This is a genomic window from Mesorhizobium sp. GW821-FHT07A06 (assembly GCF_059419085.1).
In genome coordinates this window covers 114,953-228,394 of sequence record NZ_JBWKRC010000007.1, presented here as the reverse complement: position 1 = coordinate 228,394, position 113,442 = coordinate 114,953, and the positions used below count along the sequence as shown (strand labels likewise).

109 protein-coding genes, 1 tRNA gene and 1 pseudogene (2 of these 111 only partly in view) are annotated in these 113,442 nt (G+C 62.9%); 79 read left to right on the top strand and 32 right to left on the bottom strand.

The window, feature by feature from the left end:
* From AC07SZ_RS23000 to AC07SZ_RS22990, 3 genes are all read left to right on the top strand, one after another.
* Positions 1–435 carry the 3' end of an ABC transporter substrate-binding protein gene (locus tag AC07SZ_RS23000; protein ID WP_494916005.1) on the top strand. It extends 1,290 nt beyond the left edge of the window, so 435 of the gene's 1,725 nt are visible here — the last part of the coding sequence; its start codon lies beyond the left edge, outside the window; its stop codon occupies positions 433–435.
* 91 nt (positions 436–526) lie between these two features.
* On the top strand, positions 527–2,020 hold the full coding sequence (gene glpK, locus AC07SZ_RS22995; protein WP_494916003.1) for a glycerol kinase GlpK: 1,494 nt from the start codon (positions 527–529) through the stop codon (positions 2,018–2,020).
* Between the two features lie 31 nt (positions 2,021–2,051).
* Positions 2,052–2,528 (top strand): DUF6882 domain-containing protein, encoded by a 477-nt coding sequence (locus tag AC07SZ_RS22990; protein WP_056576888.1) that lies wholly within the window; start codon positions 2,052–2,054, stop codon positions 2,526–2,528.
* 97 nt (positions 2,529–2,625) lie between these two features.
* Here the strand turns inward: AC07SZ_RS22990 and AC07SZ_RS22985 are convergent, their stop codons facing one another.
* The 3 genes from AC07SZ_RS22985 to AC07SZ_RS22975 all read right to left on the bottom strand — a co-directional run bounded on the left by AC07SZ_RS22985 (position 2,626) and on the right by AC07SZ_RS22975 (position 4,059).
* The gene (locus tag AC07SZ_RS22985; protein ID WP_494916001.1) at positions 2,626–3,114 is read right to left on the bottom strand and encodes a BA14K family protein; all 489 of its coding nucleotides are present in this window, start codon (positions 3,112–3,114) and stop codon (positions 2,626–2,628) included.
* A 263-nt stretch (positions 3,115–3,377) separates the two neighbouring features.
* Positions 3,378–3,453, bottom strand: a tRNA-Lys gene (locus AC07SZ_RS22980).
* Positions 3,454–3,600: 147 nt separating this feature from the next.
* Positions 3,601–4,059 (bottom strand): hypothetical protein, encoded by a 459-nt coding sequence (locus AC07SZ_RS22975; RefSeq protein WP_494915999.1) that lies wholly within the window; start codon positions 4,057–4,059, stop codon positions 3,601–3,603.
* A 205-nt stretch (positions 4,060–4,264) separates the two neighbouring features.
* Here AC07SZ_RS22975 and AC07SZ_RS22970 point away from each other — a divergent pair, with 205 nt between their 5' ends.
* The 5 genes from AC07SZ_RS22970 to AC07SZ_RS22950 all read left to right on the top strand — a co-directional run bounded on the left by AC07SZ_RS22970 (position 4,265) and on the right by AC07SZ_RS22950 (position 10,446).
* Positions 4,265–5,326 carry a glycosyltransferase family 4 protein gene (locus AC07SZ_RS22970; RefSeq protein WP_056577422.1) on the top strand — a complete coding sequence of 354 codons (1,062 nt, stop codon included), beginning with the start codon at positions 4,265–4,267 and terminating at the stop codon, positions 5,324–5,326.
* 42 nt (positions 5,327–5,368) lie between these two features.
* Positions 5,369–7,531, top strand: coding sequence for an amylo-alpha-1,6-glucosidase (locus tag AC07SZ_RS22965; RefSeq protein WP_494916092.1), 2,163 nt, complete (start codon positions 5,369–5,371; stop codon positions 7,529–7,531).
* Positions 7,532–7,639: 108 nt separating this feature from the next.
* Positions 7,640–9,406 (top strand): alpha,alpha-trehalose-phosphate synthase (UDP-forming), encoded by a 1,767-nt coding sequence (locus AC07SZ_RS22960; RefSeq protein WP_494915997.1) that lies wholly within the window; start codon positions 7,640–7,642, stop codon positions 9,404–9,406.
* Positions 9,406–10,188: a trehalose-phosphatase gene (gene otsB / locus AC07SZ_RS22955; protein WP_494915995.1), complete on the top strand. Its 783-nt coding sequence runs from the start codon at positions 9,406–9,408 to the stop codon at positions 10,186–10,188. Before AC07SZ_RS22960 ends, otsB begins: the two co-directional genes overlap by 1 nt.
* 45 nt (positions 10,189–10,233) lie before the next feature.
* Complete coding sequence (locus AC07SZ_RS22950) at positions 10,234–10,446, top strand: hypothetical protein (protein ID WP_494915994.1); 213 nt, start codon at positions 10,234–10,236, stop codon at positions 10,444–10,446.
* Positions 10,447–10,455: 9 nt separating this feature from the next.
* Here AC07SZ_RS22950 and dprA read toward each other — a convergent pair whose 3' ends face one another.
* From dprA to AC07SZ_RS22930, 4 genes are read right to left on the bottom strand one after another with little or no spacing between them, the layout of a single operon-like run.
* The gene (dprA, locus tag AC07SZ_RS22945; protein ID WP_494915992.1) at positions 10,456–11,589 is read right to left on the bottom strand and encodes a DNA-processing protein DprA; all 1,134 of its coding nucleotides are present in this window, start codon (positions 11,587–11,589) and stop codon (positions 10,456–10,458) included.
* Entirely contained in the window at positions 11,586–12,173 is a 588-nt protein-coding gene (gene plsY / locus AC07SZ_RS22940) for a glycerol-3-phosphate 1-O-acyltransferase PlsY (protein ID WP_056576910.1), read from the bottom strand. The genes dprA and plsY overlap by 4 nt, the downstream gene beginning before the upstream one ends.
* A 57-nt stretch (positions 12,174–12,230) precedes the next feature.
* Positions 12,231–13,517 (bottom strand): dihydroorotase, encoded by a 1,287-nt coding sequence (locus AC07SZ_RS22935; protein ID WP_494915991.1) that lies wholly within the window; start codon positions 13,515–13,517, stop codon positions 12,231–12,233.
* A complete protein-coding gene (locus tag AC07SZ_RS22930; protein WP_056576916.1) occupies positions 13,514–14,479 on the bottom strand; it encodes an aspartate carbamoyltransferase catalytic subunit in 966 nt (321 codons plus the stop codon). The genes AC07SZ_RS22935 and AC07SZ_RS22930 overlap by 4 nt, the downstream gene beginning before the upstream one ends.
* A 192-nt stretch (positions 14,480–14,671) precedes the next feature.
* Here AC07SZ_RS22930 and AC07SZ_RS22925 point away from each other — a divergent pair, with 192 nt between their 5' ends.
* The 3 genes from AC07SZ_RS22925 to AC07SZ_RS22915 all read left to right on the top strand — a co-directional run bounded on the left by AC07SZ_RS22925 (position 14,672) and on the right by AC07SZ_RS22915 (position 17,308).
* A complete protein-coding gene (locus AC07SZ_RS22925) occupies positions 14,672–16,300 on the top strand; it encodes a DNA alkylation response protein (RefSeq protein ID WP_172350438.1) in 1,629 nt (542 codons plus the stop codon).
* 118 nt (positions 16,301–16,418) lie between these two features.
* Complete coding sequence (locus AC07SZ_RS22920) at positions 16,419–16,967, top strand: hypothetical protein (RefSeq protein ID WP_494915988.1); 549 nt, start codon at positions 16,419–16,421, stop codon at positions 16,965–16,967.
* Entirely contained in the window at positions 16,967–17,308 is a 342-nt protein-coding gene (locus AC07SZ_RS22915) for a DUF6105 family protein (protein ID WP_081294746.1), read from the top strand. Before AC07SZ_RS22920 ends, AC07SZ_RS22915 begins: the two co-directional genes overlap by 1 nt.
* Here AC07SZ_RS22915 and ruvX read toward each other — a convergent pair.
* Positions 17,226–17,732: a Holliday junction resolvase RuvX gene (gene ruvX, locus AC07SZ_RS22910; RefSeq protein WP_056577428.1), complete on the bottom strand. Its 507-nt coding sequence runs from the start codon at positions 17,730–17,732 to the stop codon at positions 17,226–17,228. The genes AC07SZ_RS22915 and ruvX overlap by 83 nt on opposite strands.
* A 124-nt stretch (positions 17,733–17,856) precedes the next feature.
* Here ruvX and AC07SZ_RS22905 point away from each other — a divergent pair, with 124 nt between their 5' ends.
* The 6 genes from AC07SZ_RS22905 to AC07SZ_RS22880 all read left to right on the top strand — a co-directional run bounded on the left by AC07SZ_RS22905 (position 17,857) and on the right by AC07SZ_RS22880 (position 22,490).
* The gene (locus AC07SZ_RS22905; RefSeq protein ID WP_056576925.1) at positions 17,857–18,564 is read left to right on the top strand and encodes a metal-dependent hydrolase; all 708 of its coding nucleotides are present in this window, start codon (positions 17,857–17,859) and stop codon (positions 18,562–18,564) included.
* A 24-nt stretch (positions 18,565–18,588) separates the two neighbouring features.
* A complete protein-coding gene (locus AC07SZ_RS22900; RefSeq protein WP_081294745.1) occupies positions 18,589–19,005 on the top strand; it encodes a hypothetical protein in 417 nt (138 codons plus the stop codon).
* Between the two features lie 316 nt (positions 19,006–19,321).
* Positions 19,322–19,609 carry an Asp-tRNA(Asn)/Glu-tRNA(Gln) amidotransferase subunit GatC gene (gatC, locus tag AC07SZ_RS22895; protein ID WP_027044576.1) on the top strand — a complete coding sequence of 96 codons (288 nt, stop codon included), beginning with the start codon at positions 19,322–19,324 and terminating at the stop codon, positions 19,607–19,609.
* A 7-nt stretch (positions 19,610–19,616) separates the two neighbouring features.
* On the top strand, positions 19,617–20,072 hold the full coding sequence (locus AC07SZ_RS22890) for a GNAT family N-acetyltransferase (RefSeq protein WP_056576931.1): 456 nt from the start codon (positions 19,617–19,619) through the stop codon (positions 20,070–20,072).
* Positions 20,072–21,637, top strand: coding sequence for an amidase (locus tag AC07SZ_RS22885; RefSeq protein ID WP_494915984.1), 1,566 nt, complete (start codon positions 20,072–20,074; stop codon positions 21,635–21,637). The genes AC07SZ_RS22890 and AC07SZ_RS22885 overlap by 1 nt, the downstream gene beginning before the upstream one ends.
* Before the next feature lie 55 nt (positions 21,638–21,692).
* Positions 21,693–22,490 (top strand): YdcF family protein, encoded by a 798-nt coding sequence (locus tag AC07SZ_RS22880; protein WP_056576937.1) that lies wholly within the window; start codon positions 21,693–21,695, stop codon positions 22,488–22,490.
* Here AC07SZ_RS22880 and AC07SZ_RS22875 read toward each other — a convergent pair.
* Positions 22,463–23,182: a DUF599 domain-containing protein gene (locus tag AC07SZ_RS22875; RefSeq protein ID WP_140773509.1), complete on the bottom strand. Its 720-nt coding sequence runs from the start codon at positions 23,180–23,182 to the stop codon at positions 22,463–22,465. The genes AC07SZ_RS22880 and AC07SZ_RS22875 overlap by 28 nt on opposite strands.
* Positions 23,183–23,360: 178 nt before the next feature.
* Here AC07SZ_RS22875 and AC07SZ_RS22870 point away from each other — a divergent pair, with 178 nt between their 5' ends.
* The 3 genes from AC07SZ_RS22870 (at position 23,361) to AC07SZ_RS22860 (ending at position 26,253) form a co-directional block, all read left to right on the top strand.
* Positions 23,361–24,764: an L-serine ammonia-lyase gene (locus AC07SZ_RS22870; RefSeq protein WP_494915981.1), complete on the top strand. Its 1,404-nt coding sequence runs from the start codon at positions 23,361–23,363 to the stop codon at positions 24,762–24,764.
* A gap of 72 nt (positions 24,765–24,836) precedes the next feature.
* Positions 24,837–25,274, top strand: coding sequence for a DUF1489 family protein (locus tag AC07SZ_RS22865; protein WP_056576946.1), 438 nt, complete (start codon positions 24,837–24,839; stop codon positions 25,272–25,274).
* Between the two features lie 277 nt (positions 25,275–25,551).
* A complete protein-coding gene (locus AC07SZ_RS22860) occupies positions 25,552–26,253 on the top strand; it encodes a DnaJ domain-containing protein (RefSeq protein ID WP_056576949.1) in 702 nt (233 codons plus the stop codon).
* A 47-nt stretch (positions 26,254–26,300) separates the two neighbouring features.
* Here the strand turns inward: AC07SZ_RS22860 and AC07SZ_RS22855 are convergent, their stop codons facing one another.
* Positions 26,301–27,725, bottom strand: coding sequence for an SPOR domain-containing protein (locus AC07SZ_RS22855; RefSeq protein WP_494915978.1), 1,425 nt, complete (start codon positions 27,723–27,725; stop codon positions 26,301–26,303).
* Between the two features lie 283 nt (positions 27,726–28,008).
* On the opposite strand from AC07SZ_RS22855, the gene AC07SZ_RS22850 reads away from it, so the two are divergent.
* The 4 genes and pseudogenes from AC07SZ_RS22850 to AC07SZ_RS22835 all read left to right on the top strand — a co-directional run.
* The gene (locus tag AC07SZ_RS22850; RefSeq protein ID WP_056576955.1) at positions 28,009–28,338 is read left to right on the top strand and encodes a phasin family protein; all 330 of its coding nucleotides are present in this window, start codon (positions 28,009–28,011) and stop codon (positions 28,336–28,338) included.
* Positions 28,339–28,613: 275 nt separating this feature from the next.
* A complete protein-coding gene (clpS, locus tag AC07SZ_RS22845) occupies positions 28,614–28,943 on the top strand; it encodes an ATP-dependent Clp protease adapter ClpS (protein ID WP_010909565.1) in 330 nt (109 codons plus the stop codon).
* 6 nt (positions 28,944–28,949) lie between these two features.
* Positions 28,950–31,418, top strand: a complete 2,469-nt coding sequence (gene clpA, locus AC07SZ_RS22840) for an ATP-dependent Clp protease ATP-binding subunit ClpA (protein WP_056576958.1) — start codon at positions 28,950–28,952, stop codon at positions 31,416–31,418.
* Positions 31,419–31,463: 45 nt separating this feature from the next.
* A pseudogene (locus tag AC07SZ_RS22835) lies at positions 31,464–31,949 on the top strand (phosphotransferase-like protein); the annotation flags it as partial.
* Here AC07SZ_RS22835 and AC07SZ_RS22830 read toward each other — a convergent pair.
* The 5 genes from AC07SZ_RS22830 to AC07SZ_RS22810 all read right to left on the bottom strand — a co-directional run bounded on the left by AC07SZ_RS22830 (position 31,950) and on the right by AC07SZ_RS22810 (position 36,214).
* The gene (locus tag AC07SZ_RS22830) at positions 31,950–33,104 is read right to left on the bottom strand and encodes a phosphatase PAP2 family protein (protein WP_494915976.1); all 1,155 of its coding nucleotides are present in this window, start codon (positions 33,102–33,104) and stop codon (positions 31,950–31,952) included.
* A 93-nt stretch (positions 33,105–33,197) separates the two neighbouring features.
* Complete coding sequence (locus AC07SZ_RS22825; protein ID WP_494915975.1) at positions 33,198–33,635, bottom strand: HIT family protein; 438 nt, start codon at positions 33,633–33,635, stop codon at positions 33,198–33,200.
* A 108-nt stretch (positions 33,636–33,743) separates the two neighbouring features.
* On the bottom strand, positions 33,744–34,958 hold the full coding sequence (locus tag AC07SZ_RS22820) for a GNAT family N-acetyltransferase (RefSeq protein ID WP_056576968.1): 1,215 nt from the start codon (positions 34,956–34,958) through the stop codon (positions 33,744–33,746).
* Between the two features lie 55 nt (positions 34,959–35,013).
* Positions 35,014–35,742, bottom strand: a complete 729-nt coding sequence (locus AC07SZ_RS22815) for a glycerophosphodiester phosphodiesterase (protein ID WP_494915974.1) — start codon at positions 35,740–35,742, stop codon at positions 35,014–35,016.
* Positions 35,743–35,749: 7 nt separating this feature from the next.
* Positions 35,750–36,214: a RidA family protein gene (locus AC07SZ_RS22810; RefSeq protein WP_483124755.1), complete on the bottom strand. Its 465-nt coding sequence runs from the start codon at positions 36,212–36,214 to the stop codon at positions 35,750–35,752.
* A 138-nt stretch (positions 36,215–36,352) separates the two neighbouring features.
* Between AC07SZ_RS22810 and AC07SZ_RS22805 the strand changes: the two genes are divergently transcribed.
* The 5 genes from AC07SZ_RS22805 (at position 36,353) to tsf (ending at position 40,096) form a co-directional block, all read left to right on the top strand.
* Entirely contained in the window at positions 36,353–37,183 is an 831-nt protein-coding gene (locus AC07SZ_RS22805; RefSeq protein ID WP_494915972.1) for a cell envelope integrity EipB family protein, read from the top strand.
* Between the two features lie 36 nt (positions 37,184–37,219).
* Positions 37,220–37,498, top strand: coding sequence for a DUF4031 domain-containing protein (locus tag AC07SZ_RS22800; RefSeq protein WP_056576980.1), 279 nt, complete (start codon positions 37,220–37,222; stop codon positions 37,496–37,498).
* Complete coding sequence (locus AC07SZ_RS22795) at positions 37,495–38,106, top strand: LysE family translocator (RefSeq protein ID WP_056576985.1); 612 nt, start codon at positions 37,495–37,497, stop codon at positions 38,104–38,106. Before AC07SZ_RS22800 ends, AC07SZ_RS22795 begins: the two co-directional genes overlap by 4 nt.
* Before the next feature lie 177 nt (positions 38,107–38,283).
* Positions 38,284–39,066, top strand: coding sequence for a 30S ribosomal protein S2 (rpsB, locus tag AC07SZ_RS22790; RefSeq protein WP_023777441.1), 783 nt, complete (start codon positions 38,284–38,286; stop codon positions 39,064–39,066).
* A gap of 109 nt (positions 39,067–39,175) precedes the next feature.
* On the top strand, positions 39,176–40,096 hold the full coding sequence (gene tsf / locus AC07SZ_RS22785; protein WP_056576988.1) for a translation elongation factor Ts: 921 nt from the start codon (positions 39,176–39,178) through the stop codon (positions 40,094–40,096).
* A 13-nt stretch (positions 40,097–40,109) separates the two neighbouring features.
* Here the strand turns inward: tsf and AC07SZ_RS22780 are convergent, their stop codons facing one another.
* The gene (locus AC07SZ_RS22780; protein ID WP_494915971.1) at positions 40,110–41,045 is read right to left on the bottom strand and encodes a LysR family transcriptional regulator; all 936 of its coding nucleotides are present in this window, start codon (positions 41,043–41,045) and stop codon (positions 40,110–40,112) included.
* A 116-nt stretch (positions 41,046–41,161) separates the two neighbouring features.
* Between AC07SZ_RS22780 and AC07SZ_RS22775 the strand changes: the two genes are divergently transcribed.
* From AC07SZ_RS22775 to lpxB, 13 genes are all read left to right on the top strand, one after another.
* Positions 41,162–41,689, top strand: a complete 528-nt coding sequence (locus tag AC07SZ_RS22775) for a nuclear transport factor 2 family protein (RefSeq protein WP_056576994.1) — start codon at positions 41,162–41,164, stop codon at positions 41,687–41,689.
* Between the two features lie 37 nt (positions 41,690–41,726).
* A complete protein-coding gene (locus AC07SZ_RS22770) occupies positions 41,727–42,836 on the top strand; it encodes an aldo/keto reductase (protein WP_494915969.1) in 1,110 nt (369 codons plus the stop codon).
* Positions 42,837–42,997: 161 nt separating this feature from the next.
* Complete coding sequence (gene pyrH / locus AC07SZ_RS22765) at positions 42,998–43,720, top strand: UMP kinase (protein ID WP_081294803.1); 723 nt, start codon at positions 42,998–43,000, stop codon at positions 43,718–43,720.
* Positions 43,721–43,829: 109 nt separating this feature from the next.
* On the top strand, positions 43,830–44,384 hold the full coding sequence (gene frr / locus AC07SZ_RS22760) for a ribosome recycling factor (protein WP_027051885.1): 555 nt from the start codon (positions 43,830–43,832) through the stop codon (positions 44,382–44,384).
* A 2-nt stretch (positions 44,385–44,386) separates the two neighbouring features.
* Positions 44,387–45,151 (top strand): isoprenyl transferase, encoded by a 765-nt coding sequence (locus AC07SZ_RS22755; RefSeq protein WP_494915967.1) that lies wholly within the window; start codon positions 44,387–44,389, stop codon positions 45,149–45,151.
* The gene (locus tag AC07SZ_RS22750) at positions 45,148–45,963 is read left to right on the top strand and encodes a phosphatidate cytidylyltransferase (protein ID WP_056577003.1); all 816 of its coding nucleotides are present in this window, start codon (positions 45,148–45,150) and stop codon (positions 45,961–45,963) included. Before AC07SZ_RS22755 ends, AC07SZ_RS22750 begins: the two co-directional genes overlap by 4 nt.
* A 97-nt stretch (positions 45,964–46,060) precedes the next feature.
* A complete protein-coding gene (gene rseP, locus AC07SZ_RS22745; RefSeq protein WP_494915965.1) occupies positions 46,061–47,203 on the top strand; it encodes an RIP metalloprotease RseP in 1,143 nt (380 codons plus the stop codon).
* 217 nt (positions 47,204–47,420) lie between these two features.
* On the top strand, positions 47,421–49,796 hold the full coding sequence (gene bamA / locus AC07SZ_RS22740) for an outer membrane protein assembly factor BamA (protein WP_494915963.1): 2,376 nt from the start codon (positions 47,421–47,423) through the stop codon (positions 49,794–49,796).
* A 75-nt stretch (positions 49,797–49,871) separates the two neighbouring features.
* A complete protein-coding gene (gene lpxD, locus AC07SZ_RS22735) occupies positions 49,872–50,927 on the top strand; it encodes a UDP-3-O-(3-hydroxymyristoyl)glucosamine N-acyltransferase (RefSeq protein ID WP_056577013.1) in 1,056 nt (351 codons plus the stop codon).
* Positions 50,920–51,387, top strand: coding sequence for a 3-hydroxyacyl-ACP dehydratase FabZ (gene fabZ, locus AC07SZ_RS22730; protein WP_494915961.1), 468 nt, complete (start codon positions 50,920–50,922; stop codon positions 51,385–51,387). Before lpxD ends, fabZ begins: the two co-directional genes overlap by 8 nt.
* 13 nt (positions 51,388–51,400) lie before the next feature.
* Complete coding sequence (gene lpxA, locus AC07SZ_RS22725) at positions 51,401–52,234, top strand: acyl-ACP--UDP-N-acetylglucosamine O-acyltransferase (protein WP_056577019.1); 834 nt, start codon at positions 51,401–51,403, stop codon at positions 52,232–52,234.
* A complete protein-coding gene (locus AC07SZ_RS22720; protein WP_494915958.1) occupies positions 52,221–53,120 on the top strand; it encodes an LpxI family protein in 900 nt (299 codons plus the stop codon). The genes lpxA and AC07SZ_RS22720 overlap by 14 nt, the downstream gene beginning before the upstream one ends.
* Entirely contained in the window at positions 53,113–54,285 is a 1,173-nt protein-coding gene (lpxB, locus tag AC07SZ_RS22715; protein ID WP_056577022.1) for a lipid-A-disaccharide synthase, read from the top strand. The genes AC07SZ_RS22720 and lpxB overlap by 8 nt, the downstream gene beginning before the upstream one ends.
* A 95-nt stretch (positions 54,286–54,380) precedes the next feature.
* Here the strand turns inward: lpxB and gltA are convergent, their stop codons facing one another.
* Both gltA and gltX read right to left on the bottom strand, forming a co-directional pair.
* Positions 54,381–55,709 (bottom strand): citrate synthase, encoded by a 1,329-nt coding sequence (gltA, locus tag AC07SZ_RS22710; protein ID WP_056577025.1) that lies wholly within the window; start codon positions 55,707–55,709, stop codon positions 54,381–54,383.
* Positions 55,710–55,893: 184 nt separating this feature from the next.
* Positions 55,894–57,318 (bottom strand): glutamate--tRNA ligase, encoded by a 1,425-nt coding sequence (gene gltX / locus AC07SZ_RS22705; protein WP_172373740.1) that lies wholly within the window; start codon positions 57,316–57,318, stop codon positions 55,894–55,896.
* 102 nt (positions 57,319–57,420) lie between these two features.
* Here gltX and AC07SZ_RS22700 point away from each other — a divergent pair, with 102 nt between their 5' ends.
* On the top strand, positions 57,421–59,874 hold the full coding sequence (locus AC07SZ_RS22700) for a ComEC/Rec2 family competence protein (protein ID WP_494915955.1): 2,454 nt from the start codon (positions 57,421–57,423) through the stop codon (positions 59,872–59,874).
* On the opposite strand, the gene lexA is transcribed toward AC07SZ_RS22700, so the two are convergent.
* The gene (gene lexA / locus AC07SZ_RS22695; RefSeq protein WP_056577032.1) at positions 59,868–60,605 is read right to left on the bottom strand and encodes a transcriptional repressor LexA; all 738 of its coding nucleotides are present in this window, start codon (positions 60,603–60,605) and stop codon (positions 59,868–59,870) included. The genes AC07SZ_RS22700 and lexA overlap by 7 nt on opposite strands.
* A gap of 352 nt (positions 60,606–60,957) precedes the next feature.
* Positions 60,958–61,731, bottom strand: coding sequence for a GntR family transcriptional regulator (locus tag AC07SZ_RS22690; protein WP_172373744.1), 774 nt, complete (start codon positions 61,729–61,731; stop codon positions 60,958–60,960).
* Between the two features lie 154 nt (positions 61,732–61,885).
* Here AC07SZ_RS22690 and AC07SZ_RS22685 point away from each other — a divergent pair, with 154 nt between their 5' ends.
* Genes AC07SZ_RS22685 through kynU form a run of 4 tightly spaced genes read left to right on the top strand, consistent with a single transcriptional unit; the run spans position 61,886 to position 65,920 of the window.
* Complete coding sequence (locus tag AC07SZ_RS22685) at positions 61,886–62,872, top strand: ABC transporter substrate-binding protein (protein ID WP_172375133.1); 987 nt, start codon at positions 61,886–61,888, stop codon at positions 62,870–62,872.
* A gap of 57 nt (positions 62,873–62,929) precedes the next feature.
* A complete protein-coding gene (locus AC07SZ_RS22680; protein ID WP_494915951.1) occupies positions 62,930–63,709 on the top strand; it encodes an ABC transporter ATP-binding protein in 780 nt (259 codons plus the stop codon).
* Positions 63,710–63,714: 5 nt separating this feature from the next.
* Complete coding sequence (locus AC07SZ_RS22675) at positions 63,715–64,638, top strand: ABC transporter permease (protein ID WP_172373748.1); 924 nt, start codon at positions 63,715–63,717, stop codon at positions 64,636–64,638.
* Between the two features lie 34 nt (positions 64,639–64,672).
* Positions 64,673–65,920, top strand: a complete 1,248-nt coding sequence (kynU, locus tag AC07SZ_RS22670; protein ID WP_494915949.1) for a kynureninase — start codon at positions 64,673–64,675, stop codon at positions 65,918–65,920.
* A gap of 4 nt (positions 65,921–65,924) precedes the next feature.
* On the opposite strand, the gene kynA is transcribed toward kynU, so the two are convergent.
* The 3 genes from kynA to AC07SZ_RS22655 all read right to left on the bottom strand — a co-directional run bounded on the left by kynA (position 65,925) and on the right by AC07SZ_RS22655 (position 68,656).
* The gene (gene kynA, locus AC07SZ_RS22665; protein ID WP_258583683.1) at positions 65,925–66,761 is read right to left on the bottom strand and encodes a tryptophan 2,3-dioxygenase; all 837 of its coding nucleotides are present in this window, start codon (positions 66,759–66,761) and stop codon (positions 65,925–65,927) included.
* The gene (locus tag AC07SZ_RS22660; RefSeq protein WP_494915947.1) at positions 66,758–68,383 is read right to left on the bottom strand and encodes an AMP-binding protein; all 1,626 of its coding nucleotides are present in this window, start codon (positions 68,381–68,383) and stop codon (positions 66,758–66,760) included. Before AC07SZ_RS22660 ends, kynA begins: the two co-directional genes overlap by 4 nt.
* A 102-nt stretch (positions 68,384–68,485) precedes the next feature.
* Complete coding sequence (locus tag AC07SZ_RS22655; protein ID WP_494915945.1) at positions 68,486–68,656, bottom strand: hypothetical protein; 171 nt, start codon at positions 68,654–68,656, stop codon at positions 68,486–68,488.
* A gap of 39 nt (positions 68,657–68,695) precedes the next feature.
* Here AC07SZ_RS22655 and AC07SZ_RS22650 point away from each other — a divergent pair, with 39 nt between their 5' ends.
* On the top strand, positions 68,696–69,526 hold the full coding sequence (locus AC07SZ_RS22650) for a hormone-sensitive lipase (RefSeq protein ID WP_172373754.1): 831 nt from the start codon (positions 68,696–68,698) through the stop codon (positions 69,524–69,526).
* A 45-nt stretch (positions 69,527–69,571) separates the two neighbouring features.
* Here the strand turns inward: AC07SZ_RS22650 and AC07SZ_RS22645 are convergent, their stop codons facing one another.
* The 5 genes from AC07SZ_RS22645 to AC07SZ_RS22625 are packed head-to-tail and all read right to left on the bottom strand — an operon-like array spanning position 69,572 to position 74,977.
* Complete coding sequence (locus tag AC07SZ_RS22645; protein ID WP_172373756.1) at positions 69,572–70,777, bottom strand: molybdopterin molybdotransferase MoeA; 1,206 nt, start codon at positions 70,775–70,777, stop codon at positions 69,572–69,574.
* Complete coding sequence (moaC, locus tag AC07SZ_RS22640) at positions 70,777–71,259, bottom strand: cyclic pyranopterin monophosphate synthase MoaC (RefSeq protein ID WP_172373758.1); 483 nt, start codon at positions 71,257–71,259, stop codon at positions 70,777–70,779. The genes AC07SZ_RS22645 and moaC overlap by 1 nt, the downstream gene beginning before the upstream one ends.
* A 2-nt stretch (positions 71,260–71,261) precedes the next feature.
* Positions 71,262–72,074 carry an indole-3-glycerol phosphate synthase TrpC gene (gene trpC, locus AC07SZ_RS22635; protein ID WP_172373760.1) on the bottom strand — a complete coding sequence of 271 codons (813 nt, stop codon included), beginning with the start codon at positions 72,072–72,074 and terminating at the stop codon, positions 71,262–71,264.
* Between the two features lie 3 nt (positions 72,075–72,077).
* Positions 72,078–73,088, bottom strand: a complete 1,011-nt coding sequence (trpD, locus tag AC07SZ_RS22630; RefSeq protein WP_056577061.1) for an anthranilate phosphoribosyltransferase — start codon at positions 73,086–73,088, stop codon at positions 72,078–72,080.
* Positions 73,085–74,977, bottom strand: a complete 1,893-nt coding sequence (locus AC07SZ_RS22625; RefSeq protein ID WP_056577065.1) for a SurA N-terminal domain-containing protein — start codon at positions 74,975–74,977, stop codon at positions 73,085–73,087. The genes trpD and AC07SZ_RS22625 overlap by 4 nt, the downstream gene beginning before the upstream one ends.
* A 144-nt stretch (positions 74,978–75,121) precedes the next feature.
* Between AC07SZ_RS22625 and tpiA the strand changes: the two genes are divergently transcribed.
* The 5 genes from tpiA (at position 75,122) to AC07SZ_RS22600 (ending at position 80,292) form a co-directional block, all read left to right on the top strand.
* Positions 75,122–75,892 carry a triose-phosphate isomerase gene (gene tpiA, locus AC07SZ_RS22620; protein WP_056577068.1) on the top strand — a complete coding sequence of 257 codons (771 nt, stop codon included), beginning with the start codon at positions 75,122–75,124 and terminating at the stop codon, positions 75,890–75,892.
* A gap of 167 nt (positions 75,893–76,059) precedes the next feature.
* A complete protein-coding gene (secG, locus tag AC07SZ_RS22615) occupies positions 76,060–76,536 on the top strand; it encodes a preprotein translocase subunit SecG (protein WP_056577071.1) in 477 nt (158 codons plus the stop codon).
* 212 nt (positions 76,537–76,748) lie between these two features.
* Positions 76,749–77,873, top strand: coding sequence for a L,D-transpeptidase (locus AC07SZ_RS22610; protein WP_172373765.1), 1,125 nt, complete (start codon positions 76,749–76,751; stop codon positions 77,871–77,873).
* A gap of 217 nt (positions 77,874–78,090) precedes the next feature.
* The gene (gene pyrG, locus AC07SZ_RS22605; protein WP_081294741.1) at positions 78,091–79,728 is read left to right on the top strand and encodes a CTP synthase; all 1,638 of its coding nucleotides are present in this window, start codon (positions 78,091–78,093) and stop codon (positions 79,726–79,728) included.
* Between the two features lie 24 nt (positions 79,729–79,752).
* Positions 79,753–80,292 carry a DUF1697 domain-containing protein gene (locus AC07SZ_RS22600; protein WP_494915940.1) on the top strand — a complete coding sequence of 180 codons (540 nt, stop codon included), beginning with the start codon at positions 79,753–79,755 and terminating at the stop codon, positions 80,290–80,292.
* A 63-nt stretch (positions 80,293–80,355) separates the two neighbouring features.
* On the opposite strand, the gene AC07SZ_RS22595 is transcribed toward AC07SZ_RS22600, so the two are convergent.
* Positions 80,356–81,813 (bottom strand): NCS1 family nucleobase:cation symporter-1, encoded by a 1,458-nt coding sequence (locus AC07SZ_RS22595; protein WP_056577080.1) that lies wholly within the window; start codon positions 81,811–81,813, stop codon positions 80,356–80,358.
* Positions 81,814–82,017: 204 nt separating this feature from the next.
* Entirely contained in the window at positions 82,018–83,043 is a 1,026-nt protein-coding gene (locus AC07SZ_RS22590; RefSeq protein WP_244494141.1) for a LysR substrate-binding domain-containing protein, read from the bottom strand.
* A 109-nt stretch (positions 83,044–83,152) separates the two neighbouring features.
* Between AC07SZ_RS22590 and AC07SZ_RS22585 the strand changes: the two genes are divergently transcribed.
* The 8 genes from AC07SZ_RS22585 (at position 83,153) to AC07SZ_RS22550 (ending at position 91,710) form a co-directional block, all read left to right on the top strand.
* Positions 83,153–84,667 carry a leucyl aminopeptidase gene (locus AC07SZ_RS22585; RefSeq protein ID WP_494915938.1) on the top strand — a complete coding sequence of 505 codons (1,515 nt, stop codon included), beginning with the start codon at positions 83,153–83,155 and terminating at the stop codon, positions 84,665–84,667.
* 54 nt (positions 84,668–84,721) lie between these two features.
* Positions 84,722–85,627 carry a proline iminopeptidase-family hydrolase gene (locus AC07SZ_RS22580; protein ID WP_494915936.1) on the top strand — a complete coding sequence of 302 codons (906 nt, stop codon included), beginning with the start codon at positions 84,722–84,724 and terminating at the stop codon, positions 85,625–85,627.
* An 18-nt stretch (positions 85,628–85,645) separates the two neighbouring features.
* The gene (locus tag AC07SZ_RS22575; protein WP_056577091.1) at positions 85,646–87,307 is read left to right on the top strand and encodes an ABC transporter substrate-binding protein; all 1,662 of its coding nucleotides are present in this window, start codon (positions 85,646–85,648) and stop codon (positions 87,305–87,307) included.
* Positions 87,308–87,329: 22 nt separating this feature from the next.
* Positions 87,330–88,346 carry an ABC transporter permease gene (locus AC07SZ_RS22570; RefSeq protein ID WP_056577094.1) on the top strand — a complete coding sequence of 339 codons (1,017 nt, stop codon included), beginning with the start codon at positions 87,330–87,332 and terminating at the stop codon, positions 88,344–88,346.
* Positions 88,346–89,317, top strand: coding sequence for an ABC transporter permease (locus AC07SZ_RS22565; protein WP_056577097.1), 972 nt, complete (start codon positions 88,346–88,348; stop codon positions 89,315–89,317). Before AC07SZ_RS22570 ends, AC07SZ_RS22565 begins: the two co-directional genes overlap by 1 nt.
* Positions 89,314–90,273, top strand: coding sequence for an ABC transporter ATP-binding protein (locus AC07SZ_RS22560; RefSeq protein WP_494915934.1), 960 nt, complete (start codon positions 89,314–89,316; stop codon positions 90,271–90,273). The genes AC07SZ_RS22565 and AC07SZ_RS22560 overlap by 4 nt, the downstream gene beginning before the upstream one ends.
* An 8-nt stretch (positions 90,274–90,281) precedes the next feature.
* Positions 90,282–91,268, top strand: coding sequence for an ABC transporter ATP-binding protein (locus tag AC07SZ_RS22555; protein ID WP_056577102.1), 987 nt, complete (start codon positions 90,282–90,284; stop codon positions 91,266–91,268).
* A 139-nt stretch (positions 91,269–91,407) separates the two neighbouring features.
* Complete coding sequence (locus AC07SZ_RS22550) at positions 91,408–91,710, top strand: DUF982 domain-containing protein (protein ID WP_056577453.1); 303 nt, start codon at positions 91,408–91,410, stop codon at positions 91,708–91,710.
* Positions 91,711–91,974: 264 nt separating this feature from the next.
* On the opposite strand, the gene AC07SZ_RS22545 is transcribed toward AC07SZ_RS22550, so the two are convergent.
* A complete protein-coding gene (locus AC07SZ_RS22545; RefSeq protein WP_494915932.1) occupies positions 91,975–93,153 on the bottom strand; it encodes an acetyl-CoA C-acetyltransferase in 1,179 nt (392 codons plus the stop codon).
* 134 nt (positions 93,154–93,287) lie between these two features.
* On the opposite strand from AC07SZ_RS22545, the gene AC07SZ_RS22540 reads away from it, so the two are divergent.
* The 15 genes from AC07SZ_RS22540 to AC07SZ_RS22470 all read left to right on the top strand — a co-directional run bounded on the left by AC07SZ_RS22540 (position 93,288) and on the right by AC07SZ_RS22470 (position 109,800).
* Complete coding sequence (locus tag AC07SZ_RS22540; RefSeq protein WP_494915930.1) at positions 93,288–95,234, top strand: acetoacetate--CoA ligase; 1,947 nt, start codon at positions 93,288–93,290, stop codon at positions 95,232–95,234.
* The gene (locus tag AC07SZ_RS22535; RefSeq protein ID WP_056577108.1) at positions 95,231–96,382 is read left to right on the top strand and encodes a thiolase family protein; all 1,152 of its coding nucleotides are present in this window, start codon (positions 95,231–95,233) and stop codon (positions 96,380–96,382) included. The genes AC07SZ_RS22540 and AC07SZ_RS22535 overlap by 4 nt, the downstream gene beginning before the upstream one ends.
* Entirely contained in the window at positions 96,382–96,822 is a 441-nt protein-coding gene (locus AC07SZ_RS22530) for a Zn-ribbon domain-containing OB-fold protein (protein WP_494915928.1), read from the top strand. Before AC07SZ_RS22535 ends, AC07SZ_RS22530 begins: the two co-directional genes overlap by 1 nt.
* A complete protein-coding gene (locus AC07SZ_RS22525) occupies positions 96,819–97,271 on the top strand; it encodes a MaoC family dehydratase (RefSeq protein ID WP_056577114.1) in 453 nt (150 codons plus the stop codon). The genes AC07SZ_RS22530 and AC07SZ_RS22525 overlap by 4 nt, the downstream gene beginning before the upstream one ends.
* Positions 97,268–98,512, top strand: a complete 1,245-nt coding sequence (locus AC07SZ_RS22520; RefSeq protein WP_494915926.1) for an MFS transporter — start codon at positions 97,268–97,270, stop codon at positions 98,510–98,512. Before AC07SZ_RS22525 ends, AC07SZ_RS22520 begins: the two co-directional genes overlap by 4 nt.
* Positions 98,513–98,583: 71 nt before the next feature.
* Positions 98,584–99,420: a GntR family transcriptional regulator gene (locus AC07SZ_RS22515; protein WP_056577120.1), complete on the top strand. Its 837-nt coding sequence runs from the start codon at positions 98,584–98,586 to the stop codon at positions 99,418–99,420.
* Positions 99,421–99,619: 199 nt separating this feature from the next.
* Complete coding sequence (locus AC07SZ_RS22510) at positions 99,620–100,396, top strand: SDR family NAD(P)-dependent oxidoreductase (RefSeq protein WP_056577123.1); 777 nt, start codon at positions 99,620–99,622, stop codon at positions 100,394–100,396.
* Between the two features lie 27 nt (positions 100,397–100,423).
* Complete coding sequence (locus tag AC07SZ_RS22505; protein WP_056577127.1) at positions 100,424–101,083, top strand: L-fuculose-phosphate aldolase; 660 nt, start codon at positions 100,424–100,426, stop codon at positions 101,081–101,083.
* A 63-nt stretch (positions 101,084–101,146) separates the two neighbouring features.
* Positions 101,147–102,148 (top strand): sugar ABC transporter substrate-binding protein, encoded by a 1,002-nt coding sequence (locus AC07SZ_RS22500; protein WP_056577130.1) that lies wholly within the window; start codon positions 101,147–101,149, stop codon positions 102,146–102,148.
* Positions 102,149–102,219: 71 nt separating this feature from the next.
* Complete coding sequence (locus AC07SZ_RS22495) at positions 102,220–103,746, top strand: sugar ABC transporter ATP-binding protein (protein WP_494915923.1); 1,527 nt, start codon at positions 102,220–102,222, stop codon at positions 103,744–103,746.
* Complete coding sequence (locus AC07SZ_RS22490; RefSeq protein ID WP_494915921.1) at positions 103,743–104,774, top strand: ABC transporter permease; 1,032 nt, start codon at positions 103,743–103,745, stop codon at positions 104,772–104,774. The genes AC07SZ_RS22495 and AC07SZ_RS22490 overlap by 4 nt, the downstream gene beginning before the upstream one ends.
* Positions 104,771–105,754, top strand: a complete 984-nt coding sequence (locus tag AC07SZ_RS22485) for an ABC transporter permease (protein ID WP_056577139.1) — start codon at positions 104,771–104,773, stop codon at positions 105,752–105,754. The genes AC07SZ_RS22490 and AC07SZ_RS22485 overlap by 4 nt, the downstream gene beginning before the upstream one ends.
* Before the next feature lie 20 nt (positions 105,755–105,774).
* Positions 105,775–106,740 (top strand): carbohydrate kinase family protein, encoded by a 966-nt coding sequence (locus AC07SZ_RS22480; RefSeq protein ID WP_494915920.1) that lies wholly within the window; start codon positions 105,775–105,777, stop codon positions 106,738–106,740.
* Positions 106,737–107,504: an SDR family NAD(P)-dependent oxidoreductase gene (locus AC07SZ_RS22475; RefSeq protein ID WP_494915918.1), complete on the top strand. Its 768-nt coding sequence runs from the start codon at positions 106,737–106,739 to the stop codon at positions 107,502–107,504. Before AC07SZ_RS22480 ends, AC07SZ_RS22475 begins: the two co-directional genes overlap by 4 nt.
* Positions 107,505–109,113: 1,609 nt before the next feature.
* Entirely contained in the window at positions 109,114–109,800 is a 687-nt protein-coding gene (locus AC07SZ_RS22470; RefSeq protein WP_494916090.1) for a ZIP family metal transporter, read from the top strand.
* A gap of 49 nt (positions 109,801–109,849) precedes the next feature.
* Here AC07SZ_RS22470 and AC07SZ_RS22465 read toward each other — a convergent pair whose 3' ends face one another.
* Entirely contained in the window at positions 109,850–110,275 is a 426-nt protein-coding gene (locus AC07SZ_RS22465; RefSeq protein WP_494915917.1) for a MerR family transcriptional regulator, read from the bottom strand.
* A 71-nt stretch (positions 110,276–110,346) separates the two neighbouring features.
* On the opposite strand from AC07SZ_RS22465, the gene AC07SZ_RS22460 reads away from it, so the two are divergent.
* The 3 genes from AC07SZ_RS22460 to AC07SZ_RS22450 all read left to right on the top strand — a co-directional run.
* Positions 110,347–110,532, top strand: a complete 186-nt coding sequence (locus AC07SZ_RS22460; protein ID WP_494915916.1) for a hypothetical protein — start codon at positions 110,347–110,349, stop codon at positions 110,530–110,532.
* Positions 110,533–110,609: 77 nt separating this feature from the next.
* A complete protein-coding gene (locus tag AC07SZ_RS22455) occupies positions 110,610–111,899 on the top strand; it encodes an NRAMP family divalent metal transporter (RefSeq protein WP_494915914.1) in 1,290 nt (429 codons plus the stop codon).
* Positions 111,900–112,115: 216 nt separating this feature from the next.
* A protein-coding gene (locus AC07SZ_RS22450) for a heavy metal translocating P-type ATPase (protein WP_494915912.1) crosses the window boundary here: on the top strand, positions 112,116–113,442 show its 5' portion. 959 nt of this gene lie beyond the right edge of the window; the window shows 1,327 of its 2,286 coding nt (coding positions 1–1,327); the start codon lies at positions 112,116–112,118; its stop codon lies beyond the right edge, outside the window.

The following is a 113,442-nucleotide window of genomic DNA, read 5'->3' as shown; positions in this document are numbered from 1 at the left end:
CTCACCTTCATCCGCGACTCCACCATTCACGACAAGAGCTTCACCGAACGTGCGCCGAAGCTCGGCGGCCTGATCGAGTTCTATCGCTCGCCGGCCCGCGTGCAGTGGTCGCCGACCGGCACCAATGTGCCGGACTATCCGAAGCTGGCGCAGCTGTGGTGGCAGGCGATCGGTGACGCGTCGTCGGGCGCCAAGTCGGCCCAGGAAGCGATGGACTCGCTCTGTGCCGAGCAGGAAAAGGTCATGGGCCGCATCGAGAAGTCCGGCGTCCAGGGCGACATCGGGCCGAAGCTCGCCGAGGAACACGATCTCGCCTACTGGAACGCTGACGCGGCCAAGGCGGGCAATATCGCTCCTCAGCTCAAGATCGAGACCGAGAAGGAAAAGCCGCAGACCATCAACTACGACGAACTGGTCAAGAGCTGGCAGAAGTAGGACTGTCTATGCGGGCGTTCACGCCCGTGTGAAATTGGGGGAGGCGGCGCGTTGCCGTCTCCCTTCTTTGCGTCAAGGCGGAGGATGTTGAATGAACGGTTTTGTGCTGGCAATCGACCAGGGAACGACGTCGACCCGGGCGATCCTGTTCGATGCCCAGATGAAAGTCGTGGGCAGCGGGCAGGAGGAATTCACCCAGCACTATCCTGCCTCCGGCTGGGTTGAACATGACCCGGAGGAGATCTGGGCAAGTGTCGTGACGACCATGAAGGCCGCGCTGAAGGCCGCTGGCCGTGAGGCATCCGACGTTGCCGCTATCGGTATCACCAACCAGCGTGAGACCGTCGTCATCTGGGACAGGGCGACGGGCAAGCCGATCCACAATGCGATCGTTTGGCAGGATCGCCGCACCGCGCCGCTGTGTCAGAAGCTGAAGAAGCAGGGGCTGGAAAAGAAATTCACGCGCAAGACCGGGCTGCTGCTCGATCCTTATTTTTCCGGCACCAAGATCGCCTGGATGCTCGACAAGGTGAAAGGGGCGAGGAAGCGCGCCGAGAAGGGCGAGTTGCTGGCCGGCACCATCGACAGCTTTCTGATCTGGCGGCTGACCGGTGGCAAGGTCCACGCCACCGATGCCACCAACGCCTCGCGCACGCTGGTCTACAACATCGCGGAAAACGCCTGGGACGACGAATTGCTGGCCATTCTCAACATCCCGGCAAAAATGCTGCCCGAGGTCAAGGATTGCGCCGATGACTATGGAGCGACCGAGAAGAATCTGTTCGGCGCCGAGATAAGAATCCTCGGAGTGGCCGGCGACCAGCATGCCGCGACCATCGGCCAGGCCTGCTTCGAGCCGGGCATGATGAAATCCACCTATGGCACCGGCTGTTTTGCGCTGCTCAACACCGGCAGCGATCTGGTGCGTTCGAGAAACCGGCTTTTGACCACCATTGCCTACCGGCTGAACGGCAAGACCACCTACGCGCTGGAGGGTTCGATCTTCATTGCCGGGGCGGCCGTGCAATGGCTGCGCGACGGCATCAAGGTGATCGGCAAGGCCGAGCATAGCGGGCAATTGGCCGCCGAGGCCGACCCGACGCAGAATGTCTACCTGGTGCCGGCTTTCGTCGGTCTTGGCGCGCCGCATTGGGACGCGGATGCGCGCGGCGCCATTTTCGGGCTGACACGTAATTCCGGCCCGGCGGGATTTGCGCGGGCCGCACTCGAATCCGTCGCCTACCAGACCCGCGACCTGCTCGACGCCATGCGCAAGGACTGGAAGGGGACTTCAGCCAAAACGGTTCTCCGGGTCGACGGCGGCATGGTGGCGTCGGACTGGACGATGCAGCGCCTGGCCGACATACTCGACGCGCCCGTCGACCGCCCGACCATCCTCGAGACGACCGCGCTGGGTGCGGCGTGGCTCGCCGGCTCGAAAGCAGGGGTTTGGCCGAAGGCGAAGGAGTTTGCCAAGGGCTGGGCGCTCGAGCGGCGGTTCAAGCCGGAGATGGACGCTTCGACACGATCCGCGAAGCTGGCGGGCTGGCGCGATGCTGTTCGCCGAACGCTGAGCGTGCCATAACAGCCGCCTCAGAACGGCTTGGGGTGGGGATATGCAGCCAGACTGGTATGATGCTTGGCGCGACGAGGCTTTTAAACAGCTAACCGCCAGGAATGCCATGTTGGCGAAGGAGTTTCGTCTCGGCCACTGGTCACGTTACGACTACGATCTGACGATCGGTAGGCTTTTGTTCTCGCAGGACGGAGCCGTCAAGGTTGTCGCCGAGATTCAGATTGCCGGTACCACGAGTGCCAGGGCAAGTAACTGGCTCTGGGCTTGGGCAAATTCAAACTTGCCCGACCGGCTCCTTAGCGATGCGAAGCAGGTTCGATCCTTCGGAGAGATGAATAGCATTGACGAACTCGCCCAATCCTATGTGACGGATGAGGACGATCAACTGGAAGCGCTTGGTTGGGAACTTAGCGCGGTGATGTCCCGAATCTGCAACGGGTTGGGGATCTATCGATGCCCCGGCAGTGACGGCGGGGGTCTTTATCTGATGCTTAAGACAATCGAGTGGGCAAGGTGATGCGAAAACTGTTCGTCTTGACCAATCGACGAGATGTCCGCGCCGTTGCCGGCGCGGACTTTACTCAGCACTTTTCAGTTACACCAACACGCTTGGATCAATAAGGGGAACGGCATTCCCGCCTCGGGCCGTAATTCGGCTGGAAGGTGTTGTCCGAAGCCCGGTAGCTGCGGTAGTGGTCGTAGCACCACTGCACATGGGAATTGCCCTCGTATACGCGGTGGTTCTCGCTGTTGACGATCGCACCCGTGATCAGCGCGCCGGTCGCGAAGGCTGCCAGCGGGAACCAATAATCGCCGTGGCGGCGATAGCCGCGATGGTATTCGCGATAGCCGCGATGGCCATTCCAATAGCCGCCGCCGTCGTTGTTGCGAGCAAAGTTGCGATTACCGTTGAAATGGCGATTGCCGAAATTGCGGTTGAAGTGACGGTTGTTCATCCACGGCTTGTAATCGACCGTCTGCACATCGCTCGAAGCCGGTGCCGCCTGCGGCACAAACATCTGCGCTGCATTGGCAGGCACAGCAGCCGCGGCAAACGAAGCCGAAAGTGTGGTCGCCAGTATACCCGTTACGATCTTATTCATGGTCTTCTCCTTCGAAAGGGTGATTGACGTCCCTTGTGGCGAGACAACGGGTGATATGGGCGAAGGTTCCTCGCCAAATCCCAAGTTGCTGATTTGTAATGTTTCTCCGGGTTGTACTCGTGTCGGCGGGAGGGCTGCGCCTTTATGTCTGCGGGAGGCTGCTAATGCTGCGGGAAGGCTGTGCCTTTGCTTCGCCAAGAGCTTGCGGCTCGTGACCGAAGTGGGCAGGGAATTATAATGGCAGGGTTTTTTTGTTGAGCGAATGGTGAGCGCGATGGGATTCGAACCCATGACCTACTGATTAAAAGTCAGTTGCTCTACCGGCTGAGCTACGCGCTCCCGCGGGCTAGAAAGGCGGCCCTCGAAATTGCGCGGAACATAGGGAGAGTGCCTCGACCGGTCAACCGGAAAAGAACGTCCGCGAGCCAGACTTTTCAACGACCAGTCAGACCTTTGAGCCGCACCGCAGGAATGCGCAACGACCGCTCAGCCGTTCCGCGACAGATGCACGTCCAGGACGGCGGCCTTCTTGGCGATCAGCCCTTCCAGATCCGCGTCCGATCGGGTGGTGCCGGTCCGCTCGCGCAGCAGTGAGATCACGGTGCTCATCGAAAGTGGGGTGGTTTGGGAAAGCGCAGCGGTCTGAGTGCCCAGAATGGCATCCACCGCGCCGGCAACATCCGGAGTCTCCGTTGGTGCGCGCATGGTCGGTTCCTTTCTGTTCAGGTCCGCCTCGGCGCTATCAGCCGGTCCCCTGGCGCCGCGATCGAAGACCACCGCCAGGCCGTTCTTCACCGCGAGTGCGGCGACCATGTCGTCGAGCTTGCGATCGGACAGGGCTGGGTCAGCTGGTTTCAGCATCCTGCGGATCACCCTGGCAGCCTGATCCGTCGATACGAAGCCATAACGCCGTTTCCTGGCCTCGACATATTGCTCGATGATCATGCTCAGGCGTCGAGCCGCGATATCCCTGGGCTCCTGCACTTAGGCCTCCTTAAGCTAGTGCAACTCGGCAGCCAAAATGAAATAGGGCGGCTCGATCGAACATCAAATGCTCCCGACCATTTGACGCATCTATGAATGAGGCGGAACGATCCCGCGGCTGAGGCATTTCCGCTGCATCACCAGCTCATCGAGGGAAGGCCGGGCCATGAAGATCGCCCACGTCGCGCCACTATACGAATCCGTGCCGCCAAGGCTCTATGGCGGCACCGAGCGCATCATTTCCTACCTGACCGAGGCTCTCGTCGCGCTCGGCCACGATGTCACATTGTTCGCCAGTGGCGACACGAAGACCTCCGCCAGGCTCGTGCCATGTCGCGAGCGGGCGCTTCGCCTTGATCCGCGTCCACTGAAATCCGAGATCGCGGCGCATCTATCGATGCTCGACGAAGTGAGGAAGCGGGCCGACGATTTCGACGTCATCCACTTCCATCTCAGCCATTTCCTGCATTTCCCGTTCTTCCGAGAGATGCCGCAACGTACGGTGACGACGCCGCATGGCAGGTTGGATTACGCCGACCTCGCACAAGCCTACGACCGGTTTCCACGGTTTCCTATGATTTCCATATCCCGCAGCCAGAGGGCGCGGTTCGCGTCCGCGAACTGGCTGGCGACGATTCATCACGGATTGCCCGTCGATCTCTACGCGCCCGATTTCGAGGCAGGTGCGGACGGCGGCTATCTCGCCTTTCTCGGCAGGATGTCGCGCGACAAGCGTCCGGACCGGGCGATAGAGATCGCCCGCCGCACCGGGCTGAAACTCAAGCTTGCGGCCAAGGTCGGCGATGGCGATCGCGCCTATTTCGAGGAAGTCGTCCAGCCGATGATCGATGGCGACAGGGTCGAATATGTCGGCGAGATTGGCGAGGACCAGAAGAGCGCATTTCTTGGCAACGCGGCCGCCCTCTTGTTTCCCATTGATTGGCCCGAACCCTTCGGCCTTGCCGTGATCGAGGCCATGGCGTGCGGAACCCCGGTCATGGCCTGGAGTTGCGGCGCCATGCCCGAGATCATCGACCATGGGGTTACCGGCTTCGTCGTCGAAACAATCGAAGATGCCGTCGCCACGATGCCGGCTCTCCTGCAACTCGACAGGCGGCGCATAAGATCGGTGTTCGAAAGGCGGTTTTCAGCCGACAGGATGGCCAGGGACTATGTCGCGGCCTATTCGCGGCTGAACAACGGCCATGAGCAAAGCAGAGCTTCGTAGGCCTTCACCCGTTCGAAACCAGCACGGGACGATCTTTTGACCATAACCCATCTCGACGAGCGCAAGCTTGATCCTGCCATAGCACTGGCTTCCCTGGACGAAACCGCGCCCAGGGAGCCGCATCGTCTCTTCGCGCTGAAGCATGGTGACTGCTTCGCCGTAGCCGACGCCTATGGCGACATACGCGGTGTCGGCGACGGGTTCTTCCGCGACGACACGCGCGTGCTTTCCGAATTTCGCCTCACCGTTGGCGGGCGGTCGACGTCGTTGCTTGGCGCGTCGCTCAGCCAGGACAATGTGCTGTTCACCGCCAACCTCACCAATCTCCCGATCGAGAGCGCCGCGGGTCGCCAGATACCGCAAGGCGCTATCCATATCGAGCGGGTCCGGTTGCTGTGGGAGGAAAGGCTGTATGAGCGCATAACGCTGTCCAACTACAGCCGGGAGCATTCGACGATCCTGCTGTCGCTGCGTTTTGCGGCCGATTTTCGCGATATGTTCGAAGTTCGTGGCTCGACCCGCTCGAAGCGCGGAACCGCCCACACGGCCGAGATCGCCAGGAGCGCGGTCGTGCTCCGCTACGAAGGCCTGGACAGCGTGGTGCGGACATCGGCGATTTCATTTTCGCAGACGCCCGATCAACTGACGTCGGAGCGGGCGGATTTCGTCATCGCCGTCACCAAGCGCAGCAGCCAGACGCTTTACGTGGAAGTGGGCAACGAGACGGATGCCAGTCCCGAAAGCCAGCGGTTTCGCGCTGCCGCCGCCCGTGCTCGCTTCGGCATGCGTGCCAAACGCCGGCATGGCGTGACGCTGCACAGTTCGGGCCGCGTTTTCAATGACTGGATGGCGCGGGCTCGCGCCGATGTCGCGCTGCTCACCACGGAACTGGCGACCGGGCCTTATCCTTATGCCGGCATTCCCTGGTTCTCCACCGCCTTTGGTCGCGATGGCGTGATCTCAGCCTTGCAGATGCTTTGGCTCAATCCTGGCCTGGCGCGCGGCGTTCTGGCGTTTCTCGCCCAGCACCAGGCGACCGAGACCTCTCCTTTCAGCGATTCCGAACCCGGCAAAATCATGCATGAGACGCGCAAGGGCGAGATGGTGGCGCTCAGCGAACTGCCGTTCGGGCGCTATTATGGCGGCGTCGACACCACGCCGCTCTATATCCATCTTGCCTGCGCCTATGCGGACCGCACGGGAGACACGGCCTTCATCGATGAGCTGTGGCCCTCACTGTGCGCCGCGGCTGAGTGGATCGAGACGGCGAGCCGTTCGACGGGATTCCTCACCTACCAGCGTGCCGCGGAATCCGGCCTTGCCAACCAGGGATGGAAAGACAGTTTCGATTCCGTCTTCCACGCCGACGGCCGCATCCCGAAAGGGCCGATCGCGCTGGTCGAGGTGCAGGGTTATGTCTTTGCGGCATTCCAAGGCCTGGCGAGACTGGCACGGCTGCGTGGCGAAGCGGAACGGGCGGAAGGCTGGGAAATACGCGCCGACGCCATTCGCCAAAAAGTCGAGCGCCATTTCTGGATCGAGGAGCTTGGCTACTATGCACTGGCGCTGGATGGCGACGGCCAACCGTGCAAGGTGCGCACATCCAATGCCGGTCACCTGCTCTATGTCGGCCTTCCCGAACCGGATCGAGCGCGCATGGTCGCCGACCAGTTGCTGTCGGCCTCGTTCCATTCCGGCTGGGGGCTGCGGACGCTGGCGGACGACGCGATCTTCTTCAATCCGATGTCCTATCACAACGGATCCATCTGGCCGCACGACACGGCGATCTGCGCAGCCGGACTTGCGCGATACGGCATTCGCGACAGCGTTGTGCGGCTGATGAGCGGCACCTTCGAATCCGCCGTTCATTTCAACATGCGGCTGCCGGAACTCTTTTGCGGCTTCACGCGCGCGGCCGGCGAAGCGCCGATTGCCTATCCGGTGGCTTGCCTGCCGCAAGCCTGGTCCGCCGGCTCCGCCTTCATGCTCATGCAGTCGTGCCTTGGCCTTCAGATCGATGGCTGGACAGGCGAGATCCATGTGACCCGGCCGCGCCTGCCGATCGGCATCGACAGCCTCGTCATTCGCCATCTTTCGGTGGGGCGAGCGGCGGTGGATCTGACGTTCCAGCGCGTGGGAGATCGCGTCGGTGCCTTCCTTGCGGAGCCGCATGAGGGGCTTGTGCCGCTCGTGGTCAGGAGCTGAAAAATCGGAACCATCATGCGCCATGGACGTTTGACCACCACGCTATGGGCGCCGAAGCTCCATTAGATGCAGTTGTTTCGGCATCCCATTGAAAGGTAATCGATTTCAATGCCCGACAACAGTTCGTACATGGCCGTTCCCGTATTCGCGTTGTGGATCTTCATTCTTGCAGTTGTCGTCGTCCTGGCTGTTGTGCTGGTGACGATGAAAGTGCGGACGCGCAAGGGTGGCAGGATTGCCGCCGCGGTTGAAGCCGCTCGCAGCCCTTTGCCGGAATTCGAGAAAAATGGGCAGTCGGCGGCCGCGGCACTGGTGCAGTGGTCACCCGAAACTCTGCGTCATATCCTGGCAACCGAACTTCCCGATGCCCAGGTGATCGTCGTCTCAAATCGCGAGCCATATATCCACAACCGCGAGGGCGACGACATCCAACTGGTCGTACCCGCCAGTGGCCTGGTCTCCGCCCTGGAACCGATCACGCGCGCCTGTGCGGGCACGTGGATAGCCTATGGCGGCGGTTCGGTCGACGCGCTGGTGGTCGACAAGAACGATCGGATCGAGGTGCCGCCCGACAATCCTTCCTATACGCTGCGCCGCGTCTGGCTGAGCGAGGAAGAACAGCAAGGTTATTACCTCGGCTTTGCCAATGAAGGCCTCTGGCCGCTATGCCATATCGCGTTCACCCGGCCCATATTCCGCGCCTCGGATTGGGAAGCCTATGAGGCGGTCAACCGCAAGTTCGCCGACACCGTCGTGGCGGAAGCCCGCAACGAGCGGCCGATCGTGCTGGTCCAGGACTACCATTTCGCGTTGCTGCCGCGGATGATCCGGGAACGCCTGCCCGAGGCGATCATCATCACCTTCTGGCATATTCCGTGGCCCAATTCGGAGGTGTTCAGCATCTGCCCGTGGCGCGAGAAGATTCTCGAGGGCCTGCTCGGCAGTTCGATCGTTGGCTTTCACACCCAGTTTCATTGCAACAACTTCATCGACAGCGTCGACCGTTTCCTGGAGAGCAGGATCGAGCGCGAGGACTCGGCTATCTCCTATGGCGGCCAGATCAGCCTGGTTCATGCCTATCCGATCTCGATCGAATGGCCGCCGGCGCAACTGGCAAAACTGCCTGATGTGGCGCAATGCCGTAGGCAGGTTCGCGAGAAATTCGGCCTGGCCGAACATGTCAAACTGTGCGTGGGCGTCGAACGTCTCGACTATACAAAGGGTATCCTCGATCGCTTCAATGCACTCGATGAACTGCTGACGCTCCATCCGGAATGGATCGGCAAGGTGGCGTTCCTGCAGATCGCGGCGCCCAGCCGCGGCACTCTTCCAGCCTATCAACAATTGTATGAGGAGTGCCTGCGTCACGCGGATGATATTAACCAGCGCCATGGTCGCGAAGGCTACACACCCGTTCTGATGGTGACGGAACATCACTCGCAAGAACAGGTCTACGAAATCTACCGTGCGGCCGATGTCTGCACGGTGACCAGCCTGCATGACGGCATGAACCTGGTCGCCAAGGAGTTTGTCGCGGCGCGTGAGGATGAACGAGGGGTGCTGCTGCTCAGCATGTTCGCGGGCGCCTCCAAGGAACTGCTGGAGGCGCTGATCGTAAATCCCTATGACGCGGCGATGATGGGCGACGCCTTGCTGCAGGCCCTGACCATGTCCGAGGACGAGCAACTCCAGCGCATGCGGCGTATGCGCGAGATCGTGCGCGACAACAATGTCTATCGGTGGGCGGGCAGCATGCTTCTCGATGCCGCGCGCTTGCGCAAGCGTGATGCGGTCGATCGTGCCGTCGGCATCGCTCCGGCACCCCCTGGCAATGTGATATCGCTGCTTGATCGCAGACGCGTGGCGGCGCTGTGATGTCGATGTCGCCAAACTTGCCAGAACCCGTCGTCCCGAAAGGTCCATGGAGCCTGTTCCTCGATATCGATGGCACGCTTCTCGAACATGCCGCGCATCCTGATGCGGTGGTTGTCAGTGAAGAGTTGCGCATGCTGTTGACACAGCTCGAAGCGCAATTGGACGGAGCATTGGCTTTCATCACGGGACGGTCGATCGCCGCCGTCGACCATCTCTTCCAACCCCTCAGATTGCGCGCCGCCGGGCTTTATGGCCTCGAGCACAGGCTGGCGCGCGATGGTCCGGTCGAAGCGGCCGTCGAACCGGCCGACATTGCAGCGCTTGCCAAAGAAATCGCGACGGAACTGGACAATGCGGACGTCTACATCGAACGCAAGGGTCCGATCCTGGCCATTCATACACGCGCGGCGCCGCATTTGCTGCAGCGCGCGACGCAGTTGGTCGAACAGGCGCTGGACAAGTTGCCTGCGGGATATCGGGTCTTGGCCGGAAATGCCGGTGTGGAACTGATGCCGCTGGAGGCGGCGAAAGGAGCAGCCATCAGACGCTTCATGCAAATTCCGGCTTTCAGGGGGCGCCGACCGGTGTTCCTCGGCGATGATACTTCAGACGAGAACGGGTTCGAGGTTGTCAACGAATTGGACGGCATCTCGGTACGCATAAAGCCCTATGGATCGACAGCGGCACCTTTTGCGCTGGCCGGGGTAGATGCGGCCTTGGCCTGGCTGGACGGGATGAGCAGACGCGAGACCGTGGGCACGCTAGCCGCAATGGCCAAATGAACCGGATTGCACGCAAGCGGTTCCCGCGCATTGAAGGAGTTTGCAATGACCCAACTGACCAGCCTCATCCGGGAAATCATGCCCGCCTGGCTGCGGCGGCGCTCTGAGCCGCAAAGCCGTGACGTCAACACGGCAGCTCAGCCGTTGCGTCCCGAAGATGCCGACGCAGTCTGGCGCAAGGCTGTCGAGAGCGATTTGTTTGGAGCCAACACAACGGATTATGCCGAGACCGTGGAGAAGGGCGGCAAGCACCATTGATCGTTGCGCTCAACCGTTCCCGAAAACCAGCGAAACATTGCCGCCGGCATGGCGTTCGAGCCGACCGGCAAGGTCGAGTTCCAGCAATACCATGAAAACCTGAGCCGGGTGCAGGCCGGTGTGGCGGATGACTTCGTCGACCGACACCGGCGTCGGGCCGAGCGCCTCGGTGACGCGGGCGCGGTCACTTTCCCCGGGCGGCGGGGTGGCCGAAAAGTCGGGCGGGTCCTCAAACGGCGGCACATCAGGCGCCCGCATCCCGGTCAGCGGTGCGATCGCCCTGGAAATATCCGATGCTTCGGTAACCAGCGTGGCGCCGTCCTTGAGCAGGCCGTTGCAGCCTGCGGCGCGCGGATCAAGCGGGGAGCCGGGCACGGCAAAGACCAGCCTGCCCATTTCGCCGGCAAGCCTGGCGCTGATCAGCGAGCCTGAACGCTGCGCCGCCTCGACCACCACCAGCCCAAGGGCAGCCCCCGCGACGAGCCGGTTGCGGCGTGGAAAATCCTGGGCGCGCGGCTGCCAGCCGAATGGCATTTCTGAGATGATGGCGCCACGCGCGGCGATCTCCTCGCAAAGGCCTGCATTTTCAGGCGGGTAGGGCAGGTCGAGGCCCCCGGCGAGCACACCCACCGTGCCGGTCGCCAGACTGCCCTGGTGTGCCGCCGTGTCGATGCCGCGCGCCAGGCCGGAGATGATGCCGTAGCCGTCGCCGCCAAGATCGGTCGCCAACTTGCGCGCCATCTTTATGCCGGCCAGCGATGCGTTACGGGCGCCGACGATGGCAACCCCCGGCAACCGGAACACAGCGGCATTGCCCTTGACCGCCAAAAGCGGGGGAGGATTATCCATAGTTCTCAGCAAGGATGGATAGTCTGGCTCGCCGATGCCGACAAAACGCGCGCCAGCCTTGCGAGCTGCCTCCAGCTCGGCTTCGGCTTCGGCGATCGAGGGAATGCGGGCGATCCGGCTGGCGCCGCCCGAAATCATCAGTTCCGGCAAGATCTCCAGCGCCACTTCGGCGGAACCGAAGCGGTTGATCAGGTCGCGAAAGGACGCGGGGCCGACATTCTGAGTGCGGATCAGCCGCAGCCAGCTCAGCCGCTGCCGGTCGCTGAGGCGCGGCCCGGCGGCCGGCTCGCTCATCCCTTGGCTCCGATCTTGCCCTCGGTGCCGGCAAGCAGCCGCGAAATGTTCGCCCTGTGCTTGATGAAGACGATGATGCTCATCACCACGAACAGGACGGCTGTTTGCGGTGCGCTCATGAAATAGAGAGCAACGGGCACAACGACGGCCGCCGTCAGAGCCGCCAGCGAGGAGAAGCGAAACAGGAAGGCCATCACCAGCCAGACGGCGGCGAAGATCAGCGCCACCTGCCAGGCAAGGCCGATCAGCACACCGAGATAAGTCGCGACGCCCTTGCCGCCCTTGAAGCCCAGCCAGACCGGGAAGAGGTGGCCGAGAAAGGCGCCGAGGCCGGCCCAGACCGCCGTTTCGGGCGCAAAATGGCCTGCAATCAGCACGGCCGCCGTGCCCTTCAGCGCATCAAGCAGCAGGGTCGCGGCGGCCAGGCCCTTGTTGCCGGTGCGCAGCACGTTGGTGGCGCCGATGTTGCCCGAGCCGATCTTGCGCACGTCACCGAGGCCGGCGGCACGGGTCAGCAGCAAGCCGAATGGGATCGAGCCCAGGAGATAGCCGAACACTAATGCCAGGATCAGGCCGTAAGTCATTGTTTCCCCCGCATTTCCCCCGGCAAGCCGGATCAGGTGCGACGCCTGTTACCGGTTCTATACCGAGTATACTGTGCTGCCCGCGACCAGCGTTTGCAAGACCTTGCCTTGCAGGCGCGCGCCTTCGAAACAGGTGTTTTTCGAGCGCGAGCGAATGCCGCTTTCACTGACGATCCAGGGTTCGTCGAGATCGACAAGGGCAAGATCGGCAACAGCGCCAGGCTTCAGCGTGCCGCCGGCCAATCCGAACAGCCTTGCGGGCGCGGTGGACAGGGTTTCGATCAGACGCAGCAGCGGCACATCGCCATTGTGGTAGAGCCGCAAGGCCGCGCCAAGCAACGTCTCCAATCCGATGGCTCCGGCCGCGGCGTCGGCGAAGGGCAGGCGCTTGGTGTCGACATCCTGCGGATCGTGCGAGGACACGATGATGTCGACCGTGCCGTCCCTGACCGCCTCGATCATAGCCAGCCGGTCTTCCTCTGCGCGCAAAGGCGGTGTCAGGCGGAAGAAGGTACGGTATTCACCAACATCGTTTTCGTTGAGCGACAGATTGTGGATCGAGACGCCCGAGGTGACGGCAGCGCCGTCGGTTTTGGCGCGTGTCACGGCGTTCGCCGCCATCGCAGTCGAGATCTTTGCCGCGTGATAGGAACCGCGCGTCAGCCGCGCCAAAGCCAGATCGCGCTCCAGCGGAATGGATTCGGCCTCACGCGGAATGCCGGAGAGGCCGAGCCAGCTGGCGTACAGGCCTTCGTTCATGACGCCGGAGGAACCGAGGTCGGCATCCTGCGTCTCATGCACGATGGTTGCGCCGAAGTCGCGGGCATAAGTCAGCGCCCGGCGCATCACCAGCGCGCTCGCTATGGTGTGGCGGCCATCGGTGAAGGCGACGGCGCCCGCCTCGCGCAACAGGCCGAATTCCGTCATCTCGCGGCCGTAGAGGCCCTTGGTGATTGCCGCCGCCGGAAAGACGTTGACGATCGCCGTGTCCTTGGCGGTGCGCAGCACGAACTCGACCAGCGCGACATTGTCGATCACCGGATCGGTATCGGGCATCATGACGATGGAGGTGACGCCGCCGGCCGCGGCTGCAACGCTGGCCGAAGCGATGGTTTCGCGATGCTCGCCACCAGGCTCGCCGATGAAGACGCGGCCGTCGATCAGGCCGGGGATGATCGCCTTGTTGGCGCAGTCGATGACGGTCGCTCCCCCGGGCACGCCCTGGTTCAACGCCGCCTTGCCGGCGGCAACGATCTTCCTGCCATCGACAATGACGGAGCCGACTTCGTCGATGCCGCGCGAGGGGTCGACGATGCGGGCGCGTTCAAAGACCGTCGTGCTCATGCGCCGCGACCCTCTTGATTACGACGAGGATCAAGCAGCGCTTCCATCACCGCCATGCGAACGGCGACGCCCATCTCCACCTGTTCCTGGATGACGCTTTGCGGGCCATCGGCGATTTCCGAGGCGATCTCGACACCGCGGTTCATCGGGCCGGGATGCATTACCAGTGCGTCGTCCTTGGCCGCCTTCAGCTTTTCGGCGTCGAGGCCGAAATAGCGGAAATATTCGCGCACCGAAGGCACGAAGGCGCCCTCCATCCGCTCGCGCTGCAGGCGCAGCATCATCACCACGTCGGCGTCCTTCAGGCCCTCGGCCATCGAGCGCGTGACGATGACGCCCATCCTGTCAATGCCGGAGGGCAGCAATGTCGAAGGCGCCACCACCCGCACCTGCGCCCCAAGCGCGTTGAGCAGCATGATGTTGGAGCGCGCCACGCGCGAATGCAGGATGTCGCCGCAGATCGCCACGATCAGCTTCGACAGTGGACCCTTGGCACGGCGGATGGTCAGTGCGTCGAGCAGCGCCTGTGTGGGGTGTTCATGCGCCCCGTCGCCGGCATTGACCACCGAGCAGCCGACTTTTTGCGCCAGAAGAGCGGCGGCACCCGCCGACTGGTGGCGGATGATCAGGATGTCGGGCCGCATGGCGTTCAGCGTCATCGCGGTATCGATGAGCGTCTCGCCCTTTTTCACGGAAGAACTCGCCACCGACATGTTCATGACATCGGCGCCGAGCCGCTTTCCGGCCAGCTCGAACGAAGACTGCGTACGGGTCGAGGCCTCGTAGAAGAGATTGATCTGGGTGCGTCCGCGCAGCGTCGAGGTCTTTTTCTCGGACTGCCGCGAGATCGCGACCGCCCTGTCCGCCCTGTCGAGCAAAAGCTCGATATCGGCCGGCGAAAGATCGCTGATGCCAAGAAGATGGCGGTGGGGATAGAGTGGCAGGGACGAAGCGTCGGTCATCTCAAGGGGCTGCTATAGGGTGCGGATTTTGCGCCCGCAAGCACCAGCTTTCGATTGGCGCCGTTCTCCCCGGTATTTTCGTCGCGCGCGCGGCAACGCTTGGCTATATCTAGCCGAGGGCCTCGGATTCGTGGCTTTCGCACGACAAGGACCTTTCTACCGATAAAAGGTCTACCGATAAAAGGATTGGGCGTGACCGACGACGTAACGAACCAGCCGCCGCCGTTGACGGGCGGCAACGCCTGGCGAGGCGATCCGTTGCTGATCCAGCTTGCCGAGCGCTTTTCCGACCCGGTGCGCAAGGACCTGGACGGGCTCGGCCGTTTCGTGCTGACGCAGGAGGCGCAGGAACTGGCCCGTCTCGCCAATGTCGAGACGCCGAAGCTCAGGACCCATGACCGCCAGGGACGACGCATCGACCTGGTCGAATTTCACCCCGCTTATCACGCCTTGATGCGCCGTTCGGTGGCGAACGGCCTGCATTCCTCAGTCTGGGAAAATGGCGATGCCGAGATCGGTCGCCGCCATCAGGTGCGCGCCGCCCGTTTCTATCTGACGGCGGAGCTCGAGACCGGGCATCTCTGCCCGATCACCATGACCAGCGCCTCGCTGGCGGCGCTGATGGCCAGCCCGAAACTGTTCCGCGAATGGGCACCGCGGGTCACGACGCGCAAATACGACCAGAGCCAGAAGCCGCCGGTCGAGAAGACCGGGCTGACGCTCGGCATGGGCATGACGGAGAAACAGGGCGGCACGGATGTGCGCGCCAACACGACAAGGGCGGAACGCGCCGGCAGCGGCTTCTACCGCCTGACCGGCCATAAATGGTTCATGTCGGCGCCGATGTCGGATGCCTTCCTGGTGCTGGCACAGGCGCCGGAAGGACTGTCCTGTTTCCTCGTGCCGCGCGTTCTCGGCGACGGGTCGGGCAATGGCTTCCGCTTCCAGCGGCTGAAGGACAAGCTCGGCAACCGCTCCAACGCGTCTTCCGAGGTCGAGTTCGTCAATGCCATCGGCGAGATGGTCGGCGAACCCGGTGCCGGTGTGAAGACGATCATGGACATGGTCACCCTGACCCGGCTCGACTGTGCCGTGGCGTCCTCGGCGATCATGCGGGCAGGGCTGGCGGAAGCGGTTCATCATGCCCGCCACCGCCAGGTGTTCGGCTCGACCTTGATCGAGCAGCCGCTGATGCAGCGCGTGCTGGCCGACATGGCGCTCGATGTCGCCGCGGCGACCGCGCTGTCGTTCAGGCTGGCGCGCTCCTTCGACGAAGCGGCGAGCGATCGCGGCGAGGCGGCATTTGCCCGCGCCATGACGCCGGTCGTCAAATACTGGGTGTGCAAGATCGCGCCGCCGCTGCTCTACGAGGCGATGGAGTGCCTCGGCGGCAATGGATATGTCGAGGAGGCGCCGCTCGCCCGTTACTATCGCGAGGCCCCGGTCAACGCGATCTGGGAAGGATCGGGCAACGTCATGGCCCTCGACGTGCTGCGTGTGCTCGGCCGCGCGCCAGGCCTGTTCGAAGAGGTGCTGGCAGGCATCGACCGCGACCTCGGCGCCGGCGGGCGCGGCACGATCGGCGTGCTGAAGGCGGCAATGCAGGTTGCTTCAACCGATGAGGGTTCGGCCCGGCTGCTGACCGAACAACTGGCGCTGTCGGCAGCGGCGGCGGAATTGCGCCGGCTGGGGGCAGGGCGGATCGCCGATGCCTTCGTCGAGACGCGCCTGGCCGGCCAGTGGCGCAACACCTATGGCATGCTCGATTCGCGCCACGATGCCCGCATGATCATCGACACGCTCTATCCGCCAGTGAACTGAGCCGAGAACCGCTGGGTTGCCGTGCGTTCCGCGGATCGCCGTTAACCTTAACAAATGGTTTCCATTGCGGCGGCGGGCGGCAAAGCCCACTGTCATTCCTGCCGAAGCAGGAACCACGATGCGACACGTATTGACCTCCTTTCTGTCCGTGCACTGGGCGATTGTTTTCGCCCTGCTGGCACTGATCTGCATCGATGGAAACCGCGGTGTGGCGGCAGCCCTCGGCGTGCTTGGCGTCACCGTCGAGAGCGCCCGGTTCGTCAATCTGGAGAATGTCATCGTCGTCGCGCCGCTAGCGATAGCATTGCTGGTCGTGTCGGTGCTGTTCTTCTGGGCCTTTGTCGATTCTCTGATCAACGATGCGACCAGCCCGGGCGCAGACAGCGTCGTTCGTATGGCCTTCATCTCGGCTTCAGGCGTCCTGTCGATGATCCTGATCGGCGGCGCCGCGCAGGGCATCAATGGGCTTTTCATGGTCGTCGCGGTGCAACTGGCCGCGCTTCTGGCCTCCTATGTCGCGATGCTCGCCGAGCGGCGCTCGGCAGCCGCGTCCGATGACGCGGATTTCCATGCCATGGCGCACAGCATGGCGAAGGCAGCGGCTCATAATTCGCTGCTCTCCCTGATATCGGGCCGAACTGGACCGAACGGGAAGGGAGGTCGCTGATGCGATATATCTTCGGAATGTGGGCGGCCCCGATGGCGATTTTCTGGGGCTGGTTCTATCTGTCGGCCAACGACCTCAATTTCGGCTACGTCATGCTCAGCCGGCGGACGCACGACTTCTTCTTCCAGCTCTACGGTCAGATGCTGGGCATCGACCCGTCGATCATCCCTGGAATGGTGGCGAAGACGTGCATCTTCGATGGATTTCTGCTGCTGGCCCTTTGGGCGTTCCGCCGCCGTCGCGAAATCGCCGGCTGGATCAGTCGGCGTTGGGCGGTCCAGGTTCCGTTCGTTCGGCTGCATAGAGCGACCGAAGCCGGTCCAAAACTCCCTGCAGAATAAAGGCGGCCGCAGCCGAATCGATCTTGCCAGCGCGTTTGGCGCGCGAGAAATCCATTTCGATCAGCGTCCTTTCGGCCGCGACCGTCGACAGCCGTTCATCCCAGAGCACGAAGGGCAGGTCGCTCAACTGCGCCATGTTGCGCACGAAGGCGCGCGATTTCTGCGCGCGCGGACCTTCCGACCCATCCATGTTGATCGGCAGCCCGATCGCCACCGCGCCGACACTCTCCTTCTCCAGCAAGGCCAGAAGCACGGCGGCGTCGAGGGAGAATTTCCTCCGCATGATGACCGGGCGTGGATGGGCGAAGGAGAATCCCCGGTCGGAAACCGCTACGCCGATCGTCTTGTCGCCGAGATCGAGCCCCGCTAGCGTCCTGCCATTGGCGAGCCGCGCTGGCAATTGCTCAATCGTGATGATAGCCAACGGTTTTTCCTTGTCTTTTTCAGCGGCACGCATTCTTCCGGATGGGCGGCGGACACTATACCCTTTGATCTCGGGGCTATCGGCGTTCTATCCTTTGGCCCGGCAAAAATCGAGGAATGCATAAATGAAACTGACCTGGTACGGCCATTCGGCCTTCCGTATCGAAACCGCTGACGCCAAGATCCTCATCGACCCCTATCTGATTGGCAACCCATCATGGACGGGCGGCTGGGAAGGACCGGCGGAAGGGATCACGCATGTCCTGCTGACGCACGGGCATAGCGACCATATCAGCGGCGCGCTGGAAGTGCTCGGCAAGAGCGGTGCCCAGCTGGTCGCCAATTTCGAGATCTGCATGTATCTGGTCGGCAAGGGCGTGGATGGCAACAAGATCAATCCCGGCAACATCGGCGGCACGGTCGATTGCGGCGGCTTCACCACCACTTTCGTCCAGGCGTTGCACTCCTCCTCGTTTGGTGAAGACGGCGGCAAGAACGTCTATCTCGGCAATCCCGGTGGGCTGGTCCTGCATTTCCCGGAAGACCGGACGCTCTACCATATGGGCGACACCGACATTTTTTCCGACATGGCGCTGATCAACGAACTGCATGAGCCGAAGATCGGCATCGTGCCGATCGGCGACCGTTTCACCATGGGCGGCGCGGTGGCGGCACTTGCCTGCCGGCGTTTCTTCAAGTTCGACACGGTCGTGCCTTGTCACTTCGGCACGTTTCCGATGATCGATCCGACGCCCGAGAAATTCGAGGCCGGCCTGGAAGGGTCCGGCGTGAAAGTCGCATTGCCTGGTATCGGCCAGACGATTACGATCTAGAAACGGCCAAAGCGGAACAAATTCATGGCGTTGGGGCGATCTCTTTGCGTGTCGATGTTTGTCGCGGCGTCGCCCGCGCTCGCCGCGGATGACTTCATCGAAGGCGTCTATCTGCAGTCCGAGGAGCTTTGCGCGCAGGCCAGGAAGGACACGCTGCAGACGCTGATCGACGCCGGCAACGTCGTGCTTTCCGTGCATGGCCTGCAAGGCGTCGAATACAATTGCGAGTTCGTGCAGGTCAGCAAGGCGACGCGCTCGCCGAGCTGGGCAGTGACGGCCATCTGCCAGGAACCGGGCTATGTCTTTCCCGATGTCCTGTCGGTAACGCGGATCAGCCCGACGCAGCTCGATCTCGTGTCGGTCCGGCCGATCGACGACGAAAGCGAGGCGAGCGGCAATAGCGGCAGCTACTATCTGTGCGAGGGCGTTGCCCTGCCATGACGATGATGCAGCGCGTCAGGTCGCCGATGCAGAAGGCAAAAATACCGGCTTTCCGGCAACTGGGATCCTTATCTGGCATACGACCGCTTGAGCCAGGTTGCTCCATGGCGGAACTGCGAGCCTTCGCGGCGCTGGAAGACGAGGACGCATGCGGGATGTGTTCGTCCAGGAAGCGATTGTTCGAGTTGCCCAACCCGCTGCGGCGCTCCCGGGCCCGGGTCGGCACCGCCGCCTAGCGCGATGCCAGGCACGATGCATGTTGCGCAGTGCGCGCCGCGCCGCTATAGCCCGGACTGGTTTTCCCCGAGGCAAATATATGTCCGTTGATGTCAAGACAGTGAAGCGCGTGGCGCGTCTCGCCCGCATTGCGGTCAGCGAAGAAGATGCGGAACGCATGACCGGCGAGCTGAACGCCATCCTTGGTTTTGTCGAGCAGCTGAACGAGGTCGATGTGTCCGGCGTCGAGCCGATGACCTCGGTGACGCCGATGGAGATGAAGAAGCGCCAGGACGTCGTCACCGACGGCAACAAGGCGGCCGACATCGTCGCCAATGCGCCGGCGACCGAAGAGAATTTTTTCCTCGTGCCGAAGGTCGTGGAGTAGGGCGCCGATGGCAATCGAGATCGCCATCGAGACGCCGCTGCAGGACGATGTGCGCGGGCTGGTCCAGGAACTCAACGAGACCTTGCTCGAACTGACGCCGCCTGAGCATTGCTACCATCTGACGGTCGAGCAGATGGCGGGCCAGGATACGACCGTTTTCATCGCTCGCGACGACGGCATCGCCATCGGTTGTGGGGCGCTGAAACGCCATGGCGACGCTATCGGCGAGGTCAAGCGCATGTACACGAGGCCTTCGCATCGCGGCCGCAAGATCGGCGCCAGGATCGTCGAACGGGTCGAGGCGCTGGCGAGGCAGGAAGGACTGACGCGGCTGGTGCTGGAGACGGGCGATCGCCATCCCGCGGCCTGGGCCGTCTACGAACGTGCCGGGTTCTCGCGCTGCGGCCCGGTGCTGGATTATCCCGATTCCGAGTGGTCGGTATTTTACGAAAAGAGCCTTTGATGAGCGATCTGACCCGACTGACGATTTCGCAGGCCCGCGCCAAGCTGCGCGGCAAGGAAATCACCGCGACCGAGATCACCGAGGCCTATCTCTCGGCGATCGATCGCGCCAATCCGGCGCTCAATGCCTACGTCGCGGTGACTGGCGACAAGGCACGCGACATGGCCAAGGCGTCCGATGCCAGGCTGGTCAAGGGCGAGGGCGGCGCGCTGGAAGGCATTCCGCTGGGGATCAAGGATCTGTTCGGCACCGAAGGCGTTCATACCCAGGCCTGCAGCCATGTACTCGACGGCTTCAAGCCGCGCTACGAATCAACTGTCACCGCCAATCTGTGGGCCGACGGCGCGGTGATGCTCGGCAAGCTCAACATGGATGAGTTCGCCATGGGTTCGTCCAACGAGACATCCTATTATGGCCCGGTCATAAACCCTTGGCGACGTTCGCGCCTCGACACGGTGGTAATGCCGACGACGCATCAGGGCGATGGCGGCTTCGTATCTGCCGGCGGCACGAAAACCCAGCGCAGCCTGGACAATGCGCAACTGGTGCCGGGCGGCTCTTCCGGTGGTTCGGCGACCGCCGTCTCGGCCTTCCTGTGCGCCGGCGCCACGGCCACGGACACTGGCGGTTCCATCCGTCAGCCGGCCGCGTTCACCGGAACCGTCGGCATCAAGCCGACCTATGGCCGCTGCTCACGCTGGGGCATCGTCGCTTTCGCCTCGTCTCTCGACCAGGCCGGACCGATCGCGCGCGACGTGCGCGACGCCGCGATCCTGCTCAGGTCGATGGCCTCCGTCGATCCGCAGGACACGACCTCGGTCGACCGGCCGGTGCCCGACTATGAGGCGGCGATCGGCAAGCCGATCAAGGGCATGAAGGTCGGCATTCCCAAGGAATACCGCGTCGACGGCATGCCCGAGGAGATCGAGGCGCTGTGGCAGAAGGGCATTGCCTGGCTCAAGGATGCCGGCGCCGAGATCGTCGACATTTCCCTGCCGCACACCAAATACGCGCTGCCGGCCTACTACATCGTGGCGCCCGCGGAAGCTTCATCGAACCTCGCGCGCTATGACGGCGTCCGCTACGGCTTGCGCGTGCCAGGCAAGGACATTGTCGAGATGTATGAGAAGACCCGCGCTGCCGGTTTCGGCCGTGAGGTCAAGCGCCGTATCATGATCGGCACCTATGTGCTGTCGGCCGGCTACTATGACGCTTACTATCTGCAGGCTCAGAAGGTCCGCAACCTGATCAAGCGCGACTTCGAAAACGTCTTCGCCGCCGGCGTGGACGTCATCCTGACCCCGGCGACCCCGTCGGCTGCCTTCGGCATTGCCGACGAGGACATGGCCGCCGACCCGGTCAAGATGTACCTCAACGACATTTTCACGGTCACCGTGAACATGGCCGGTCTGCCGGGCATCGCCGTGCCGGCCGGTCTCGATCCCAAGGGCCTGCCACTTGGCCTGCAGCTCATCGGCAGGCCGTTCGAGGAAGAAACGCTGTTCCAGACCGCCGCCGTCATCGAGCAGGCGGCCGGCACATTCCAGCCGGAAAAGTGGTGGTAAGGGTATCGCTCGTCCAGCGCGTAAAAGGATGCGCCGCGTCGTTATGGGGTGAGCGATGTTCTTCCTTCTTTCCAAGGTCTTCTGGTTCTTCATCCAGCCGCTCAACCTGACGATCTTCCTGCTTCTGGCGGGGTTGATCGCCGCAACGATCGGCCGGCGGCGGCTGGCGGTCACCGGCAGCGTGCTTGGTTTTCTGATCCTTGCGCTCTCGACCTGGACGTCGCTTGGGGCGATGATGCTCAACCCGCTGGAAGAACGCTTTCCGCGCCCGCCATTGCCGCAAAAGGTCGACGGCATCATCGTGCTGGGCGGCGGCTTCGAGGGCGCCATCAACTTGGCGCGTGGCGGCTATGAATTGGGCAGCAGCGGCGACCGCATGGTCGAGACCGCAATCCTCGCCCGACGCTTCCCCGAAGCCAAGGTGGTTGTATCGGGTGGACACGGCTCGTTTTTCATCGACGCCGAGGGAGACGCCGACACCGCGTCCCGCCTGCTCGTCCCGCTGGGTGTATCGGCCGATCGTCTTGTCCTTGAGGACAAGTCCCGCAACACCTACGAAAATGCGGTCTTCAGCCGCAAACTCGTCGAACCGAAGTCGGGCGAGACCTGGCTGCTGGTGACCTCCGCCTTCCACATGCCAAGGGCCAAGGCGCTGTTCGACAAGGCTGGGTTTCCAACCGTTCCATGGCCGGTCGACTATCACACTTCCGGCAAGGAAGGTGTCGGCTTGTTTCGCGACAATCCGATCGATTCCGTGCAGAACACCACCATAGCGCTCCGCGAATGGATCGGGCTTGTCGCCTATTGGCTTTCGGGCCGCATCGATCAGCCGTTTCCGGCGCCGGGCGGCTGACCGATGACGGCGCGCCGCGCCGCCGAGAAGAACTGGCGGCGCACCAGCACGGCCAGCAACAGAAGTGTCGACAGCACGAACACCACCGGGTCGACGAACCAGCCGAGATAGCCGATCGAGAAGAACACGCCACGCAGGCCCGAGTTGAAATGCTTGCCGGCCAGCATGTTCATCTGCGCCGCGCGCCACACCGCCGTTTCGGTGACCGGATTGCGTGAGGCTTCGCCATGCGGGATCGGCACCGCGCCGATCAGGATCGAGCAGTAGTTGAACAGCCGGTAGGCCCAGCCGAATTTGAAGAAGGAAAAGGCGAGGATCAGCACCAGTCCCAGCACCTTGATCTGGAAGGCCGGGCGCGACGGCGCTCCGCCGAGCGGCAGGTTGCTCAGCACCTCAAGCACCCGGTCGGACGCGCCAAGCAAGGCAAAGCAGCCGCCGAGCGCGATCAGGGAACTGGAGGCGAAGAAGGCGGTTCCCTGCTGCAGGCCGCTCATGATGGCGGTGTCGACGATGCGGATTTCGCGTTCGGCCATGGTGCGCATCCAGGCTTCGCGTTGTGCATTCATCGCCGTCGTCAGCGACATTCGGCTGACCAGCTTGCCGTCGGAGGCGAGCGTGTGCAGCAGCCACGCGATCAGGAAGAAGGCCAGCGCCCCGAAATCAGCCATCGAAAGATAGAAGGAATCGCCCATGGGCTGAATTTATCACATCCAGCGCGGTCGCTTCGATGCGGGCTCACGTGATCGACGGCAATGTCGCTGCCGGAGCAAACAAGGTCGGCAGGTGCTGCGCCGCGATTGCCAAAAGAGCGGAAACATCCGGGGAATTCCTATATCTGTATGTAGTCCTCGACGTGCCCCAGGAGACAGCGTGTTCCTTTCGGTTTTCGACCTGTTCAAGATCGGCATCGGCCCCTCCAGCTCTCACACGATGGGGCCGATGACTGCCGCGCGGCGGTTTCTCGACGAAGTCGCGGGGGACGACTGGCCGCGGCCCGCCGGCGCCAAGGTCGCCCGCATCGGGGCCAGCCTGCATGGCTCGCTCGCCTATACCGGAATCGGCCATGGCAGCGACCGCGCCGTTATCCTCGGCCTTGCCGGCCAGACGCCGCAAACGGTCGATCCCGATCAGGCCGACGGCATTGTCGGCCGCATCACCGCCGACAGGGTGATTTCACCGCCCGGTCACCCGTCCTACAATTTCGACCCGGCCACGGATCTGGTGCTCGACCGCAAGACGCCGCTCACGGGGCACGCCAACGGCATGGCGTTCTATGCCTACGATGCCGGCGGCCGTCTGCTTCTCAAGCGCATCTACTATTCGATCGGCGGCGGCTTCGTGGTCTCGGAAGAAGAATTGCAGCGGATGAAGGCCAAGGGGTCGGTGACGACAGAAGGCAAGAAAGTGCCTTATCCCTTCAAGAACGCGGTCGAGATGCTGAAGATGGCGGCCAAGAGCGGCCTTTCCGTCGCCGAGATGAAGCGCGTCAACGAGGAGACGCAGATGTCGCGCGAGGAGCTCGATGCCGGCCTCGACGCGATCTGGAGCGCGATGAAGGGCTGCATCGACCGTGGCCTGTCGCAGGACGGCATCATGCCTGGTGGGCTGAAGGTGCGGCGCCGCGCCCGGCAGCTCCACGACAAGCTGCAGGAACAGTGGCAACAGAACCGGCCAAATCCGCTGCTTGCCAATGACTGGCTGTCGATCTACGCGATGGCGGTCAACGAGGAGAATGCGGCGGGCGGGCGCGTCGTCACCGCGCCGACCAATGGCGCAGCCGGCACGCTGCCGGCGGTGCTTCGCTACTGGCTGCATTTCCATCCCGAGGCCGACCAGCCGAGCATCCGCGACTTCCTGCTGACGGCAGCGGCCGTCGGCGGCATCATCAAGACCAATGCGTCGATCTCGGGCGCCGAGGTCGGATGCCAGGGCGAGGTCGGTTCCGCCTCGGCAATGGCAGCGGCCGGCCTGTGCGCGGTCATGGGCGGTACGCCCATGCAGGTGGAAAATGCGGCCGAAATCGCGCTCGAACATCATCTCGGCATGACCTGCGATCCGGTCGGCGGGCTGGTGCAGGTTCCGTGCATCGAGCGTAATGCTCTCGGCGCGGTCAAGGCGGTGACCGCCGCCTCATTGGCGATCAAGGGCGACGGCATTCACTTCGTGCCGCTCGACTCGGCGATCGAGACCATGCGCCAGACCGGCCTCGACATGAATGAGAAGTACAAGGAAACCAGCCTCGGCGGGCTCGCCGTCAATGTCGTGGAGTGCTGAAGGCGCGCTTGGCACTGTGGAGAAGTTCGTCAGGCCGTTGACGTGTCGGCGCTCCGGACTAACCTTAGCGAAATGGCTCTCAATCTCCTAAAACTGTGCGTCGGCTGCGACAGCGTCGAGGATCTCGAGGAATGGATCGAGTTCCGTCTCGACGAACGGCGCCGGGCCGGTGAACCAGCCGAACACTGGCACACCACGCGCATGGTGCCGACGCGCGGCGCCGAGATCACCGATGGCGGTTCGCTCTACTGGGTGATCAAGGGCAACGTGCAGTGCCGCCAGTTGATCACGGAAATCCGGCCGTTCACCGACGATGAGGGCATCGGCCGCTGCCATTTGATGCTCGATCCGCAAGTCGTGCGCACCGACTGGCAGCCGCGGCGGGCATTCCAGGGCTGGCGCTACCTGAAACCTTCGGACGCGCCACTCGATCTCGGCAAGGGGAAGGCCGGGCTGGTCGAGATGCCGCCGAAACTCAGACGCGAGCTTGCCGACCTCGGCTTGCTGTAGATCTCCGCGCACAAGCGTTGCCTGTCCGGGCGCTGGCCGTTTCTGGCCCTCAATCTTGCCTCGCACTGGACTTGCAAGCGGAGCCACAACGCCACATCTTGAAATTCATGCGCGATCAAAAGCTGTCGAACTCGACGAAAGCCGCGGCGTTCGCCGGGCCGGCCTACATGGCGGCCTCTTCCCGCCCGAGGGAAGGCCATCATTCCGGCGCAGAAAAAGTGGTTGATGACATCACGCGGCTGTCCGGGCGGACAGGTTACTCGCGGGGCGGTAGGAAATGTTAGGCGCAATTATCGTTCTGGTCGTACTGCTGCTGGTGCTCCTGACCGTAGTCTCGGCCTTCCTTCGGGCCGACCCCGCCCGGCTTGCGAGCGGGACGAGAACACTGGCTCCGGTCCTGCTGGCGCTGGCGGGCGGCGCGGTGCTTCTGGTCGGTCGAAGCGGAATCGGCGGCGTCATCCTGTTCGGGGCAATCGGCTGGTATGCCGCCATGCACGCGAACCGACCCAAGGTCAGTTCGGCGTCGGGAAAACGCTCAACGGTGCGGACGGCAGCACTCGAGATGGAGTTGGATCACAATACGGGCGGCCTTGAAGGACTGGTTCTGGCCGGCCGCCACGACGGCAAGATGCTTGGCGCGATGGGCCTTGCGGAGCTGCAGCATCTCTACCGCGAACTCTCCGGCGATGCGGAGAGTCGCCAACTGCTAGAGACGTATCTTGACGGCAGATTTCCCGTCTGGCGCAAAAACACTGAGACGAACGGTGGCGAAGGGCTGGGTGTTGCGCCAGGTCCGGGCTCCATGACTAAGGAGGAGGCCTACAAGGTCCTTGGTCTTGAAGCGGGGGCCGCCGCGGCGGATGTCCGCAAGGCGCACCGCCGCCTGATGCAGCGCCTGCACCCCGATGTCGGCGGCACGTCTTTCCTGGCGGCGCGAATTAACGAAGCCAAGGACGTCTTGCTCTCCAATCACAACTAGTTCTCCTTCGACGCAGGAATTTTCCGGGAGATCGCTTCCACGCCGTCCTATTGCTGGACGGCGTAGCACTCGATTTTCTTCTTCTTCAGAGCAGTGCAGGCCTTCCAGGCGGCGTCCTTCGATCCGAAACCGCCGAAACGGGCGCGGTAATAGGTGACTCCGTCCTTGTCGAAGGCGACGGTGAAGCCGGCGGCATCCGCCAGCACCTTGGGCGCCTGCTTGGTGGTCTTGTCGAGGAATGCCTGGGCTTCCGACTGTTTAGGCGACGATGCGACCTGGATGGCCCAGCCCGACGGTACCGACGCCGTGTTGACCGGGTCGACAGCCGGAGTCGGTTCGGCATAGGCGACCACGACCTGCGCCGTAGCGACCTTGGGGGCAGCGACGATGACGGTCTTTACCTTCTTTGCCGGGGCTACCAGTTTGGGTGCCTCGGCCTGAGCGGTATCCTCGTCCTCGCTGTCGCCCTGGGCAACGGCTGCGTCGTCGGCGACAGAGGTGTCGTCTTCAGCGACGGCTACCGGCTTTTCATCCGGGGTCGGCGCGTCGTGCTTGGGCAGGAGAACCTTGGCAAGTGCCTTGATCGGATTGTTGCTGTCAGCCTTGGCAACCAGATCGCCACCACCGCGGGTCGATGCCCTCGGCAGATAGGTGTTGATCAGGCTTGCCATCTGGTTGTCGCGGCTGCCGCCCGACGTCCCGCCCATGACAACGGCGACGAGCCGGCGGTTGCCGTCGGAGACGGACGAGACGAGATTGAAGCCGGAGGCACGGGTGTAGCCGGTTTTGATGCCGTCGACGCCCTTGATGCGTCCGAGCAGTCGGTTATGGCCGTTGATGCGCTGGCGGCCGTAGAGAAAGGAGCGCTGCGAGAAATAGCCATAGTACTGGGGGAAATGCTCCCGCAGTGCGATGCCCAGCGTGGCCATGTCGCGCGCGGTGGTGAACTGGCCAGGATCAGGCAGGCCGTTGGCGTTGCGGAAGACGGTGCCGTTCATGCCGAGCTGCCGCGCCTTGGCGGTCATCATGCGCGCAAAGGTGGCTTCATCACCGCCAAGCATTTCGCCGAGCGCCGTGGCCGAATCATTCGCCGACTTGGTGACAATCGACAGGATCGCGGTCTCGACCGTGACCGAACCGCCCGGCTTCACGCCGAGTTTCGTCGGCGCCTCGGCGGACGCATGGGCCGAAAACACCACCGGCGAGTTTTTGCTGATCTTGCCCTTCGCCATAGCTTCGAAGGTCAGATAGAGCGTCATCATCTTGGTCAGCGACGCCGGATAGCGCCTGCCGTTGGCATCCGCGGAGTACAGCACCTTGCCCGTCTTGGCGTCCACGACAATGGCCGCCTGGCGCGCGGCCAGCGACGAGGCGACGTCGGCGCAAACGAATGTCATCGCCAAGGCGAGGGCCATGATCGCTTTGAGGGGGGAGGTGGATTTGGAAACGATGCCCAACAACGCCTGACGCACTGATATTTCCCTTGAATTCTTCGTTGCGTTGGAGGCGGCAAAGGGTCCTGCCTCACTTCCAGCCAAGCTAGCGGGGCAGCGTTACCAATCCGTTTATGGTAACCGCCGCGTTCACCATTTTCTTCGGGCTTGAAACTCACTTTATTTGATTTTTAGCCATTGCCTGCGCAGGCAAGCCTCCACGCAGGCCAAATATTGACTTTTGTGCGTCGCACAATATATTGAGTGCATTGCACAAGGGCGCCCCGAAGAAGGACGTCTCAACCGTCAAGGGAATCGTGAAATGACCCAGACCTATGAGGACTTCAGCAAATACGGCAAGGAATTCGCCGATACCGGATTGAAGAGCTTCGCTTCGCTCTCCAAGGGTGCGCAGGCGATCGCGACCGAAGCCGGTGAATATACCAAGAAGAGTTTCGAAGCCGGCAGCGCCGCTGCCGAAAAGCTGTTTTCGGCCAAGTCGCTGGAAAAGGCGATCGAGATCCACACAGACTACGCCAAGCAGTCCTACGAGGCGTTCGTCGCCGAGGCCACCAAGATTGGCGATCTCTATGCCGAACTCGCCAAGGAAGCTTACAAGCCGTTCGAATCGATCGTTGCCAAGGCGAAGTAATTTTCGCCCGACAGTCGCAACTCCGGCCCTTTGGGTCTCGGACAACCCGGTCGCGGAAGCGCGGCCGGGTTTTTTCATGCCAATTTCCGCTCCGGAGCGGCGTAGCGCTTCACGATTGCGAAAATCCGCGAAGTTTGGTCACCTAGCCATATTGTCAGCTAACCAGAAGGGCTTAAAATCGTCCATCGAACACCTACATGTCGAACTCGCATGAGGATTCGAAGAGGCAGGATTACGTGACGATCGGTTTGACTGCCACGAAACAAGTGGCGCGGATGCAAAACGGCGGCGGCGACGGCAATGAGGCCGGCCGCGGGACGGCCGTGATCACGCGCACCAAAACCAAGACCAAGAAGCCCAGCCTTTACCGGGTCCTCATCCTCAACGACGACTACACTCCGATGGAGTTCGTGGTTCACGTTCTGGAGCGTTTTTTCCAGAAGGACCGCGAAGCCGCCACACGCATCATGCTCCATGTTCACAATCATGGAGTGGGCGAGTGCGGGGTCTATACTTTCGAGGTGGCCGAGACCAAAGTGTCTCAGGTCATGGATTTCGCCCGACAGAATCAGCATCCGCTGCAATGCGTGATGGAGAAGAAGTGAGGTAACATGCCGGCTTTCTCCCAAGGCCTGGAAAAGGCGCTTCACCAGGCGCTGACGCTCGCCAATGAGCGGCACCATGAATACGCAACCCTGGAACATCTGCTGCTCGCGCTGATCGACGACACCGAGGCGGCCGCCGTCATGCGCGCCTGCAACGTCGATCTCGACGAGCTGAAGCACACTGTTCTCACCTATATCGACACAGAGCTCGACAACCTCGTCACCGGATACGACGAGGACTCCAAGCCGACCGCTGGGTTCCAGCGCGTGATCCAGCGCGCGGTCATCCATGTGCAGTCGTCGGGCCGCGAGGAAGTGTCGGGCGCCAACGTGCTCGTCGCCATCTTCGCCGAGCGCGAGAGCCACGCCGCCTATTTCCTGCAGGAACAGCAGATGACCCGCTACGACGCGGTCAACTACATCTCGCACGGCATCGCCAAGCGCCCGGGCGCATCGGAGACGCGCTCGCCGCGCGGCGCCGATGACGAGCAGGGCGGACAGAACGGCGCCGAGCCGCAAGAAGAAGGCGGCAAGAAGAAGCAGCAGCAGGACGCGCTGACCGCCTACTGCGTCAACCTCAACAACAAGGCCAAGGCCGGCAAGATCGATCCGTTGATCGGCCGCGAGTCGGAAATCAACCGCACCATCCAGGTGCTGTGCCGCCGGTCCAAGAACAACCCGCTCTACGTCGGCGACCCCGGCGTCGGCAAGACCGCGATCGCCGAGGGCCTGGCCAAGCGCATCGTCGAGGGCGACGTTCCCGAAGTGCTGCACAACGCCACCATCTTCGCGCTCGACATGGGCACGCTGCTGGCCGGCACGCGCTATCGCGGCGATTTCGAGGAGCGGCTGAAGCAAGTCGTCAAGGAGCTCGAGGATTATCCGGGCGCCGTGCTGTTCATCGACGAGATCCATACGGTGATCGGCGCCGGTGCCACGTCGGGCGGCGCAATGGACGCGTCCAACCTGTTGAAGCCGGCTTTGTCGTCGGGTGCGATCCGCTGCATCGGCTCGACCACCTACAAGGAATTCCGCCAGTTCTTCGAGAAGGATCGCGCTCTCGTGCGGCGCTTCCAGAAGATCGACGTCAACGAGCCGACCATCGAGGACGCCATCGAGATCATGAAGGGGCTGAAGCCCTATTTCGAGGAATTCCACAAGGTCCGCTACACGAGCGAAGCCATCAAGGCCTCGGTCGAGCTGTCGGCGCGCTACATCAACGACCGCAAGCTGCCGGACAAGGCGATCGACGTGATCGACGAGACCGGTGCCTCGCAGATGCTGGTGCCGGAAGCCAAGCGCAAGAAGACCATCGGTATCAAGGAGATAGAAGCCACGATCGCCACCATGGCGCGCATCCCGCCGAAGACGGTTTCGGCCGATGACGAGAAAGTGCTGCAAGGCCTCGACATCGAACTGAAGCGTGTCGTGTATGGTCAGGACACCGCCATTACCGCGCTGACCTCGGCGATCAAGCTGGCCCGTGCCGGCCTGCGCGAACCGGAGAAGCCGATCGGCTCCTACCTGTTCTCAGGCCCGACCGGCGTCGGCAAGACCGAAGTCGCCAAGCAACTCGCCGCCTCGCTCGGTGTCGAGCTGATCCGCTTCGACATGTCGGAATACATGGAACGCCATACCGTTTCACGGCTGATCGGCGCGCCTCCCGGCTATGTCGGCTTCGACCAGGGCGGCCTGTTGACCGACGGTGTCGACCAGCATCCGCACTGCGTGCTGTTGCTGGATGAGGTCGAGAAGGCGCATCCGGACCTGTTCAACATCCTGTTGCAGGTGATGGATCACGGCAAGCTGACCGATCACAACGGCAAGCAGATCGACTTCCGCAATGTAATCCTGATCATGACCACCAATGCGGGTGCATCGGATGCACAGCGCGCGGCGATCGGTTTCGGTTCGACCAAGCGCGAAGGCGACGATGTCGAGGCGATCAATCGGCTGTTCACGCCGGAGTTCCGCAACCGTCTCGATGCGATCATCCCGTTCGGCTCGCTGCCGGTGCCGGTGATCCACCAGGTGGTGCAGAAGTTCGTCATGCAGCTGGAGGCCCAGCTCTCCGAGCGCGGCGTCACCTTCGACCTGTCGCCGGACGCGATCGCCTGGCTCGCCGACAAAGGCTATGACGAGCGCATGGGCGCGCGGCCGCTCGGTCGCGTCATCCAGGAGCACATCAAGAAGCCTTTGGCCGACGAGGTGCTGTTCGGCAAGCTGAAGAAGGGCGGCACGGTGCGCGTCACCGTCGAGAAGAAGGAAACCGGCGAGACCGGCCTGAAGCTCGAGTCGCTGGCCGACGAGGCGCCGGTGCAGCCGAAGAAGGAAGAGCCGGAAGACGCGCCCAAGCCAAGGAAGGCGGTGGCCAAGAAGCCTGCCGCGAAGAAGGTCGTGGCGCAGAAGCCGGAGCCCAAGGGCAAGGATGGCGGCAAGCGCAGCCTTGTACCGCAACTGCCAAGAAAGAACTGATCATTTCGCAGTCGAGAAAAGCCCCGGAAACGGGGCTTTTTTCATTTGAACAATGGGGTGCCATGGCCGGATCTCGAGGTCTTCGTGCCTCGCCTCTATGCGGCCCTCTACGAATCGATCGCGGCGCACAGCCGGCTGGGCCTGAACGTCGTGACCGATGTCGGTCATCATGATGCGTATTCGAAGCGCCTCAACTGCCTGATCGATTGTGCGCGCCGGCTCGCCGGCCTGCCGGTGCTGTTTGTCGGCGTTCGCTGTCCAATTGAAATCATTATGGAAAGGCGAGCCGCCAGCGAGGCGGGCAGGGGGTATGTCACCGGCTCGCCGGTCGATCCCGTACCTTCGCCGGTGCGGCTGTGGCAGGATGAGGTACACCGGCCCGGCGTATACGATCTTGAGATCGACACTTCGTTGCTGAGCCCGGTGCAGTGCGCGGATGCGATCCGCGAACGGCTTCTATCGGGAGCGGCGCACCCGACAGCCTTTCAGAGGCTTGTGGATCCGCCACCCCCAACCCACCAGCGTTCCTGACTATACCGACGCGGCTTCCGGCCGGGCCAAAGGAAGATCGCTCGCGAAACGCGAAGCAATCGTCGTCCGGGACAATATCGCGCCGGTGACTTTCCAGATGGCGACCGAGATCAGTATGCCAGCGTAACCGTCCGGGGCGTAGTGCCATCCAAGAACCACGGAGCCGAGCATGATGATCGCCGCGAATATCCACAGTACGACGCCAAGCCGTGGAGACAGCCTCGTTACATACAGCGCAAAAAGCACGGATGAAGCGACGTGAATGGAAGGGAAAGCCGATATGCCCATGGTTCCTGAAGACAGACCCTCATAGCCGTTCCACAACCGCTCCTGCAGGGACAGGGCCCAAACCGGATACTGGCTATTCGCCGACTGAAGTGCGTCCATCAACGGTTGATAGAGATCGCCAAACCCCAACCTTGCAAAGTAGCAGGGGCCGGCGGATGAGAATATCAAGGCAACGAAGAAGCCGCCGATCAGCCAGAGCAGCATGAAGCTGAGCAGGAACTGATGACGCAGAAGAGTATCGCGGGTCGCCACGACACTTGAAAAGACAGTCACGATCAGCACCGCGAACCAAAAATTATAGCAGAAATTGAGAAGACGGATGGCTAGCGGGCTTTCAATAATCCACCAAAGCCATTGGTAAGAAGCGCGCCCGAAATGCAGCTTGGTGCTGAAGTGTGCGATGGCCTGGTCCCAGGAGAAAGGCGCCAGTACGGCGATCGCGCCCTTCAGCACTGAGAAACCCGAAACAAAAATCACGATCGCGGCAAGGCCGTTCACGCCATTGGCAATGCGGTTTCTATCGGCCAGCAATTGCCGGAAGGAAACCAGCAAATGGCTGGCCGGCGATCTTGCGCGATGGACAAACGCCAGTTGAAGCAGCCGGAAGACTGCATATACACATCCAAGAATCCAGAAATAGACCACCAGATAAAAGGCATATTCGTAAAGCAACGCGAAATCCGGCAGATTCCCGACCCGGGCACCAACCGCAAAGCCCAATCCCAGAGTAAACAGCGCAACCGCATGAATAATACGGTGCCGAAGAAACGATTCGACCAAGATTTTTGAAAAAGCGGCCTCACCATTGGCCCCGGATCGCCGGCTCAAATATTCGAAAGTATCTTGCAATGCATGTCCCTCGCGCACGAAAAATGCCTCGCAAGGGCTTGCTGGAATATTAAGAATGCCGCCGCCTGGTGATGTCCCAGCCGCCGCGATGATCGCTCGGTTTACAAAGACTTAAGATTTGGCCGACAGGGCGGCGCGGATCTTTTCGGCGTTCTCAGCCAGCACCTCGGGCTTTTCCATTGCGCCGGTATGTGGCTTCAGGGGGATGCCGTCGAAGCGCGGGATGACATGCACATGAAGGTGGTAGACGGTCTGCCCGGAGGCCGGTTCGTTGAATTGCAGGATGGTGACCCCATCGGCGTCGAGGGCCTTCTTCACGGCCAGCGCCACTTTCTGTACGACCGTGAAAAGCGGGCCGAAGGTCGATTGGGCGGCGTCGAGCAGATTGCGCGACGGCGTCTTTGGCACCACCAGCGTGTGGCCCGGCCCCTGCGGCATCACATCCATGAAGGCCACGACCGCATCGTCTTCGTAAACGCGGTGCGAAGGAATTTCGCCGCGCAGAATCTTGGCGAAGATGTTGTCGGTGTCATAGGCGGTTTGGGCCATGGCGAACGCTCCGGATTTGTACCTCGCCATCCCGTGTAGCGAAGCTGTCCCGTAGCGACAAGACGATGTGGCGGGCGATCAGGCGAGATCGACCATGCCAAGGCCTGCCTATTCCTCCAGATCCTTGCGGAACGGGGTATGCTCTTCCAGATACTCGCCCATCCGCTCGACTTCGCGCCGCTCGCGCCTGAGATAGTCGGCGACCGCGTTGCGCAAGCCAGGATGCGAAATGTAGTGGGCGGAATGCATTGTAACCGGCCTGTAGCCGCGCGCCAGCTTATGCTCTCCCTGCGCGCCAGCCTCGACCACCTTCAGCTTGCGTTCGATGGCGAAATCGATGGCCTGGTGGTAGCAGACCTCGAAATGCAGGAAGGGGTGATCCTCGATGCAACCCCAGTTGCGGCCATAGAGCGCGTCGGAGCCGATGAAGTTGATGGCGCCAGCAATGTAGCGCCCGTTGCGCTTGGCCATCACCAGCAGGATATCGTCCGCCATGCGTTCGCCGATCAGCGAGAAGAACTGGCGGTTCAGATAGGGGCGGCCCCATTTGCGGCTGCCGGTGTCCATGTAGAAAGCGAAGAAGTCGTCCCAGGCTTTCTCGGTCAGGTCCTTGCCGGTCAGCCAGTCGATGGTGATGCCATCGGCAAGCGCTTCGCGCCGTTCCTTCTTCATCGCCTTGCGCTTGCGCGAGGCAAGTGTGGCGAGAAAGTCGTCGTAAGTCGAAAAGCCTTCGTTGAAGAAGTGGAACTGCTGGTCGGTGCGATGCAGGAAGCCCGCGGCCTCAAGCGTCGCGACGTCGCTTTCCTGCGCGAAGGTGACATGGGCCGAGGATACGCCGAGCTTGTCGGTCACCATTTTGAGCCCGGCGGCGAGCCCGGCCTTGACCGCGTCGGGATCCTCGCCTTTGCCGACCAGCAGCCGAGGGCCGGTGACAGGCGTGAACGGCACGGCGCATTGCAGTTTCGGGTAGTAGCGGCCACCGGCGCGCTCGAAGGCATCCGACCAGCCGTGGTCGAATACATATTCGCCCTGGCTGTGCGACTTGAGATAGCAAGGGACCGCACCCAGCAGCCTGCCTTGCGCGGTCTCCAGCCGCAAGTGATGTCCTTGCCAGCCGGTGCGCCGCACGGCGCAGCCGGAATCTTCCAGTGCGCTCAAGAACGCAAATGAAACGAGGGGGTTATAGCCATTCTCCGCATCGCCGCGCGTGGTGCCGGCAAAGCCGTTCCATTCATCGCAGGTGAAAGCGCCGATGCCGGCGGCGATGCGGATCGAATAGTCCGCGCTTGCTGTTTGTCCGTCGCCGTCGTCACCCTGATCCATGAGGCTTATTTAAGCTCCATCGGGGCCGCTACAAGTCACGTTTCAGACACCCCGTTCAGGCGACGTGCACCAAGTCGGGTTCGAACCCTTCGAATGTCATCTGATCGGCATATCTGAAGGTCAAGTCGATCGCGGGCTGGTCATGGACCGTCCAGGTGATGACAGGCATCTTGAGCTTTTCACGCACGAAGCTGACGAACGGGTTCGGCAAGTCGCCGGCGGCGTAGGAAGTGAAGGAAAGCTCGTGCGCCAGCATGGAAAAATGCGCTTCGATCAGCTTGAGGTCCTTGCCATAGGCGGTCAGACCAGCGGGAATGCCGGGCGCATGTTTCGGGAAATCACGGATCAGCCAGTGATCGAACGACATGATCGCCGCCTTGCCCTTGTAACGCTTGAGCATCTTGCCGACACGCGCCACCAGGCCTTCATCGCGGCCGGGAATCCCTTTCAGTTCGACGACCATGGGCACGCGACCGTCGACCAGGTCGAGTGCTTCCTGCAGCGTCGGCAAGTGGTCGGGCGTGCCGCCAACCTTGAGCGCGGTCAGTTCGGAAGCGCTGCGTTGCCAGACGAAACCATCCTGTCCGGTCAGCCTTTTCAGGTCGTCGTCATGGATGATGATGGGAACGCCATCCGACGACAGATGCACGTCGCATTCGATGGCGTAGCCGCGTTCGGCCGCGGCGGAGAAGGCCGACAGCGTGTTTTCCCAGCGCGTCTTGTTCATGTCGTGGAAGCCGCGATGGGCAACCGGCCGGGCAGTCAGCCAGGAGAGGTCGGTCATGTCAGCCTCATTCGACTTCGAAGATCGCTTCGATTTCCACTGCGGCATTAAGCGGCAGGGAGGCGGTGCCGACGGCCGAGCGGGCGTGCTTGCCGCGCTCGCCAAGGGCGGCGACCAGGAAATCAGAGGCGCCGTTGGCGACCAGATGCTGCTCGACAAAGTCAGCCGCGGAGGCGACGAAGACGGTGATCTTCACAAGCTTCCGGATCTTCTCGAGATCGCCGAGCGCGGCTTTGGCCTGTGCCAGAATGTTGATTGCGCAGTATTTTGCCGCGTCCTTGCCGCTTGCCGTGTCGACGTCGCGGCCGAGCAGGCCGCTCGCCTGCAGCTTGCCGTCCTTGAGCGGCAATTGTCCGGCGGTGAACAGCAGATTGCCTGACCTGCAATAGGGCACGTAGTTGGCGGCAGGTGCGGCGGCGACAGGAAGCGCCACGCCGAGATCGCTTAGCCGCTTTTCGATTGTTTCACTCATTGCTTTTCCCTATTGCTGGAAGGCGCCGCGCTGGCCGGGCCGAAATTGCTATTTTTGCCTCGCTTCCGCCACGACTTTTTTTAAGCTGGACCATCTTTCCCTGCGGCCTGCCATCAGCCGCGACGATCGGAGTACCTCATGCGCGCAACGCGCCTTGCATTCCACGCCGCCCTGTTGTCGGCGGTCTTCTCGGTAGGCCCCGCTTTCGCCGTCCCGGCGCTGCAGGCGCACCGCGCCGTGTATGACCTCACTCTCAACAAGGCCTCCGACCGGTCCGGCATAACAGGCATATCAGGGCGCATGGTCTATGAATTCAACGGTTCGGCATGCGAAGGCTATACGGTGAAATTCCGTTTCGTGACCCAGATCGTCACCAACGACAACACGAGACTCACCGACCAGCAGACAACGACTTTCGAGGATGCCGAAGGCAAGACCTTTTCGTTCGTGACCAAATCCTTCGTCGACCAGAACCTCGACAAGGAGGTCAAGGGTATCGCCACGAAAGATGCGAAGGGGCTGAAGGTCGATATCGACAAGCCCGAGAAGAACAGCCTGGAACTCGCCGCCACCCAGTTTCCGACCCAGCATCTGGTCGAACTGATCGGCAAGGCCGAGAAAGGCGAGAACTTCTACCAGACAAACCTGTTCGACGGCTCCGAGGACGCCAACAAGGTGATGACGACCACCGTCGTCGTCGGCAAGAAGACCGAGGCTGACAAGGCCGATCCGGAAGCTCCGGCGCTGGCGAAGCTCGCCACCGACAAATACTGGCCGGTCGACATCGCCTATTTCGATGACAGCGCCCAGAACGGTGAAGAGGTGCCGGAATACCGGATCAGCTTCAAGCTGCATGAGAACGGCATCACCCGCGATCTCACCATGGACTATGGCGACTTCTCGATGACGGGCAAACTGGTCAATCTTTCGCTGTTCGACCAGACAAAGCCTTGCCCGATATCGAAATAGCCGGGGTGCGCAATTGAGCTGGTCGCGGCGGGCTTGATGGCGGTCTACGTCGATGCGGCGATCTGGAAGTGGGCCGGCCATCGCTGGTGCCACCTGATGGCCGACGATACCCACGAGTTGCATCGATTCGCCGCCGAACTGGGCGTCAAGCGCTCGTCCTACCAGGGCCCGCCCAAGACGTCGGCTCCGCACTATGACATAACCGGCCTGGAGCGCGACCGCGCGGTGCGGCTCGGCGCCATCGAATGCAGCCGCGAGGAGATCGTCGCGATCTTCCGGCGCGTGCGGGTGCCCAATGGAAAGGCAAGGCCATGACACCAACGGCATTTCTTGCCTATTGCGCCGCCGTCACGCTCGCCGCCGCCACACCGGGACCCGCGATGTTCGCGGTCATCACCAATGGCGTGTCGCGGGGTTTCCTTCGTGCCTTCATGGCCGGCATTGGGGTCGCCGCCGGCGACGCCGTGCTGGTCACCCTGGCGCTGCTCGGTCTGGTGGCGCTGGCCCAGACCTTCGAATGGATCTTTCTCCTGCTGAAATATGCCGGCGCTGCCTATCTGATCTTTCTCGGGATCAGGATGTGGCGCGCCTCGGCCGCGCAATCGGATGAATCACGGACGGCCGAGGCGAGATTGTCCCGATCCTTCCTCCTTGGCGCATCCATCGCGCTGGGAAACCCGAAGGCAATCCTGTTCCATGCCTCGATCATGCCGCTGATCCTCAACCTCGACACGCTCACCTTTGTCGATGGCCTGCTGGTCGTGGCCGTCGTGATCAGCGTCAATATCCTCACAATGGGTGCCTATGCAGCACTTGCGGGCCGGGCTTCGGGCTGGTTCAGGACACCCAGGCGCATGCGGCTGATGAACCGGTTTGCCGGCAGCGCCATGATCGGCACCGGAGCGCTGATTGCCGCACGCTGAGCGGTAAAGCGCCGCCCCGCTTGCGTTTGTCGCACTTCCCCTCTATATGCGCGCTCATTCCACACACGGACTTTGGTGTCTGCCCGGGAGAAATCCGGCTGAAACCTCCGGTGGCGTTCAAGGACCTCGTCCGAAAATGCCTGTGTCCGTGGAGGCTAACCGGAAAGGAAAATAAGAATGGCTCTGCCTGATTTCAGCATGCGCCAGCTTTTGGAAGCTGGCATTCACTTCGGCCACCAGACCCACCGCTGGAATCCGAAGATGGCGCCCTACATCTATGGCGCCCGCAACAACATCCACATCATCGACCTCTCGCAGACGGTGCCCTTGCTGCACCAGGCGCTGAAGCAGGTCTCCGACACCGTAGCCAAGGGCGGCCGCGTGCTGTTCGTCGGCACCAAGCGCCAGGCGTCCGACATCGTTGCCGATGCGGCTCAGCGTTCGGCCCAGTACTATGTCAACTCGCGTTGGCTCGGCGGCATGCTGACCAACTGGAAGACGATCTCGAATTCGATCCAGCGCCTGCGCAAGCTCGACGAGATGCTGGCCGGCGAGGCCCAGGGCCTTACCAAGAAGGAGCGCCTGAACCTCGATCGCGAGCGCGAGAAGCTGGACAAGGCACTGGGCGGCATCAAGGACATGGGCTCGACGCCCGACCTGATGTTCGTGATCGACACCAACAAGGAAGCGATCGCCATCCTTGAGGCCAAGCGCCTTGGCATCCCGGTCGTCGCCATCATCGATTCGAACTGCGATCCGGACAAGATCGATTTCCCGATCCCCGGCAATGACGATGCGGCCCGCGCCATCCAGCTCTATTGCGACCTGATCGCCAAGGCTGCGATCGACGGCATCGCCCGTCAGCAGGGCGCGCTCGGCGTCGACATCGGCGCTTCGGTTGAAGCTCCGGTAGAGCCGGCGCTCGATCCGGCTCCGGCGTCGGAAGCCCCCGAGGCTTGATAATCGAAGGCCGGCAACGGCCTTCATCTTTCTCATATTCTGGCACGCTAAACAGACGCACCATCGAGTACCGATGGTGCGTCGGTGCATTTAAAACAAAGAGGCGACAATGAGCATTTCGGCTGCACAGGTCAAAGAACTCCGCGACTTGACCGGCGCGGGCATGATGGACTGCAAGGCGGCGTTGAACGAGACCAACGGCAATATGGAAGAGGCCGTCGACTGGCTGCGCAAGAAGGGCATTTCCAAGGCCGACAAGAAGGCCGGCCGCACCGCCGCCGAAGGCCTGATCGGCGTCGACAATGGCGTGCGCGAGGCCGCGGTCGTCGAGGTCAATTCCGAGACCGACTTCGTTGCCCGCAATGCCGCGTTCCAGGAAATCGTCGCCAACGTTGCCAAGGTCGCTCTCGCCTATGGCACGACCGAGGCGGTTGCCGCCGCCAAATATCCGGGTTCGGACAAGTCGGTCACCGACACCATCAAGGATGCTGTCGGCACCATCGGCGAGAACCTGGGCTTCCGCCGCTCGGCCAAGCTGACCGTTCCGCATGGCGCTGTGGCGACCTATGTCCACAACGCGGTTGCCGACGGCCTCGGCAAGCTCGGCGTGCTGGTCGCGATCGAAACCACGGGCAATGAGCATGCGGCCAACGCCTTTGGCCGCCAGGTCGCCATGCACGTCGCCGCCACCAACCCGATGGCGCTGACGGCGGAGCAGATCGACCCGGCCGCGGTCGAGCGCGAGAAGGCGATCTTCTCCGACCAGGCACGTCAGTCCGGCAAGCCGGAAGCGATCATCGAGAAGATGGTAGAAGGCCGCATGCGCAAGTTCTACGAGGAAGTCGTGCTCTTGAAGCAGGCCTTCGTGCTCAATCCCGACATCACCGTCGAGAAGGCCCTGAAGGATGCCGAGAAGGAAATCGGCGCGCCGGCCAAGATCACCGCCTATCTGCGCTTCGCGCTTGGCGAGGGTATTGAGAAGGAAGAGACCGATTTCGCGGCGGAAGTCGCGGCCGCGGTCAAGAAGTAAGCTTCCTACCGCTTTATTCCGACAGTGTTTTTCGGCCTGATGTCCGCATGGATGTCAGGCCGATTTCTTGTGCGGTGTCGATAAACGCCCTCAGCTTCGGCGCCATCGCCGCCCGGCGCGGGAAATAGAGGAACAGGCCAGGCTCCTCGATCGCTGATTGCGGCAGCACCTGCACCAGGCGGCCGGCCGCAAGATCCGCGCGCGCCAGCGGTTCGAACATGTAGGCAAGGCCTACTCCGGCAAGCGCCAGGTCAATCGCGGCGAGCGAATCCGTGACGATGGCCGTTCCGCCGGTCTCCATGACGACATCCTTGCCGTCCTCGGCCAAATCCCAGCGATAGAGCGCGCCGGAGCGAACCAGCCGGTAACCGATGCAATTGTGGTTGGCGAGATCGGCTACGCTGCGCGGGCGGCCACGGCGCCCGATATAGGCGGGAGAGGCGACGATGACGGCCTTGAACGGAGGCGTGAGCCGCACGGCGACCATATCCTGAGCGATCATCTCGCCCAGCCGGATCCCGGCGTCAAAACCTTCGCCGACGATGTCGACCAGCCCCTGATCGGCGAAGACCTCCACCGTGATGTCCGGATAGCGCTCGGCCATGGCGGCGACGACCGGCGTCACCGCCAACGGGATCGCGATGTTGGAGGCATTGATCCTGAGCAGGCCGGACGGCTTGCCCTTGACGCTGCGGATACGATCCATCCGCTCGGCGATATCCTGAAGGGCGGGAGCGGCCGTTTCCACCAATGCCTTGCCGGCCTCGGTGAGCGAAACGCTGCGTGTCGTGCGTGCGAACAGGGGCTGACCGACCCGCTCCTCGACAAGGCGCACCGCATGGCTGACAGCCGACGGACTCATGCCGAGTTCGGCGGCCGCAAGCGCGAAACCTCCGCGCCGGGCAACGGCAACGATGACCGGCAGATGGCTGAGCAGATCCCGATCCATTCATGAATGATATCGCATGGTCCTTGCGAACAATGCAATCTTATCGATGCCAAGGCACCGATCCACATTGTCGCCGAAACATCCGCGATTGGCTGATGGCATTGAGGAGAAGAGACATGAATGCGTTGAAGCACTTAACCTTCGCGGCCGGCATGGCGCTGTCACCGGTCGATGCCGGCGGGGCGGAACCATCCGGCTGGCAAGCGCTCGCGGACGAGCGCGCGGTCATCCGCATCGCCGATGCCATCGACCGCGCCGTCGACGCACAGGACTGGAAACTCGCGCGCAGCTATTTCGCTGATCGGGTTGCCGCCGACTTCAGCAGCCTGTCGGGACAGCCCGCGGCCGTCATCGCGTCCGACGACCTGATCGGCGCCTGGGCCGGCAACCTCAAGGGTTCGAAGACAAGCCTGCACCTGCGCACCAATCACCAGGTCGAACTCGAGGCGGACACGGCGACCGTCCTGTCGAACGGCTATGCCTGGAACCGGATGGAAGGCAATGGCGACCCGCTTTGGGAGGTCTGGGGCACGTATGAGCACAAGCTGACGCGCTCCGCCTCCGGCTGGAAGGTCAACGGCTTCGCCTTCCGCATGACGCATGAGCGCGGCAACCCCTGGGTCAAGGCGACGCCGGGCCAGTGATACCACGGCACTCACCATCAAGCATTGGAAGACGATCATGACCATGACCTATTACACGCTCGGCAGCAGCGGACTCAGGGTCAGCCGGCTGGCGCTGGGCACCATGACGTTCGGCAAGGAATGGGGCTGGGGAGCCGACAGGGACACGGCCCGCGCGATGTTCAACGCCTATGTCGAGGCAGGCGGCAATTTCTTCGACACGGCGGACCTCTACACCGGTGGCACCGCCGAAGCCTGGCTTGGCGAATTCATCGCCGAGCGGGGCTTGCGCGATACCGCGGTGATCGCCAGCAAGTTCACCATGAACATGCAGCCCGGCAATCCCAATGCCGGCGGCAACGGCCGCAAGAACATCATGCGCGCGATAGACGCTTCACTGAAGCGGTTGGGCACCGATTATATAGATCTCTATCTCATGCATGTGTGGGACAGGCTGACGCCGGCCGAAGAAGTCATGCGCACCCTGGATGACTTGGTGCGGGTGGGCAAGGTGCGCCATATCGGCCTGTCCGACGTGCCGGCCTGGTATGCGGGGCGGGCACAGGTGATCGCCGAGTTGCGCGGATATGAACCGGTTTCGGCCCTGCAGCTCGAATACTCCCTCGCCGAACGCTCGATCGAGAATGAGTTCGTGCCATTCGGCATGCGGCATGGCGCCGGCATCATGGTCTGGAGCCCGCTGGCCAGCGGGCTGCTCAGCGGTAAATACCGGCCGGTCCAGGCCGGAAATGCCGGTCGGCTCGACGGGTTTCGCAATTCGACGCATCCGGGCTTCCAGAAATTCACGGAGCACAACTGGGCCATCGTGGCCGAGCTCGAGAAGGTTGCGTCCGAGCTTGGCCGCGGCATGCCGCAGGTCGCGCTCAACTGGGTGGCGACGCAGCCGGGGATCGCCGCCGTCATCCTCGGTGCGACGACGCCCAGCCAGATCAAGGACAATCTTGGCGCGCTGGATTTCGAGATACCGGCAGGGCTTCGCAACCGGCTGGATTCGGTCAGCGCAACGCCGGCGCCGTTTCCCTATTCCTATTTCGGGCCGCAGATACAGGCGCGCGTCACCGGCGGCGCTGCAACGGGAGACAAGCCCCCCGGCTACGCCTCGCCGGTGCTTGTCGAAGGCGAGCCGGCCAGCGTATCCACCGATTGATCGATCGGGCAGGGGTTGCCGTCAATTTGCCGATTGGGCGCCGCGTGACATCGCGGCGCCCTTCGTGTATCGGAACTCGGCATCGCGCCAATGTTCGGGGCGCGGCGCCTGCGCGAGGGCGGCCAGCCCAGGCGCGCCACATGCAAAATGACGAGGACCAGATGACGGTGAAGCCCCTCTACCGACGTGTCTTGTTGAAAGCGTCGGGCGAAGCGTTGATGGGCGAGCAGCATTTCGGCATCGACGTCTCGGTCGTGGATCGCATCGCAGCCGACATCGCCGAGGCCCGCGCGCTGGGCATTGAGGTCGGCGTCGTCATCGGCGGCGGCAATATCTTCCGCGGCGTGGCCGTCGCCTCCAAGGGTGGAGACCGCGTCACCGGCGACCACATGGGCATGCTTGCCACGGTCATCAACTCGCTGGCATTGCGCACCTCGCTGCACAAGATCGGCGTCGATGCCGTGGTGCTGTCGGCGATCGCCATGCCCGAACTTTGCGAGAGTTTTTCGCAACGCCAGGCAGACGCTTACATGAACCAGGGCAGGGTGGTGATCTTTGCCGGCGGCACCGGCAATCCGTTCTTCACCACTGATTCGGCCGCAGCGCTTCGCGCGGCCGAAATTGGCGCCGACGCGCTGTTCAAGGGCACGCAGGTCGACGGTGTCTATTCGGCCGACCCGAAAAAGGACCCGCGTGCGACGCGTTTCGAGCGCATCAGCCATGCCGAAGTCATAAATCGCGGCCTTTCCATCATGGATACTGCTGCGATTGCACTTGCGCGCGAAAACAACATTCCGATAATCGTCTATTCGATCCACGAAAAAGGTGGTTTCGGCGATATTCTGAGGGGCGGCGGCCGCTGCACGGTCGTCGCGGACGATTGATCCGGGGCCTGATCCCTAGAAAAGGGAAACCGGCTTTTCGAAAATCAGGCTCGAACGGGGCCTTGCCCCGAAGCAGTGAACCCGCGGCAGACGGGTCGAGGAGACTAAGATGAGTGGTGAGTACGACGATCTCAAGCGGCGCATGGATGGGGCAATCGCCGCGTTCAAGCATGACCTGGCTTCGCTGCGGACCGGTCGCGCCTCCAGCAATCTGCTCGATGCCATCCAGGTGCAGGCCTACGGCACCACCATGCCGATCAACCAGGTCGCCAACGTTACCGTTCCGGAGCCGCGCATGATCTCGGTGTCGATCTGGGACAAGTCGATGGTTGGAGCCGTCGACCGCGCCATCCGGGAATCCAATCTGGGCTTCAACCCGATCGTCGACGGCACCAATCTCAGGATTCCGCTGCCGGAGCTCAACGAGCAGCGCCGCAAGGAACTGGTCAAGATCTCGCATGGCTACGCCGAGAACGCCCGCGTCGCCGCGCGCCATGTGCGCCGCGACGGCATGGACTTCCTGAAGAAGGCGGAGAAGGACGGCACCATCAGCGAGGACGATCAGCGCAAGCGTTCGGACCAGGTCCAGAAGCTCACAGACGAAACGATCAGCACCATCGATCATCTGCTTTCCGACAAGGAAGCTGAAATCATGCAGGTTTAGGGTTGGCCGCAGGCCGACCCGAGAGCGAGATCATGACAACGCCCGCGCATGTCGCGATCATCATGGATGGAAATGGACGCTGGGCCAAGTCGCGCGGCATGCCGAGGCTCGCTGGTCATCGCGCCGGCGTCGAGGCACTGCGCAAGACGGTGCGCGCGGCACCGGATCTCGGTATCTCCTTCCTGACCGTCTATGCTTTCTCTTCGGAGAACTGGTCGCGGCCGAAGTCCGAAGTCAGCGACCTGATGGGACTGTTGAAGCTTTTCATCCGCCGCGATCTCGCCGAACTCCATCAGAGCGGCGTGCGGGTCAGGATCATCGGCGACAGGGCAGGGCTGCAGGCCGACATCAGAGGGCTGCTTGACGAGGCCGAATCGCTCACCGCCGGCAACGAAGCGCTGACGCTGGTCATCGCCTTCAACTATGGCGGACGCGACGAGATCGTTCGCACGGCGCGCAAGCTTGCTTCGGCCGCGGCGCGCGGCGAGATCGACAGCGAAGCAATTACCGCCGAAAGCTTTGCCGGCTGTCTCGACACGCAAGGCATTCCCGATCCGGAACTGGTCATACGCACCAGCGGCGAGCTTCGCCTGTCCAACTTCCTCTTGTGGCAGGCTGCCTATAGCGAACTCGTGTTCCTGCCTTGCTATTGGCCTGATTTCAGCCGCGAGCACCTCGCCGAGGCCTTGCGCGAATTTGCCGGCCGCGAGCGCCGTTTCGGCGGATTGGGCCAGCAAGACGTCGCGTCGCGACCGGCCGCGGGATGAGCAACCTTCAGCTCCGCGTCATTTCAGCGGTCGTGCTTGCCGTCATCGCCCTTGGCCTGACATGGCTTGGCGGCCTGGCGTTCCGACTGCTGTGCGCAGCCATGGTGGCGATGATCTTTTACGAGTGGACACGCATGTCGCGGCCTGTCACGACCCATGGGCTGGGCTTCCTGCCCGAGGCGCTGGCGGTCGTTTTCATCGGCGCCCTGATTGCCGGGCTTGCCGCGTTCTGGCTGCTGCTGCTAGCCGTGATTCTGATTGCCGTAACGGCGATTGCCGCCCTGGTTCGTCAGACCGGGCAATGGGAGGCAAGCGGCCTTGCCTATGCCAGCGTGTCCGGCCTGTCGCTCGCCCTGCTGCGCGATGGCGACCATGCGGGCCTCGTCGCCATCCTGTTTTTGTTCGCGGTTGTCTGGGCGACCGACATTTTTGCCTATTTCGTCGGGCGCGCCGTCGGCGGTCCCAAACTTGCGCCGTCGATTTCGCCCGGAAAGACCCGCAGCGGTGCGCTTGGCGGTGCTGTGGGTGGTGTCGTTGCCGGGGTTGTGCTGGCCGCCGCCGCTGGTGCCGGGAACCTGGCGCTGCTCGGCCTTGTGGCGCTCGTGCTTTCAATCGTAGCCCAGGCCGGTGACCTGTTCGAATCCTGGGTCAAGCGGCGGCATGGCCGCAAGGATTCGGGTGTGCTCATTCCCGGGCATGGCGGCGTGATGGACCGTGTCGACGGGCTTGTCGCGGCCGCTCTCGCCCTGTACGTCATTGGCTGGATTTCGGCGGGCGCCGATCATCCGGCACAGGGGCTGTTTCCGATTTGAATGATGCCGTTCCACGATCTGGTGCGGGCGCGCCTTGGATTCGCCTGGATTGATGTCACAGTCACGGCGCAACTGCGGAAGAATTTGAGGACCTGAATTGAACGAGATTCTTCACGCGATTTTCAGCACGGAAGGCTTCTTTCTCGGCACGCTCGTGCCGTTTCTCTTCGTTCTGACCGTGGTGGTGTTCGTCCACGAAATGGGCCACTACCTCGTCGGCCGCTGGTGCGGCATCGGGGTCAAGGCCTTTTCGATCGGCTTCGGTCCCGAAATCATCGGCTTCAACGATGGGCATGGCACGCGCTGGAAGCTTTGCGCCATACCGCTTGGCGGCTATGTCAAATTTGTCGGCGACATGAACGCCACCTCCAGCCAACCCACCTCGGATGAGCTCGAGACGCTGACCGACGAGGAGCGCAAGGTCGCCTTCCACACCCAGGCGATCTGGAAGCGCGCGGCGACCGTGGCGGCCGGGCCTCTGTTCAATTTCCTGCTGACGATCGTCGTCTTTGCCGTCCTTTTCGCGGCCTATGGGCGTTATGTCGCGGAGCCCATGGTGGCGGAGGTTACGACGGACAGCCCCGCGGCGAAGGCCGGCATCCTGCCCGGGGACCGATTCGTCAGCGTTGACGGCAGCAAGGTCGAAACCTTCGGCGATGTGCAGCGGCTGGTCTCGGGCCGGGCTGGCGACACCATCACCTTCGTCATGCTGCGCGATGGCAAGGAAGTCACGGTCACCGCGACCCCGCAGTTGATGGAGCAGGAAGACGCGCTTGGCAACAAGGTCAAGGTCGCCGTGATCGGCGTCGTCAACAACAAGGAACTCGGCCAGCCCCGTCTCATCACCTACACACCGGTCGGTGCCGTTGCGGCGGCCGTCGAGGAAACTGGCCACGTCATCGAGCGCACCGGCCAGTTCCTGCAGCGTTTCGTCGCCGGGCGCGAGGACAAGTGCCAGTTGGGTGGTCCGGTCAAGATCGCCGACATGGCGGGCAAGGCCGCGAAACTGGGTTTCGAGTGGCTGGTTCAGCTCGTCGCGCTGCTGTCTGTCGGGATAGGTATTCTCAATCTTTTGCCGATTCCCCCCCTCGACGGCGGCCATCTCTTGTTCTACGGGGTGGAGGCTGTCATTCGCCGGCCGGTGTCGGAACGGATGATGGAAATGGCCTATCGGGCCGGTCTGCTCCTTGTCCTGTGCTTCATGGGTTTCGTGTTCTGGAATGATCTCTTTGGATGCTGAAATCATGAAGAAATTCGGCCTCGGCATGGCCGATGTTGAGACGCCGTTTACCATGCACGGGGATATGAGTGACGCGAAAGCCACGCACCAGGGTTAAGTAAATACAAATTAACCAGAAGCCTTGCGTGTAGGGAAAATCCGGTTAATACGGTAGGGGAAATTACCGCACGTCCGGTTTTCTCGCCGTGGGGACTACGAGAAAAGGTTATTAAGCCCGATGAAGGCAGCATCCAAGTTTCTGAACGCCGCGTCAGCGGCGGCACTGTCCGCCGCTCTGGTCGTACCAGGTGCGCTCGCGGTGCAATTCGTTGCCACATCGGCGGCTGAAGCCGCTGTCGTAAGCAGGGTGGAGGTGACCGGCAACCAGCGTGTCGACGCCGAGACCATCCGCAATTACATCACCATCAAGCCGGGCAAGGCCTTCTCCAGTTCCGACATCGACAGCGCGGTCAAGGCGCTGTTCGGCACCGGCCTGTTCTCGGATGTCCAGATCAACCAGGTCGGTTCGACGCTGGTGGTCAAGGTTGCCGAGTACAAGGTCGTCAACCAGGTGCTGTTCCAGGGCAACAAGAAGCTCAAGGACAATGCGCTTCAGGCCGCGGTTCAGCTGAAGCCGCGCGGGACGTTCTCGCAGGCGACGCTTGATTCCGATGTCGAGGCGGTCAAGGCCGCTTACCGGCGCATCGGTCGCGACGATGCCGGCGTGACCACGCAGATCATGGAACTCGGCGACAACCGCGTGAACGTGGTCTTCCATATCACGGAAGGCGACCGCACGCAGATCGCGGCGATCAACTTCGTCGGCAACAGCGCCTATTCGAGCCGCCGCCTGTCGGACGTGATCAACACCAAGCGTTCGTCCTGGGTTTCGTTCATCCTGCGGGATGACGTCTATGACGAGGACAAGCTGCGCGCTGACCAGGAGCTGCTGCGCCGCTTTTACTACAATCACGGCTATGCCGATTTCCAGGTCGTGTCGGCTGTCGGCGAACTCGACAGCGCAACGAACAAATACACGGTCACCATCACCGTCCAGGAAGGCGAGCGCTACACCTTCGGTGACGTCAGCGTCGAAAGCACGATCCCCGAAGTCGACTCCAAGTCGCTGGAATCAGTAGTCGAGACCAGCAAGGGCGACGTCTACAATGCCAAGAAGGTTGAGGATTCCATCATCGCGCTGACCGAGAAGGTGGCCGGCTCCGGCTATGCCTTCGCACAGGTGACGCCGCGCGGCGACCGCAACTTCGAGAACCATACTATTTCGGTGGTCTATACGGTCGACCAGGGCACCAAAGCCTATATCGAGCGCATCGAGATCCGCGGCAACGATCGCACGCGCGACTATGTCATTCGCCGCGAATTCGACGTCAGCGAAGGCGATGCGTTCAACCAGGTGCTCATCCAGCGCGCGAAGAAGCGCTTGGAAGCTCTGAACTACTTTGAGAAAGTCGACATCTCGACCGTGCCCGGCTCCCAGCCAGACCAGGTCGTGCTGGTGGTCGATGTGGTCGAGAAGTCGACAGGTGAATTCTCCATTGGCGCCGGCTATTCGACCGGTGGCGACACGGCGGGCCCGTCCGTCGAAGGATCGATCACCGAGCGCAACTTCCTCGGTCGTGGCCAGTTCATCAAGCTGTCGGCGGGTGGCGGCAAGAATTCGCGCGACTACAGCATTTCGTTCACCGAGCCGTATTTCCTCGGGCGGCGCATCGCCGCCGGCTTCGACATCTACAAGTCGACGAGGCAGTACAATAACAATTATGACAGCGACACCACCGGTGCGACGATCCGCTTCGGGCTGCCGATTACCAACAACATAACCACCCAGCTGGCGTACAATATCTCTCAGGAGAAGTATAAGGTCGACGACAATTGCGGCCCTACCGATCCTCCCAATCCTCCAGATGGCACCTGCCATATTTCACCCGCCATCCTGGACGGCATCGCTCAAAGCCCTTGGATCAAGTCGTCGATCAGCCTGGGGCTGGTCTACAACACGATCGACGACATGAAGAACCCGCATGAAGGCATCTATGCCAATACGACTGTGGAAGTGGCCGGACTTGGTGGTGATGCCAAGTTCGTGAAGCTTACCGGGCGCGGCAGCATCTACCAGACGCTTTCCGAACAGCTTGATCTGGTCGGGCTGATTTCAGGCGGCGCCGGTCATGTCGAGAGTTATGGCAATAATGGTACTCTGCGCATCTTCGATCAGTTCCAGAGCACCGACCGCATGATCCGTGGCTTTGCGTATAATGGCATCGGTCCGGTGGATCCGAATACCGGTGACCATCTAGGCGGGGTGACCTATTTCAATGCCTCGGCCGAAGCTCAGTTCCCATTGCCGGTCGTTCCCGAGAGCTTCGGTCTCCGCGGTGCCGTATTTGCTGACGCTGCGACGCTCTACGGCAGCAAGATCAACACGACGGTCGACCAGGGTTCTCTCGATATGAAGCTGCGTGCCTCGGTGGGCGTCGGCCTGATGTGGGCCTCGCCGTTCGGTCCGATCCGTATCGACTACGCGATCCCGGTCAAGAAGGAAGCGACAGACGACGTGCAGGAATTCAACTTCGGCATATCGACCCGCTTCTGATCGGCGGCCAACGATGCTCCCGGGTTGTGTTGATCCGGGAGAAATGTTCCGACCTAGCTGGATATAGCTTCTGGAATGACCGACCCGGTGTTCTTCGCGCCATCACGCCGGTATACGGCGGCCGAAGTCGCGAATCTGACCGGCTCGGTGCTTGTCGATTCCGGCCAATCCGACGTTTCGATCGAAGCGCTGGCGCCAGCCAACGAAGGCGCTGCCAACGCGCTCGTCTTCGTCGACGGCAGGCGCAATTCCGCGCTGATGCCGTCGCTGCGGGCGGCTGCGGTCCTCTGTCCAGCGGAATTCGCCAACAAGGCGCCGGCCGGTGTCGCTGTGCTGATCCACCCACGGCCGCAACAGGCTTTTGCGCTCGTCGGCCGGCTGCTGTTCCCGACAGCCGCCACGCCGGGGCCAATGACAGGTGAAACCGGAGTTTCGCGGCATGCCCATGTCGATCCGACCGCGCATATCGAAGCCGGCGCTATCATCGAGGCCGGCGCGGTCATCGGGCCGGGCGTCTCGATTGGCAGCGGTACCGTCGTCGCACCCAACGCGGTCATTGGACAGTCTTGCCAGATCGGCCGTGACGGCTATGTCGGCCCGGGTGCCAGCATCCAGTATGCGCTGATCGGCAACCGGGTCATCATCCATGGCGGCGCCAGGATCGGCCAGGACGGCTTCGGCTTCGTTGCCGGCGCCAAGGGGCCGGAACGGGTTCCCCAGATCGGGCGGGTTGTCATCCAGGATGATGTCGAGATCGGCTCCAATTCGACAGTCGATCGTGGCGCCATGTCCGATACGATCATCGGCCAGGGTACCAAGATCGACAATCTCGTCCAGATCGCCCATAACGTCCGCATTGGTCGCAATTGCATAGTGGCCGGGCTTTCAGGTATTTCCGGTTCCGTGGTCGTGGGTGACAATGTCACGATGGGCGGCGGCGTCGGACTTGCCGATCACCTGACCATCGGCACAGGAGCCAAGCTTGCCGCCAGAAGTGGATTTATGAGCAATGTCCCTGCCGGCGAGATCTGGGGCGGTTATCCGGCACAGCCGATGGCGGAAGCCATGCGGGAGATAGCCATGTTGCGCACGATGGCCAGGGCACGCAAGCAGGGCAAGGACAATGGGTGATATGGTGGCGGCGACGACGCTGGAAGCGGTCGACATATTGGGGCTGATGAAGCTTCTGCCGCACCGCTATCCCTTCCTGATGATCGACCGCATCATCGACATCGACGGCGATGAATCCGCCATCGGCATCAAGAACGTCACCATCAACGAGCCGCATTTTCAGGGGCATTTCCCGGAGCAACCCGTGATGCCGGGCGTGCTGATCGTCGAGGCCATGGCACAGACGGCGGGCGCCATCTGCATCCGAAGCCTTGGGGCGTCGAAGCCGTCGCTGGTCTATTTCCTGACCATCGACAATGCCAAATTCCGCAAACCGGTCGTTCCCGGCGACCAGTTGAAGATCCATGTCAAGAAAATCAAGAAGCGCGGCAACCTGCTTAAATTCGCCTGTGAAGCCCTGGTCGATGGCACCAAGGCAGCCGAGGCCGAGATTTCAGCCATGATGGTCACCGGCGACTGACGATCGAGTGCCTATGAAAATCAAGACTTCAATCCATCCTTCTTCCGTCGTGGAAGAGGGCGCTCAAATCGGCCAGGGTGTGCGCATAGGGCCGTTTTGCCATATCAGCGCCGATGCTGTGATCGGTGATGGCGTCGAACTGGTCAGCCATGTCTCGGTAATGGGCGCGACCACTATCGGGGCGTCCACCAAGGTCTATCCGATGGCGACATTGGGCGCGCCACCGCAGAACACCAAGCACAAGGGCGGTCGCACCACGCTGGTCATCGGCGCCAATTGCACCATCCGCGAAGGCGTCACCATGCATGTCGGCACGGATACCAGCCGCGGCGAGACGACAGTCGGCGACAACGGCAATTTCCTTGCCTATGCCCACATCGCCCATGATTGCGTGGTCGGCAAGAACGCCACCTTCGCCAATGGCGCGACGCTGGGCGGACACTGCGAGATCGGCGATAACGTCTATATTGGCGGCCTGAGCGCCGTTCATCAGTTCGTGCGCGTCGGCGATAACGCCTTTCTTGGCGGATGCTCGGCTTTTGTCGGTGATGTCATTCCCTACGCCATTGCCGTTGGCAACCGCGCCAGCTTGCGTGGCTTGAACATCATCGGCCTCAAGCGCGCCGGTCTGCCGCGTTCCGAGATCTATCTGTTGCGCAAGGCTTACAGGACGATCTTCGACCGATCCCGCACCGTCGGCGAGAACATTGAATTCGCCAAGGCCGAGTTCGCCTCTTCGCCGACCGCCATGAAGATCATCGATTTCATCAGCAGTCGCGGCAAGCGGCACTATGCGGTGCCATCGCTCAAGGGCAGCGACGGCGACGATGCCGATGATGAAGACTGAGACGGCTTCTGCTGGTCTTGATCTCCCGCCAGGTGCCAGGGTCGGCATCATCGCCGGCGGCGGCAGCCTTCCCGTCGAAGTCGCGGCCGGCTCGGCCGAGCAGGGGTACCCGCCCTTCGTCGTCCTCATGGACGGCGAGGCCGACCGCCTGGTGGAATTGCGCCAGTATGACCATGAGACCCTGGCCCTGGAGGCGATCGGCTCGCTTGTTCCATTGCTCAAGCGCCACCGGATTACCCATCTTGTGCTTGCCGGCGAGATCAAGCGCCGGCCAAGGCTGACGCATCTGCGCCCAAGCCTCAGCCTGCTTGCGGTGATACCGGTTGTCGTGATGGCACTGGCGCGCGGCGACGATGGGCTGCTGAAAGTGGTGGCGCGAGGCCTCGAGGCACGAGGAATAAAGGTCGTGGGTGCCCACGAGATCGTGCCGAACCTTGTGGCGGCCGAAGGGACCTTGACCAAGGTGGAGCCGCGGAAGTCCGACTGGCGCGACATCGAGGCGGGCTTCGCGGCGGCAAAGGCCATCGGAGCACTGGATATCGGCCAGGCGGCGATCGCGGTCGGCGGCCGGACCATCGCGCTCGAGGGCATCGAGGGCACGGCCGGACTGCTCGATCGCGCCAGGCTGCTGCGTGGCCACGGCCGCATCGCCGGAAAAACGCGCGGTGTCCTGGTCAAATGCGCCAAGCCCGGCCAGGAGCTGCGCGCGGATCTTCCGTCCATAGGACCGCAGACGATCGAAGCAGCCCACGCGGCCGGGCTTGCGGGCATTGCCGTCGAGGCGGGACGCTCACTGATCCTCGAGGGCCCCGCAACCCTGTCGCGCGCCAATGAACTCGGTCTGTTCATCGTCGGCCTGGCCGCAGCGGAGCCGGCGCATGGCTGACAAGGCGCTGAAGGTCGCGATCGTCGCGGGTGAGGAATCAGGCGATCTGCTTGGCGCCGACATCGTCCGTTCTCTCCGCCATATGACGGGCCGAGAGGTGCAACTCGTCGGCTTGGGAGGCCGGCACCTCGGCGAATTGGGCCTGGTGTCGCCCTTCGATGCCGGCGAGATCGCACTGATGGGTTTCAGCGCCGTCCTGCGCGATCTGCCGCGCCTCATAAGGCGGATCGGCCAACTGGCCAAAACCATCGCGGACGAGAAGCCGGACTGTCTGGTCACCATCGACAGCCCCGACTTTTCCTTGCGTGTCGCCAGGAAGGTGCGTGCGGCCAATCCGTCGATTCCCATCATCCACTATGTCTGTCCAAGCGTCTGGGCGTGGCGGCCGGGCAGGGCGGTGGCGATGAAGCCTTACGTCGACCATATCCTTTGCATCCTGCCTTTCGAGGTGAAGGAACTCGAGCGGCTGGGTGGCCCGCCCGGCACCTATGTCGGGCATCGCCTCACGCATGAGGCGGGCGTGCTTGCCGCCGCGAAGGCGCAGGAATTGCCGCGCGATCTTGCCCAGGACCGCATCAAGACATTGCTGGTGCTGCCCGGCTCGCGGCGCGGCGAGGTGCGCCGGCTGATCGAACCATTCGGCGAGACGGTGTCGATGCTGCGCGCGCGCGGGCATAGGCTGCGGCTGTTGCTGCCGACGGTTCCCCATGTCGCCGACCTCGTCAAATCCTCGGTCAATCGTTGGGATGAAAAGCCAGAGATCATTGTTGATCCCCAACGCAAATGGCAGGCTTTCGGCAAGGCCGATGCCGCGCTGATCGCATCGGGAACCGTATCGCTGGAGCTGGCGCTGTCGGGTGTGCCGATGGTCTCGTGCTACAGGCTCGATCCCATAGCACGTGCCATTGCGCCCTATTTCGTTTCCGTCTGGTCGGCGCTGCTGCCCAACCTGATTGCGGATCGTGCGCTTATTCCGGAGTTCTACAACGAGTACGTCAAGCCGAACAACCTGGCCCGGCAGATGGAAGCGCTGTTCGCCGACAGCGGCATGCGCGCCTGGCAGAAAGATGGTTTTGCCGAGATCGCGCGGCGCATGGCGACGGACAGGCCGTCGGGCGAGATAGCGGCGCAGGTGGTGATGGGGTACGTCAAGAGGGCGAGATAGCGAGTAGTGAGTAGTGGGTAGTGGGTAGTGGGTAGTGGGTAGTGAAGTTGACCATCACTACTGACTACTGACTACTGACTACTCACTTCTTCTCATCAGCGCTTGGCGATCGGCACGTAGTCACGCTCCGGCGCGCCGGTGTAGAGCTGACGCGGGCGGCCGATCTTCTGGCGCGGATCCTCGATCATCTCCTTCCACTGCGCGATCCAGCCCACGGTGCGGGCGACCGCGAACAGCACGGTGAACATGGTGGTGGGGAAGCCCAGCGCCTTGAGCGTGATGCCGGAATAGAAGTCGACATTCGGATAGAGCTTCTTCTCGATGAAATAGGGATCGGTCAGCGCGATCTTTTCCAGTTCCATGGCGATGTCGAGCAGCGGATCGTCCTTGATGCCGAGTTCGCCCAAGACCTCGTGCGCCGTCTTCTGCATGATTTTCGCACGAGGATCGTAGTTCTTGTAGACGCGGTGGCCGAAACCCATCAGCCGGAACGGATCGTTCTTGTCCTTGGCGCGGGCGATGAATTCCGGGATGTGATCGACATGGCCGATCTCGCCCAACATGTTGAGCGCCGCTTCATTGGCGCCGCCATGGGCCGGGCCCCACAGGCAGGCGATGCCGGCGGCGATGCAGGCGAACGGGTTGGCGCCGGAAGAGCCGGCGAGGCGAACCGTAGAGGTCGAGGCATTCTGCTCGTGATCGGCGTGCAGGATGAAGATGCGCTCCATGGCGCGCGCCAGTACCGGGTTGATCTTGTACTCCTCGCACGGCACCGCAAAGCACATATGCAGGAAGTTTGCCGCGAAACCGAGATCGTTCTTCGGGTAAATAAAGGGCTGGCCGATGTGGTACTTGTAGGCCATGGCCGCGATCGTCGGCATCTTGGCGATCAGCCGCATGGAAGCGACCATGCGCTGGTACGGGTCGGAGATGTCGGTGGAGTCGTGATAGAAGGCCGACAGCGCGCCGACCACGCCGCACATCACCGCCATCGGGTGCGCATCGCGGCGAAAGCCGGTGAAGAAGCGCGACATCTGCTCGTGCACCATGGTGTGGCGCGTTACGCGGTAATCGAAATCGTCCTTCTGCGCCTTGGTCGGCAGTTCACCGTAGAGCAGGAGATAGCAGACTTCGAGGAAGTCGCCGTGTTCAGCCAACTGGTCGATCGGATAGCCACGATGCAAGAGGATGCCGGCATCGCCGTCGATGAAGGTGATTTCGGACTCGCAGCTTGCGGTCGAGGTGAAACCGGGGTCGTAGGTGAACGCGCCGGTGGTGCTGTAGAGCGAAGCGATGTCGATGACGTCAGGCCCGACGGAGCCGCTTCGCACCTTGAATTCATGGGTCTTGCCGGCGAATTCAAGCGTTGCCGTAGCTTCTTGGTTCTTGCCGCCCACATCCAGTTTTTTCGCAGCTTCGGTCATTGCAAACTCCTTCTTGTTTCCTCATGCCGGCAAAGGCAAATTTCTGCAGAGCGACACGTCGAAATCACCGCAATGCGCGTATTCGCCACCGCATTTTAGGAGGTGCGTGCCAGATTGGGCCAAGACCTAATGTTGCACTGCGAAACGCGCCTTTCAATGCCAATCTTCTTGGGCCAGTTTGCTCCTAATCGATTTGATCCGCTATGCGCGCCAGGCTCTCCTCGCGCCCAAGCACGGCAAGCACGTCGAACACACCCGGCGAGGTGCTTTTGCCAGTCAGCGCGGCCCGCAGGGGCTGGGCCACGGCGCCAAGCTTGTGGCCGCCGGCCAGCGCATAATCGCGGATCGCGGCCTCCGCCGCGGCAGCCGTCCAGTCGCCCGAAACCGCGTTCAAAGCTTCGTGAGCGCCACGCAGGATCTTGCGCGCTTCGTCGTTGAGCAAGAGCGTGGCCTTGTCGTCGAGCGGCAGCGGGCGCGTGGCGAACAGGAAGGCCGCGCCATCGACAAGCTCGACCAGCGTCTTGGCACGCTCCTTCAGCCCCGGAAGGGCTGCCAGCAACTGCGCCTTCTTCGTGTCGTCAAGGCGCGCGGCCATCGCCGGGCCGCCCTCGAGATAGGGCAGGGTGGCGATGAAGATGTCGAACAGTTCGGCATCGGCCATGCGGCGCATATGCGCGCCATTGATCGCTTCCAGCTTGGCGAAATCGAAGCGGGCCGCGCCCTTGTTGACGTCGCCAATGTCGAACCAGGAGATCATGTCCTTGATCGACATGATCTCGTCGTCGCCGTGGCTCCAGCCCAGGCGCGCCAGGTAGTTGAGCAGCGCCTCCGGCAGGTAGCCCATGGCCCGATAGGCCTCGACGCCGAGCGCGCCGTGACGCTTCGAAAGCTTGGCGCCGTCGGCGCCGTGGATCAGCGGGATATGCGACATCGACGGCACGTCCCAACCCATGGCATTGTAGATCACCGTCTGGCGGGCGGCATTCGTCAGGTGGTCGTCGCCGCGGATGATGTGCGTGACACCCATGTCGTGGTCGTCGACGACGACGGCATGCATGTAGGTGGGGTTGCCGTCCGAACGCAGGATGATGAAGTCGTCGAGATCCTTGTTGGGGAAGCGCACCTCGCCCTGGACGCGATCCTGGACGATCGTCTCGCCCTCGGTCGGCGCTTTGATGCGGATTGCGCCCTTGACGCCGGCTGGCGCCTCGGACGGATCGCGATCGCGCCACTGGCCATTGTAGCGCGGCGGCAGACCCTTGGCGCGAGCCGCCTCGCGCATCGCCTCCAGTTCGGCAGGCGTCTCGTAGCTGTAATAGGCCTTGCCCATGCGCACGAGCTCCTCCGCGACCTCGCGGTGGCGCGGGGCGCGCTCGAATTGCGAAACCGCATCGCCGTCCCAGCCAAGACCGAGCCAGGTGAGGCCGTCCAGGATGGCGGCCGTCGCGGCATCGGTCGAACGCTCGCGATCGGTGTCCTCGATGCGCAGCAGCATCGTGCCGGCGGTATGTTTGGCATAGAGCCAGTTGAACAGTGCCGTGCGCGCGCCTCCGATATGCAGGTAACCGGTGGGCGAGGGGGCAAAACGGGTGACGACCTTGTCGGACATGAAACTCTCGGAAACCATCTGAAGCGGGGCGCGGCGGCGCGGACTTTCGCGCGTTGCGCGTTCATGTAGCATAGGGCGTCAGGGGTGCAAGGGGCAGACCCGATGGCTGGACGTGGCCGGGGCTCGGATCAGGGCGAGGACGCTGTGGTTGGCGTCAGCGAACGGTCCCTGTTTGCAATCCCGCCGCCGGCCTCGCTGCCGCCATCACCTCTCGTTCCCGGCTCCGGCAGCCAACCTTTGCCAGGGGGTACCCCAGCACAAATTCCGCCCGCCACTGGCAGGATTGCGCGTATCGGGCGGCAAATTGGCCAGGCCTCCTTGCCTCGCCTGCGCCACAGTGTGACGACGGCAGCGGAGCTGGAACTTGACCGAGGCATCGCCTTCCTGCTGGTGCCGGTCTGCCTGGCCGCTGGTGCGATCGGCTATTACGCGCTGGCGGCGGAGCCTGACTTTGCAAAGCCTGTGGCGATCGTCGTGCTGATGGTGATCTGTGCGCTTGTCTCGCGCTCCTGGCCGAAAACCCATCTGGCCTTCATGGCGGCATTGATGTGCGCGTTGGGCCTGCTTGCCGCCAAGGTCGAGACCTGGCGGGCCGGCACCCGGATGCTGGGTTCGGAAATCTCGACGCAAGTGACCGGCCGTGTCGTCTCGCTCGACCGCATGGAGACCGGCCGCATCCGATTGACCATAGATGTGACGTCGACGGCCCGGCCAAAACTGCGTTACGCGCCGGAAAGGGTGCGGCTCTCGGCGCGCAAGATACCTGACGACATGACAGCCGGCTCGCTGATATCGGGCTATGCGAAGCTGCTGCCGCCGACAGGTCCGGTGCGGCCGGACAGCTACGATTTCTCGTTCGACAGCTACTTTGCCGGCATCGGTGGCAGCGGCTTCTTCCTTGGCAATCCAAGAATCATCTCCGCCGACGACAATGAGATGCCCCTGTCGGCCCGCCTGTTTTCAGGGATAGAAAATGCGCGCGAAGCCATCGCCGACCACATCAGGGGCGTTGTTGGCGGCGCCGAAGGCGAGATCGCGGCAGCGCTGATCGTTGGCGTGCGCGCCGGCATTCCCGATGAAATCAACGAATCAATGCGGCGCACCGGCATCTATCACATCATCTCCATTTCCGGACTGCATATGGCGCTGGTCGCCGGCACCATCATGGGGCTGTTGCGCGGTGCCTTCGCGCTGTTCCCGGATTTTTCCGCGCGTCGGTCGGTGAAGAAATACGCGGCCGCCGTGGCACTGTTGTCGATCGCCGCCTACCTCATCATCTCAGGCGTGGTCGTTGCCGCCGAGCGCAGCTTCATCATGCTGGCGGTAATGTTGATTGCCGTATTGTTCGATCGCGCCGCGCTGACCATGCGCAACCTCGCCATCTCGGCAATCGCCGTCATCGTGGTGTCGCCGCACGAGGTGGTCGGTCCAAGTTTCCAGATGTCTTTCGCCGCGACCGCCGCGCTGGTCGGCGCCTATGCCGGCTGGGCGGATCACCGTGCGGGAAAGGCAAGACCGCCGCCGCCAAAGCGGTCCCTGCCGGGCTTTCTCACGCGAAAATTCCTGCTGGCGACGGGCGGGTTGGCGATGACCTCCATCACTGCCGGCTGCGCCACGGCGCTGTTTGCCATCTGGCATTTCCAGCGTGTGTCACCGCTCAGCCTGTTCGCCAATCTCGCCGTCATGCCGATCGTTTCTCTGATTGTCATGCCTTTCGCTGTTCTCAGTTCTCTTGCGATGCCCTTTGGTGCCGATGGTCCCTTTCTCTACGTGATGGGCAAGGGGCTGACGGCCATGATCGCCATATCGGCGTGGATATCGGAACGCTCCCCCGTCGATGCGATCGGGCTGATTTCACAGCACTCGGTGCTGCTGGTGACGATCGCACTGGTCATCGCAACGATGGCGACGACATGGCTGCGGCTCGCGGCAGTGCCATTCGCGCTCGCCGGCCTGTTGACGGTGTCGGATACGCGCACGCCGGATGTGCTGATCTCGGAAGACGCGCGCCTGGTCGCGGTGCCGATCGGCGGTGGCGAACTCGCGGTCAGCCGGGCTCGCCCGAACGAATTCACCGTCGACAATTGGAAACGCGCGCTGGTCTCCGAAACAATTGTCGCACCGGAGATGTTCAACAAGGCAGAGGGACAATTCGATATTGCCGATGCCGTCAATCTGCCGCCAGGGGCGCCGTTTTATTGCACGGAGGGCATCTGTCTCGCCCGGCATCCGTCTGGCGCGATCATCGCGCATGTCGAAGACCGCAAGGCTACCTGGAAGGCCTGCGGCTTCGCCGACCTGATCGTTGTCAATGACGCGACGGGCTACGATGCCTGCCACAACCCGCTGGTTCTCGTCGTCACCAAACGGCAACTTGCACGCAAGGGCAGTGCCGCCGTCTTCTTCGACCGCCAATCGGCGACCAGTCCGCCAATCATCAGCTTCGCCGTGGACGGACCGTATCGGCCTTGGCACGCACAACGAAAGTTTTCGCGTGAGGCGAGGGGACTGCCGCCCTATCAAAAACCCGAAACGCCGGCCGCTCCTGCTCAGTAGCGCCTGATCAGCCCGACCAGCTTGCCTTGCACCTTGACCCTGTCCGGCCCGAAAATGCGCGTCTCGTAGGCCGGGTTGGCGGCTTCAAGGGCAATCGAAGCGCCCTTGCGGCGGAATCGCTTCAAGGTCGCTTCCTCCTCGTCGACCAGCGCCACGACGATCTCGCCCGGGCTCGCCGTATCGGCGTTGCGGATAATGACCGTGTCGCCATCGAAGATGCCGGCCTCGATCATCGAATCGCCCTTGACCTCCAGCGCATAGTGTTCGCCACCCATGATCATGTCCGGCGGCACTGAGATCGAATGCGTCTGATGCTGGATGGCATCGATCGGCACACCGGCGGCGATACGGCCCATCACCGGGATCGACACGGCGGCGACCGCGTCGTCGTCATTCCCGGCAAAGGGCAAGCGTGACGGCGCCGGCTTGATCTGGCGGCCAACGCCGCCCTGACCAAGACTGCCTTGAATGACGCTAGGCGAGAATTTCTTTGCCGCGTTGAGGCCTGGCGCGATCGAATCCGGCAGCCGCAGCACTTCCAATGCCCGCGCCCGGTTGGGCAGCCGGCGGATGAAGCCGCGTTCCTCGAGCGCCGTGATCAGGCGATGGATCCCTGACTTGGAGGCGAGATCGAGCGCTTCCTTCATCTCGTCAAAGGAGGGTGGGATACCGCTTTCCTTCAGCCGTTCATGAATGAACATCAGAAGTTCATGTTGCTTGCGCGTCAGCATGGCGCCCCCCAGGCATTGAACGAAGGGTGTGAATCGGAATCGAAAAACAAACCCAGAACAAACACTATCTGTTCCAGTTGTGTTCCGCAACTGTTTAAAGTTTAGTGAACTTGTTAAGACATCTGAAATTATCCGCCGCCGGCAGTGCGCAGCGATCGACCGCCTTCGCCGCCAACGCGAGCATTGAAATCATTTTGGTTAATCGCCTGTGGCCTACCTCTTGATGGACCTTGGCATCGGTTTCTCAAGGGCGTCCAGAGGCTGGATTTGCGTCGTTGGTCGATCCCTTCCTGGCGGAACGAAACGAAATCAAAACGCCAACGATCATGCCTCAAGAGAAAGAACGATGAAGTCATCCCGAAATTGCCTTCAGGCTGCCGGCGCGTGCGGTATAATTGTTCGCGCCGCTGTCCTCGCTGTGAACGTAGACATGCAGCGTGTAGCCGATATGCGCCGTCATCAGCGCTTTCGCCCGCTCGACATCGCGATCGAGGGCCGCTTCCATGATCGCGGTGTGATGCTCGATCGCGATCGCCTCGCGCAGGGCGTCCATTGCCTCGCCATAGCCATGCTTGAGGCCGGCCGCCGCCCGCAATGTCGGCGCCAGTCCGAGAAAACGATGATGCCGCCGCAACTGATCGGCGATTGTCGAGCGGAAGCGCAACAGCCAGTTGGACGTCGCGGCACTCAGCAATGCCGCGTGAAAGGCCTCGTGGCTCTCGTCCCATTGGTCGACCGCGTCATCAGAGGGGTCGTCGACCGCGGTCTTGCAGCGGGAGAGGCGGTAGTGAGCGGTGACAACCGCGTCCTCCCATTCCCTGCCGCCTTTCCCGATCGATTCCAGGAACAGCGGCATCTCCACAACCATCCTTGCGCGAGCCAGGTCCTCGAGTTCGGCCCGCGACACCGGAGCCACGGCAAAGCCGCGATTGCTGATGGCCGTAACCAGGCGCTCAGCCTCAAGCCGAGACAAGGCTTCACGCAGCGGTGTCCAGCCGACGCCGTATTGACCGCGCAGCGCGCTCAGCTTGAGCGGCGCGCCCGGCATGAGGCGTGTGGTCAGGATATCGCGCCGCAGCAACTGATAGGCAGCCTCGGTTTTCGTGGAGTTGTTCTGATCCTGCATCGCGATCCGTCCATCGTCGGGCATGTGGAAATTATATATGATGGTGGCCCATGGCAAGAATTATATATAATGTTTGACAGGTGACGACGGACTGACCATGATCGCCGCAGTTGCCGTCCCGATGAGCGGCGCTGATCAAATCTGGGAGGAAATGATGTTGAAGTCGAAATCCGCTTGGCTGTCGGGATTGGCCCTGGCAGGCGCATTGATGGTCAGCGCGGGGAGTGCCGCCGCCGACCAGATTCGCATCGGCATCGCCAATTTCGGCGAGCATCCGCAGCTCAACGCCGCCATAGCCGGGTTCAAGAAAGCGCTGACGGACAATGGCTTTGTCGAGGGCAAGGATGTCGTCTACACGGAGAGCCATACCAATTTCGATGCATCGCTAGTCCCGCAGATGATCGCCAAGCTGCAGGCGGAGCAGCCCAAGCTGATCTACACCATCACCACCCCGGTCTCGCAGATCGCCAAGAAGGCGCTTGCCGGTTCCGGTATTCCGATCGTCTTTGCCGCTGTCACCGATCCGGTCGCGGCCAAGCTGGTGCCGTCGTGGGACGCCGGAGACGAAGGCATGACGGGCGCCAGCGATCTGCAGGATGTCGCCGCTGTCATGGCCTTCACCAAGAAGCTGCTGCCGAATGCCAAGCGCTTCGGCGTCCCTTACAATCCGGGCGAGGCCAATGACGTTGCCTTGGTCGAGAAGATCAAGGCGGCCGCACCGGCGGCCGGTTTCGAGGTCGTGGAAGTCGGCATCGACAACGTCAATGACATCCAGCAGCGCATCGCCGCGCTCGCCGGCAAGGCAGACGTGATCTACGGCCCGGCTTCAAACCTGATCCAGCCGGCGATCGCCGCTGTCTCCGCGGCCGCTCGCCAGGCCGGAATCCCAATCGTCAACTCCGATGACAGCGCGGTCCGCAACGGCACGGTGCCGGCAAGCTTCGCGGTCAATTACACCCAGGTCGGCGTCAACGCCGGCAACATCGCCGCCGAAATCCTCAAGGGCAAGGATCCCAAGACGATCGCGCCGTCGCGCCCTGCCTACAAGGATCACATGGCAACGATTTCCCGCAAGGCGATGGCCGCGTTCGGCATGGAGATACCGGCGTCGATGGCCGACTGCGGCTGCATCGTCGACTGACATCGGCACTGAAGGATGACGGCGTCGGCGCCGTCATCCTGAGGTCAGGGAGGAACGATGCTCGAGATCCGATCCGCGCGCAAAGTATTCTACAAGGGCCAGGCCGATGAGAAGATCGCGCTGGACGGTCTCAGCCTGTCGCTGGCCACGGGCGAGTTCGGCATCGTCATCGGCTCCAACGGAGCCGGCAAGAGCAGCATGCTCAATGCCATTTCCGGAGCTCTTGTCCTGGATTCCGGCAGGATCCTGATCAATGGCGCCGACGTCACGGCCATGCCGGTGTACAAACGTGCCGCAAGATTGGCACGCGTCTTCCAGGATCCGATGCGCGGCACAGCCGCCAGCATGACGGTGGCGGAGAACATGCTGCTGGCCGACCTGCGCAGCCAAAAACGCACGCTGCGGCAAGGGCTGAACGCTACGCGGCTTGCATCCTACAAGGAGCGCCTGTCGATATTGGGCCTCGGCCTTGAAAATCGCCTCGATACCCGTGTCGACCTGCTCTCGGGCGGGCAGCGACAGTCGCTCTCGCTGATCATGGCCGTGGGCGGATCGCCGGACTTGCTGTTGCTCGACGAACATACGGCCGCGCTCGACCCGCGCACGGCCGAGATCGTCATGCAGGCGACGGTGCGGGCCGTCAACGCGCTGAAGCTGACGACCCTGATGGTGACCCACAACATGCAGCACGCCGTCGACTATGGCAGCCGGGTGATCATGCTCGATGCGGGCCGGGTCCTGCTTGAAGTCACCGGGGAAGAGAAGGCGAGGGTCACGGTCATCGACCTCATCGGCCATTTTTCGGTCAAGACCGACCGCATGTTGTTGGCGAGCTGATCATCATGGGTTTTGTTCAGGAGGTTCTCACCAGCTTCGTCGCGATCATACCGGTCACGCTGGCGCAAAGCCTGATCCTGGCCTTTGTCGTGCTCGGGATCATGATCCCGTTTCGCATGTTGAATTTTCCCGATCTGACCAGCGAAGGCGCGTTTCCGCTGGGTGGCTGCGTCTGCGGCGTGCTGCTGGCTGCCGGCGTATCGCCGCTGGCGGCCATCGCGGTTGCATTCGCGGCGGGCTTCGCGGCGGGCTGCTGCACCGCCTTCATCCATCTGCGTTTCCGCATCCACACACTTCTTGCGGGCATCCTGATGATGACGATGCTCTACAGCATCAACCTTCGCATCATGGGCAAGTCCAACCTCTCCGTCTTCGGCTCGCCCACCGTGTTCGACTGGGTGCCGTTCGCGCGGCCGGGTTTTCCGGCCAGCAAGATCGTTGTCGCCGGCCTCCTCGCGCTCATCGTCTTCATGGCGCTCTATATGTTTTTCAGGACCGAGAAGGGGACCGCTGTGCGTGCCGTGGGCGCCAATCCCGATATGGCCGAGGCTCAAGGCATCAATGTCTGGGCGGCGACCATTGGCGGTGTCGGACTGGCGAGTGCATTTTCGGCCTCGAGCGGCGCACTGATGGTGCAGTCGCAGGGCTTCGCCGACGTCAATATGGGGCTGGGGATTCTCATCAACGGCCTTGCCGCGCTGATGATCGGCGAGGCCGTCGTCGGCAAGCAGACGGTTTGGCGCCAACTGGTGGCGCCCTTCGCCGGCGCGATCATCTACTACCAACTGGTGTCGTTCTGCCTTGCCGCAGGCATGCCGCCTCCCGACCTGAAGCTTGCCACGGGCCTGTTCGTGCTCGCCATGCTTGCCCTGCCCAGCCTCAAGCGCGGCAGGGGCCCGGCACCGGCGCGCGAAGCGATCCGTGAATAATCAGACGTGAATAACCCCAGGGACGTCACAAATCATGCGTGCAACGCTCGATCTCGCGGCAGTGGAAGCCATGGATGCGGCGGATCCGCTGCGTGCCATGCGCGACCGGTTCATTTTGCCGGAAGGCGTGATCTATCTCGACGGCAATTCGCTGGGCGCCGCGGCGCCATGCGTGTTCAATGAGCTGCAGAAGGCCGCGACGCAGGAGTGGGCGCAGGACCTCATCCGCGCCTGGAACACCGCCGGCTGGTTCGATATGCCGGTCGCGCTTGGCGACCAGCTGGGGCGCCTGATCGGCGCTGCGGCCGGCCAGACGGTGGTCTGCGACACGACGTCGATCAACATCTACAAGGTGCTGCATGCCGCCCTTGCCATGCGGCCGGACCGCACGGTGATCGTCGCCGAGGGCGACAGCTTTCCGACCGATCTCTACATGGCCGAAGGGGTCGCCTCGACGCGGCCGGGCACGGTGCTGCGGCTCGAGGGCGTCGATGCTCCGACCATTGAAGAGCTGATCGACGAGCGCGTCGCGGTGATCCTGGTCAACCACGTCAATTACAAATCCGGACAGCTGCGCGAGATGGCGGCCCTGACGCGCAAGGCCCACCAGGCCGGCGCGCTGATCGTCTGGGATCTCTGCCACACCGCGGGAGCCTTGCCGGTCGAACTCGATGCCGCCAATGCCGATTTCGCCATCGGCTGCACCTACAAATATCTGAATGGCGGCCCCGGCGCGCCGGCCTTCATCTATGCCGCGACACGCCATCATGACCATGTCCATCAGCCGCTCAGCGGCTGGTGGGGCCATGCGCGGCCGTTCGCCTTCGAGCAGGGTTTTGCCGCCGGCAGCGGCATCCGCCGGTTCCTGTGCGGCACGCAGCCGGTGCTGTCGATGCGGGCGCTGAAGGGCGCGCTGGATATCTGGGACGAGGTCGACATGGCGGCGGTGCGCAAGAAGAGCATTGCCTTGACTGAGCTGTTCATCCGGCTCGTCGAAGCCAGATGCGGCGCCTATGGGCTCGAACTGGAAAGCCCACGCGACGGCAATGCGCGCGGCAGCCAGGTGTCGTTCCTCCATGCGCATGGCTACCAGGTGATGCGGGCCCTGATCGAGCGCGGCGTGATCGGCGATTTTCGCGCGCCGTCGACCATCCGTTTCGGCTTCACGCCGCTTTATGTCGGCTACAGGGACGTGTGGCGGGCGGTCGAGGTGCTGGAGGACATACTGCGCACCGGCGCCTGGCAGGAAGCGCGTTTCGCGGTCAAGACGGCGGTGACTTGAGACCTCAGAGCCGGGTGCGGACCGTCCACAGTTCGGGAAACAGCACGACCTCGAGCATCTTCTTGAGGTAGGAAGCGCCTGAGGTGCCGCCGGTGCCGCGCTTCAGGCCGATGATGCGCTCCACCGTGGTGACGTGGTTGAAACGCCAGCGGCGGAAATAATCCTCGAAATCGACCAGCTTTTCAGCCAGTTCGTAGAACATCCAGTAGCGCTGCGGATCGCGGTAGACGGTCTGCCAGGCGACCAGGACCTCTTCATTCTCGGTCCGTGTTTCACGCCAGTCCGTGCGCTTGGCATCGGCGCCGATGTCGAACCCGTTGCGCGCCAACAGGAGCAGCGCTTCGTCGTAGAGCGACGGCTCGGCCAGGATCGCTTCCAACTTGCCGCTCAGGTCCGGTCGATGCTTGTGTGGGCCGAGCATTGCGAGGTTGCGGTTGCCGGCCATGAACTCGATGGCGCGATACTGCCAGGACTGGAAGCCTGAGGATTGGCCGAGCGCATCGCGGAATTCGGTGTATTCGCTTGGCGTCATGGTCCGCAGCACGTCCCAGGCGTTGTTCAGCTGCTCGAAAATGCGCGCGACGCGCGACAGCATCTTGAAGCTCGGCTCAAGCCGATCAGCGCGGATGGAGCGGATCGCGGCGCCGATCTCATGCAGAGCGAGTTTCATCCACAGTTCCGAGGTCTGGTGCTGGATGATGAACAGCATCTCGTCATGCGCCGACGACAGCGGCGTCTGTGCCTCCAGCACTTTTTCCAGGTGCAGATAGTCGCTGTAGGACATGCGTTCCTTGAACGACATCTGCGCGCCTTCGGACGCCGGATCGTATGGCTCGCTCAATGGATTTTCTCCGTGCGCAGCCGGAAGCGCTGGATCTTGCCGGTCTGTGTCTTGGGCAGCGCGGCGATGAACTTGACCGATCGTGGATATTTGTAAGGTGCGATCGTCGCCTTGACGTGGTCCTGCAGGCGCTTGACGGTCAATGCATCTGCTGCCACGCCTTGCACCAGCACAACATGAGCCTCGACGATCTGGCCGCGCTCGCCATCCTCGGCGCCAATCACGGCGCATTCGGCGACATCGGGATGCGACAGCAACGCCGCCTCGACCTCGGGGCCGGCGATGTTGTAGCCGGCGCTGACGATCATGTCGTCGGAGCGCGCGGCGAAGTGGAAGAAGCCGTTCTCGTCCTGGGTAAACGTGTCGCCGGTAAGGTTCCAGCCGTCGCGCACATAGTCCTTCTGCCTGTCATCGGCCATGTAGCGGCAGCCGGTCGGCCCGCGCACCGCCAGCCGTCCGGGCTCGCCGCGCGGCACCTCGCGCATCGCGTCGTCGACGATGCGCGCTTCGTAGCCGGCTACCGGCTTGCCGGTGGACGCGGGCTTCATGTCGTCAAAACGGTTGGAGATGAAGATGTGCAGCATTTCGGTGGCGCCGATGCCGTCGAGGATAGGCTTGCCGGTCTTCCTCGTCCATTCCTCGAAGACAGGAGCCGGCAGGGTCTCGCCGGCCGAAACGGCGACGCGCAGCGATGAAAGGTCGGCGCCCTCATCCATGGCCTTCAGCATGGCGCGATAGGCGGTCGGCGCAGTGAAGGAGATGGTCGCCTTGTAGGTCTCGATGATGTGGATCATGTTGGGCGGCGTCGCCTGTTCCAGCAGTGTCGCCGCCGCGCCGAAGCGCAAGGGGAAGATGGCGAGGCCGCCAAGGCCGAAGGTGAAGGCGAGTGGCGGCGAGCCGACAAAGATGTCGTCCGGCGTGACCTGGAGGATTTCGCGCGCATAGGCGTCGGCGATGATCAGGAGGTCGCGGTGGAAATGCATCGTTGCCTTCGGCACGCCCGTCGTGCCCGAGGTGAAGCCGAGCAGGGCGACGTCGTCGCGGCCGGTTTCGACGGCAGTGAAGGTGACCGGCTTGTCGAGGGCGGCGCGATCGAGCTCGGCATCATGATTGGCGGTGCCATCGAAGCCGATCACCTGCTTGAGGAACGCACTGTCCTTGGCGCAGGCGGTCATCTCGTCCATCAGCCTGGAGTCGCAGAGCGCGGTGGTGATCTCAGCCTTGTCGACGATCTTGGTGAGTTCGCCGGAGCGCAGCATCGGCATGGTGTTGACGACGACGGCGCCGACCTTGGTGGCGGCCAACCAGCAGGCGACCATTGCGGGGTTGTTGGCGGAGCGGATCAGCACCCGGTTGCCCGGTTTGACGCCATAATTCTCGACCAGCGCATGGGCCAGCCGGTTCGTCCAGTCGGACAGTTCCTTGTAGGTGCGGCGGCGGCCATTGCCGATCAGCGCGGTGTGGTCGCCGAGGCCCTTCTCGACCAGCCTGTCGGTCAATTCGACGCCGGCGTTGAGGCGGTCGGGATAGTCGAAGCCATCGAGCAGGAAGTCCGGCCACTGATCCGGCGGCGGCAGGTGATCGCGCGTGAACGTGTCGATATGCGCTGAAGGCCCAAGCATGTCGCCGCCATCCCATTTGCTGCCTGGCCAGTGCGCGAAGCACCTGTCCGAGGTGGTGGATCTGAAGTTCCCGTCTATTCGCGAGAGGCTTCGTGCAGCCAGCTACACCTGTTCGGCGACGCCACCGGGAGGGGTGAACATCCGCAGGTTTGGACAGCACAGCAGACCTCCCATTGTCGGCTGTTCGTGAAGCAGGATCGCACCAGTCGAAATTTGTTTCAAGCCTAAAATGTTTTGCGCTGAAGCATTGACGCATGGCATGGTGGTGGCCATTGCTAGCGCGAAAACCGAAGTGCTTGGGGGAGGGTGCGGATGCTTGGACATCGCGTCGAAGATTGGGACAACGCCTACGCCAACGGCGCGAATATTGCCCGCAGTGACCGCTGGCCGGCCGCGTGGACGGAGCCCGCGCAAGCCTTTCGCGACGCTATGTCGGCGCAAGGCCGGGCACGCATCGACATCGCCTATGGTGAGCAACCACGCAATCGGTTCGATCTTTTCCTTCCAGAGGCTTCGCCCAGGGGCCTCGTCGTGTTCATCCATGGCGGTTACTGGATGGAGTCCGACAAGAGCACCTGGTCGCACCTGGCCAAGGGCTCGGTCAGCAGCGGTTTCGCCGTGGCGATGCCGTCCTACACGCAATGCCCAGACATACGCATCACCGGCATCGTACGTGAGATCGGCGTGGCGATCGGCACGGCGGCGGCAATGGTGGACGGACCGCTGATGCTGACCGGGCATTCGGCCGGCGGACATCTCGCCAGCCGCATGGTGACAATATCAACGCCTTTGGCCGCCAATGTGGCAAAGCGCATACGCCATGTCGTTTCGATTTCGGGCCTCCATGACCTGCGCCCGCTCATGCGCACCAGCATGAACGAGTCCCTGGCAATCGACGAAGCCGAAGCCCAGGCCGAAAGCCCGGCGTTGCTGCGCCCCATGGATGGCGTTCGCATCACCTGCTGGGCCGGCGGCGGGGAACGGTCCGAGTTCCTGCGCCAGAATGCGCTGCTGGCCAACATCTGGACCGGGCTTGGCGCCGTTACCAGCACCGTGGTTGAGCCCGACCGGCATCATTACGACGTCCTCGATGGCCTAGCCGATCCAGCGCATGGGCTGACGCGAACCTTGATCTCGGAATAGCCGAGATGATTTTTACATATTATCAGCGATTTATGAGACGGTTCTTCAGCGTAACATAAGCACGCTGCAGGAGTCTCCCGCAGCGGATGCGGAAGCAAAAGGAGCCCGCACGATCAAACCGTTGGCGTCGGAGAGCATCCTCAGCATGGAGGAATCCTGGATGCCGAACGGCGTCGCCACCAGTCCGCCATCCTCCTCCTTGACCACCGCCCGCACATAATCCTGGCGCAGGTCATTGGCCGGCATCCCGACGCCCAGCCGTGCCTGACGAATGTCCTGCCGATGGTTGCGGCCGCCGAGCCTTGCCAGAAGCGGTTTCAGGAACAATTGCGAGCAGACCAGGCTTGCCACGGGGTTGCCAGGCAGCCCGATGCACCTGATGTCGCCGAGGCGCCCGAACATCAGCGGTTTGCCGGGGCGCATGGCTATTTTCCAGAAGCCGAGCGTCATGCCTTCGCCGGTCAGCACGTCATGGATCAAGTCGTGGTCGCCGACCGACGCGCCGCCAAGGGTGACGATGACATCCGCACCGGCCGCGACCGCCTTCCTGACCAGCGCGACAATGGTCTCCTGGCGGTCAGCGGCGATGCCGAGATCGAGCGCGCGGGCGCCGACCGATTGCGCGGCGGCAGCAACGCCATAGGCGTTGGACGAGATGATCTGGTCCGGCCCGAGTTCGCTGCCGGGCGGTAACAACTCGTCACCGGTGGCGATGATGGCGACCAGTGGCCGTTTGACCACGCTCACCCGCGGATGATTGGCTGATGCCGTCAGCGAAAGCGCCGCCGGATCCAGCATCCGGCCTCTTTCCAGCAAGACGTCGCCTTTGGAAAAGTCGAGCCCGACGCGGCGGATGTTGCGCCATTCGGCGGTGGGCTCGATCACTTCGATGTTGCCACCGCCAAGATCCCGGACATTTTCCTGGATGACGATGGTGTCGGCGCCCTCAGGCAGCGGGGCGCCGGTGAAGATGCGCACCGCCTGGTGTTCGCCGACCGTGCCGTCAAAGCCACGGCCGGCCGGCGCCATGCCGATCACCGAGAGTTTCGATGGCACTGACGCCACATCGGCCGCTCGCGCGGCATAACCATCCATGGCCGAGGCATTGAAAGGCGGCTGGGTGCGAAGCGCCACGACCGGTTCGGCCAGCACGCGATCGACCGCCTCGATGAGGGGAACGCTTTCGCCGGTCAGCGGCGCGGCACCATCAAGAAGGCGTTCGAGCGCCTCCGCGACCGGGACCAGCGCCATCAGGCGTCGGCCTTGTAGTCGCCGGACTTGCCGCCGGTCTTCTCGACCAGCCGAATGCCCGAGATGACCATGGCGCGGTCCACCGCCTTGGCCATGTCGTAAATGGTCAGGCAGGCCACGGAAGCGGCGGTCAGTGCTTCCATCTCGACGCCCGTCTTGCCGGTGACGCGCGCCAATGCGGTCACTTTCAGGCCGGGCAGCGCATGGTCGGGCTCGATGTCGACGGAAACCTTGGTCAGGAGCAGCGGATGGCAGAGCGGGATCAGCTCATGCGTCTTCTTCGCCGCCATGATGCCGGCGATGCGCGCGGTACCGAGCACATCGCCTTTCTTGGCATTGCCGGCGAGGATGGTTGCCAGCGTCTCGGCTCGCATCGAGACGAACCCTTCAGCGATCGCGGTGCGCGTTGTCTCGTCCTTGTCGCCGACATCGACCATGTTGGCCTCGCCCTGGGCGCCGAGATGGGTGAGGGCCGATGTCATGGTCAGGCGGCCTCTACCGCCGCCTTGCCCGTCAAAAGCAGGTGGGTCGCCGCGGTGACATCCTGTTGCCGCATCAGGCTCTCGCCGACGAGGAAGGTGCCGATGCCGCTTTTCTGCATCCTGAGGCAATCGTCATGGGTAAAAATCCCGCTCTCGCTGACCAGCAGGCGGTCGCCCGGCACCATTGTCGCCAGCCGCTCGGAAGTCTGAAGACTGGTTTCGAATGTTCTCAGATTGCGGTTGTTGATGCCGATCAACCGCGACGACAGTTTTACCGCACGCTGTGTTTCGGCCTCGTCATGCACCTCGATCAGCGCATCCATGCCGAGTTCGAATGCGGTCGCTTCCAATTCGCTTGCCAAGGCATCGTCGACACTGGCCATGATGATCAGGATGGCATCGGCGCCCCAGGCGCGCGCCTCGTACACTTGATAGGGATCAAACAGGAAATCCTTGCGCAGCGCGGGCAGGGCGACTGCAGCCCGTGCACTGGTGAGGAACTCCGGAGCGCCCTGGAAGGACGGTGCGTCGGTCAGGACCGAAAGACAGGCGGCACCGCCTTTCTCGTAGGCCCGGGCCAATGCCGGTGGATCGAAATCGGCCCGGATCAGCCCTTTGGAAGGGCTTGCCTTCTTGATTTCGGCAATCAGGGCGAAGCCGCCTGATCCGCGCTTCGCCTCGAGGGCCGCGAGAAAGCCGCGCGGCGCGTCCGCATCTCTTGCGCGCGCCTTGATCTCGGCCAGCGGCACGCGTGCCTTGGCGGCGGCGATCTCCTCGCGTTTGTAGGCCTCGATCTTGCGCAGAATATCAGACACGGTTCACCCGTTCGAAACTTCGACCAAACGGTCGAGGACCTGCAGCGCCCGGCCGCTGTCGATGGCTTGCGCGGCGAGCGCGATGCCATCGCCAAGTGTCGTTGCCTTGCCCGCGATCACCAGTCCGGCGCCGGCATTCATCAGCACGGTGTCGCGATAGGCGCCTGCAGCGCCGCCCAGCATATCGCGCAATGCCTTGGCATTGTAGGCGGCGTCGCCGCCGCGCAGCTCGTCCTTGGTATGGCGCTTCAGCCCAAATTCTTCCGGGGTCAGCGTGAAGCTGCGGATCTCGCCGCCGATCAGTTCCGCCACCTGCGTCTCACCTGTGGTGGTGATTTCGTCATAGCCGTCGCCGTGAACGACCCAGGCATGCTCGGTACCTAGCGCCTTCAACGTTTCAGCGATTGGCAGGATCCATTCCGGCAGGAACACCCCGACCATCTGCCTAACGACGCCGGCCGGATTGGAGAGCGGCCCGAGCAGGTTGAAGATGGTGCGGGTGCCGAGCTCGACGCGTGTCGGGCCGACATGCTTCATCGCCGGATGGTGCGCGGGCGCGAACATGAAGCCCAGTCCGGTCTCCCGGATGCAGCCGCCGATCGTTTCCGGTGAGATATCGATCTTGAGTCCAAGGGCGATCAGGACGTCGGCGGCGCCGGTCAGCGAGGACAGGCCACGATTGCCGTGCTTGGCGACAGGAACGCCGCTGCCGGCGATGACGAACGCCGATGCCGTCGAAATGTTGACGCTGTGGGAATTGTCGCCGCCGGTGCCGACGATGTCGATGGCCCCGGCGGGCGCTTCGACGCGGAGCATCTTGGCCCGCATGGTGGCGACAGCGCCCGAAATCTCACTCACCGTTTCACCGCGCACGCGCAGCGCCATCAGGAAGCCGCCGATCTGCCCGGGGGTCGCGTCGCCCGACATGATGATGTCGAAGGCCTCGCGCGCCTCCTCGAAGGAAAGCGCGTTGCCGCCCGCGACCTTGGCGATATGGGTTTTCAACGCGCTCATCTTGTCGAGGCTTGGGCAACGGCGGCCTGGTCGATGCGGACGTCATACTGCGTCTGCAACTGCGCCACCAACTGGTCGAGCAGATCGTCCGACATGCCGGAGGTGAAGGATTTCTGTGCGTCCTCCGGCACCGAGCTGGCATCGGCCCCGGCGGGTTCGAACACTTCGGCGACCTTGAACAGGATTTGTCCGTCACCGGTGGGCGAGGGGATCAACCCGGTGCCGCCTTCGCCGACGCCGAACATCACGGCGGCGCCCTCCTTGCCGAAATCGGCATCGTCGGCTTCGCGCTTCAGGCCGCGCTTGGTCTGCTTCTCCAGCTTGAGCTCGTTGGCGATGACGTCGAGCGTGGCGCCAGCCTTGAGCCGCTTTTCGAGTTCGGCCGCCTTGGCGGCGAGCCGCTTGGTGGTCTCCGCCGCCGTCCAGTCCGCGACGACCTTCTGGCGGACCTCATCGAGAGTGCGGTCGCGAGCCGGCGTGATCGAACCGACCTCATAGAAGACGAAGCCGTTGTCGGCCGTGGTCAGCGCCTCGTTTTCGGTGTTGGGTTCGGCGTCAAAGACCGCCTTGATCAACGCCGGCGATTCCGGCAGGTCCTTGACGACCGAGCCGTCCGGCCTGAGGCCGTTGCGATCGATGGCGTCGATGGTGACGTCCTTCAGCTTCAGCTTGGCGGCCGCTTCGGCCAGGGAACTGCCGGAGGCGCGGGTGTCTTCGTAATTGTCGTGGACATCCAGCAGGATGCGGCTTGCCTCGCCCAGCGCCAGGTCCTTGCGGATCTGGTCGGAGACTTCGGCGAGCGGCTTCACCACCTCGGGCTTGATCTCGGTAACGCGCAGCAGCACCGGACCAAAGGCGCCCTGGACGACCTGGCTGACTTCATTGGCATTGAGCGTGAACGCGGCATCGGCAACCGCCTTGTCGGCGATCTTGTCCTTGGCGAGCGTGCCAAGCAGCGTGTCTGCCGGAGTCTTGCCTTCGGCGGTCACCAGCTTCTCGAAAGTGGCGCCGGCCTTGAGCGAATCGAGCGCGGCCTTGGCCGCGTCCGGCGTCTTGAACACAAGCTGCTCGATGGTACGCATCTCAGGCGTTGTGTAGCGCGCCTTGTTCTTGTTGTAATCGTCGCTGACTTGTTGGTCGGTGACCGCGGTCGTGTCCATGATGTCCACCGGCTCCAGGCGGACATAAGAGAATTTGCGATACTCGGGTGCGGCGTAGGCCTTCTTGTTGGCTTCGAAATAGGCCTGAAGCACGCTGTCGCCCGGTGCCTCGATCGGCTCGACGAGCGTCTTCGGCAATGTCAGATAGTCGACGGTGCGGTCCTCGCCGCGGTAGAGCGCCACCGCCTTGAAGAATGCGTCCGGCGCCTTGAGGCCGTCCGAGACCGCCTCGACGATCTGCTGGCGCACCGCAACCTGGGCGCGGTTCTTCAGATAATCCTCGGGCCGCATGCCGACTTCGCGCAGCAGGTACTCGAACGTCCTCCTGTCGAACTCACCGCTCGGCCCCTTGAAGGCCGGATCCTCGCGCGTCAACTCGGCCAGCCGGTCCTTGGACAGGCCGAGGCCCAGCTTGCGTGCCTGTTCATCGAGAACGGCGCCGGAAACGAGCTGCGCCAGCACCTGGTTGTCGATGCCGAGCGCCTTTGCCTGTTCATGGGTGAGGCGCTGACCGAATTGCTGCGACATGACGGCCAACTGGCGGTCATAGGCGAGGCGATATTCGTTGATCGATACCTTGGTGCCACCCGCAGTTATCACCGAATCGTGGCCGGCAAAGCCGCCCATCAGCCGCCCGGAGATGCCCCAGACCAAAAAGCTGAGCACCAGCAACACCAGTAGACCTTTCGCGACCCAGGTACCCGCCGCGTTTCTCAATATACCAAGCATCGTTACTTCCGATTTGTGCGCCTTTTTCGCGGGCGCCGAGTCTGAAACAAGCGCAATAGCGCCCTTCCGGTCCACTGTCGATTGCTTTGTGGCCTGATTTTGGTAGTGAGGGCCAGAGCCTGATATCGCCCGGAGAAGCAGACCATGACGCCAGGAATTCGCCCGCTCGTCGCCGGCAACTGGAAAATGAACGGCACCAGCGCCTCGCTGAACGAGCTCAGGATGATCGGCAACGGGTTCATGAGCGGGCTCGACGCCGAGACCGAGGCGCTGGTCTGCGTTCCCGCGACGCTGCTTTCCCATGCAGCGGAGATTCTGTCGCGCACGCCCGTCCATGCAGGCGGTGAAGACTGCCACACCAAGGAAAGCGGCGCCTACACCGGCTGCATCTCGGCGGAGATGCTGAAAGACGCGGGCGCGAGCCATGTCATTGTCGGCCATTCCGAATGCCGCGAACAACGCGGCGAGGACGATGCGACGGTCCAGGCCAAGGCAACCGCGGCGTGGCGCGCCGGATTGGTGGCCATCGTTTGCATCGGCGAGACGCAGCAACAGCGCGAAGCGGGCGCCACGCTCGACGTGCTGTCGCGCCAGGTCGCCGGCTCGGTGCCGCCGAGTGCCACGCCATCGAACACCGTCGTTGCCTATGAGCCGGTATGGGCGATAGGCACCGGCCTGACGCCGACCGCGGCCGATGTGGCCGAAGCGCATGCGCATATCCGCGAAAAGCTGTCGGAAAAGCTTGGCGCCGCCGCTGCCAGGATACGCATCCTCTATGGCGGCTCGGTCAAGCCGTCCAATGCGGTGGAACTGCTGGGTGTCAGGAATGTCGACGGCGCCCTGGTCGGCGGCGCCAGCCTGAAAGCAGCTGATTTCCTGGGTATCGCTGAAGCCTATCGCAGCATTCCCGGCTGAGATCCATGACGCTGGACGGGGCTCGTCCCGTCCAAATTCGTTGCAAAGGGCGCGTTGCTTCCCATATTCCGGCCACGGGCTTGGAAATGCCGTGAAAGCATTGTATTGAGCCGCCTCCAATTCACCGGTCGTGTCCGCGGCCGGGCAAGGCCTTGCCAGGATAAACTATGCAAACCGTACTGATCGTCATCCATCTCATGGTCGTGCTCGCCCTGGTCGGCGTGGTGCTGCTGCAACGCTCCGAAGGTGGCGGCCTTGGCATTGGTGGCGGATCGGGCTTCATGACGGCGCGTGGCGCCGCCAATGCGTTGACGCGGGCGACGGCGATCCTGGCTGCGGCTTTTTTCGTTACGTCGCTGACGTTGTCGATCATTGCCCGCTACGGTGAGAAGCCGATCGACATTCTCGACCGCGTTCCCGCGACTTCGGATGGTGCTGGCAAGGGCGTACTCAATCAATTGCCCGGCACGACGACCCCAGCGCCCGCCGGCAATGCCACGCCGACGCCGCCATCCGGCAATGACGCAGCGGCGAAGCCTCCGGCAACGGCCCCGGCGACTGCGCCCGCTGGCGGCGCGACGCCGCCAGCAAGCAACGGCACCACCAACACCGCGCCGGCGACACCGCAAGTCCCCAACCAGTAAGCTCCACCTGGTCCAAGCCGCGATCTGTGATCGTTTGAACACAGTCGCGGCAAATGCTGCGTGATCACGAAGATTCGACGGGCAGCAGCGTGGTCGCGCGCTTGAGGCATACGCGCTTATTCGACTATAGATTGCACGCGGCATTTTCGGTGTCCTTGGGGGGCGCCGGGCGACGCCGTGGGCAACAAGCATTGAACGATCGGATCTTCGCCATGCAGCTTCGCAGCTTCATTTTCCTGGGACTTTGCGCCGCACTCGGCCTGAGTTCCCCGGCTTCCGCCGGCGTGCCGGCCAATTTGGCCGCCAACCAGTCGGTCGACAAAACCGACGCCATCAACGTCGCAGCCAAGAGCGATGCGGCGCAACTGAAGCTTCTCAAGAAGAAGAAAAACCCGACACCGGACGATCTCGCCCAGATCAAGAAGATCGAGGCCAAGATCGTTGCCGACAAGGAAGACGCCAAGGCCAAGGCGCTCGAGGCCAGGAAGCTGGCGATGCGTGAAGCAGCCAAGGCCAGGGCCGACGCGGACCGGCAGGCCTTCCTGGCCCAGAAGGGCAAGACTGCTCCGGCAACCGAAGTGGCCGAGGCCAAGCCTGCCAAGAAGACCACCAAGGTGATCGAGCCGATTGAACCGATTACGCCAATCCAGTCGGCCGAGCCGCTCCCGGCCGAGGCGATGAACGTCGCCTTGACCGGCAACAATGGCGAACTGCGCAGCGAGGTCGTCGGCCAGACGCGGCCGAGCAGCGGTGGCCTGTTCGCCGGCCTGTTCGGCGGCACCTCGTCCGGCTCGTCGATCAGCTACCTGCCCGAGACGCGCGCGCTTGACGCCGCACTTGCCAGGAAGGATGCCAAGAAGCCGTTCAAGGTGAAGCCGGAATTCGTGCCGCAGGACGTGGAGTTCACCGGCTACGATGCCGGCACAATCGTCATCGACACCAGCGCGCGGCGCCTTTATCTCGTCGAATCATCGACGACAGCGCGCCGCTACGCGATCGCGGTCGGCCGTGAGGGACTGCAGTTCAAAGGCACGGTCGCCGTTGGCGACAAGCAGGAATGGCCGCGCTGGATCCCGACGCTCGACATGCAGAAGCGCGAACCGAAGCATTACGCCCAGTACAAGGACGGCATGCCCGGCGGTGGCCAGAACCCGCTCGGCGCGCGCGCCATCTATCTCTATGACGGCAAGAAGGACACGCATCTGCGTATCCACGGCACCATCGCGCCGCAGTCGATCGGCACCAGTGCCTCCAATGGCTGCTTCCGCATGATGAACGAGCACGTCATGGATCTGTACAGCCGCGTCAGGGTCGGCACCAAAGTCGTCATCATCTGACGTTTTCACCATCATGCCGAAGGGCCGGCCCAGCCGGCCCTTTTGTTTTGCCTCGTTCACGATCAAGCCTGTTCGGTCGTGATCCCTGGACAAATGGAAATCGTTTGTCCGAGAAAACCGGATTCCAATTTTCGGGATCATGGTCCAAGCGCCTTTTTGGGAAAAAGCCTTCGCGGTGGTTTTTTCTCTGGCGGAATCAATCCGGCCGCGTTAAGCGATGACTCCCATGGCGCGATATGTATTCATCACAGGCGGCGTGGTTTCCTCACTTGGAAAAGGCATTGCCGCAGCGGCCCTAGGGGCTCTCCTGCAGGCGCGAGGTTATCGCGCACGCATCAAAAAACTCGACCCTTACCTCAATGTCGATCCCGGCACGATGTCGCCTTACCAGCATGGCGAGGTGTTCGTCACCGACGATGGTGCGGAGACCGACCTCGATCTTGGCCATTACGAGCGCTTCACCGGCCGCTCGGCCAATCAGCAGGACAACATCACCACCGGCCGGATCTACAAAAACATCATCGAGCGTGAGCGGCGCGGTGACTATCTCGGCGCCACCGTCCAGGTCATCCCGCACGTCACCGACGAGATCAAGAATTTCGTCCTCAACGGCAATGACGACTATGATTTCGTGCTGTGCGAGATCGGCGGCACGGTGGGCGACATCGAGGCGATGCCGTTCCTCGAGGCGATCCGCCAACTCGGAAACGATCTGCCGCGCAACAATGCCGTCTATGTGCATCTGACCTTGATGCCCTACATTCCGACGGCGGGTGAGCTGAAAACCAAGCCGACCCAGCATTCGGTCAAGGAATTGCGCGGCATCGGCATCGCGCCCGACATTTTGCTGGTGCGCGCCGACCGTGCCATTCCCAAGGAAGAGCGCAGGAAACTGTCGCTGTTTTGCAATGTCAGGGAAAGCGCGGTCATCCAGGCGCTCGACGTGCCGCACATCTACGACGTGCCGATGGCCTACCACAAGGAAGGGCTTGATTCGGAAGTGCTGGCCGCCTTTGGCATCGATCCTGCGCCGAAGCCGCGCATGGAGCCCTGGCAGAAGGTCTCCGACCGGATCCACAGCCCGGAAGGCGAGGTGACCATTGCCATCGTCGGCAAGTATACCGGCCTCAAGGACGCCTACAAATCGCTGATCGAGGCGCTGTCGCATGGCGGGCTCGCCAACCACGTCAAGGTCAAGCTCGACTGGATCGAATCGGAGATCTTCGAAAAGGAGGATCCGACGCCGTGGCTGGAAAAGGTGCATGGCATCCTGGTTCCAGGCGGCTTTGGCGAACGTGGCTCCGAAGGCAAGATCCTGGCGGCGAAGTTCGCGCGCGAGCGCAAGGTACCGTATTTCGGCATCTGCTTCGGCATGCAGATGGCTTGCATCGAGGCGGCGCGGTCGCTGGCCGGCGTCGAGCATGCGTCCTCGACCGAGTTCGGCCCGACCAACGAACCGGTCGTCGGCCTGATGACGGAATGGCTGAAAGGCAACATGCTGGAGAAACGCCGCGAGACCGGCGACCTCGGCGGCACCATGAGGCTCGGCGCCTACCAGGCCGATCTCGCCAAGGGGTCCAAAATCGCCGATATCTATGGCGACACGCAGATTTCCGAGCGCCATCGCCACCGCTACGAGGTCAATATCGACTACAAGGAGCGGCTTGAGGATTGCGGTCTGGTGTTTGCCGGCATGTCGCCGGATGGCGTGCTGCCGGAAACGGTGGAATATCCAGATCATCCCTGGTTCATCGGTGTGCAGTATCACCCCGAGCTGAAGAGCCGGCCGCTCGATCCGCATCCGCTGTTCGCCAGCTTCATCGAGGCAGCGGTGGAACAGTCGCGCCTGGTCTAGGCGTCCTCGAAACGGCCTCATCTCATGCAGACCTATGTCGCGCTCCTCTACAGCATCATTCTGGGCGAGGGGCGCCGGGTCGTCATGGCCGACCTCAAGGCAATGGCGGAAGGCCTTGGCCTGAGGAATGCCCGCACGCTGGCAGCGACGGGCAATCTGGTTTTCGACGCGCGGGCGACCGATATCGGCAAGTTGGAACAGCGGCTGGAAACGGCCTTCGAAAAAACCTTCGGCCGCCATGTCGACATCATCGTGCGCGTCGGCGAGGGATGGCTGAAACTTGCTGCCGGCAATCCATTCCCGGCGGACTCAGCCGCGGCAGGCGACCAGGTGGCCGTAAGGGTGATGCGCAACCCTGCGCCCGCCAATGCTGTCGCCGCACTCCAGGCCTATGCCGCCGAGGATGAAAAGGTATTTTCAGTCGGCGGCGACATCTGGGTCGTCTTTTCGCGCGAGAGGCCGAGTTCACGGCTGCTCGCGGCGATGAACCACAAGCGTCTCGGCACCGGCACCACGCGCAACTGGAACACAGTGCGCAAGCTGGCCGACATGGTAGGGCAGTAGGGCAGTAGGGCAGTAGGGACCTATTCCCTGCTCGCTTACTGCCCTACTGTGTTATTCCCTTGTTCAGGCCTTCGCCGTCCTGGCGCCCGCACCCACGGCGGCGGTGCGCAGCACGTAGTAGATGACGCCGGCGATGGCGACACCGAAGAACCAGCCGTAGACGCCCCACCAGGCAGGCAGCCAGTTGGTGAAGTTCGGCAGGATCGACGAGAAGACGGCACCAATGCCGGCGGCGATGAAGGCATTGACATGCCAGCCGCCCTGGAAACGGAACTCGCCATCCTCGCGATAAAGCGCCTCGACGTCGACCTCGCCTTTGCGGATCAGATAGTAGTCGACCATCATGACTCCGAAGATCGGTCCCATCGTCGCGCCGATGACGCCGACAAAATGCGCCGCGCCGCCTTCCCACGGTGCGAAGGGATAGAGCACGAGCGCGATCAGCGCCGCGATGTAGCCGCCCTTCTTGAAGTCGATCTGGCGCGGGAAGACGTTGGAGAAGTCGAAGGCCGGCGAGACGAAGTTGGCGACGACGTTGATGCCGAGCGTCGCCACCGCGAAGGTCAGCGCGGCAAGGGCCGCCAGGAACCAGCTGTCGAACTTGGCCGAGATCTGGTCGGGATGCAGCAGTACTTCGTGATAGACGTCGTAGGCGGCAATGGTGGTGACGCCAGCGACCAGCGAGAACAGGATCAGGTTGACCGGCAGGCCCCAGATGTTGCCCTTGCGCAGCGCGGCCTTATCCGGCGCGTAGCGGGCGAAGTCGCAGAAATTGAGATAAAGCGCCGAGAAATAGGTCACCCAGATCGCGGCAACCCCGAAGAGTGCCGTCCACGATCCGGGGTCGCCCGGAATGCCGGCATCGGCGGTCTTTTCGCGCAGCACATCCATTGGAATATCGCTGGTGAAGGCGAAGGTCCCTGACTTGACGCAGAGATAGATGGCAAGGAGCAGCATCATCACCCAGACCGCGGGCCCGGCCCAATCCTGGAAGCGGCGTACCGTTTCCATGCCTTTCTGGATGATCAGCAACTGCAGCGCCCAGATGATGACGAAGCAGATCACTTCCAGCGTGGAATGGCCGAGAAGATGCGAAGTCTTGTTGAACTCGTCGAACCATTGCATGCGGGTCAGCAAGGCCACGATCGCGCCGGATGCGGCCGCCGTTTGCGCGCCGTACCAGAAGCAGGCGACGATGGCGCGCACCAGCGCCGGTATGTTGGCTCCCCACACCCCGAAGGAGGCGCGAGCAAGCACGGGGTAGGGCACGCCGGTCTTCACGCCGGCATAGCCGACCATGTTCATCAGCGCGTAGATGATCAGAGACCCGATGCCGATGGCTATGATGAAATTGACGAAGCCGCCGCAGAACAGAAACAGGCTGGCGGCGAGATAATAACCCCACAGACTATGGACGTCCGACGTCCAGACGTTGAAGATCGAAAACGCTCCCCAGTTTCGAACTTTGGCGGGAGCGAGGTCCTCATTGTACAGGCCAGGCGATGCGCCTTGTATCGTCATTGCAATATCCCCTTCTTGCAGCACGCGCCCTCACGCGTGGAGCTAAGAGGTTACGCCTGACGCTGGGGAACCGACAAGCAATCCATTTGCCGGCTTTGACCTTAAAGATATTCAATATGAACCGCGATTATCGACGGATCGCATTGGTGGGCCGTTGTTGAACAGGGCGGTCCGGTGATTCGGATTCGGCAACAACGGTTCGCCCTAGGTGATGGCCATTACCCGCTTGTGGTCCTCGACTTCGGACAATAGCCAATCCTGAAACAGGCTGGTGCCTGGCTTGTTGCCGATGCTGCGAGGCCGGTGCAGATAGATGCCTGCCGGGTAGGTGTGGCGGGCACGAAACGGGGCGACAAGCTTGCCTTGCTCAAGAAAATCCTGTGCCATCATCGTGTCGGCAAGCGCTATTCCGGCGCCATTGATCGCCTCGCGCATGATCAGCGTGCAATCATCCAGCGTCGTGCTGGATTTGGGCGTCGTATCCGAAACACCTTCCTGCTCCAGCCACCGCTTCCATCGCATGGTCTCGCATTCATGGATCAGGTGGTGATTGACCAGGTCAGCGGGCGATCGCAGCGGCACGGGCCCATCGAGCAATGAGGGCGCGCAGACAGGCGTCAGTACCACCGGAATGAGCAACGTCAGAGCCGGGCCGGCCTTGTAGACGAACTCGTCGACAATGGCCAAATCGAAGTTGGCAGGCTTGCCTGATGTCGAGATCTCCAGCTCCACCGTCGGGTGCAGCCGGCGAAAGTTCGGCAAGCGGTCCGCCAGCCAAAGGTTCAGAACGACCGGCACGCACAACACCCGGACACGTTGGGTCCTGCCGTGACCCGGACCATCGGTGAGGCTGACATCGTCGGTGGCGCGCCAGATGGCCTCGAATGCCTCGGAGAGGCTGCGCGCATAATAAGAGCCCCTGATGGTCGGCGTTATCTGGCGAAATCCGCGCTCGAACAGATCCTGGCCGAGATTCCTTTCAAGCGCACGGATGTGGCGGCTTATGGCCGAGGGCGTCAGGTGCAGTTCTTCGGCCGCATCCTTGATGCTGCCGAGACGTGCGGCGGCCTCGAAAGCGCGCATGCCATTGAGTGACGGTAAGGCCATGGGCCAATCATGAATTGTCAGTTGAGTTTTTGTCAATCGACTTGGGCAAAATTGGCGTTTGATCGCCTGGCCTGTTCGGGGATACCCAAGGACAAGAGCGACTAAGTCGCCGTCCAAAAACAATTATTTGGGGCCTCCGGCACCGTTCAACCAATGGCGGAGGCCGGCCTGATCGGTTCCACCGCCGCGGTGGAAGCATTGCGCACATCAGCAAATGGGAGAACCACCGCATATGCCTCAATCGCCAGTGCCGGTCTTCGAAACGGTGGACGAGATTTCCGCGGAAGCCTCTGTCGTCGTGATCTTGCAAACCGCCCAGACAGGCTTTGGCCCCCGGGCAGCGGCGCTGGATGCTGAAATGGGCGGGGTTCTGTCCCGCGCCTGCTCCGACCCGGCCGCATTGGCCGAATCCGGGACCTGCATCGATCTCATCGCCCCCCAGGCCGTATCGGTCCGGCGCGTAATCGTCCTCGCCCTGGGCAAGGCGGAAGCCGTGAGCGCCCTGTCATTGGCGCGCGCCGGCGGTCTGCTTGCCGCTCATTTGGAAAGCAAGGGCGAATGCGCGGCCACGCTTGTCCTCGACCCTATTGCCGATGTCGGCTTGCCCGGAGCCGAGATCCTGGCGCGCGTCGCGCTTGGCATGCGGCTGCGGCGCTATCGTTTCGACATGCGCAACCGGCGCCAGGGGGCGGGAGCGGATCGAACCCTGCGGGTGCAACTGGTCGGAGCAAGCAGCGCGGAGCTGACCCCGGCGCTGGCCCGGGTCAATGCAATCGCCGATGGCGTCGAATACGCGCGCACGCTGGTCAACCTGCCGCCGAACCATCTCCACCCCGACAATTTCCACGATCATCTGGAGCCACTGCGCGAGGCCGGCATCGACATCGAAATACTCGATGCCGCGCAACTGAAAGAGCTCGGCATGAACGCGCTGCTGGCGGTCGGCTCCGGCTCGGCGCGGCCGCCACGGGTGGCCGTGCTGCGTTATCGCGGCAAGGGTGCTCCCTCGCAACCGCTGGCATTCGTCGGCAAGGGCGTCTGTTTCGATTCCGGAGGCCTCTGCATCAAGCGCGGCGAGCAGATGTTCGACATGAAGGCCGATATGGGCGGGGCGGCGGCGGTGGTCGGCCTGCTGATCGCGCTCGCCCGGCAAGGCAGCCCGGTACACGCCGTCGGCGTCCTCGGTATTGCCGAGAACATGCCGTCCGGCACCGCTCTCAAACCGCGCGACATCATCACGACAGCCTCGGGACAGACCGTGGAAGTGTTCGACACCGACGCCGAAGGGCGCCTGCTCCTGGCCGATTGTCTCCACTACGCGGCAACACGCTTCAATCCGTCGGTGATCGTCGATCTGGCGACGCTGACCTATTCGGTGACGCGCGGCCTGGGATCGATATTCGCCGGCCTGTTCAGCACCGACGATGCCATCGCCTCGCAGATGATCGCGGCCGGCGAAACCGTCGGCGAGCGGTTCTGGCGGCTGCCTCTCGACCGTGCCTATGACGAGGGACTGCAATCGCCATTCGCCGACCTCCGCCACCATGCCAAGGACATGGAGGATGGCGATGCTCCCTATGCGGCTGCTTTCCTGCGCCATTTCACGGAAGACCGCCCGTGGGTGCATCTCGACATCGCCAGCAAGGAATTGACCGACACCGATCGGCCCTTGGGCAGGCAAGGTGCCACCGCCTTCGGCGTGCAGATGCTGGAAGAGTGGGTGCAGGCCGGCCGCAAGGTAAACTAGGCGCCTGCCGTCAGGGACAGGAGCGAGATGCGTTCGAACGTGATGGGAAACGGAATGTCGTCTGGGATCATTGACAGGGAAGGGCGGGCCGCCTTCCGCAACTACAAAACCTGGTATCGGATCTCTGGCGACATCGACGCCGCGAAGGCCCCGGTGGTGATCCTGCATGGTGGACCAGGCGCCGCCCACAACTATGTCGATGCCTACAAGCTTCTTGCCCGAAGAGATCGCGCCGTCATCCACTATGACCAGTTGGGCTGCGGCAATTCCACATTGCTGCCCGAGAAAGGCGCCGACTTCTGGACACCTCGGCTTTTCATCGACGAGCTTGAAAACCTCGTCGACCGTCTTGGCATTCGCGCGGGCTTCCATGTGCTTGGCCAGAGCTGGGGTGGCATGCTGGGCGCCGAATATGCGGTCACGCGGCCGAAAGGTCTGAAGTCGCTGACCATCGCCAACTCGCCGGCTTCGATGAAGCTGTGGGTCGAAGAGGCCAACCGGTTGCGCGCCGATCTGCCCGAGGACGTGCAGGAGACACTGACCCGCCACGAGCAGGCCGGCACGACGGACGATCCGGCCTACCAGGCGGCGACGATGGCTTTCTACGAGCGGCATGTCTGCCGGGTCGTGCCGTTTCCGCCAGAGGTGACGGAGACCTTCGCCCAGGTTGTGCGCAATCCCACCGTCTATAATTTGATGAATGGGCCGAACGAGTTCCACGTCATCGGAACCCTGAAGAATTGGAGCATCATCGACCGCCTGCCGGCCATCGATGTTCCCACGCTGATCATCTCCGGACGTCACGACGAGGCCACGCCCGCGACCGTGCAGCCCTTCAAGGACGGCATCCGAGGATCGCGCTGGGAGATATTCGAGCACTCCAGCCACATGCCGCATGTCGAAGAACAGGATGCGTGCATGCGGGCGGTGGGAGACTTCCTGGACCACAACGACAACTGAGAAAAGGGGAATCAAGACATGAAGAAACTGCTCCTGGCGGCATCAGCAGCCGCATTGCTGGCCGGCACCTGGTTGGCCCCGGCACAGGCTGAATATCTCAAGGAGCACCGAGGCGGCACCATCCGCCTTCTGGCCCGCTCCGCGGCGGGAACGCTCGACCCGCACATCAATTACACCGACCAGGGCTGGCAGGTGTACCAGCCGATCTATGACGGGCTCGTGGCCTTCCGCAAGGCCGAGGGCATGGACGGCTTCACCATCGTTCCCGACCTGGCCGAGGCACTGCCCGAGGTTACCAATGACGGCAAGACCTTCACCTTCAGGTTACGCAAGGGCATCAAGTTTTCCAGCGGCCAGGATCTTGGCGTGAAGGATGTCGTCGCCTCGTTCCAGCGCATCTTCAAGGTTTCAGGGCCGACCTCCGGCACGTTCTATGCCGGCATCGTCGGCGCCGACAAATGCCTGGCCGATACCAAGGGCTGCACGCTGGAAGGCGGCGTTGTCGGCGATGAAGCGGCCGGCACCATCACCGTCAACCTCACCAAGCCCGACGCCGAAATCCTCTACAAGCTTGCCCTGCCGCATGCCGTGGTCCTGCCGGCGGACACGCCAGCCGAAGACATGGGCTCCAAACCCATCCCCAGCACCGGTCCATACATGATCTCCGCCTTCGACCCCAACAAAGGCATGACGGTTTCGCGCAATCCCAATTTCAAGCAGTGGAGCGAGGAAGCGCAGCCGGACGGCTATCCGGACGTTGTCCAATATGATTTCGGCCTGTCCGAGGAAGCGGCCGTCACCGCGATCCAGAACGGCGAAGCGGACTGGATGTTCGACGCATTGCCGAGCGACCGCCTGGGCGAACTTGGCAGCAAATCCATGGACCAGTTGCACATCTCGCCGCTTTCAGCCTGGTGGTATGCCCCGCTTAACAACCGCCTCGCTCCATTCGACAATGAAAAGGCGCGCCAGGCCGTTGCCTATGCGATCGACCGCAACACACTGGTCAAGCTTTTCGGCGGCAAGGTGCTGGCCTCGCCGGTCTGCCAGGTCCTGCCGCCGGACTTCCCCGGCCATGAAGACTATTGCCCCTTCACCAAGGACCCCGGCGCCAAATGGTCGGCGCCTGATCTCGACAAGGCCAAGCAGCTCGTCGAGGAATCGGGAACCAAGGGCCAGAAGGTGACCATCATCGTCGAGGATACCGCCATTTCCCGGTCGATCGGCGTCTATCTGCAGAGCGTGCTGACGACCATCGGCTATGTGGCCGACGTCAAGCCGATCTCGTCCAATATCCAGTTCACCTACATCCAGAACACCAACAACAAAGTGCAGATGTCCGTCACCCAATGGTACAAGGACTATCCGGCGGCTTCGGACTTCCTGAACATCCTGTTCAGCTGCGCCTCCTTCCGTGAAGGTTCGGATGCCTCGATCAACATCGCCGGCTTCTGCGACAAGGACATCGATGCCAAGATGCAAAAGGCGCTGGACCTTGGCGTGACGGACCAGAAAGCCGCCGACAAATTGTGGGCCGAAATCGACAAGCAAGTCACCGACAAGGCACCGGCCGTCGGCCTCTTCACGCCGAAGCGGCTTGACTTCGTCAGCAAACGGGTCGGCAATTTCAAGTTCAACCGGCAGTTCAACTGGATGATCACCCAGTCCTGGGTGCAGTAACGAACTGCGGAGGGACACGTCCGTGTCGAACCAAGCTGTCGCCGTGCCGCGCAAGACGCGAGGGCCCTGGGCCGTCGCGTTCGCGAAGCTGGCAAGGGACAGGGCCGCGATGGCGTCCCTGGCCGTGTTCCTCCTCATCGTCCTTGCCTGCCTCAGTGCGCCTCTCTACGCGCAATGGGCCGGCGTGGACCCATTCGCCTCGACGCTCGACGCCGTCATCCAGATCGACGGCACCGACGTCCCGGTGATGGAACAATCGACCGAGGGGCTCGGGCTCGGCTACACGCCCCTCGGTCCAACCTGGCGGCTCGGCAATTATTTCCTCGGCGCCGACAGCCAGGGGCGCGATGTCATGGCCCGGATGCTCTATGGCGGGCTGAGCTCGCTGCTGATCTCCGGGGCGGCCACCATCTTCACGCTGATCATCGGCACGGCGGCGGGATTGGTAGCCGGCTATTTCGGCGGCGTCACCGACACGGTGCTGTCGCGCTTGCTGGATGTCCTGTGGGCGTTTCCGATCTACCTGCTGGCGATTTCGCTTTCCATCGTCACCATCGCGCAAGGGATCAGGATCGGGCCGATAGATATCGAGTCCGGCAGCCTGTGGCTGCCGGTCATCATCATCGGCATCGTCTACGTGCCCTATGTGGCTCGACCGATACGCGGTCAGGTCCTGTCGCTGCGCCACAGCGAGTTCGTGCTCGCCGCGATCAATCTGGGCGTGCCGGGATGGCGCATCCTGTGGCGCGATATCCTGCCCAACATTACAACCACGCTCATCGTTTTCGTGCCGCTGATGATGGCGTTGAACATGTTGACGGAATCGGCGCTCTCCTTCCTGTCGATCGGCGTGCAGCCGCCGGCTGCGAGCTGGGGCACCATCATCCAGGACGGACAGGCGCTGCTTTACACCAGGCCGCTGGTGGCGCTGGTTCCGGGCCTGGCGATCGCGGTTTCGGTCATGGCGCTCAATGTCTTCGGCGACGGGCTGCGCGACGCGCTCGATCCGCGCTCCAAGGTTCGGCTGGGGCGCGACTGATGATCTACGCCATCCTGCGCCGTTTCGGTCAGATGCTGTTCGTCATGTTCGGCATCTCGGTCATTGTCTTCCTGATCTTTTTCGCGACGCCGGGCGCCGACCCGGCCGCGCGCATCGCCGGCCGCAATGCGTCGCCCGAAGTGCTGGAGGCGGTGCGCCACAGTTTTGGCTTCGACCGGCCACTCTACGTGCAATATGTGAAAATGATGGAGAAGATCTTCGTCACCGGCGACCTGACCTCGTTCGTCAACCGTGGCTGGAAGGTGGTGCCGGCGGTCATGGATTCCATTCCGGTCACACTCTCGCTGGTGTTCGGGGCTGCGGTCCTGTGGGTGGTTGTCTCCATCATCATCGGCATCGTCGCCGCCGCCACCCGCGACAGCTGGCTGGACAAGCTTCTGATGGCGCTGGGGCTGCTCGGCATCTCCATGCCGGTCTACTGGCTGGGCGAGGTGATGAACCTGATCACCCAGAGCCGTTACCATGACAGTTGGGCGTTCTCCTGGGTGCCGCCGCTCGGCTACAAGAATTTCTCCGACGATCCGAAGGGCTGGTTCCTGACGCTGATCATTCCATGGATCACGCTGGCCATCCTCTACATCGGCATCTATGGACGCGTGCTGCGTGCGGCGATCATCGAATCCCTGCAGGAAGACTATATCCGCACGGCCCGGGCCAAGGGGCTGTCGGAGACCCGTATCCTGTTGCGCCATGCCTTGCGCACGTCGCTCATTGCCTTCGTCACCTTGTTCGGTCTCGACTTCGGCGCACTGGTGGGAGGTTCGGCGTTGCTGACCGAGGTGGTGTTCGGGCTGCACGGTATCGGCAAGCTCACCTATGACGCGCTGCAGAACCTCGATCTGCCGATGATCATGGCAACGGTGATGTATGCTTCCATGTTCGTGGTGATCGCCAACGCGGTCGTCGATTTCGTCTACATCCTTCTCGATCCGCGCCTGAGGACATCATGATACTGTCGGTGCGCGACCTCAAAGTATCCTTCCGTACCAATGACGGCCTGGTGCGGGCGATCGATGGCGTTTCCTTCGACCTCGCGGAAAGCGAGATCCTCGGTGTCGTCGGCGAGTCCGGGTCCGGCAAGACGGTATCGCTGCTGGCCGTGATGGGCCTCATCACCGATCCCAATGCCACCATCGAAGGCTCGATCCGCTACAAGGGACGCGAGTTGGTGGGGCTGCCCGCGCGCGAACTGAGACGCCTGCGCGGCAATGAGATCGCGATGATCTTCCAGGATCCAATGACGGCGCTGACGCCTGTCTACACGATTGGCTGGCAGATCGCCGAACAGATCCGCGCGCATCGCACCATCAGCAAGGCCAAGGCGATGGAGCGCGTGGAAGAACTGCTGGCCGAGGTGAATTTTCCCAACCCGCACGAGGCGATGTCGCGCTACCCGCATCAGCTTTCGGGCGGCATGCGGCAGCGGGCGGTGATTGCAATGGCCTTGTCCTGCAATCCGGCACTGCTGGTGGCGGACGAGCCGACCACGGCGCTCGACGTCACGGTGCAGGCCGGCATTCTCGACCTGGTGCGCAAGCTGCGCGCGACCCACAAATCAGCGGTCGTCTTCATCACGCACGACATGGGCGTGGTCTCCGAACTTGCCGACCGGGTGATGGTCATGTATGCGGGCCGCGTGGTTGAACGCGGCAGTCGGATGGAGCTGTTTTCCAACCCGCGACACCCCTATACGCGGGCGCTGCTCGGTTCGATCCCGCCGCTGACCGGCGACAAGCCGCGCCGCCTGCCGGCCATCCCCGGCTCGCCGCCATCGCTGCTTCGATTGCCGCAGGGCTGTGCGTTCGGCCCGCGTTGCCCGGTGCATTACGAGCCCTGCGTGACCGGCAAGCCCGACCTTGGGGCGGGTACCCACGCCGCGGCATGCTTTCGGGTGGCACAGGCATGAGCGGACCCATGACCGACAAGGATCGCCCGATTCTCGAGACGCGTTCGCTGGGAAAGCGTTTTTCGATCGGCTCCCGCTTTTCCGCCGAAGGCAGGCGAACCGTGCATGCGGTCGACAATGTTTCGCTGAGCGTGCGGCGCGGCGAGACGGTCGGGCTGGTCGGCGAGTCCGGGTGCGGCAAGTCCACTCTGGCGCGCTGCCTGGTGAGGCTCTACGACATTACGGACGGCAAGCTTCTCTTCGAAGGCGACGACATCACCACAAAATCGCTGTCAGAACTGAGGCCGCTGCGGCGCCGCCTGCAAATGGTCTTCCAGGATCCGTCTGCCTCGCTCAATCCACGCCGGCGTGTCGGAGACCTGGTGGCCGAGCCTTTGCGCATCCATGGCAAGCTTTCGTCACGCGAGATCACCGCGCGCGTCGCGGAACTGTTCGAACTCGTCGGGCTGTTGCCGGATCATGTCATGCGGTATCCGCACGAATTCTCGGGCGGGCAGCGCCAGCGCGTCGGTATCGCGCGGGCCATCGCGTTGAACCCCGATCTTGTCGTGCTGGACGAGCCGGTCTCCGCGCTCGACGTGTCGGTGCAGGCGCAGATCGTGAACCTGCTCGCCGACCTGCAGGAGAAGCTCAACCTAACCTACATCTTCATCGCCCACGATCTCTCGGTGGTGCGCCAGGTGTCGACCCGCATTGCCGTGATGTATCTCGGCTCGATCGTCGAGGAAGGGCCGGCGGAGGAGGTGTTCGCGGCCCCGGCCCACCCTTACAGCCAGGCGCTGATCTCGGCAGTCCCCGTGGTCGAGACAACGCCGAGTGGGACGCGCAAGCGCATTATCCTCACCGGCGATGTGCCGAGCCCGCTCAAGCCGCCATCCGGCTGCCGTTTCCACCCTCGATGCCCGATCGCGGCCGAGCGCTGCCGCACGGAGCGGCCGGAGCTGAGGGAGTATCGGCCCGGCCGGAAAGTTGCCTGCCACTTCCCGACGGTGTAGCCGAGCCGTCATCCTCGTATCGGCGATCGCATTCGGCCAAAAGATTTTTAAAGATTCCGTTTTTTGCGTGGAACCGACGGCGAGGCGGGGCGTTACATTTGGTTCGATCGGGCGCATCGCGATCGACCGGGAGGAAACGATGGACTACCTGCATTTCTTTTCGCCCGTGCGGATCTCGCGCGGGCAGGGGCACCCTGTAGAAGAAGTGGATAGTGTCGCCGAGGCGATGGTTTTCTTGCGTAAGTGGCCAACGGGACGACGTGGACCTGTGTATCAGTGCGCGCTGAATTGCTGCTCGGCCGCCCTGTCGGGGCAAATGTCGGCTGAAGAGGCGAGGAAGGCATTCACGGGCTTTGCCCGGATCACGCGGCTTCTAGACGATGACATGGCGTTGCCTGTCGCCGGCGAAACCATGGCAAGCGTATACGCGCTGCGGCGATAGACGCGTCGGACTGCTGGACGTCATTGCTGAACGTCATGGGCCGAGCCCATAGCGGCGGTTTATCTGTATGCTCAAGCGACGGAATAACGGTCGATCACCCAGAGCCACAAACCGTCGCTTTGCCGCCGTCCAACTTCGCCGGTTAAGTCCCCATCGGGAAGACGGGTTGAGGTGGCTGCCGTTCGTCGGCTCATGAGATTAGTAGGCGGCGAGGCCAGACCATGCCCAGTTCTTCTCAGGCAAAAACTGCGCAGAGGTTCAGCCTCATCGTTCGAGGCAGATCGCCACGCCCTGGCCGCCGCCGATGCAGAGTGAGGCCAGGCCTTTGCGGGCGTTGCACCTCGTCATCTCGTGGAGCAGCGTCACCACGATGCGGCAGCCGGATCCGGCCAGCGGATGGCCGAGAGCGATGGCGCCGCCACTGATGTTGATGATCTCCTCGTTCCAGCCCATCTCGCGATTGACCGCGATCGCCTGCGCGGCGAAGGCTTCGTTGATCTCCATGACGTCGAGGTCGGACGTCCGCCAGCCGGCCTTCTGCAGCGCAAGGCGTGACGCCGCGACGGGGCCCAGCCCCATATCCATCGGCTCGACACCCGCCGAGGCATAGGACGCGATGCGGGCGAGGGGCTTTAGCCCGAGTTCGTTCATCCGTGTCTCCGCCATCACCAGCACGGCGGCGGCACCATCGTTGAGGCCGGAGGAGTTGCCGGCCGTGATTGTCCCCTCTAGCTCGAAGACCGGCTTAAGCCGGCCAAGCCCTTCGAGGGTGGTCGAGGGGTTTGGATGCTCGTCGCGGTCGACGACGACATCGCCTTGCCTGGTCTTTACGGAGACTGGCACAATCTCATCGTCGAACCTTGCCGAACGGATGGCGGCGTCGGCTTTCTCCTGTGAACGCAGCGCGAAGCGGTCCTGCTCATCGCGCGTGATCTGGTAGCGCCGCGCCAGCGACTCGACCGTGACGCCCATATGGACCTGATGGAAGGCGTCCCACAGCCCGTCGGTTACCATCGAATCCTTGACGACCCGGTCGCCCATGCGCACGCCGCCGCGAACGCCTGGAATGAAGTGCGGCGCCGATGTCATCGAATCCTGTCCGCCGGCAATCACGCAATCGGCGTCGCCGCAGCGAATTGCCTGCGCGGCGAGATGGATCGACTTCTGGCCGGCGCCACACACCTTGTTGACCGTCATGGCGGGGACGTTAACCGGCAGGCCGGCCTTGAGCGATGCCTGTCTTGCCGGGTTCTGCCCGGCGCCGCCGGTCAGCACCTGGCCCATGATCACTTCGCTGACGGCTCTTGGCGCAAGCCCGGTTCCGGCCAGCATCGCCTGAATGAGCTGCCCGCCCAATTCCGCCGCCGAGAGGCTGGCGAGCGCGCCATTCAGCTTGCCGATCGGCGTGCGTTTGGCCGCGACGATATACACCGCATCCTGCAATTTCCTGTCCTCCATTTTGTGCGGCACAGAAGGCTGTGTACGCCGCTTGACATTCTGGTTATAACCAATAATCTGAAAGCAACATGCAGACAAGATGATGGCTTCGTGCCGGCCTGCATTCCGGGAGGAAATTCATGTCATCCGTGCTTTGGGCGCCGGCGCCGGCCGCGTTCGAATCGTCCAATCTTGCGCGCTTTTGCCGGGCCAACGGCTTCGACCCGCGCGACTACGAAACGCTGCATCGCTGGTCGGTCAGCGACCCCGGCGCGTTCTGGCGGGCGGTGTGGGACTTTGGCCGCGTGATCGGCGATCCCGGCGCGATCTCTTTCCTGCGCGACGGTCAGGCGCCGATGACGCAGAGCCGATTCTTCCCCGACGCATCACTCAATCTCGCGGAAAACCTGCTGCGGGGCGACGGTGATCGGGCCGCGATCATCGAGGCCGACGAGAGCGGCCATTTCCGCACCTTCACCCTTGGCGAGCTGCGCCGGCGCGTCGCCAGGACGGCGCAAGGCCTGCGCGCGGCCGGCGTGGCGAGGGGCGACAGCGTCGGCGGCATCCTGCCCAACCGTGTCGAAGGTCTCGTGGCGCTGCTGGCGACGCTGTCGATCGGCGCTGTCTGGTCGTCCTGCTCTCCGGATTTCGGCGCCGCGGCGATCGTCGACCGCCTCGGCCAGATCGGCGTCAAGGTGCTGTTTGCCGCGCCGCGCTATCATTACGCGGGCAAGGAACACGACATCTCCGAGCGGTTGGCCGAGATCGTCGTCGCGATGCCGACTGTGACCACGCTGGTGTTGACCGGTGAGCCGGGCGCTAAGCCCGACTGCACGGCGGCCTGTCTCGACTTCGACGATTTCGGCAGCGACGGTACGCTCGCCTTTGAACGCGTGCCCTTCGACCATCCGGCCTATGTGCTCTACACCTCGGGTACCACGGGTGCGCCGAAGGCGATCGTCCACCGCACCGGCGGCGTGCTGCTCCAGCATCTGAAGGAGCATCTGCTGCATGGCGATGTCCGCCCCGGCGACGTGATGAGCTGGTACACCAACACGGCCTGGATGATGTATCACTGGCTGATCTCGGGCCTCGCCTGCGGCGCGACCGTGGTGCTCTATGACGGCGCACCGATCCTGAAGACCGCCGAGGGCCTCGACCCCAGTCCGCTGTGGACAATGGCGGAGCGTGCACGCGTCACGCATTTCGGCACCAGCCCGAAATATCTGGCGACGCTGGCCGCCGAAGGCTACGCGCCGGGACGTCTGCACGACCTGTCCTCGCTACGCTCCTTGCTCTCGGCCGGTGCGCCGGTCTCGCCCGGCCAGTTCGACTGGGTCTACGCGCAGGTGAAGCAGGACATGATCTTTGCCTCGATCTCGGGCGGCACCGAGATCATCGGCTGTTTCCTGCTCGGTTCGCCGATCCATCCGGTTCGCCGTGGCGAACTGACTGTGAAGGGGCTGGGCCTTGCGGTGGCTGTCATGGACGAGCGCAACGCGCCGGTCATCGGCCGGCAAGGCGATCTGGTCTGCACCGAACCGTTCCCGTCCATGCCGCTGACCTTCTGGGGCAAGGAAGGCGACACGCGCTACCACGCCACCTATTTCGCGGCACGCCCGGAAATCTGGACGCATGGCGATGTCGCGGAGATGACCGCGCATGGCTCGGGGATCATCCATGGCCGATCGGACACGACGCTGAAGCCCGGCGGCGTGCGCATCGGCACGGCCGAGATCTATGCCGCCTGCGAGACCTTCGCCGAGATCGAAGATTGCCTGGTGTTCGGCGCGCCGGTCGAAGGCGACGAAGAGATCGTGCTTTGCGTCAAGCTGAACACGGGTCTTGGCCTCACGCCCGAGCTTGCCGCGCGGATCCGCCGCGCCATCCGCGAGGGCGCATCGCCGCGTCACGTCCCGCATCGCATCCATGCGGTGCAGGCCGTGCCTTACACGCTCAATGGCAAGCGAGTGGAAGGGGCCGCCCGCACCACGCTCGAAGGCAAGCCGGTGAAAAACATAGCTTCGCTCGCCAATCCCGCATGCCTCGAGGAATACCGTGCGCTCGACAGGAGCAAGGCGGCATGAGCCGGGCCAAGGGAGCGATCGTCGGCATCGGCGAGTTGAAACCGCAGCGCCTGACCAGCGGCGTGACGACGCTGGAGATGATCGCCGAGGTCTCGCGCCTGGCAGTGTTCGATGCCGGGCTGGAGCCGGCTGCGATCGATGGGCTGCTGGTCGGGCCGCAGGTCGGCGAGACGCCGCAGCATGTTCCGGCAACGATCGCCGAATATCTCGGCCTGGCGCCGACCATGGCCAATGTCGTCGACCTGGGCGGCGCTTCGGGAGCAGGGATGGTCTGGCGCGCGGCTGCGGCGATCGAGGCCGGCATGTGCGAGACAGTGCTGTGCGTGCTCGCCAACAACCGCGAGGCGGCGGCACCCCGCTCGCCCAACCGCAATCCGATCCGCGAGTTCGACGTGCCGTTCGGCGCCTCGGGCGCCAACATCTCCTATGCGCTGCTGATGCAGGCGCATATGGCAGAGCATGGCTCGACCGCCAGGGATTTCGCGCTGATCGCCGCCGCGGCGCGCGCCAATGCGCAGCTCAACCCCGACGCCATCTTCTTCGGCAAGCCGGCGGATGTGGACGCCGTGCTGGCGTCGCCGATGGTCGCCTCGCCATTGCATCTATACGAGATCGTCATGCCGGTCGCCGGCGGCGAGGCGGTGATCGTCACCTCGGCCGAACGTGCGCGCACGCTGCCCGGGAGACCCGTGCATCTGCTCGGCGCCGGCGAGAAGGTCACGCATCGCGCGGTCAGCCAGGCGCCCAGTCTCACCTCCGGTCCGCTGAAGAGCGCCATGGCCCGGGCCTTCGCGCAGTCCGGCACCGACGCCAATCAGATGAATCTTCTCTCGCTCTACGACTGCTACACGATCATGGTCGCCACGACGATCGAGGATGCCGGCCTCTGCGCCCCCGGCCAGTTCGGCGCGTGGCTGCGCGACCATAATCTTTCGCACCAAGGCGACAAGCCGCTCAACACCCACGGCGGTCAGCTCGGCTTCGGCCAGCCGGATCTTGCCGGCGGCATGACGCATGTCGTCGAGGCGGTGCGCCAATTGCGCGGCAAGGCGGGCGAGCGCCAGATCGACAAGGCCGAGCTGGCACTGGTCACCGGGAACGGCGCGACGATGAGCGAGGCGACCGCGCTCGTGCTGGGAGCCGCCTGATGTCCGTCGATCTCAACACATTGAAAACCCCCGCTCCGACGATCACCGCGCTGACCCAGCCATTCTGGGACGCGGCGGCGCAAGGGCGGCTGAAAATCCAGCACTGCGAGGACTGCGGCAAGGCGGTGTTCTACCCGCGCCCGATGTGCCCGCCTTGTTGGAGCAAGCGCCTCGTCTGGAAGGAGGCGTCGGGCAGGGGCCAGCTGAAATCCTTTTCCCTAGTACACAAGCCGGGGCATCCCGGCTGGCTGCCGGTGGCACCTTATGTGGTTGGGCTGGTCGAACTGGCCGAGGGCCCGACCATGCTGAGTTTCATCTTGCCGGGCATGCGATCGCCTGGGGTTGGGGACGCGCTCTTGCTCGCGCCGACAGCCATAGGCGGCCGTGTCCTGCCGGCCTTCAAACCAGTCGAAACCGCAACAGAGGAGAAGCCGAAATGAGCACCGAGACGAAAGACGGCTGGGCAGGCGTGGTGAAGGGCCGTCCGCAGGTCGGCGCCTTTGCCGAACGCACGCGCCGCACGCGCATCAGCGACATCGAAGCCTTCACCGACATCACCGGCGACCGCAATCCGCTGCACTATGACCGCGCGCTGGCCGAGAAATCGGTGTTCGGCAAGCTGATCGTCCAAGGCGGCGTCACCTCGGGCATCCTCAATGCGCTGGTCGCCGAGGATCTGCCGGGACCCGGCACGGTGTTCCTCGAGGTCGCCTGGAAGTTCGTCAAGGCGGTTGGCGTCGACGAGGAGATCACCGGACGGGTCGAGGTCAAGGAGGTCCGCCCCGACAAGCCGATCTGCAAGATCGAGACCAGCGTGCGCAACGGCCAGGGCGAGCTTTGTCTCACCGGCACGGCGACGGTGTTCACCGTGCCGCTGCAAGGCGTATGAACACGGTGGGCGACAGCCGGCTTGGCGTGGCGGCCGACCGCGAACGCTGGCGCGTTCTGTCGCTGCTTTGCCTGGCGGTCGTCCTGTCGCTGACCACCTGGTTTTCGGCGACCGCCATCCTGCCCGAGCTGAAGCAGGAGCTTGCGCTCGGCCCTGGCGCCGAGGCCTGGTTGACCAATGGCGTTCAGGTCGGCTTCGTGATCGGCGCGCTGGCGGCGAGCCTGGTCAACCTTCCCGACCTGGTGCGGCTCGGTCGTCTCATGGCGGCGGCGGCAATGGTTGCCGCGCTCGCCAACGCCAGCCTGCTGTTCCACCCCGATCCGGGCGGCGCCATCGCCGCGCGCATCGTTACCGGCGCGGCACTCGCCGGCGTCTATCCCCCGGCCCTGAAGCTTGTCGCGACCTGGTTCACGCGCGACAGGGGACTGGCGCTCGGCGCGGTCATCGGCGCGCTGACCATCGGCTCGGCGCTGCCGCATCTCTTCCGCGCCGCCTCAAGCGCGCTCGACTGGCGGCCGGTGGTCGCCGCCGCCAGCCTGGCGACGGCCATCGGCGCGCTGCTGTTCCTGCTGTTTGCCAAGGAAGGGCCCTATCCCTTCGGCAAGGCGGTGTTCGAGCCGGCGCGCATCGGCCAGGTGTTTCGTGAAAAGCCGCTGCTGCTGGCCAATCTCGGCTATCTCGGCCATATGTGGGAACTCTACGCCATGTGGGCGTGGCTGCTTGCTTACACGCGCGCCGCTTTCGAAGCGCAGGCGATCGGAACAGCCGCCGCCGCTTCGCTGTCGACCTTCTTCGTCGTCGCCTCCGGCATGCTCGGCTGCCTGCTCGGCGGCTATCTGTCGGACCGCATCGGCCGAACGGCGACCACAGCCGGCATGATGATCGTCTCGGGAAGCTGCGCCCTGCTGATGGGGTTTCTGTTCACCGGGCCGCCTTGGCTGTTCATGCTGGTGGCCGTCGTCTGGGGCATTTCGGTGATAGGTGATTCCGCGCAGTTCTCCGCCGCCATCACCGAGCTTGCCGACCGCCGCTTTGTCGGCACGGCGCTCTCGGTGCAACTCGGCGCCGGTTTCGCGCTGACAGTGCTCGCCATCTGGCTGACACCGCACTTTGCCGACCTCATCGGCGGCTGGCGCTGGGCCTTCCTGCTGCTCGTTCCCGGGCCGCTTCTCGGGGCCGCGGCCATGCTGTGGTTGCGAAACTTGCCGGAGAGCGTGAATATGGCTGGCGGCCTCCGTTAGGGAGGATGCTGCCGCTCCTTGAGTCGCGGCAAATGATTTTGCGGCGGGACCGAATGGAACAAACGACCAGAATGCGTGGGCGTCCTCGCTACGACCAGGAAGATGCCGGAGCCGCCGAGGCGTTCCGCTCGATCGGCTCCAAGGTCGAGCTCAACCGCGACGAGGCGGCACCGCTGTGGGTGCAATTGCGCAACCAGGTCGAGGAAGCCATCAACACCGGCCTGCTGGCGGCCAATTCGCGCATCCCTTCCGAGCAGGCCCTGTGCGATTTCTTCGGCGTCTCGCGTCCGGTCGTGCGCGCCGCGATCGGCTCGCTATCCAGCGAGGGCCGCATCATCAAGATGCCGCGCAAGGGCATGTTCGTCGCCGCACCGCGCGAGCATGTCGACTTCATGACGGCCAATCTCGGCGTGTTCGACGACCTGACGGCGAAAGGCCACAAGGTCTCGACGCGCACGCTCGAAATCTACCGCTGCCCGCCGAACGAGAAGGAATCCAGCGTCTTCGGCATTCCCGCCAATGGCAGCGTGGTCCGCATCAGCCGCGTCTACATGACCGACGGCGCGCCGATCACCATGACGCGCATCAGCCTGCCGGGGCACCGGGTGCCCGGTCTCGAAAACATCCTGTCGGAGAACCAGTCGATTTTCGGCACCATCCGCGCGGTGTTCGGCCTGACGGTGAAGCGCGCCGACCGCTGGCTGCGCGCGGCCTTGCCCACCAAGGAAGAGGCCGAGCAGATGGGCGTTGCCGCCAACACCCCGCTGATCGAGATCGAGTCGATTGCCTATGACGCGGATGGCGCGGCGCTCGAATATTACGAGGCCTTCTACAACTCTTCCGTCGCCCGCATCCACATGGCGGTCGAGCAGCCGTCGGCGACGGTGAACGGTGTCGATCGCACCTGAATCACGCCCATGAAAAAGAATCCGTTTTCTGGTTATAACCAGATTGACGGACCCGGGAAGCTTCTGTAACGTCCTTGTCGTGGGGCCGGGAGGAGCCTGACCCTGGAGGCATTATCAGGATCGATCGGCTTGCGACGCCGCCTTGGCGGCGAGGGGAAGATTTTGCCCGCGTGCAAGCCTGGTCCGATGGAGGATTTGCGTGGATTACCGGTCGCAATTCGACCTGACGGGCGAGGTTGCCGTCGTCACCGGCGGCGCCAGCGGCATCGGCTTGGAAGCCGCCAAGGCGCTTGGTACTTGCGGCGCGCGCATCGTCCTTCTCGACATGAATACGCAAGGGCTGAAAGCCGCCGCCGACGAACTCATGGCGGCCGGTGTCGCCAGCGTCGACGGCCGCGTGCTGGACGTCACCGATCCGCAAGCCGTCGAAGCGATGGCCGCTCGAATCGTCAGCGATTTCGGCCAGGTCGACATACTGGTCAACAGCGCCGGCATCGCCCGCCTCAACGCCGCGCTCGACACATCGGACGAAGAATGGCGCCTGGTGATGGACGTCAACGTCAACGGCGTCTACTGGGTCTCGCGCGCCTTCGGCCGCTCGATGGTCGCACGCAACAAGGGCTCGATCGTCAATCTCGGTTCGATGTCGGGCCTGATCATCAACCGTCCGCAGACCGCGCCCTCCTACATGGTGAGCAAGGGCGCCGTGCACATGATGACCAAGGCGCTGGCCGTCGAATGGGCGAAATCGGGCGTTCGCGTCAACGCCCTGGCGCCGGGCTATGTCGGCACCGAGATGACGCTGAAAATGCGCGAGCGCCCGGAACTCTTCAACACCTGGATCGACATGACGCCGATGGGCCGGCTCGGCGAGCCGCACGAGATCGCCTCGGCGATCCTGTTTCTCGCCTCGCCTGCGTCGAGCTACGTCACTGGCGCGATCCTGTCGATCGATGGCGGCTACACGGCCTGGTGACGGGCCGAGCAAGGATTGGAATATCGCATGACCGTTTCGGACCTAGAGGCACGCCAGGCAATCATCGATGCCTGCCTCAAGATGAACGCGCTGGGCATCAACCAGGGCACCTCAGGCAATGTCAGCCGACGCCATGGCGAGGGCATGCTGATCTCGCCGACCAGCACGCCTTACGAGACGCTGGTGCCCGAGGACATCGTCTTCATGGCCTGGGACGGCGAGGTCGACGGGCGCCTGCCGCCGTCGAGCGAATGGCGTTTCCATCTCGACATCATGAAGGCGCGGCCCGAGGTCAACGCGGTCGTCCATGCGCATCCAACCTTTTGCACGACCATCGCCATCATGGGCAGGAAGATACCGGCGATCCATTACATGGTGGCGGTCGCCGGCGGCAGCGACATTCGCTGCGCCCCTTACGCCACCTTCGGCACGGCCGAGCTTTCGGCGCATGCGGTGGAGGCGCTGCGCGACCGCAAGGCCTGCCTGCTCGCACAGCACGGCATGATCGCGGTCGGTTCCAGCCTCAGCCAGGCGATGTGGCTGGCGGTGGAGGTGGAAACGCTGGCGCGGCAGTATCACGGCGCCCTGCAGATCGGCGAGCCGCCGATCCTGTCCGAGGAGGAGATCGAAAACGTCATCAAGCGCATGGCCAGCTACGGCCTGCGCGACAAGGAGGCTGCTGCCTGAGCGGCGGCCATCTGGCACAATCCTTCGGGAAGGCCCGGAGCGATCAACAAGGGAGGAAATGAAATGACCGGATCCATGAAAGGCCTCGTCAAGGCGCTCGCTTTGGGATTGGCGGCGGCTTGCAGCCTGGCCGCCATCTCGGGCGCGAGTGCCGAGGAACTGTCGCTCAAGGGCAAGCGCATCGGCGTCTCCGCCATCGGAACGGATCACTATTGGGACCTGATGGCGTTCCGCGGCATCCAGGACCGCGTGAAGGAGCTCGGCGGCGAAGTGATCGCGCTCGACGCCGGCCGCAAGGACCAGCAGCAGATCGCGCAGTTGCAGACGCTCATCGCTCAGAAGCCCGACGCCATCATCGAGCAGCTCGGCAATCTGGAAGTGCTGAACCCGTGGCTGCAGAAGATCCGCGATGCCGGCATCCCGCTGTTCACGGTCGACACCGCGACGCCGCACGCCATCAACAACACCACGTCCAACAACTACAACATCGGCGCCGAGATCGCGCTGCAGATGGTCGCCGACATGGGCGGCAAGGGCAATGTGCTGGTCTTCAACGGCTTCTACAGCGTGCCGGTCTGCAAGATCCGCTACGACCAGCTGAAATATGTGCTGACCTCGTTCCCCGATGTGAAGATCGTCGAGCCGGAACTGCGCGACGTCATCCCGAACACCGTGCAGAGCGCCTATTCCAACGTCACCGATATGCTGACCAAGTCGCCCGAGAAGGGCTCGATCGGCGCGGTGTGGGCCTGCTGGGACGTACCGCAGATCGGCGCCACGCAGGCGGTGGAGGCCGCCGGCCGTAACGAGGTCAAGACCTACGGCATCGACGGCAGCCCGGAAGTCATCAAGATGGTGATGGATCCGAAGTCGTCGGCAGGCGCGGTGGCCGCGCAGCAGCCCTATGAGATCGGCAAGACATCGGTTGACAATGCCGCCAAATATCTTGCCGGCCAGAAGGTTGCGCCCTTCACCTTCGTACCGGCGGTGCTGATCAACAAGGAAAATGCCGCCGAAAAAGGAAAGCCGTTCCTCGACGCCGCCGAAAAAGCAGGCGTTAAATAGGCGGAACGAAACGGCGGGCAGCCATCTCCAGGGAAATGGCCGCCCGCCACCATCAACCAGGATTGACGGCCATGCAGACAGCAAAGCGTGAAATTGCTGTATCGATGACGGACATATCGAAGCGGTTCGGTCCAGTGCGGGCGCTGGAGAACGCGAACCTCGAGATCGCGCGCGGCTCGATCCTCGGCCTTGTCGGCCAGAACGGCGCCGGCAAGTCGACGATCATCAAGGTGCTGGCCGGCATCATCCGACCGGACAGCGGCACCATCGTCATCAATGGCGAGACCGTGACCTCGCTGTCGCCGGCAGCGGTGGAAAAGCTCGGCGTGCATTTCATCCATCAGGACAGGCTGCTGGTGCCGACCGCGACTGTCGGCGAGGCGGTGTTCCTCGGCCATGAAATCGGTCTCGGCCCGTTCGTCAGCCGCCGCGCCATGGAGCGCAAGGCGGCCGATCTGTTGAAGCGCTTCTTCGGCATGGAATTGCCGGCGGGAACCCTGGTCAAGGACCTGACCACGGCACAGCAGAAAGTGGTGCAGATCACGCGGGCGCTGGCGCAGAAAGCGTCCGTGCTGGTGCTCGACGAGCCGACCGCGGCGCTGGTCAAACGCGAGGTCGACAGCCTGTTCGATGTGCTGCGCCGACTGCGCGACGACGGCATCGCCGTGGTCTTCATTTCCCACTACATGCAGGAAATCGAAAAGCTGTGTGACCGCGTCACCGTGATGCGCAACGGCACCGATGTCGGTACGGTCGATCCGCGTGAGACATCGATCGACGAGATCATATCGATGATGATCGCCCGCGATGTCGGCGAGATGTTTCCCAAGCGTTCGGTCACGCTGGGCGCGCCGGTGCTCGAAGTCGCCAATCTGCGGCTCGGCGGCAGCTTCGAAAACATCGGCTTCAACATTCGCGCCGGCGAGATCGTCGGCCTCACGGGCCTGCTCGGCTCGGGCGCCAAGGAAATCGTGCAGTGTCTGTTCGGCCTCAAGACCGCCGATGGCGGCCAGGTCAAGGTCGAGGGCAAGCAGCTGTCGCTGTCGACGCCGGTCAAGGCCGTGCGTGACGGCATCGCCATGCTGCCGGAGGATCGTCGCGCGCACGGCGTGGCGCTCGGCCTGTCGGTGCGCGAGAACATTTCGCTGGCGAGCCTGCGCCGTTATTCCAGAAGCGGACTGGTCAGCCGCAACAGTGAGAACCAGGCGGTCGACGGACTGATCAAGGAATTGTCGATCAAGACGCCGCATCGCGACGCGCTGGTGCGCGAACTCTCCGGCGGCAACCAGCAGAAGGTGGCGATCGCCAAATGGTTGAGCTGCCGGTCGCGGGTCTATGTGCTGGACGAGCCCACGGTGGCCGTCGATGTCGGCGCCAAGGTCGAGATCTACAATCTATTGAACCGGCTGGCGGGCGAGGGGGCGGCGATCCTGCTTCTGTCGTCGGACCTGCTCGAACTGGTCGGCGTCTGCGACCGGGTGCTGGTCGTCTATCGCGGCCGGCTGGCCGGTACCTTCTCCGGTGCGGCGATGAACAGCGATGCGTTGCTCGCGGCGTCATCGGGCGCGCGCTCCAACGCTGACGGGGTGGCAGCATGAGCGCGACAACTGTCCACGCCCAAGCCGACGTGTCCGACCAAACCAGCGCCACGGGCAAAAGTGCCGGACGGCGCTTCGCCACCCTCGTCGTGCGGCTCGGCGCGATTGCCGCCTTCGCCGCGATCATGGCCTATTTCGTCGTCTTTGCGCCGGGCTTCACATCGACCTTCAACCTGATCAACGTCGTCGAGCAGTCGGCGATCCTGGGTGTGCTCGCCTATGGCATGACTTCCGTCATCATCGGCGGCGGCTCCGATGTCACCGAAGGCGGCATCGACCTGTCGATCGCCGCCAATATGGGGCTGTGCGCCGCCGTCTACGCCACGCTGCTGTCGATGGGCTATGGCGACGTCCTTTCGGCGCTGGCGGCCATCGCCGTCGGCATGGCGGTTGGCGTGCTGAACGCCCTTGCCGTGGTCGGTCTCGGCATCCTGCCGCTGCTGGCGACACTTGCCGTGCTCAACGTAGCCGCCGGCATGGAACTCACGCTCACCCAGAACACGGTCGTCGGCGCATCCTCCCCGCTGCTCGGCTTCCTGGTTTCCGGGGCCTTTCTTGGCATCTCGGCGCTGGCCTGGGCGCTGATCCTGTTCTCCGCCCTCGTCATCGCCATCTTTCACTACACCTCGTTCGGGCTCAGGCTTTACGCGGTTGGTGGCCATCCGGAAGCAGCGCGCGCGGCCGGTCTCAGCGTGCCCTTCTACGTGTCCTTCACCTATGTGCTGAGCGGCTTCTGCGCGGCGGTGGCAAGCGTCCTCACCGTTTCGCGGCTCTCGGCCAGCACGCCCGGTTCCGGCGAACTGCTTTTGTCGGTGCTGGCGGCGGCGTTACTCGGCACCGTCTTTTCCCGCCGCTTCGTTCCGACCATGGGCGGCACGCTGCTCAGCGTGCTGTTCATCGGCCTGCTCGCCAACGGCTTCCAGTTGCTCAACGTCTCCAGCTACTGGGTCAACGGCGTGCAGGGCGCGCTGATCCTGCTGGTGGTGGCCATCACATCCTTTGCCCGCGGCTCGGAGGGTTCACGATGAGCGTCTCGGCAAATGACAGTCCCAAGATGAGCCTGCGCGCCTTCCTTGCCAAATACAGCGTGCTCATCGCCTTCGCGGCGATCGTCATCTTCTTCGCGGTGGCGAGCCCGACCTTCCTGACGCCGGCGAACCTCTTCAACGTGCTGGTCAACAATGTCGTCATGCTGGCGATCGTGGCGCTCGGGCTCACCATCGTCATCTCGTCCGGCGGCATCGATCTTTCCGTCGGCGTGTCCGTTGACATGGCCAGCATGGTCTTCGTGATGCTCTTGGCTGCCGGTTACAGCGGCGTGGTCGGCGTCGGTGGCGGCCTGGGTGCTGCCCTGGTCGTCGGTATCCTCAACGCCATCCTCATCACCAGGCTCAACATCAGCCCGTTTCTGGCAACGCTTGGCGTGCTGTTCATCGGCCAGAGCACACAACAGCTCGCCACCAGCGGCGGCCAGCCAATCTACCTCACCAGCGGCTATGCCAGCGACCAGTTCAACGCCATTGCCCGCACCGCTTTGTTCGGCGTGCCGACGCCGGTGATCGTGCTGGTCGTCTCGGCCATCGCGGTCCACGTCCTGCTGCACCGCTCTGTCTTCGGTCGCTATGTGCAGGCGATGGGCGCGCAGCCGGGCGTCGCCTGGTATTCCGGCATCCGCGTGCCGCGCGAGTTGTCGATGGTGCATGTGCTGTGCGCGCTGCTGGCGGGCGTCACCGGCATCCTGCTGTCGGCAACGGTCAAGTCCTACGTGCCGCTGTCCGGCAACGCCTTCCTGCTCGACGCCATCGGCGCCACCTTCATCGGCACGACGCTGAGCCGCGAGCGCAAGCCTTCGGTGATCGGCACGCTGCTCGGTGTCCTGCTGCTTGCCATCGTCAAGAACGGGCTGCTGCTCGTTGGCTGGAACTTCTACTGGCAGCAGGTCGGCATCGGCGTGTTGGTCTTCCTGGTGCTGGCCGTGAGCTTCGGCCTGCGCCGCGCCACCCATTGAGTTCGAAAGGTCAGCCAACCATGCCACAATTCGACGTCAGCTCGATCGGCTTCTACGTCCTGGATATCCTGGGGCGGCCGGTGTCGCGCATCCCCGAGGGCGGCCGCGCCGACTATATCGAGGAGATCCGCATGACTGTCGCCGGTACGGCAGGCGCGACCGGCATGGACTGCGCCATCCTCGGGTTGAAGACGCGGGCCGTCACCACGCTCGGCACCGACGACATGGGCGATTGGTTCCTGGCCAAGCTGAAGAAATATGGCCTGGAGTGTGGCCTGGTGCGCCGCGACGGCAGCGTCCAGACCTCCTCCACCATTCTGCCGGTACGGCCAAATGGCGAGCGTCCGGCATTGCATGTGCCGGGGACGGCTGCCGTTTTCGAGGTCGCGGACGCCGATCTCGACGCCGCCCTTGACGCCACGGTCGTCCATGTCGGCGGCACCGGGCTGTTGAAGCGTTTTGATGGCGTGCCGACGGTCAAGCTGTTGAAGCGCGCCAAGGAACTTGGCCGCATCACGACCTTCGATCTGATCCAGGCGACGCCGGAAACCTGGAAGCTGGTTGAGCCGTGCCTGCCCTATATCGACTATTTCGTGCCGAGCATCGACGAGGCGGGCGAGATGGCGCACGACCGGGATCCGGCTCGCGTTGCCGCCTTCTTCAAGTCGAGGGGCGTGAAGAACTGCATCCTGACACTCGGCGCCGATGGCGTGCATGTCTCGCCGCAGCATGGCGAGGATTTCCACCTGCCGGCCTTCGACGTCGAGGTCTTCGACACCACGGGCTGCGGTGACTCCTTCACCGCCGGCATCATCGTCGGCATCGTCAAGGGCTGGGAACTCAAACAGTCTGCCCGCTTCGCAACCGCCGTCGCCGCCAAGGTGGCGATGGGGCTCGGCTCCGACGGCAAACTCGTTTCATTCGACGACACGATCGTGGCGATGAATTCGCTCCCGGTCAGGACATCAAAGGTGCAAGCAGCATGACCATTCTTCCTGAGGCCAAGGGCAAGACGGCTCTCGTCACCGGCGCCAGCCGCGGTATCGGCAGGGCGCTCGCCAAGGGGCTGGCCGAGGCGGGCTTCGACGTCGCCGTCACCGACCTGCCGTCGCAGGCCGCGGAGCTTGCCGTCACCAAGGCCGAGATCGAGGCGGCGGGCCGCAGGGCCTATGTCTACACAATGGATGTCAGCAAGAAGCGCGAGATCGAAGCGACGGCGCAGGCGCTGCTTGCGGAGGCTGGTAGCATCGACGTACTGGTCAACAATGCCGGCATCCTGAAGCCAAGCCTGCTACAGGATTTGGACGAAGCCAATTGGGACGCGCATTTCGATGTCAACGCCAAGGGCGTGCTGATGATGTGCCAGGCCGTGCTGCCGCATATGCGCGCCAGGAAATCGGGCAGGGTGATCAACATAGCCTCGATCGCCGGCCGCCAGGGGGTGCCGACGCAAGGCCATTACGCGGCGACGAAATCGGTGGTGATCACGCTGACCCGCGTGCTGGCGCAGGAAGTCGGCATGGACGGCGTTACCGTCAACGCCATCTGCCCCGGCATCATCCTGACCGAGATGGGCAAGAACAATCTCGGCAGCGAAGCGGCGATCCACCATTGGGAAGATGTCGCGGCGCTGAAGCGCCTCGGCGCGCCTGAGGACGTCGTCGGGCCGGTGCTGTTCTTCGCCTCGGACCTGTCGGCTTTCGTCACCGGCCAGTCGCTCAACGTCGACGGCGGTATCTACTACCATTGACGATCCGCCGCGTGGCTTGCGCAATCGCCATGGCTTGAAGATGTTGATGGAGTGCTGGAGGCATCCGTCCGCTTCCAGTCCCGGCCACTCCAAAAACGGACAGTCCCCTTCAGGCCCCAAAACGGACGTCAGCCGGTTCTACAGTCGGCCATCGACTGGGGTTCCTGGAAGCTTTTCGAACTTTCTGGGTCGCGTTCCAGCCCGAATTGCGACTTTCGTAATTTCTCGCGCGCCTTGCAAAATGCTTCCGTTGTCATGTGCTATTTCCGCCCAGCGCGCCCAGAGCCGCTCGGCCGAGAACGGGCTTTTATCTTGTCCAGTACCCGCCGCGATCTCTTTCGACGAGGCCGAGGCGGCCCGGTCACACCGAATCGAATGAGCCGTTCGCGATCGAGAGTCACGATGCTGCATTTGCCGAGATGTCTTTGGAGCATAGCGGGGGCCGCGGTCTTGGAGCGGCGAGGGGACTTGCCTACATCGCACATGTCGTCGATATGGAGGTCGATGAGTTCGCCGAATGTTTTCAGGCGCGCTATACGGGGCTTGGTCGGCGTCTCACCGCGATCGACTTGGCGCTCGGTTTCGGTGACCCAGCGCGAGGCGTCGTCTCGGCGCAGGAAGGTCTCGCTGACGTAGCGACCTTTGCGACGGACTTGGACGCGCCAGGAACCGGATGAGAGCTTCGTGTGTGAAGGTGGCCATTTTTTCGTGTGCGCTCTGTGTGCGCTGAGAGATCGAAACGTGGCGAAAAGGGTCGTATTCTGGCGTAAATTCGCGTGCACTCGGCAGATACTAACGATTTGATATTAAAGAAAAATGCTGAAAAATCAAAATAATAGAGTGGCCGTGGCCCCAATGATGGATGGGGCAGATCGTCCATAAAAATCAGATAGTTACGGAAGATCGTGTGCAAAAATCGCACACGAAGGTTCTGCTTCTCTTCTTTTTTCGTTCCCACGAATGAGCCGCCCACAGCTCTATTGGAGCTCTTTTCGCCGACGATATTGACCGTTCCCTCTCGGACGTTCGCTGCAATATCCGTGCCCCTTATTGTCCGATGCGACGTCTAATTTGCCTGGGCTTCCTGGAAGCCTTTCGAACTTTTTGGGTAGTGTCCCGGTCCGAGCTACATGCGCTAAGGGAGAAATCGGATATCGCAATCGGCTTTAGGAAAAATTTGACGAGACATCGCGGCATGGAACCAACATTGTCTGCGTCGCCCCAGAAGGTCCACGTACGAATCCGACGGGGTGGAGTTAATGGTCATATGAGGGTCTGTTCGGTTTGGCTGGTGGAGCGTTATCTGCACAATAGAATTCTGCACATGGTTTCCGTACACAAAACCATTCTCTGATCGCTATCCGGCCCAACCCACGGCGATGTCCGGAAAACGGTCGTTTAGCGGACATGCGGTGGATCCGCCTGCGTTGATGCGCAGGGCATTTCTGGTCGACGGGCTTTGGCGGCGGCCGTCAGAGATTCCGCTTGCTCCTCCAGCGGATAGATGTCGTAGGTTCATCAAACGAGGATGGTGAAGCATGAAGTGTCGGACGCTGTGCAAGGCTTGGCGGGCAATCGAGGCGGCGCGATGAACCCCGCATTGGCCGACATGTCGTGGTTCCTCTACACGATCATTCCGGTGATCGCCGCGGTAGCGGGGGCTACGGTTGCCGCATACCGACGCCCCGGCCCTGTCCTGGTCAGTGCCATCCAGCACTTTGCCGCCGGCGTGGTCTTCGCGGCGGCGGCCGGCGAGATCTTGCCGGACCTGAAGCACGCCGGTTCGCTTTGGCCTATCGCCTTGGGAGGTGCGGCCGGTATCGCCCTGATGCTCGGTCTGAAACGGCTGGAAGAGCGCGTCGGCGGGGCCACCGGCCTGATCGCTCTGGTCGGCATCGATATCCTGATTGATGGCCTGGTTCTTGGCATCGGGTTTGCCGCAGGCGCCAAGGTTGGCCTACTTCTCACCATAGCCCTCACGATAGAGATCATGTTTCTCAGCCTTACGGTCGCAGCGGAAATCGGTGAGACCGAGCGCTCTCGTTGGCAAATCATCCTGCTTACCGGGGCCTTGGCACTGTTGCTGCCTATTGGAGCGTTGATCGCCGTGCCGATTGCCGGCCTCCCCACCCCAATCCTGACCGGCTTTTTTGCGTTCGGGCTTATCGCGCTGCTCTACTTGGTCACGGAGGAGCTCCTAGTCGAGGCCCACGAAATCCCGGATCGGCCGTGGGTTACCGCGATGTTCTTCGTCGGCTTCCTGGCGTTGCTTCTCCTGGAAGAGGCAATCGGCTAGCGGACGGCCTTTCGGTCCTGCAGTGGTCACCCCGCCCGAGGATCCGGCTCTAGGCTAGCCGGCCGTGGTTGTGTGTATGGTCGGCCAACGTCTCGATGACCCTGCAATCGCATATCTGGCCTTTGGCACAGCCGTCGACCATGCGCTGTAACTCCGTGCGCAGGGCGGTCAGACTGGCGATACGCCGCTCGACTTCCACGAGCCGCGCCTTGGCGGTTTCGTCGGCCGCGGCACAGGATTGATCTGGGGTGTCTTGCAACGCCAGCAAGGTGCGGATGGCCTCGACTTCAAAGCCCAGTTCGCGGGCGTGCCGGATGAATGCCAGGCGCCTCAGATCGGCGTCGCCATACAGGCGACGCTGGCTCTCGGACCGGCTTGGCGCCGACAGGAGTCCAATTTGCTCATAGTAGCGGATGGTGGGAATTTTCACGCCGCTATAGCGAGCCGCTTCACCGATCGTCACATCGCCTGGCATTTTGTGCTTGCTCCTCTAGTCACTATAGATTGTACCTCCCTCTGCGGGACGTCAAGCATTTTGGAGGAGTCATGACCCCGCTGCAGAAAGTGATTTTTGTGACCGGGGCTGCCGCCGCAATTGCGCTGGGCAGCACGGTGAGCGTCCTGGTCTTGGAGCGGGCATTTCCCGGCTATCCCAGCCTGACCATTGCCGGACCCTTGCTTTGCGCCGGTTCCGCCCTGATTTTTTGCAGATGGTACTACGGCAGGCTGTGAGTGAAGCTTTTCCCATCATGCGGGGAGCTTTTCCCAACATGCGGAGTTACTAACGCAATTGGGGCAGGGGAGGCGTCATGGGCACGAAATCAAGCAAGTCGGTCGTTGGGCCGTTAAAGCCACGGCTGCTCGGGGTCCTTGGTCCCGGCCTTATTACCGGTGCGTCTGACGATGATCCGAGCGGCATCGCCACCTATTCTCAGGCTGGCGCCCAGTTCGGGTTCGGCCTGACTTGGACAATGCTGTTCAGCTATCCGCTGATGTCCGTGGTACAGGAAATCAGCGCGCGCATCGGCCGCACCACCGGGCGCGGAATCGCCGGCAACATGCGCGAGTATTACCCCAACTGGCTGCTGCAGTCGGTCGTCGTGCTGCTGCTCATCGCCAACACCATCAACATCGGCGCCGATCTTGGTGCCATGGGCGATGCCCTGAAACTCATTGTCGGGGGACCCGCGCTTGTCTATGTCATCCTGTTTGGCGCCGTTTCCGTCGCGCTGCAGGTGTTCCTGAAATATAGCCGTTACGTCTCCATACTGAAGTGGTTGACCCTGGCGCTGTTCGCCTATTTCGGTACGGTCCTGTTCGTGCATGTGCCGTGGGGCGAGGTCGCCCAAGGCCTGTTCATTCCGAAATTCAAGCTTGATGCATCGTTCTGGACAGCGGTGGTCGCCATTTTCGGCACCACCATTAGCCCCTACCTTTTCTTTTGGCAGGCCTCTCAGGAGGTCGAAGACCAGAAGGCCAAGCCCAAGCGCGAGCCGTTGAAAAAGGCGCCGGAGCAAGCGCAGAATGCCATCGAGCGCATCCGCCTTGACACCTATGTCGGCATGGCATTTTCCAACATCGTCGCCCTCGCGATCATGATCACGGCTGGCGCCACCCTCCACGCCAAGGGCATTACCGATATCGAGTCCACCAGCCAGGCGGCCGAAGCCCTCCGGCCGGTCGCCGGAGTATTCGCGTTCGCCATTTTCGCCCTCGGTGTCATCGGGACGGGACTGCTCGCCATCCCGGTCCTTGCCGGTTCGGCAGGCTACGCGCTCGGCGAGGCGCGGAAGTGGCCCGTCGGCCTAGAACGAAAGCCGCTCGCAGCCAAGGCGTTTTATGCGACGATTGCCCTCGCAACCATCATTGGCGTGTGCCTCAATTTCACACCGATAAACCCGTTCAAAGCGCTCTACTGGAGCGCCGTGATCAACGGCGTCGTTGCGGTGCCGGTCATGGCGGTGATGATGCTGATGACGGCGCGAAGCGACGTCATGGGCGAGGTGACTGTTCCTCTGGTCATGCGTATCATTGGCTGGATTGCCACAGCCGTGATGGCAGCAGCGGCACTGGTAATGATTGTCCAACTGTTCATGTAGCTGCACGCAAGGGAGCCTGAGGATGCGAGTTTCGACACTAGGTCCAGTGGGACTTTGTCTGCTGTGCGCACTCGTCGCCACGCCGGCGTCGGCAGATGTGAAGCTGGATGTCACCAACTCGATCTATGAGCTGCGGGGCCGCTTAGCCCGTTTTTTGTTCTTGCTCCTCTAGCGGCTAGAGAGTGTAACGTGCTTCCAACTAAAGGAGCACTCATCATGGCAACATCCGAGGAGAAGACCCGTTATCGCGTCGGGGGAATGGACTGCGCCAGCTGCGCGTCCAAAATCGACACGGCCGTGCGCCGCATCCCGGGCGTCGAAGATGTTAGCGTCTCGGTCACGGCGGGGACCATGACCGTCGACCACAAGCCGGATAGCGATCTCGCGGCAATTGAAAAGAAAGTCACCGGCCTCGGCTACACGGTGGCCCAGCTCAAGGGCAGGGGGGTCGCGGCAGCAAAGGTAGCCGCGCCTGTAACGGCTCACGACAGCGATGACCATGACCAAGACCATGCTGGCCATGATCACGCGGACCATGATCACGATCACGCCGGCCACGACCGCGGCAGCGAGGATCACCATGACCACGACGAGGGCGTTGAGGGCCTGCACGGGCACGATCACGCCCCGACCTCGGGGCCATGGTGGAAGAGCCCGAAAGGCCGGCTGACCATCGCCAGCGGTGCGGCGCTGGTCGTTGCGTTTGCCATTCACTTTGCGTGGCCCCCGTCCGGAGTATGGATCTTTATCGCGGCGATGCTGGTTGGCTTGGTGCCGATCGCCAAGCGGGCCGTCATGGCCGCGCTTGCGGGCATTCCGTTCACTATCGAAATGCTCATGACCATCGCCGCCGTCGGCGCCGTCATCATCGGCGCCGGCGAGGAAGCGGCGACCGTGGTGTTCCTGTTCCTGGTCGGCGAACTGCTCGAAGGGGTAGCCGCCGGGAAGGCGCGCTCGAGCATTCAAGCACTCACCACGCTGGTCCCTAAAACGGCCTTCATTGAGGAAGGCGGCAAGACCCGCGAGGTTCCGGCCGAAAGCCTTGAGGTCGGGGCAATGATCCTCGTCCGGCCGGGTGACCGGATTCCGGCGGATGGCGAGATTACCGAAGGCGAAAGCGCGATCGACGAATCCCCCGTCTCGGGCGAAAGCGTGCCGGTGCGCAAAGGTGTTGCCGACAAGGTCTTCGCGGGCACCATCAATGGCGACGCGGTCCTTCGCATCAAGGTGACGGCCGCAGCCGCTGACAACACCATCGCCCGCGTCGTCAAGCTGGTCGAGGAGGCGCAGGAGAGCAAGGCGCCGACCGAACGCTTCATCGACCGGTTTTCGCGCTGGTACACGCCCGGTGTGGTCGTGGTGGCAGCGCTTGTCGCCGTCGTGCCGCCGCTGCTTCTTGGCGGGGCGTGGAACGAATGGATCTACAAAGGCCTTGCGCTGTTGCTGATCGGCTGCCCCTGCGCCCTGGTGATTTCGGTGCCTGCGGCGATCGCCGCTTCACTCTCGGCCGGTGCCAAGCGGGGCTTGTTGATGAAGGGTGGGG

Coding starts and splice junctions, on each gene's coding strand:
- glpK (WP_494916003.1), top strand. CDS start 527: ATGAACGGTTTTGTGCTGGCAATCGACCAGGGAACGACGTCGACCCGG.
- AC07SZ_RS22990 (WP_056576888.1), top strand. CDS start 2,052: ATGCAGCCAGACTGGTATGATGCTTGGCGCGACGAGGCTTTTAAACAG.
- AC07SZ_RS22985 (WP_494916001.1), bottom strand. CDS start 3,114: ATGAATAAGATCGTAACGGGTATACTGGCGACCACACTTTCGGCTTCG.
- AC07SZ_RS22975 (WP_494915999.1), bottom strand. CDS start 4,059: ATGATCATCGAGCAATATGTCGAGGCCAGGAAACGGCGTTATGGCTTC.
- AC07SZ_RS22970 (WP_056577422.1), top strand. CDS start 4,265: ATGAAGATCGCCCACGTCGCGCCACTATACGAATCCGTGCCGCCAAGG.
- AC07SZ_RS22960 (WP_494915997.1), top strand. CDS start 7,640: ATGCCCGACAACAGTTCGTACATGGCCGTTCCCGTATTCGCGTTGTGG.
- otsB (WP_494915995.1), top strand. CDS start 9,406: ATGTCGATGTCGCCAAACTTGCCAGAACCCGTCGTCCCGAAAGGTCCA.
- AC07SZ_RS22950 (WP_494915994.1), top strand. CDS start 10,234: ATGACCCAACTGACCAGCCTCATCCGGGAAATCATGCCCGCCTGGCTG.
- dprA (WP_494915992.1), bottom strand. CDS start 11,589: ATGAGCGAGCCGGCCGCCGGGCCGCGCCTCAGCGACCGGCAGCGGCTG.
- plsY (WP_056576910.1), bottom strand. CDS start 12,173: ATGACTTACGGCCTGATCCTGGCATTAGTGTTCGGCTATCTCCTGGGC.
- AC07SZ_RS22935 (WP_494915991.1), bottom strand. CDS start 13,517: ATGAGCACGACGGTCTTTGAACGCGCCCGCATCGTCGACCCCTCGCGC.
- AC07SZ_RS22930 (WP_056576916.1), bottom strand. CDS start 14,479: ATGACCGACGCTTCGTCCCTGCCACTCTATCCCCACCGCCATCTTCTT.
- AC07SZ_RS22920 (WP_494915988.1), top strand. CDS start 16,419: ATGCGACACGTATTGACCTCCTTTCTGTCCGTGCACTGGGCGATTGTT.
- AC07SZ_RS22915 (WP_081294746.1), top strand. CDS start 16,967: ATGCGATATATCTTCGGAATGTGGGCGGCCCCGATGGCGATTTTCTGG.
- AC07SZ_RS22905 (WP_056576925.1), top strand. CDS start 17,857: ATGAAACTGACCTGGTACGGCCATTCGGCCTTCCGTATCGAAACCGCT.
- AC07SZ_RS22900 (WP_081294745.1), top strand. CDS start 18,589: ATGGCGTTGGGGCGATCTCTTTGCGTGTCGATGTTTGTCGCGGCGTCG.
- gatC (WP_027044576.1), top strand. CDS start 19,322: ATGTCCGTTGATGTCAAGACAGTGAAGCGCGTGGCGCGTCTCGCCCGC.
- AC07SZ_RS22890 (WP_056576931.1), top strand. CDS start 19,617: ATGGCAATCGAGATCGCCATCGAGACGCCGCTGCAGGACGATGTGCGC.
- AC07SZ_RS22885 (WP_494915984.1), top strand. CDS start 20,072: ATGAGCGATCTGACCCGACTGACGATTTCGCAGGCCCGCGCCAAGCTG.
- AC07SZ_RS22880 (WP_056576937.1), top strand. CDS start 21,693: ATGTTCTTCCTTCTTTCCAAGGTCTTCTGGTTCTTCATCCAGCCGCTC.
- AC07SZ_RS22875 (WP_140773509.1), bottom strand. CDS start 23,182: ATGGGCGATTCCTTCTATCTTTCGATGGCTGATTTCGGGGCGCTGGCC.
- AC07SZ_RS22865 (WP_056576946.1), top strand. CDS start 24,837: ATGGCTCTCAATCTCCTAAAACTGTGCGTCGGCTGCGACAGCGTCGAG.
- AC07SZ_RS22860 (WP_056576949.1), top strand. CDS start 25,552: ATGTTAGGCGCAATTATCGTTCTGGTCGTACTGCTGCTGGTGCTCCTG.
- AC07SZ_RS22850 (WP_056576955.1), top strand. CDS start 28,009: ATGACCCAGACCTATGAGGACTTCAGCAAATACGGCAAGGAATTCGCC.
- clpS (WP_010909565.1), top strand. CDS start 28,614: ATGCAAAACGGCGGCGGCGACGGCAATGAGGCCGGCCGCGGGACGGCC.
- clpA (WP_056576958.1), top strand. CDS start 28,950: ATGCCGGCTTTCTCCCAAGGCCTGGAAAAGGCGCTTCACCAGGCGCTG.
- AC07SZ_RS22825 (WP_494915975.1), bottom strand. CDS start 33,635: ATGGCCCAAACCGCCTATGACACCGACAACATCTTCGCCAAGATTCTG.
- AC07SZ_RS22820 (WP_056576968.1), bottom strand. CDS start 34,958: ATGGATCAGGGTGACGACGGCGACGGACAAACAGCAAGCGCGGACTAT.
- AC07SZ_RS22815 (WP_494915974.1), bottom strand. CDS start 35,742: ATGACCGACCTCTCCTGGCTGACTGCCCGGCCGGTTGCCCATCGCGGC.
- AC07SZ_RS22810 (WP_483124755.1), bottom strand. CDS start 36,214: ATGAGTGAAACAATCGAAAAGCGGCTAAGCGATCTCGGCGTGGCGCTT.
- AC07SZ_RS22805 (WP_494915972.1), top strand. CDS start 36,353: ATGCGCGCAACGCGCCTTGCATTCCACGCCGCCCTGTTGTCGGCGGTC.
- AC07SZ_RS22800 (WP_056576980.1), top strand. CDS start 37,220: ATGGCGGTCTACGTCGATGCGGCGATCTGGAAGTGGGCCGGCCATCGC.
- AC07SZ_RS22795 (WP_056576985.1), top strand. CDS start 37,495: ATGACACCAACGGCATTTCTTGCCTATTGCGCCGCCGTCACGCTCGCC.
- rpsB (WP_023777441.1), top strand. CDS start 38,284: ATGGCTCTGCCTGATTTCAGCATGCGCCAGCTTTTGGAAGCTGGCATT.
- tsf (WP_056576988.1), top strand. CDS start 39,176: ATGAGCATTTCGGCTGCACAGGTCAAAGAACTCCGCGACTTGACCGGC.
- AC07SZ_RS22780 (WP_494915971.1), bottom strand. CDS start 41,045: ATGGATCGGGATCTGCTCAGCCATCTGCCGGTCATCGTTGCCGTTGCC.
- AC07SZ_RS22775 (WP_056576994.1), top strand. CDS start 41,162: ATGAATGCGTTGAAGCACTTAACCTTCGCGGCCGGCATGGCGCTGTCA.
- AC07SZ_RS22770 (WP_494915969.1), top strand. CDS start 41,727: ATGACCATGACCTATTACACGCTCGGCAGCAGCGGACTCAGGGTCAGC.
- pyrH (WP_081294803.1), top strand. CDS start 42,998: ATGACGGTGAAGCCCCTCTACCGACGTGTCTTGTTGAAAGCGTCGGGC.
- frr (WP_027051885.1), top strand. CDS start 43,830: ATGAGTGGTGAGTACGACGATCTCAAGCGGCGCATGGATGGGGCAATC.
- AC07SZ_RS22750 (WP_056577003.1), top strand. CDS start 45,148: ATGAGCAACCTTCAGCTCCGCGTCATTTCAGCGGTCGTGCTTGCCGTC.
- bamA (WP_494915963.1), top strand. CDS start 47,421: ATGAAGGCAGCATCCAAGTTTCTGAACGCCGCGTCAGCGGCGGCACTG.
- lpxD (WP_056577013.1), top strand. CDS start 49,872: ATGACCGACCCGGTGTTCTTCGCGCCATCACGCCGGTATACGGCGGCC.
- fabZ (WP_494915961.1), top strand. CDS start 50,920: ATGGGTGATATGGTGGCGGCGACGACGCTGGAAGCGGTCGACATATTG.
- lpxA (WP_056577019.1), top strand. CDS start 51,401: ATGAAAATCAAGACTTCAATCCATCCTTCTTCCGTCGTGGAAGAGGGC.
- AC07SZ_RS22720 (WP_494915958.1), top strand. CDS start 52,221: ATGATGAAGACTGAGACGGCTTCTGCTGGTCTTGATCTCCCGCCAGGT.
- lpxB (WP_056577022.1), top strand. CDS start 53,113: ATGGCTGACAAGGCGCTGAAGGTCGCGATCGTCGCGGGTGAGGAATCA.
- gltA (WP_056577025.1), bottom strand. CDS start 55,709: ATGACCGAAGCTGCGAAAAAACTGGATGTGGGCGGCAAGAACCAAGAA.
- gltX (WP_172373740.1), bottom strand. CDS start 57,318: ATGTCCGACAAGGTCGTCACCCGTTTTGCCCCCTCGCCCACCGGTTAC.
- AC07SZ_RS22700 (WP_494915955.1), top strand. CDS start 57,421: ATGGCTGGACGTGGCCGGGGCTCGGATCAGGGCGAGGACGCTGTGGTT.
- lexA (WP_056577032.1), bottom strand. CDS start 60,605: ATGCTGACGCGCAAGCAACATGAACTTCTGATGTTCATTCATGAACGG.
- AC07SZ_RS22690 (WP_172373744.1), bottom strand. CDS start 61,731: ATGCAGGATCAGAACAACTCCACGAAAACCGAGGCTGCCTATCAGTTG.
- AC07SZ_RS22685 (WP_172375133.1), top strand. CDS start 61,886: ATGTTGAAGTCGAAATCCGCTTGGCTGTCGGGATTGGCCCTGGCAGGC.
- AC07SZ_RS22680 (WP_494915951.1), top strand. CDS start 62,930: ATGCTCGAGATCCGATCCGCGCGCAAAGTATTCTACAAGGGCCAGGCC.
- AC07SZ_RS22675 (WP_172373748.1), top strand. CDS start 63,715: ATGGGTTTTGTTCAGGAGGTTCTCACCAGCTTCGTCGCGATCATACCG.
- kynU (WP_494915949.1), top strand. CDS start 64,673: ATGCGTGCAACGCTCGATCTCGCGGCAGTGGAAGCCATGGATGCGGCG.
- AC07SZ_RS22660 (WP_494915947.1), bottom strand. CDS start 68,383: ATGCTTGGGCCTTCAGCGCATATCGACACGTTCACGCGCGATCACCTG.
- AC07SZ_RS22655 (WP_494915945.1), bottom strand. CDS start 68,656: ATGGCCACCACCATGCCATGCGTCAATGCTTCAGCGCAAAACATTTTA.
- AC07SZ_RS22650 (WP_172373754.1), top strand. CDS start 68,696: ATGCTTGGACATCGCGTCGAAGATTGGGACAACGCCTACGCCAACGGC.
- AC07SZ_RS22645 (WP_172373756.1), bottom strand. CDS start 70,777: ATGGCGCTGGTCCCGGTCGCGGAGGCGCTCGAACGCCTTCTTGATGGT.
- moaC (WP_172373758.1), bottom strand. CDS start 71,259: ATGACATCGGCCCTCACCCATCTCGGCGCCCAGGGCGAGGCCAACATG.
- trpD (WP_056577061.1), bottom strand. CDS start 73,088: ATGAGCGCGTTGAAAACCCATATCGCCAAGGTCGCGGGCGGCAACGCG.
- AC07SZ_RS22625 (WP_056577065.1), bottom strand. CDS start 74,977: ATGCTTGGTATATTGAGAAACGCGGCGGGTACCTGGGTCGCGAAAGGT.
- tpiA (WP_056577068.1), top strand. CDS start 75,122: ATGACGCCAGGAATTCGCCCGCTCGTCGCCGGCAACTGGAAAATGAAC.
- secG (WP_056577071.1), top strand. CDS start 76,060: ATGCAAACCGTACTGATCGTCATCCATCTCATGGTCGTGCTCGCCCTG.
- AC07SZ_RS22610 (WP_172373765.1), top strand. CDS start 76,749: ATGCAGCTTCGCAGCTTCATTTTCCTGGGACTTTGCGCCGCACTCGGC.
- pyrG (WP_081294741.1), top strand. CDS start 78,091: ATGACTCCCATGGCGCGATATGTATTCATCACAGGCGGCGTGGTTTCC.
- AC07SZ_RS22600 (WP_494915940.1), top strand. CDS start 79,753: ATGCAGACCTATGTCGCGCTCCTCTACAGCATCATTCTGGGCGAGGGG.
- AC07SZ_RS22595 (WP_056577080.1), bottom strand. CDS start 81,813: ATGACGATACAAGGCGCATCGCCTGGCCTGTACAATGAGGACCTCGCT.
- AC07SZ_RS22585 (WP_494915938.1), top strand. CDS start 83,153: ATGCCTCAATCGCCAGTGCCGGTCTTCGAAACGGTGGACGAGATTTCC.
- AC07SZ_RS22580 (WP_494915936.1), top strand. CDS start 84,722: ATGTCGTCTGGGATCATTGACAGGGAAGGGCGGGCCGCCTTCCGCAAC.
- AC07SZ_RS22575 (WP_056577091.1), top strand. CDS start 85,646: ATGAAGAAACTGCTCCTGGCGGCATCAGCAGCCGCATTGCTGGCCGGC.
- AC07SZ_RS22565 (WP_056577097.1), top strand. CDS start 88,346: ATGATCTACGCCATCCTGCGCCGTTTCGGTCAGATGCTGTTCGTCATG.
- AC07SZ_RS22560 (WP_494915934.1), top strand. CDS start 89,314: ATGATACTGTCGGTGCGCGACCTCAAAGTATCCTTCCGTACCAATGAC.
- AC07SZ_RS22555 (WP_056577102.1), top strand. CDS start 90,282: ATGACCGACAAGGATCGCCCGATTCTCGAGACGCGTTCGCTGGGAAAG.
- AC07SZ_RS22550 (WP_056577453.1), top strand. CDS start 91,408: ATGGACTACCTGCATTTCTTTTCGCCCGTGCGGATCTCGCGCGGGCAG.
- AC07SZ_RS22540 (WP_494915930.1), top strand. CDS start 93,288: ATGTCATCCGTGCTTTGGGCGCCGGCGCCGGCCGCGTTCGAATCGTCC.
- AC07SZ_RS22535 (WP_056577108.1), top strand. CDS start 95,231: ATGAGCCGGGCCAAGGGAGCGATCGTCGGCATCGGCGAGTTGAAACCG.
- AC07SZ_RS22530 (WP_494915928.1), top strand. CDS start 96,382: ATGTCCGTCGATCTCAACACATTGAAAACCCCCGCTCCGACGATCACC.
- AC07SZ_RS22525 (WP_056577114.1), top strand. CDS start 96,819: ATGAGCACCGAGACGAAAGACGGCTGGGCAGGCGTGGTGAAGGGCCGT.
- AC07SZ_RS22520 (WP_494915926.1), top strand. CDS start 97,268: ATGAACACGGTGGGCGACAGCCGGCTTGGCGTGGCGGCCGACCGCGAA.
- AC07SZ_RS22515 (WP_056577120.1), top strand. CDS start 98,584: ATGCGTGGGCGTCCTCGCTACGACCAGGAAGATGCCGGAGCCGCCGAG.
- AC07SZ_RS22505 (WP_056577127.1), top strand. CDS start 100,424: ATGACCGTTTCGGACCTAGAGGCACGCCAGGCAATCATCGATGCCTGC.
- AC07SZ_RS22500 (WP_056577130.1), top strand. CDS start 101,147: ATGACCGGATCCATGAAAGGCCTCGTCAAGGCGCTCGCTTTGGGATTG.
- AC07SZ_RS22495 (WP_494915923.1), top strand. CDS start 102,220: ATGCAGACAGCAAAGCGTGAAATTGCTGTATCGATGACGGACATATCG.
- AC07SZ_RS22490 (WP_494915921.1), top strand. CDS start 103,743: ATGAGCGCGACAACTGTCCACGCCCAAGCCGACGTGTCCGACCAAACC.
- AC07SZ_RS22485 (WP_056577139.1), top strand. CDS start 104,771: ATGAGCGTCTCGGCAAATGACAGTCCCAAGATGAGCCTGCGCGCCTTC.
- AC07SZ_RS22480 (WP_494915920.1), top strand. CDS start 105,775: ATGCCACAATTCGACGTCAGCTCGATCGGCTTCTACGTCCTGGATATC.
- AC07SZ_RS22475 (WP_494915918.1), top strand. CDS start 106,737: ATGACCATTCTTCCTGAGGCCAAGGGCAAGACGGCTCTCGTCACCGGC.
- AC07SZ_RS22470 (WP_494916090.1), top strand. CDS start 109,114: ATGTCGTGGTTCCTCTACACGATCATTCCGGTGATCGCCGCGGTAGCG.
- AC07SZ_RS22465 (WP_494915917.1), bottom strand. CDS start 110,275: ATGCCAGGCGATGTGACGATCGGTGAAGCGGCTCGCTATAGCGGCGTG.
- AC07SZ_RS22460 (WP_494915916.1), top strand. CDS start 110,347: ATGACCCCGCTGCAGAAAGTGATTTTTGTGACCGGGGCTGCCGCCGCA.
- AC07SZ_RS22455 (WP_494915914.1), top strand. CDS start 110,610: ATGGGCACGAAATCAAGCAAGTCGGTCGTTGGGCCGTTAAAGCCACGG.